The following is an 87,714-nucleotide window of genomic DNA, read 5'->3' on the forward strand; positions in this document are numbered from 1 at the left end:
TCACCACCGAGGCCATGGTTGCCGAAGCGGCTGACGACAAGCCTGCTCCGGCCATGCCTGACATGGGCGGCATGGGCGGTATGGGCGGCATGATGTAAGCCACCCGGCCATCCGAAGCCCCGCCCCGTGCGGGGCTTCTTCATTTAAGGGGCCGAAAAGAGCGCTGAAGGCTAGAGGCTGGACGAAAAGCGGGGACTGGGACTCGGCGCGGAGACAGGGGAACACTCGTTCAGCGTTCAGCCTTCATCGCTTTTCCGCCGTATCATCGAAGCCTGCCATCCAAGGATCGATACAAGGAGTGGAGGCGATGCGGATCCTGCTAGTCGAAGACAACCGCGACATCCTGGCCAACATGGCCGACTTCCTCGAGCTCAAGGGCTATGCCGTCGACTGCGCGCAGGACGGCCTGTCCGGCCTGCACCTGGCCAGCAATGAGCATTACGACCTGATCGTGCTCGATATCATGTTGCCGGGGCTGGACGGCTACAACCTGTGCCGTCGCCTGCGCGAGGAGGCCCGCCGCGATACCCCGGTGATCATGCTCACCGCCCGCGATGCCCTGGACGACCGCCTGCAGGGTTTCAAGTCCGGCGCCGACGATTACCTGCTCAAGCCCTTCGCCCTGTCCGAGCTGGCGGCGCGCATCGAGGCCGTGCTGCGCCGCTCCCAGGGTGGCGGCAAGCGCGCCCTGCAGGTGGCGGATCTCAGCTATGACCTGGATACCCTCGAAGTCAGCCGCGCCGGCAAGTCGCTCAAGCTCAACCCCATCGGCCTCAAGCTGCTCGCCGTGCTGATGCAGAAGAGCCCGCACCTGGTGCGCCGCGAGGCGCTGGAAGAAGCCCTCTGGGGCGACGATTGTCCTGACAGCGACAGCCTGCGCAGCCATATCCACCAACTGCGCCAGGTGATTGACAAGCCCTTCGGCAAGCCGCTGCTGCACACCCTGCACGGGCTGGGCTACCGCCTGGCGGAGTCCGCCGATGGAGTTTAGGCAGAGCCTGGCGCGGCGGATCCTCATCGCCTTCGTGCTGATGACCAGCCTGGTGGGGGGAACCTTCGCGGTGGGCATCATCGAGGTGGTGCACCTGATCGAGGAGCAACTGATCTCCCGCGACCTGAACAACGAACTCAACCGGGTGCTGAGCGAGAATCTCGCCAAGGGCCGTTCGCCGAGCCTGGACAGCGACACCCGCTTCTACAGCAGCGCGGGCCCTGCGCCCCACTTCATTCCGGAAAACCTGGGGCTTCTGGAGCCGGGTTTCCACGAGGTCTTCGAGGGCGAGAACTCCTACCATGCCCTGGTGCGCGAGACCGATGGCCGCCGCTACATCATGCTGCAGGACCAGAGCGACTTCGAGGCTCGCGAGCAGGTGCTCTACCGGGTGGTGATGGTCGGCTTCGGCCTCAGCGTGCTGCTGGCACTGCTGCTGGGCTGGTTGCTTGCGCGCAAGGTGATCGAGCCGGTGGTGCGCCTGGCCGGCCAGGTGCGCCATCGCGACCAGCTGCTGGGCATGGCGCCGCCGTTGGCGCCGGACTATGCCGCTGACGAAGTGGGCCAGTTGGCCCAGGCCTTCGACGACACCCTGGGCCGCCTGCATGAGGTGCTCAACCGCGAGCGGCTGTTCACCAGCGACGTCAGCCATGAATTGCGCACGCCGCTGATGGTGCTGGCCAGCTCCTGCGAGCTGCTGGTGGAAAACCCCAGCCTCGACGAGCGGGCGCGCAACCAGGTACAGCGGATCGCCCGCGCTACCGAGGAAATGCGTGACCTGGTGCAGACCTTCCTGATGCTGGCGCGTTCCCAGCGTGACGCGGCCGGACTGGCGCCGCTGGCCAGTCTCAATAGCGTCGCCGACGACCTGGCCAGCCAGTGGCGCGAGCCCATCGAGCACAAGGGCCTGCGATTCGAGTACCAGTCCGGCCCGCTGCAGGACGAACGTTACAACGCCTCCTTCCTGCGCTCGGTACTGGGCAACCTGCTGCGCAATGCACTGCACTACACCGACAACGGCAGCATTCGCCTGGTGCTCAAGGATCGAGGGTTCGTGGTGGAGGATAGTGGTGTCGGCATTCCCGAAGCGGACCGCGAGGCCATGTTCCAGCCCTTTGTCCGCGGCCCCGCGCGGCGTGGCGACGGCCTGGGACTGGGGCTCTCGCTGGTGCAGCGGATCTGCGACAACCAGGGCTGGACCGTCAGGCTGAGCGCGGTGGAACCCACCGGTTGCCGCTTCGAAGTGGACTTGATGGGGCGGCCCGACCTCGCGCCTTGACGCTTTTTTCACTTTCCTTTGACCAGTCTTCGACCAGGGCCTGAGTACCCTGGGACCGTCCTTGTGGGAGAGCCGGTTCGCGCCGATCGAGCTGCTCGAGGCGAACTGGTCCGTAGCGGCGGGACAGGTACCTCTTCCTGCAACAATTGGCCGCTACCCTCACGGCCTTCGCCGGGATGTACTGGTGTCCTGCGCAAGGCAGCCGCGAGTGCCCGCGAGAGGCCCGACCGGACCACCCCAGGGCCGGGACCGACCGTCGAGTGGTCAAGCGCCGGGGGGCGGCCTGTGGCAGTTTAGGCGCCATTCGTCACCGGATGAGGCGGACTGAAGGTTACTGGACTAGGGTTATGAAGCAGCGTTTGGCAGCGCTATCAAGGGGTTGCGATCATGAAGTTAGAAGTCACGCGAGCTTTGTTCCTCGCCGGCGCCTTGGGAGTGGCCTCATTGGCGGTGGCTGCCTGGCATGAACCTTCGCCTTCAGTAGTCAGCGTCAATGGGCTGGGCTACTGCCCCTTGCCGCCTAATGCGCGGCTCAAGGAGCAGGTCAGGCCTGACCACAATCTGCTGCTTTTCATGTTCGGCCTGTCCCAGGGACTGCGCGGCCAGGAATAAGCACAGGATTCACAGGAAACCCCGCGAGAGCGGGGTTTTTTGTTGGGCGATCATCGTAGGGCGTATATCGCCTTTCATCTCCACCTGGGGTGCTCGGATGAAGGACGGTTGGTGGACCGGTGAAGCGTGGTCCACCCTACGGAAAGGAAGCCCGTAGCCCGGATAGAATCCGGGGAGTAGTAGTGTGCGCCGCAAAAACCAAGCCCCGCGATCGCGGGGCTTGGTTCATCACACCTGGGTTCAATGGCTGGCCGCCACCTGCCCGCTCGGCTGCAGGTCCTGCTTCGCCAGCAACGTATAGATGCAAGGCAGGACGAAGAGGGTGAACAGCGTGCCGATGGACATGCCGGTGGCGATCACCAGGCCGATGTCGAAGCGGCTCACTGCCCCGGCACCGGCGGCGATGATCAGCGGCACCATGCCGAACACCATGGCCGCGGTGGTCATCAGTACCGGGCGCAGGCGGATGGCGGCGGCTTCCTCCACCGCCTCGCGGGGGGGCAGGCCTTTCTCCCGGCGCAGCTGGTTGGCGAACTCCACGATGAGGATACCGTGCTTGCTGATCAGGCCGATCAGGGTTACCAGGCCCACCTGGGTGTAGATGTTCATGCTCGACCAGCCCAGGAACAGCGGGATCAGCGCACCGCAGATGGACAGCGGCACGGTCACCAGGATCACCAGCGGGTCGCGGAAGCTTTCGAACTGCGCCGCCAGCACCAGGAAGATGATCGCCAGGGCCAGGCCGAAGGTGACATAGAGCGCGCTGCCTTCCTGCACGAACTGGCGCGAGGCGCCGGCGTGGTCGAAGGCGTAGCCGCGCGGGGCTTCCTCGCGGGCGATCCGGGTCACTGTATCGATGGCCTCGCCCATGCTCACCATGGGCACGCCTTCGATGATCGCCGAGTTCAGCTGCTGGAACTGCTTGAGGCGGGTCGGCCGGGCGCTGTCATGCACGCTGATCAGGGTGGACAGGGGGACCATGGCGCCGCTTTCGCTCTTCACGTAGTAGTTGCTCAGCCAGCCCGGATTGTCGCGGTAGGCGCGTTCCACCTGGGCGATCACCTTGTAGCTGCGACCGTCGATGGTGAAGCGGTTGATCTCGCCTTCGCCCAGCAGGATGGCCAGGGTGGAGCCCAGGTCCTCCATGGACACGCCCATCTGTGCGGCCTTGGCGCGGTCGATATCCACCACCACTTCCGGCTTGTCGAAGGCCAGGTCGACGTTGAGGAAGGCGAACTTGCCGGACTCCATGGCGCGGGCCTTGATGCGCTCGGCCACCTGCAGCAGCGACTCGTAGTCGTTGGGGGTGTTGACCACGAACTGGAAGGGCAGGCCTTCACCCGTGCCCGGCAGCGACGGCAGGTTGAAGCCGAATATCTGCAGGCCGGGGATCTGGTTGAGCCGGCCCTGGACGTCTTGGAGCAACTCCATCTGCGTGCGTTCGCGCTCGCTCCAGGGCTTGAGCAGGAAGCCGCCGATGCCGGACTGCACGCCGTCGAAGCCGTTGATCTGGAACGACGAGTAGTACTCGGGGAAGGACTTGAAGATCTCCACGAACTGCTGGGTATAGCTGTTCAGGTAGTCCAGGTTGGTCGGCTGCGGCGCCTTGGACATGATGAAGACGATGCCCTGGTCCTCGTCCGGGGCCAGTTCGCTCTTGGTGAACTTCAGCAGCACCGGGATCAGGCACAGCACGATCACCGCGAACACCACCACCACCGGGCGGGTGTTCAGGGTGCCGTGCAGGGCGTGCTGGTAGCGCTGCTTGAGGCGCTCGAAGATAACGTCCAGGCGGTGCGCCAGGCCCGAGGGGTTCTCGTCGTGGCGCAGCAGCTTGGAGCACATCATCGGCGACAGGGTCAGGGCGACGATGCCGGAGATGATCACCGCGCCGGCCAGGGTCAGGGCGAACTCGCGGAACAGCGCGCCGGTCAGGCCCTCGAGGAAGCCGATGGGGGCATAGACCGCTGCCAGGGTGATCGTCATGGAGACCACCGGCACGGCGATTTCGCGGGCTCCCTCGATGGCCGCGTCGAAGGGCGTCTTGCCCTCTTCGATATGCCGGTGGATGTTCTCCACCACCACGATGGCGTCGTCCACCACCAGGCCGATGGCGAGCACCATGGCGAGCAGCGTCAGCAGGTTGATGGAGTAGCCCATCAGCTGCATGAAGAAGAGCACGCCGATCATCGACAGCGGGATGGTGATCACCGGGATCAGCACCGAGCGGAAGGCGCCGAGGAACAGGAAGACCACCACTATCACGATCAGCACCGCCTCGCCGAGGGTCTTCACCACTTCGTCGATGGAGGCCTGGATGAAGCGGGTGGCGTCATAGGCGATGGACACCTTGAGGTTCGGCGGCAGTTGGTCTTCCAGCTCCGGCATGATGGCGCGCACGTGCTTGATCACGTCCAGCGGGTTGGCGCTGGGAGTGCCCTTGATGCCGATGTAGACCGAGGGAATGCCGTCGAAGGAGCTGATGGAGTCGTAGTTCTCCGCGCCCATTTCCACCCGTGCGATGTCCCGCACCAGCACGCGGCTGTCGCCGACGGTCTTCACCGGGATGGCGCCGAAGGCCTCGGGGGATTTGAGGTCGGTGGTGGCATTGATGCTGGTGACCACGTACTGGCCCTTCACCTCGCCGGCGGCGGAGAGGAAGTTGTACTTGCGCACGGCATCGTTGACGTCGTTGGCGGTAATGCCATAGGCGGCCATCCGCACCGGGTCCAGCCACAGGCGCATGGCGAAGACCTGGTTGCCGAGGATTTCCGCCTCGGCCATGCCGGGCAGGGTGGCCAGCTTGGGCTGGATCACCCGGGACAGGTAGTCGGTGATCTGCGGGTTGGACAACTCGTCGCTGTAGAAGCTGATGTACATCAGCGCGGTCGAGTCCGCCGCTTCCTTGGACAGCACCGGGTCTTCGGCGTCCTGGGGCAACTGGTTCTTCACCTCGTTGGCCTTGGCCAGCAGCTCGGTGAAGAGACGGTCCGAGTTGGCGCCGATGCGCGCATAGATCTGGATGACCGACATGTTCTGCTGGCTCGACGAGGTCATGTAGTCGATGCCTTCGGCACTGGCCAGGCTCTGCTGCAGCGGCTGGGTGATGTAGCCCTGGATGGTCTCGGCGTTGGCGCCCGGGTAGGCGGTGGTCACCGTGATCAGGGCGTTTTCCATCTGTGGGTACTGGCGGATCACTAGCTTGCTGAAGGCCTGCATGCCCAGCAGCACGATCAGCAGGCTGACCACGGTCGCCAGTACCGGGCGACGGATGAAGGGATCTGTGAAAGCCATGTTCCGTTCCTTCGCTCCAGCGCTTATTGCTGGATGCGGGCCTGGTTGTCCATTTTGCCGGTCATCGTCTGGTCGGGCACGACGGCGACGTGGGAGCCGTTATCCAGCTTGAGCTGGCCGGAGGTCACCACCTGCTCGCCGGCCTGCAGCCCCTTGAGGATCACCACCTGGCCGTCGCGGCGCTCGCCGGTCTCGACGAAGCGGCGCTCCACCACCAGCTGGGGCTTGCCGTCCTGGCCTTTCTCCGGCTGGCCTTCGGCGTTCTTCTTCTCCTCGATCACGTAGACCGAGTTGCCGTAGAGGGTGTAGGTGATGGCGCTTTCCGGCACCACCACGCGCTCCTGGTCACCCGGCAGCAGCACTTCGAGATTGGCGAACATGCCCGGCAGCAGCTTGCCGTCGGGGTTCTGCAGCATGGCGCGGACCTGCAGGTTGCGGGTGGTTTCCTCGACCTTCGGGTTGAGCGCGGCGATGTCGCCTTCGAAGAATTCGCCGGGGAAGGCGGCCACGCTGATGCGCACCTTCTGGCCGACGGCCAGCAGCGGGGCGGCCTGCTCGGGCAGGAAGAAGTCGACGAACAGGGTGTTCAGGTCCTGCAGGGTGGCGATGGTGGTGCCGGAGGAGAGGAAGTCGCCCACGTCCACCTGGCGGATGCCGATGGTGCCGGAGAAGGGCGCGACGATGCGCTTCTTGGCCAGCAGTGCCTTGAGCTGGGCGACCTTGCCGCTGGCGGCCTGGAGCTCCGAGGACAGGCGGTCGAACTCGCTCTTGGAGATGTTCTGCCGGCTGACCAGGCTGCGACCGCGCTGGAACTCGACCTGGGCCAAGGCCAGTTCGGCTTCGGCGGTGGCCAGGCTGGCGCTCTCGACGTCGCTGTCCATCTGGATCAGCGGCTGGCCTTGCTTGATCTTTTCACCGGAGAGGAACAGCACGTCCTGCACGGTGCCGCTGGCTTCCACGGTGAGGTCGACGCCCTGGAAGGCCTTCAGCGAACCGATGGCGGGCAGGCGGCTCTGCCAGGGAACTTGCACGGACTCGGCGGCGGAGACGCTGATGGGAGGCTGGGGCGCAGAAAACTGCTGGACCTGTTGATAGATCGAGAGGCCCTTGTAGGCGGCGAGGGCGAGCACCACGAGGGCAACCACCCCCAGCATGATGAGCATGCGGCGGAGCAACATATTCCGGTTCCTTGGCTGGGAAAAAGAGGCCTGGGAATAGGCGAGGCAAGCACCTTAGTACCAGACTTAGACCAAGTCAAAGACAAGAAATTGCAGAACGTTGCTTGCAGGGGAATAGACGGTTATGAGGGTGGGTGATCGCTGAAGATCGCGTCAGATCGATACAAGTCAATTGATGGCTGTTTGGTATTTCCTGATCAATGGGCCAGGAGCGGGCGCATACCCCTGTGCGGTTGTCATCAGGCATGGAGTCGCGCCGTCGGCAGGGTGAGGACCTGGCCGCGCTGGTGGACAGAAAAGCGCTGTCCACCCTTCGGGCTACGGACGCGGGAAGCCTCGGTGCCTTCGTAAGGTGGAAATCGCGCAGCGATTTCCACCAGTTCCATAGGATGAATCAGGCCAGGTGCAGGTGGTTGTCCCAGAAGCTCGCCGGCAGTTGCAGCGGGGTGGCGGTGAACGCTTTGCCCCGGCAATCGTAAAGGCGGCAGCGGCCCTGGCCGGAGGTGACCACGAAACCGTCCCGCACCGCGCCGACACCGGCACAGTCGGGCAGGGGCGCGTCCAGGCGAACGGCGCCGCTGTCCAGGTCCCAGATGAAGAAGCGGTTGCCCCGCGGCGCGGTCAGGGCCACCAGGCGCAGCTCATCGTGGATGGCAACGCTGGCGGTGTACTGGACCATCGCCAGGCGCTGCTCGTCTTCCAGCGGGAACGGCTGCAAAGGCTGGCCGGGACGCTTGATGGCGAGCAGGTCGGCGTGGTCGCTGGCATCGCCCATGTATTGCTGGCCCGCGACTATGGTGCCGTCGGCGCCGATGGCCAGGTGGCGGATGCTGTTCATCTGCTGCGGCAGGGTTTCCCTGGACAGCAGGCTACCGTCGCGGCGCATCAGCACCAGGCTCGGCTCCATGGCGTCGAGGTTCATCTCGACCCGGCTTTCCGCCTCGGTGCGGATACCGCCGTTGGCCACCACCAGGGTTTCGCCGTCGGGCATCCAGGACACCTGGTGCGGGCCCAGGCCGTGGGTGGGGATCTCGCTGTCGTGGAACAGCCGGCCGTCCTGGTAGCGGTAGCGGCCGAGCACGCCACGGCCGGGATCGGTGGTGTCGTTCTCGGTGGTGTAGAGCCACCCGCCACCTCTATGGAACACGCCATGGCCGTAGAAGTGGCGATCCTTCTGCGCGACCAGGGGCTGCAGCAGGCGGCCGTCGGTGAGGTCCACCAGGTAGCTCTCGGTGCCCGGCCGGCGGGCGACGAACAGCGCCACCGGCTCGCTGGGGTGCTCAACTATGTCGTGGCAGCGCTGGGCGACCCGGGTGGCGAACACCTGGGTGCCGTCCAGGCGATAGCCCACGGCGTAGTGATGGCCGTCGGCGTCGTCGCGGGCGGAGAGCAGCAGGGGCGAGCCGCCCTTGCGGATCAGGGTCCAGCCGCCCAGGCCGACGGCACCGAGCAGCAGGCTGGCGAGGGTGAGCACCTGGCGACGCAGCATCTCAGTCACCGTCGTTGGCGTTGAAGCCGAGCTGCACGCCCAGGGCCTTGGCCAGTTCGCCGGAGTGCAGGCGCTGGACGCGGTCCAGGCTGTCGTAGAAGTCGTTGAGGCGCTGCAGGCCCTCGTCGCTGGCCAGCAGTTCGCTGAGCGGCTGCTGGAGGGCGTCGAGCTTGCCACGGGATTCCGCATAGGCCGCGTCGATCTTCTCGGCCAGGGCCTTCTGCTCGTCGCCCAGCAGGCTGCGGATGCCGTGCTTGTCCGCGCCCTTCCACAGGCTCTCGGCGCTGGCCAGGCTGGCGCCCAGGCTGTCCAGGGACGAATCGCTGCGCCAGCCGTCCGCCTGCAGCGGCTGCGGCAGGCTCCTGGTCTGGCGGCCCATGGGAGTGCCGAGCTTTTTCTTCAGGGTATCCAGGGCGGTGACCTGGACCCGCAGCAGCTCGGAAATGGCTTCGTGGGAGTCGGCGTAGCGCTGATTGGGGAACTTGCTCAGTTGGTCGAGCATGCCGTCCTTGCCGCTCCAGCGCGCAAGGATGTCCTCGGCCAGGCCCTTCTGGCGCTCGCCGATGGCTTGCAGCAGCGGGCAGTAGCGGGACTTCTGCGCGTTGTCGGCGAGGTCCAGGTTGCTGTCGAAGAGGATGTACTCATAGGCGGACAGGCCCTGGACCACCACGCTGGCCTTGGCCAGGGCGGCGGCATCGACTTGCGGCTGGGCCTTGACCAGTTGCTCGACCTGGCGGCCGACCAGGTTCTTCTTGTCCGGCCAGAACTGCACTTGCCAGGCGCGGTTGCCTTCGGCCAGCGGGCCGACCATCAGCGGCTGCAATTCGGCCCAGGCCTTCTGCGCCTTGATGAAATCGGCACGGGCCTTGTTCAGGTCTTCCTTGCCGGAGCAGAAGGCCAGGGCGCTGCTGGCCAGTTGGCGGTCCGCTTCGACCCAGCGACTGTAGGCCGGCAGTATCACGTCCTTGGCCAGGGCGGCGGCGGTCTGCGCCTGCGGGTCTTGCGGTGCGCAGGCACCGAGGGCCAGGGCGGCGAGGCTGGTGAACAGCAGTTTGGGGCGGAACATGCGGGGCTCCTTAAAGGGAATTCAGGAAGGCGAGCAGCGCCGCGCGCTCCTCGGCGTCGTACGTGAGGACCTTCTGCTTCGCCGCCTCGGCTTCACCGCCGTGCCAGAGGATGGCTTCCAGCAGATTGCGCGCGCGGCCGTCGTGGAGGAACTGGGTGTGGCCGGTCACTTGTTCGGTCAGGCCGATGCCCCAGAGCGGCGCGGTGCGCCAGTCGCGGCCGCCGGCCTGGAATTCGGCGCGGCCGTCGGCCAGGCCCTCGCCCATGTCGTGGAGCAGCAGGTCGCTGTAGGGGCGTATCAGCTGGTTGGCCAATTCGGGGTCGGCGGCATCCTTCGCGGTGGTGAAGCTGGGGGTATGGCAGGCCTGGCAGCCGGCCTGGTGGAACAGGCCCTTGCCTTCCAGCACCTGCGGATCGTCCACCTGGCGCCGGGCCGGCACGGCCAGGTTGCGGGTGTAGAACAGCACGAGGGAGAGGATGTTGTCGCTGACTTCAGGCTCGCCGCCATTCACCGCCGCCTTGCAGGCGGTCTGCGCCGCGGTGCAATCGTCCTTCGGCAGGTGACTGGTGGTCAGGCCCATATCACCAGAGAAGGCGTGAAAATTCTGTTGATTCAGATTCGGCTGGCCGGCCTTCCAGCCGAAGCGACCGAGCACCGTACGGCCGGCGACATCGTCCCAGACGAAGTTGGCGCGGCCACGGATGCCGTCGCCATCGGCGTCGTCCGGGTCGGCATTGGCCAGGATGGCGGCTTCGGGAATGGCCTCCAGCAGGCCCAGGCCGATCATGGGCGGGGCCACGCGGGCCGAAAACAGGGTGTCCGGATGCAGCGGGCCGTAGCCCAGCTGGGAGATTTCCAGGCGCGGCTTGCGCAGCTCGACCCGGGTGCCGTCGGCCAAGCCCACGGGAACGGTTTCGTAGCTGACCCGCACCTTGCCTTCGGGGACGACGCCCGGGATCGACACGTCCTGCAGTTGGCCGCCGTACACCGGCTCCGGCACCACGCCCAGGCGTTCCAACTGGCGGGCGTGCCCGGCCGAGGCATCCGCCGGAATCGACAACCGCACCAGCATGGACACGGCATTGTTCGCCCCCGCGGCGGGCGGATGGCCGCGGCCGTCCTTCACGTGGCAGTTCTGGCAGGCGTTGGTGTTGAACAGCGGACCCAGCCCGTCCCGCGCGGTGGTGGTGGACGGGGCGATCACCCAGGGATTGCGGAAGAAGCTGTTGCCGACGCTGAAGTCCAGGCGGCGCGAGGGCGTCAGGTTGGCCGAGGGCATGGAAAAGGCGTTGTGGTCGAACTGGCGAACCGTCGCGGCGCCGCCGGACAGGTGCTCCCCGGGTTCGGCCTGGGTGAACTTCGGCGCCTCGTCACAGGCACTGAGGCTGATGGCCAGCAGCAGGGGCGACAGACGGCGAAAGGCCGGTGGAACGAGCATTGGCGGGGTCCGGTCGGCAGGAAACAGGCCGGCAAGCTTATCAGGACTGAGGTTTCTGAATAAGAGGGATTTGCGTTTGGCTTGGTGGCGAACGGACTTCCGTAGGGGCGAATTCATTCGCCACGCAGGCCGCAGGTATGCCCTGGAAGCCCCATGGGGGCCGCTGCGCGTCCCTTGGCGAATGAATTCGCCCCTACAAGAAGCGCGCAGGCACAAAAAAGCGGATGCGGCACTGGGCCGCATCCGCTTGGGTTACCGCAGCGACGATCAGAACTGGTGATCGGCGGTATCCGGCTTCAGGTCGGTGATGCCGAGCTTGGTGGCGGCTTCTTCGATGGCGCCGGTCTGCTTGACCAGCGAGGCGATGGCGTCGCGCACCAGTTGCTGGCCGGCGGCGTTGTCGGCGGCGATCAATTGGTCGAAGTGCGTGCCCTTGTCGGCGCTGTCCACCAGGGCCTGCAGCTTGCCTTCGGTGGCTTCCAGATCGGCCTTCAGGGTGGTGTCGGTCTGGGCGTCGACCTTGGCCACCAGGGACGACAGGCTCGGGCCGGTCAGGGTGGTGCCGTCGACCTTCTTGTACTCGCCCAGGTAGACGTTGCGGATGCCCTTGCCGTTGTAGAAGTGCGAGTTGTGGGTGTTGTCGCTGAAGCAGTCGTGCTCGTCTTCGGTGGAGTTGGCTTCCAGGGCGACCTTCATGCGCTCGCCGGCCAGCTCGCCGAGGGACAGGCTGCCCATGCCGAACAGCATCTTGCGCAGGCCGGCGTCGGCCGGCTCGGCTTCCAGCTTGGCGCGGTAGTTGTCGGCCACGCCGGCTTTCCACTGGCCGACCATGTATTCCAGGTCGGCGACCAGCAGGTCGGTGGCTGCCTTCAGGTAGGCGCGGCGGCGCTCGTTGTGGCCGCCGGTGGCGCCTTCGCCGACCACGTAGTCGGTGGCGGGACGGTTGCCGGCGCCCGGGCCGGTGCCGTTCAGGTCCTGGCCCCAGAGGAGGAATTCGATGGCGTGGTAGCCGGTGGCGACGTTGGCCTCGGAACCGCCCAGTTCGTTCAGGCTGGCCAGCTTTTCGCCGGTGATCTCGGTGACGTCGATCTTGTCCTCGCCGACCTGGATGGTGGTGTTGGCGATGATGTTGGCGGTGGCACCGGGGTTGCCCAGGGCATGCTGGTAGTCGCCGGCGACGTAGTCGATCAGGCCTTCGTCCAGCGGCCAGGCGTTCAGCTGGCCTTCCCAGTCGTCCACCACCGGGTTGCCGAAGCGGAAGACTTCGGTCTGCATGTAGGGCGCGCGGGCGGTCAGCCAGGCTTCGCGGGCGGCCTTCAGGGTGTCGGCATTCGGTTTGGCGAGGAAGGCGTCGACGGCCTTCTGCAGGTTCACGCCGGTGCTGTGGGCATCGGTGAATACGGCCAGGGCGAGGTCGGCGTAGTGGGCAACGACCTTCTTGGCCTCGGCCTGGTCGACCTTGGCGGTTGCAGCCGGAGCCGGGGCAGTGCTGGTGGCGGCCGGTGCGGCGGCTTGCGGTGCGGCGGCTTCTTTCTTGTCGTCGCCGCAACCGGCGAGGGAGATGGCGACGGCGAGCAGGCTGGCGGTTGCCAGGGGCATACGAATCATGTGCGAGGTCCTTTGCTTCTGGGGGATGGCAATGCGAAGTTGCGCAACGAAAACCGCGACATAATGCGAAAGATTTTCATTTTTGGAAAGGCCGTTCTCGGGCGTTTTGCAACCCTGTGTGCAAGGTCTCCGCGTCTTCCGCCAAACACCATTAGAATCGGCCAAGCCCCATGCCCCGCAGTCTGAAGGAGAAGCCTGCATGAGTCTGACCAGCGTCGCCCTGATCGTGATCCTGCTGCTCGTCGCCGCCTACGCGGTGATCCTCTACAACGCCCTGGTGCGCCTCAAGCACGGGGTTGGCAAGGCCTGGTCGAACATCGAGGTGCTGCTCAAGCAGCGCCATGACGAGCTGCCCAAGCTGGTGGAGACCTGCAAGCAGTACATGCAGCACGAACGCACCACCCTGGAGCGGGTGATCGCCGCGCGCAACGCCGTGGCCAGCGCCCGCGAGAAGGGCGATATCGGCGCCCTCGGCCAGGCCGAAAGCGGCCTGCGCGCCGGCCTCGGCCAGCTCTTCGCCCTGGCGGAGAATTACCCGCTGCTGAAAGCCAACGAGAGCTTCCAGTTCCTCCAGACCCGCATCAGCGGCCTGGAGAACGGCATCGCCGACCGCCGCGAGCTGTACAACGAGGCGGTGAACCTGAACAACGTGCGCATCGAGCAGTTCCCGGACCTGATCATCGCCGGCCTGTTCGGTTTCAAGGCCGCCGAGCTGCTGGAGTTCAGCGAGGCCGAGAAGGCCGACGTCGACCTCAAGAGCCTGTTCGGCTGAAATGGCCGTGGACGTGGCCGGGCTGGCCGTCAGCCTGGGGTTCAGCCTCGGCGCCTTCGCCGGCGGCGGCTGGTGGTGCCTGCGCCGCCTGGCCCAGGCGCGGCTGCTGCTGGATACCCCCACCTCGAAGATCCGCTCCGCCGCCCAGGGCTACGTGGAGCTCTACGGCATGCTGCATGCCCAGGGCGACGGCCAGCTCAGCGCGCCGCTGACGGGCAAGCCCTGCCTCTGGTGGCGCTACCGCATCGAGGAATACAGCGAGAACGGCAAGAGCAAGAGCTGGCGCGTGGTGGACAGCGGGATCAGCGATGCCTGGCTGCGCCTGGCCGATGCCACCGGCGAATGCCTGATCGACCCGCGGGGCGCGGAAGTGCGCCCGTCCACCCGTGAGGTGTGGAAGGGCAGCTCGCGCCATCCGCGTGGCCTTGCCACTTCCGGCCTGGGCTCGTGGATCGGCGGCGGCGAATATCGCTATACCGAGGAGCGCCTGCATGCCGGCGAGCCGCTCTATGCCATTGGCGACTTCCATACCAGCGGTGGCGGTCGCCAGGGGTTGGACCTGACCGCGGCCCAGGGCGCCGTGATCCGCGAATGGAAAGGCGATTTCTCCGGCCTGCTGACGCGCTTCGACAGCAATGGCGATGGTCAGCTGGACGAGGCCGAGTGGGGCCGCGTGCGCCTGGCCGCGCAACTGGAGGCCGAAGACCGCCACCGCCGCACCAGCGCGGCGCCTTCCATGAACCATATGCGCCGCCCGGCCGAATCCCGGCCTTTCCTCCTGGCCAGCCATGGTGAGGATGTGCTGGCCCGGCAGTTCCGCTGGCAGGCCCTGTTCGGCGCCGTGCTCTGCGTGGGCGGGGCGGTGGCGACCGTCTACCTGCTGCGGGCGACGGGGCTTATGTGAGGTGCTGCCCGGCCGATGGGGCCGCTGCGCGGCCCTTCGCGAATGAATTCGCTCCTACAGGGGCGGGGCTCTTGTAGGGTGGATCACGCTTCACCGATCCACCAGGCGTGACTCGGCCGGGCTCCGATGGTGGATGTAAAAAGCGACATCCACCCTACGCATTGCCCGCCCTTCGTAGGGTGGATCACGCTTCATCGATCCACCATCGGTGGTCGGCCCTTCGCGAATGGATTCGCTCCCACAGGGACTTCGGGATCAGAGCGTTGCCGGGTTGGACGCGGCGCTGCTCAGGCGGCGGGCCTGCTTGAGGTAGAGGGTGAGTTCGCGGGCGGAGAGGGGCTTGCTGTAGAGGTAGCCCTGACCCTCGTTGCAGCCCTGGGCGATGATGTAGGCCTCCTGCTCGGCGGTTTCCACGCCTTCGGCGATCACCTGCATGCCCAGGTTGCGCGCCAGCTGGATGATGGCGCGGACGATGGTGGCGTCGTCCTCGTCTTCCAGGACGTCCTGCACGAAACCCTTGTCGATCTTGATCTTGTCCAGCGGCAGGCTCTTCAGGTAGCTCAGGGAGGAGTAGCCGGTCCCGAAGTCGTCGATCGCGATCAGCGCGCCGGAGCGGCGCAGGCTCAGCAGGTGCTGGGCGGCGGTGGAGATGTCCTCCATCAGGCCGGTTTCGGTGACTTCCATCTCCAGGCTGCGCTGGGGCAGGCGGTAGACCTGCAGCAGGTTGTTCACCACCCGTGGCAACTCGGCGTGGTGCAGCTGAACGGTGGAGAGGTTGATGGCCATGCGCAGCTCGGAAAACCCCTGGTCGTGCCATTCGCGCAGCTGGCGGCAGGCCTGGTCGAGGACCCATTCGCCGATGGGGATGATGGAGCCGTTCTGCTCGGCCAGGGGGATGAACAGGTCCGGCGGCACGAAACCGTGCTGCGGATGCTGCCAGCGCAGCAGGGCCTCGACGCCGACGATGCGGTGGTCGCGGTAGTCCACCTGGGGCTGGTAGACCAGGTGCATCTCGCCACGGCTGAGGGCTTCGCGCAGGTCCTTCTCCAGTTCGCGGCGGCGGCGCATCTCGCTGTCGACGCTGGCGATGTAGAACTGATAGCGGTTGCGCGAGCGGCTCTTGGCCAGGGTCATGGTCTGCTCGGCCTTCTGCAGCAGCTTCTCGGTGCTGTCGCCATCCTCGGGGAAGAGGGTGATGCCGATGGTGGCGCGCAGGCGCACTTCCTGCTGTTCGAGGGAGAAGGGCACTTCCAGGTCGTCGAGCACGTTCTGCGCCAGTTCGGCGGCCTCGTAGGGCTGCTCGATGTCGGCCTGCACCAGGGCGAACTGGTCGCCGCCCAGGCGTGCCAGGGCACCGAGGCGGCCGCTGTGGCTGCGCAGGCGGTCGGCCAGGGCGATCAACAACTGGTCGCCGGTCTGGTAGCTGAACTGTTCGTTGACGCCCTTGAAGTCATCCAGACCGACGCAGAGCACGGCCACGCGACGCTGCAGGCGGCCGGCATCCTCGAGGATATGGTCGAGCTGCTGCTGCAGTTGCTGGCGGTTGGGCAGGCCGGTGAGGAAGTCGTACTGGGCCATGCGCAGCAGGCTGTTCTCGGCTTCGCGGCGCAGGTGGGTGTTGCGTTCGATGGAGGCCAGCAGGTCGTTGGCGGTATTTATCCACAGGCCCAGCTCGTTCTTCTCGTTGCCCTTGAGCATGGGCAGCTTGTGTTCGCTGGGGCGATCGGGGTTGATGCTGGTCAGGTGCTCGATGATTTTCGACAGCGGCTTGGTCAGCAGCCAGTGGTAGACCAGGTAGAGCACCAGGCCCATGGCCAGGGCCCGCAGCACACCGGAGATGAAGATGATCACCGAGCTGGTGACGAAGTCCTCGCCGTAGGGGGCGGTGTCGAGGGTGATGCTGAGGTCGCCGTAGTACTCGCTGTAGGGGCTGCGGCCGATCAGTTGGGTGGTGAAGGTCTGTTCCTTGCCGAGGATGGGGTCGGTCAGCCAGCGGGTGGAGAGTTCCATGAGTGGCCTGTCCTTCTCCGCCAGCATGGGCTCGTTGGGATGGCCGATGGAGGCGTGGCGCACCGATTCGTGCTGGAACAGCCCCTCGATCACCTGCATGCCCATCTCGCGGTCCAGGCTGTAGACGGCCTGGGTCGAGGGGTCGCGGAACATGCCGAGGATCCGATTGGCGTCGCTGGAGACCGCCTGCCGCGTCTTGTAGATGTCGAACACGATCTGTCCACAGCTGAGCACCACACCGACCACCAGTGCGGACAGCAGCACCACGCGCAGCAGCTTCAGCGACAGGCTGTGTTTGAGATCCAGCTTCAAATGGAGATTCCTTGTTCGATGCCGCCAGGCGTCAGACCGATGTGAGTATTGGCAAACAGGACTTGGCCGTCAAAGGGCCAGCATGTGAATGCCACTATTCATTCAGTGAGCTCGTTACCACTATCCGCCGCTTTCCGCGCCACCCTCGATTCATGAGGCGGCGGAGCATGCCGGGCGCAAGGGCTTGTCCGATGATCTCTCCCTCGTACGGTTGGACGACGAACGAGGCGCAAAAATGAAGAAACCCGGCGGTTGGCCGGGTTTCCTTTAGCGCTGGAGCAGGTCTCAGGCAGCGTAGTTCTGAGCTACGAAGTCCCAGTTGACCAGGTTCCAGAAGGCCTCTACGTACTTCGGACGCAGGTTGCGGTAGTCGATGTAGTAGGCGTGTTCCCAGACGTCGCAGGTCAGCAGCGGAGTGTCGCCGCTGGTCAGCGGGCAGCCGGCGCCGATGGTGCTGGCCAGGGCCAGGGAGCCGTCAGCCTTCTTCACCAGCCAAGCCCAGCCGGAGCCGAAGGTGCCGATGGCGGTCTTGGTGAACTCTTCCTTGAACTTGTCGAAGGAACCGAAGGCGGCATTGATGGCATCAGCCAGGGCGCCGGTGGGCTGGCCACCACCGTTGGGCTTCAGGCCGTTCCAGTAGAAGGTGTGGTTCCAGATCTGGGCTGCGTTGTTGAAGATGCCGCCGGAGGAGGTCTTGATGATCTCTTCCAGGGTCTTGCCTTCGAATTCGGTGCCCGGAACCAGGTTGTTCAGGTTGACCACGTAGGCGTTGTGGTGCTTGCCGTAGTGGTATTCCAGGGTTTCGGCGGACAGGTGCGGCTCGAGGGCGTTCTTCTCATAAGGCAGCGGCGGCAATTCGAAAGCCATGTCTATCTCCTTCATCAGGTCGGGATTTTTGCGCCAGGCGCGGGGCCGTTCACGGTCGGCCGAACATGCGGCTGCGAGTTCGTACTCTTTTTTGCCGCGAAGCTCGGATCATAGCACCGGGCAAGGGGCTTAACCACGCAGCAACTGTGTGGACATGCCGTTGCCAGGGCCTCTGGCACGCCCATCCCATCTTGACCCGGCCGCTTCAGAGTCCGTTCAACAATTGCGCGGCCATGCCGAACATCATCAGCGCCACGGCCAGGTCCAGCAGGCGCCAGGTGGCGGGTCGCGCCAGCCACGGGGCGAGCCACGCCGCGCCCAGGGCGAGGGCGAAGAACCACACCAGCGACGCGCTGGCGGCACCCAGGGCGTAGGCGCCGGGAACGCTTTGCTGGGCGCCGAGGGAGCCGATCAGCAGCACGGTGTCGAGGTAGACGTGGGGGTTGAGCAGCGTCACCGCCAGGGCCGCCATCAGCACCGTGCGACGGGAGCGCGGCCCGGCTTCGTTGGCCTGGTTCAGTGCATTGGGATTCAGGGCCCGGCGCAGTGCCTGGACGCCGTACCAGGTCAGGAAAGCCACGCCGCCCCAGCGGGCCACGGCCAGCAGCAGCGGGTTCTGCGCCAGCAGGGTGGCCAGTCCGAAGACCCCCGCGCTCACCAGGATGGCGTCGCACAGCACGCAGAGTGCGGCGACCGGAAGATGGTGTTCGCGACGCAGGCTCTGGGCGAGGACGAAAGCGTTCTGCGCGCCGATGGCGATGATCAGGCCGGCGGCCATCAACAGGCCGTTCAGGTAGCTCTGCCACATGGTGATTACTCCGACTGGGCGTTGGCCGCCAGGGCCCGCAGCGTGGACAGCGCGCGCTCGGCATCCCGGCTGGCGACGAACAGGTGGTCGTGGAAGTAACCGGCCACCACATTGCAGCTGATTCCGGCCTGGGCGAGGGCACCGGCGAAGGTGGCGGTCAGGCCCACGGCGCTGAGGGAGGAGTGCACTTCCAGGGTGATCCAGGCGGCGGTGTAGTCGTAGGCCAGGCCCTGGCGGTCGGCTGCGTCGCGCTCGAGGATCACCGTCAGCCCCTCGCGTTCGCGGAAGCTGCCCAGCGGCGTGCAGCCTTCGAGGCGTTCGGCGTCGTCCAGGGTGCAGAACACGTACTGGCCGGGATTGAGTCGTGGCGACAGGTTGCGGATCAGGGTGGTCAGAGCGGTTTCGCCGGCCATGGTGATTCCTTTTTATGGAAGGGGTCTGGATGTGGCGAGTCTGGGGTAGGAGGATGTATAAGGAAAACGAATCTTGCTGATCAGTCATTAGGAAAACTGATTTGTTCGACTACAAGTTACTCTCCGCCCTGGCGGCGGTGGTGGAGCAGGGCGGTTTCGAGCGAGCCGCCCAGTTGCTGGGGTTGTCGCAGTCGGCGGTTTCGCAGCGGATCAAGCTGCTGGAGGCGCGGGTCGGCCAGCCGGTACTGGTACGCGCCACGCCCCCGGCACCCACCGAGGTGGGAACCCGCCTGCTCAACCACGTGCAGCAGGTGCGCCTGCTGGAGCGGGATCTGCAACGCCAGGTGCCGGCCCTGGAGGAGGGCGGCATGCCGGAGCGGCTGCGCATCGCGCTCAACGCCGACAGCCTGGCCACCTGGTGGGCGGCGGCGGTAGGGGACTTCTGCGCCGAGCAGCAGGTATTGCTGGAGTTGGTGGTCGAAGACCAGGAAGTGGGCCTGAAACGCATGCGTGCCGGCGAGGTCGCGGCCTGCGTCTGCGCTGCCGAACGCCCCGTGGCCGGCGCCCGCAGCCTGCCGCTGGGGGCCATGCGCTACCGCGCCCTGGCCAGCCCGGACTTCCTCCATCGGCATTTCCCCAATGGGGTGACGCCGGAGGCCCTGCCTCGAGCGCCGGCCATCGTGTTCGGTCCGGACGACACGCTGCAGCACCGCTACCTGGCGGCACTCGGCGTCGAGGGCGGTTTCATTCACCACCTTTGCCCCTCGTCCGAAGGTTTCGTGCGCCTGACCGAAGGTGGCCTGGGCTGGGGGCTGGTGCCGGAACAGCAGGTGGGCGCCCTGTTGGCACGGGGTGAACTCCAGGAGCTGATTCCCGACCGTCCCATCGATGTACCGCTCTACTGGCACCACTGGCGCCACGGTGGCGAGCTGCTCGGCCTGCTCACCGACCACCTGGCCCGCGCGGCCGGGCGCTGGCTCGTGCCATTGGCGGACTAGCGTGGACAAGGCTCCACCTGTCAGGAGCAGAGCGGAAGATGGTGCCGGGGAACGTTGTGCAGCCCCGGTGTTCAGAGTCGCAGGATTGGCTCGCGACGCCACCTGCGTTCCGCAGAAGGGCTGCTAGAGTCGCGGGCACGACGACGAATTCCCGGGAGTGGTGGATGAAGATTCTGGTGACGGGGGCGAGCGGTTTCATCGGTGGGCGTTTCGCCCGTTTCGCCCTGGAGCAGGGGCTTGCGGTGCGGGTGAACGGCCGCCGTCCCGAGGGGGTGGAGCATCTGGTGAAACGCGGCGCCGAGTTCGTCCAGGGCGATCTGTCCGACCCCGGTCTGGCATTGCGCCTCTGCCATGGTGTCGAGGCCGTGGTGCACTGCGCCGGCGCGGTGGGTGTCTGGGGGAAGTACGAGTACTTCCACGAGGCCAACGTCCAGGTCACCGAGAATCTGGTCGAGGCGTGCCTGAAGCAGCGGGTCCGGCGCTTCCTGCACCTGTCATCGCCGTCCATCTACTTCGACGGCAAGTCCCATGTGGGCATTCGCGAAGATCAGCTGCCCAGGCGTTTCTCCGATCACTATGGCGCCACCAAGCACCTGGCTGAGCAGAAGGTCTTCGCCGCCGAGGAGTTCGGTCTGGAGGTCATCGCCTTCCGTCCGCGTTTCGTCACCGGCGCCGGTGACACCAGCATCTTCCCGCGGCTGATCGCCATGCAGCGCAAAGGCCGCCTGAAGATCATCGGCAATGGCCTGAACAAGGTCGACTTCACCAGCGTGCAGAACCTCAACGACGCCCTGTTCAGTGGCCTGCTGGCCACCGGCCCTGCACTGGGGCAGGCCTATAACATCAGCAACGGCCAGCCGGTGCCGCTCTGGGATGTGGTCAACTACGTCCTGCGCAAGCTCGGCGAGCCCCAGGTGACCCGCCATGTGCCCTACGGGCTGGCCTACGCCGCCTCACTGCTCAACGAGTCGGTCTGCCGGGTGCTGCCGGGCCGGCCGGAGCCGTCGCTCCACCGCCTGGCGGTGGCGGTGATGGCCAAGGATTTCTCCCTGGACATCAGTCGCGCGCGACAGTACCTGGACTACGACCCCAAGGTGGGCATCTGGCCGGCACTGGATGAGTTCTGCGCCTGGTGGGGCGCGCAGCAACCCTGAAAACACCTGCGCGCGGCCAGGCCTTCGCGACCCATTTCGCGTTGTGTCAGCCGCGCAGCGGGCCGGCGTACTGGGTGTATTTGCGCACCAGTTCCGCTTCGCTGAGGGCCGGCGGCTTGAGGTGCACCCCGGTGAGGCGGCTGAGGTGTTCGCCAAGCTCGCGGGTGGCATCGCGCCGGGATTCGGCGCAGGCGCCCAGCATGCACAGGATGGCATCGGGCTGGCTGAGACGGATATCCACAGCCTGTTCTTCACGGAGCTGGCGCCGCAGGGTCTGCATGCAGTCCAGCACGGCCTTGGTCAGTTCCATTCCTTCTTCCCCCATGGTCGAAGAGCGCTCCGTTCCCCCCGTCCCGAGGGGCTCGGAGCCTGCTGGAGCCATCCGCTCCGCCTTGCGCTTCCCTGGCATGCCCCGCGTCGGGGCTGGCAACTGGCTAGCAAGCCCCGTACCAGGCCGGAGGGCCCGGAACCGCAGGGCTTTGCAGTGGTCAATCGAGGATCGCTGCTCCTGTGCGGTGCAACCCGCACCAACTGGGCGCGACGCTGAAGACCGCCGTGCGAACCGGTATACTTCCGGGCATTCGCGGTTCTGCTTTCTCTCCAAAGGTTCCCCCATGCGTAACGACGCCCTCGACGAAGTGGATGATGTCCCCAGCCTGACCACCGATGCCCGTGATCGCGACGAGTTCGGTCATCACCCGGCCGCGGCCGAGCCCCTGCATCATCGCCACAATGGCCATTACACCGCCGCGCCCGTGGCCAAGGGCGCCAGCACCGGCCCGCTCTGGGCCCTGGTCATCGCCCTGCTGGTCGCCCTGGGCGGCCTCGGCTGGTGGAGCTTCCAGCAGATCAGCCTGATGGAGCAGCAACTGGTTGCCACCCAGGAAAGCTTCGCGCGCATCAGCGAAGAGGCCGCCGGCCGCATCCAGGACATTTCCGGCAAGGTGGTGGCCACCGAATCCAACGTCACCAGCGGCAGCGAGTCCATGAAGCTGCAGATCAAGCAACTGCAGGCCCGGGTGGCCGAGCTGGGCAAGCAGCAGCAGAACACCAGCGCCCAGGTGGGCAGCCAGGGCAAGCGGGTCGAGCAGCTCGCCGCCGACGTCAAGGCCGCCCAGGGCGCCGCCAGCCAGGTGGGCGCCCAGTTGAGCGGCAAGCTGGACAGCCTCGCTGCCGAGCAGGGCAAGCTGAAGGCCGCCCAGGGCGACATTGCCCAGTTCGACAGCCGCCTGAAAGGCCTGGGCAGCGAAATCGAAGCCCTGAAGAAGCAGGGCAACCCGAACCAGGCGATCAAGAGCCTGGAGCAGGACCTGCTGGTGCTGCGCAGCGAACTGGACAACCGCCCGGCACCGTCCCAGGGGACCAGCACCGCCGAGTTCGACGCCTTCCGCGCGCAGATGACCCGCAACATCAGCGCCCTGCAAAGCCAGGTGCAGAACCTGCAGCAGCAGCTGAATATGCGCTGAGGTACTGCCCCTCAATGAAAAGCCCCCAGGCTGCAGCAGCCTGGGGGCTTTTTGTTTTCCCCACCAGCATGCTCGGGGTGGGCTGCGATGGTGGATCGGTGAAGCGTGATCCACCCTACGTGGTGGCGCAGTTGCGGGTAGGGTGGATAGCGCTCTTCTATCCACCTGCGCGGTCGGGGCGGGCTCAGAAGCTGTAGATGTAACTCAGGTAAAAGCGCTCGGCATTGTGGGTGATGATCCCCGCCGGGCCGCGGGAGGCGCTGGTGCGTTCGATGCCGTCCGGCTGGCCCTTGGTGTGGAATTCGTTGTGCAGCCAGACCAGGCTCAGGCCCTTCAACATGCCCTCGAAGTTGTATTGCAAGAGGCTCTGGAATTCCCGGCGGGAGAATCCGTCGTAACCGGCCGCATGGTCGGAAAAGGCGTAATGGACATCCAGCCTCAGTTGCGGGACTCCAATGGCGGAGAAGTTGGTCCCGCCCATCAGCTTGAACATTTCCTCATCTTCCACGCCGAAGAAGTAGAACAGCTTCGCGCTGCTGTTCCAGGCACCATGATCCTTGCTGAAGAAGATCCGGTCGAAGTCGTCGCCGCGAACTTTGTCATAGGTCATGCCCAGGTGGTAATTGGCCGTCTTGTACTTGGCGGACAGGTCGATGTAACGCGCGTCGTGGGAAGTTTCCGCGCGATAGAGTCCGGGCACGCCGTCGTATTCGAACAGGTCGCCGGCGTCCTGCTGCATGCCGTTGGTGACATAGAGGTCGAGGAAGCGGCCGGCGCCGAGGTCGATGCTGTGCTCCACCTTGAGCGAGGCGGCGCGCAGGTAGTCGTCGGACTCGGCGTACTCGGCCAGCAGCCGGCTGCCGAAGGGGAACTGGTAGCCCAGGGCGAAAAGCTGCAGCTTGTCGATCTTCTCGCCGCGGAAGTTGGTCAGGTCGTCGCCCCAGCCGTTCTCGTTGCGCGGGCTGAATTCCTTGATATGGCTGTAGCGCAGGTTCAGGCCGTCGAGGCGGTAGTCCGCGTCCACGCCCAGCGTGGCGGCGGGGAGGATGCGTGTGGTGTCGTCGAAGTACTGGGCATAGCGGCGCACCTTCTTGCCGCCGCCCAGCACCAGGTCGCCGGCATCGCCCTGGAGGCGGCCGCGCAGGTAGGCCTCGATGGGCTTGGCCAGGCCATGGGGCGATTGCACCGAGTCGTCGGGCTCGAGGTTGGTAATGCTGTTGGCGTCGCTGCCGATGTTCAGGTCGTCGGCCAGGCCATAGCTGTAGTCCAGGCCCAGCACGTCCTCATACCAGCCGGAAACGAAACTGAACTGCGTGCCCTGGACCCATTCGTCGCGGGTGGGCCCCACGCCGCCGCCGTCGTTTTCCTTCCAGTAGAACTGGCTGTAACGCAGCGTGGTGAGGCTGTTATCGATAAAGCCATCGGCACCGGCACTCCCGGCCAATAAGCACCCGGCGATCCCTCCCAGGTACCTGCAGCGAACGTTGCGCATCTCATCACCTTATTTTCTTGTTTTGACGACAGGGCCGATGTTCGGGCCGGGCTCTATTGTCGAAACAGGCGAATAAAGGGCAATTCAATTGGGTTCCACGCAGTGGAATCGGCAACTTCGATCATGTAATTGGCAGGCGAGAGAAAGTTTCCGAACACGGAGGTTCGGAAACTTCCTGGATACAGGAACGTTGAATGTCAGATCAGGCAGTGCTGCAACTGGCTGACGGTTTCGGCGAGGCTGCCAAGATGGCGTTGCTGCACACTTTCCACGCTATGGGTATCCCGTGGCCAGTGCAGGGCGATGCTGCCCACCAGGCGCCCCTCGCTGCGGATCGGCAGGGCCACGGCGCGGATCAGGAAGGGCAGGCGCACGGCATATTCCCAGGTGCCCTCGGTGCGCTCGCCGAAACCCTGGGTATGGGTCTGCTCGTGGACCCGCAGCAGCTCATCGCCGCTGAGCCGGTGGCGCAGGGCCAGGCGTTGCACCTCGTCGCTGTCCAGTTCGCCCAGGCAGGCCTTGCCCATGGCCGATTGGAACAGGCTGGCCTGCAGGCCGATGACCAGGCGGTTGGCCGGATAGCGCTTGCGCAGCACCTCGGGAATCGCGCTTTCCATCACGAACAGGTCATCGCCGTCGAAGAACGACAGGTCCGTCACCAGTCCGGTACGTTCGCAGAGCTCCTGCATCAGCGGCGCGGCCTGTTCCACCAGGCGGCGGCTGAAGCGCTGGCGCGGGTCGCCGAACAGTCTCCGGGAGCAGAGGCGGTAGCGCCGGTCGCACAGGCCGCGGTAGAGCCAGCCCTGCTCCAGGAGCGTGTGCAGCAGGCGCGAGACGGTGGCCTTGGGCAGGCCGGTGAGGTAATGCAGTTCCTCCAGCCCCAGCTCCTGGTGTTCGCCGAGCAGCTCGACTATCGCCAGCGCGCGTTCCACCGAGCGTACCGTGCCGCCTTCGTCTCTGTGCATGTCCATACCCTGCCGCGCCCCCTGTGGGCCCACCGCGAAGACACTGCAAGATGCAGGCCCGGGTGCGGCGGGTGGCATCGCTCGTTTAGCGAACATCTTGCAGCAACGGTGGTGGGCAGTTGCGCACCCACTGGGTGAGCTGCTCATGGGCATGGGCCAGTTGCAGGACGGCCAGGTCGGCCTGGGCAGGGCCCATGATCTGCAGGCCCATGGGCAATCCGGCGGGGTTGAAGCCCACCGGTACGCTCATGGCCGGGATGCCGGCCAGGGTGGCGCCGATCACCACCTCCATCCAGCGGTGGTAGGTATCCATCTCCCGGCCGGCGACGGCCTTGGGCCAGTGCAGCGTTGCATCGAAAGGGAACACCTGGGCACTGGGCAGTAGCAGGAAGTCGTAACGCTCGAACAGCTTCTCCACGGCGCGGTACCAGTCGCTACGGTCGACCGAGGCCTGGTAGACCTCCGCCGCGCCGAGGTCGAGGCCGCTTTCCACTTCCCAGACGGCCTCCGGCTTGAGCTGCGCGCGGCGTACCGGATCGGCGTAGGCCTGGGCCAGGCTGCCGGCCACCAGCCACTGGCGGTGCACCAGCCAGCAGCGCCAGAGACGGTTCAGGTCGTACTCCGGCAGACAGTCTTCCACCTGGCAGCCGAGGTCGCGGAAGTCCGCCAGGGCACTTTCGCAAAGACTCAGCAGGCCGGGCTCCATGGGCAGGTGGCCGCCCAGGTCGCCGAGCCAGCCGATGCGGGTTCCCGCGAAATCGCGTTGCAGCGGGCCGATCAGGTCGGCCGTGCTGGACAGGGCCAGCGGCGCGGCGCGATAGGGTCCGGCCTGGGTGCGCAGCAGTGCTGCGACGTCGGCCACGCTGCGGCCCATGGGGCCCTCGGTAGCCAACTGCTGGGCGAAGAGTTCCGGCGTGGGGCCGAAGGGCACCCGCCCCTGGGAGGGGCGCAGGCCATAGACGTTGTTGAACGCTGCCGGGTTGCGCAGCGAGCCCATCATGTCGCTGCCGTCGGCCACCGGCAGCAGGCGCAAGGCCAGGGCCGCCGCCGCGCCGCCGCTGCTGCCGCCGGCGCAGAGCGCCGGGTCATAGGCATTGCCGGTGGTGCCGAAGACATTGTTGTAGCTCTGCGAGCCGAGGCCGAACTCCGGCACGTTGGTCTTGCCGACGAAGATGGCCCCGGCCGCCCGCACCCGCGACACGGCGATGGCGTCGTGCTGCGCCACCTGCCCGGCGAACAGCGGCGAGCCCATGCTGGTGGGCAGGCCGGCGCAGGCGGCGAGGTCCTTCACCGCCTGCGGCATGCCGTGCATCCAGCCCAGCCATTGGCCGTTGGCCAACAGGCGATCACGCTCGTCGGCCTCGGCCAGCAGTTCCTCGGCCGGGCGCCTCGCCACCAGGGCGTTGACCCTCGGGTTGTAGCGCTCGATCTGCTCCAGGTAGGCCTGCATCACTTCGCGGCAGGACAGCTGGCGGGTGCGGATGGCCTCGGACAGGGGCAGGGCGTCCAGCGCGACGATTTCCTGCCGCAGGGTGGCAGTGGTGTTCTGCGGGAATTCGAAACGGGTCATTCACAGGCTCCGGGCAGAGGTGGCGAGCAGGGTGCGGCGTTGGCGGCGCTCCAGGGCGGCGGGCGCGCCCTCGCGCAGGAAACAGGTGGCGGCAAGGCCGATCAGCGAGGCGAAGAGTACGTACCAGGCCGGGGCCACCGGCGTGCCGCCCACCTGGGTCAGCCAGGTGACGATGAAGGGGGCGAAGCCGCCGAACAGCATCACCGCCACGTTATAGGCCAGGGCCAGGCCGGTAGAGCGTACGCGGGTGGGGAACTGCTCGGCCACCGAGGTCGGGGCCGGTCCGTAGGACACCCCTATCATGCTGCACAGCAGCAGTTGCATCACCAGCAGGCGTTCCACGCTCGGGGACTCGGCGACCCAGGAGAACAGCGGATAGACCAGCAGGAAGAACGCCAGGGTACCGCCGAACAGCACCGGTCGCCGGCCGATGCGGTCGGACAGGGCGCCGGCCAGCGGGATGATCAGGGTCATCAGCGCCACCGCCAGCATCTGCACCATGAACACCTGGTCCAGCGGCAGGCCGAGCTGCTTGTGGGCGAAGGTGGGCATGTTCACCAGCACCACGTAGAAGGCTACGGTGCCGCTGATGGTCGTACCCATGGTCACCAGCACGGCGCGGCGATGTTCGCGCAATACCTGCAGCAGGCCGAAGGCTTCGCCCCGGTGCGCTTCGCGGGCGTCGAGGAAGGCCTCGGTCTCCTCCATGTGGCGGCGCATCCACAGACCCACCGGACCGATCAGCAGGCCGAGGATGAAGGGCAGGCGCCAGCCCCAGCTGTCCAGCGCCTCGGGAGACAGGGTGTGGGTCACCAGGGCGCCCATGCCGGCTCCAGCGAATACCGCCAGGCACTGGCCGAACAGCTGCCAGGCGCCGTAGAGACCACGGCGGTTGGCTGGCGCGCTTTCCACCAGGAAGGCGGTGGCGCTGGCGTATTCGCCGCCGGTGGCGAAGCCCTGGAGCATGCGGGCGACCACGATCAGCACCGGCGCGCCGATGCCGATGGCGGCATGGTCCGGGGCGAAGGCGATCAGGGCGATGGCCAGGGTCATCAGCAGGATGATCAGCTGCATGGCAGCCTTGCGGCCCTTGCGGTCGGCGTACAGGCCCAGCAGGACACCGCCCACCGGACGCATGAAGAAGCCGACGCCGAAGGTGGCCAGGGCCATCAGCAGCGAGGCGTATTCGCTGTCGGCAGGGAAGAACAGGCGGGCGATGATGCTCGACAGGAAGCCGTAGACGATGAAGTCGTACCACTCGAGGGCGTTGCCGATGACGGCGGCGGTCACCTGACGGGTGCGCGAGGTTCCGCTCTGGGAAGCGTGCATGGGGGATTCTCCGGAAAACGTGGGAAGTCAGGCGGCAGTGGCAGAGGCCAGGGAATGGGCCGGCGGCGCCTGGTACCAGGCCTCCGTCAGAGCGGCCCAGTACGCGGCGCCGCGCACCAGGATCTCGTCGTTGAAGTCGTATCCGGGGTTGTGGACCATTGGCCGGTCGGTGCCGCTGCCGTTGCCGATGAACAGGTAGCTGCCGGGGCAGCGCTGGAGCATCCAGGCGAAGTCCTCGCTGCCCATCACGGTGGGGGCGTCCAGCACCTGGTCGGCGCCGACCAGTTCCTCGCCCACACGGCGGGCGAAGGCGGTTTCCGTGGCGCTGTTGACCAGCACCGGGTAGGCCGGGCGGTGATTGATGCTGGCGCGGCAGCCGTAGCTTTCCGCCTGGCTGTGGATGATCGCCTGCACCCGTTCCAGCACCTGTTCGCGGACCTTGGCGTCAAGGGCGCGCAGGCTCAGGCGCAGCAGGGCGCTCTGGGGAATCACGTTGGCCGCTTCGCCGGCCTGCAGGGCGCCGACGGTGACCACCGCCGCCTGCTGCGGGTCGACGTTGCGCCCGACCACGGTCTGCAACGCCATCACGGCGCTGGAAGCAGCCACCAGCGGGTCCACCGACAGATGCGGCATGGAGCCGTGGCCGCCGACGCCGTCGATCACCACTTCCAGCAGGTCCTGGGAGGCCATCAGCGAACCTTCGCGGAAACACAGGTGGCCGGCTTCCAGGCCGGGCATGTTGTGCATGCCGTACAGGGCTTCGCAGGGGAAGCGTTCCAGCAGGCCGTCGGCGAGCATGGCCTCGGCGCCGCCCTGGCCTTCCTCGGCCGGCTGGAAGATCAGGTTGAGGGTGCCCTGGAAATTGCGAGTCGCCGCCAGGTAGCGTGCCGCGCCCAGCAGCATGGCGGTGTGGCCGTCGTGGCCGCAGGCGTGCATGCGCCCGGCGTGGCAGCTGCTGTAGTCGAGGCCGGTGGCTTCGCTGATGGGCAGGGCATCCATGTCGGCGCGCAGGCCCAGGGTGCGGCTGGCATCGCCGTTGCGCAGCACGCCGACCACGCCGGTGCGGCCGATGCCGCTGTGGACTTCATAGCCCCATTCGTTCAGCAGGCGGGCCACCAGGGCGGCGGTGCGTTGTTCCTCGAAACCAAGTTCGGGGTGGGCGTGGATGTCCTGGCGCAGCGCCTTGAGATCGGCGGCGACGTCGTCGAGCCAGGCCTGGATATGTGCGTAACGGGCCATTGTTGTTGTTCTCCTCGTTGGGTCGGCTGCCGCTTGCGCGGCTGGCCATCAGCTAACCGCGCGGGCGAGAGGAGGACAATCGAAGGTGGTTCCGCAGGGCGGAACCGAGGGGGAGCTGGAAAGAGCCGACAACAGCGCTGGAGGCTGACGGCTGAACGAAAAAGCTTGACCCGGCGTTGGTCCGAACGAACCCTGTCCAGCCTCCAGCCTCCAGCCTCCAGCCTCCAGCCTCCAGCCTCCAGCCTCCAGCCTCCAGCCTCCAGCCTCCAGCCTCCAGCCTCCAGCCTCCAGCCTCCAGCCTTCAGCGCGGCAGCCGGTAGTCGTCCGGGCCCATCAGGTCGGTGCCGCATTCCAGGTTCTCGATCCAGTAGAGAAAGGCGCTGATCATTTCCTTGCCGACGAAGGGCCGGCCGTGTTGCGGCACGATCATCTCCACGTCCATGCGGCGCACCATCTCCGCCCACAGGCGGCAGATCTTGTTGCTGGCCATGTAGCGCCGGTGGAAACCCTCCATGTTCGGCACGTGGTTGACGAAGTCGCGCACGGGCGTGGCGTCGTCCACCAGCGAGGCGCCCATGTCGCCGGAGAAGAGGATGCGGCTGACCGGATCATAGAGCTGGAAATTGCCCACCGAGTGGAGGAAGTGCGCTGGCACCGCCTTCAGCTGGCAACGCCCGAGGGGGATGGAGTCGCCGCGGTCGGGCAGGGCGATGATGCGGTCGTAGGTGGAAATTCCGTGGCTGATGGCCAGGTAGTTGGCGGTGAGGTGCGGCAGGAAACGTGCCCAGAGCTTGGAGCAGATCACCCGTGCGCGGGTGTGCAGCAGCCACTTGTCCAGGGAGGCGATGATGTCCGGGTCCTGGTGGGAGGCGAAGATGTAGGTCAGGTCCTGCACCGGCATGTGCTTGGACAGTTCCAGCGACAGCGGGGTGTAGGTCAGGTCGCCGCCCGGGTCCAGCAGCAGGTATTGCTCGTGGTCGGTGATGAGGAACTGGTTGGACTGCACGCCGTCGCCGCTGACCAGATCGTCGAACATCAGGCATTGGTGGGTGCCGTTGTCGAACAGCACGATGGGTTCGCGACGCATGGAAACCTCGAATGGAAATGCGGCGCGCAGATATAGGAAATTTCCTACAAGCGAGTGCTGATCTGGATCAAGGACATCGGACGCACCCGGTGAATGGCCGTCTTCCTGTGGGAGCGATTTCAATCGCCAATGAATTCGCTCCCACAGGCCATCACATTCCCAGGGCGGCCAGCGCTTTCTCCAACCGCTTGGCCCGTGGCCCGCTGGCGATCTCCAGCACGCCCTGGTCGCGCTGCCAGAGGCTGGACCATTCCGCCGGGCCGCCGGCGAAAGCGCTGTCCAGCTCCGGCTTGAGGGCCTTGAACTCGGTGAAGAGCGCCGCCAGCAACAGGTGCATCGCCGGGGCGGTGGCGCACTGGCGGGAAACCTCCGCGGCGCCGGCGAGCAGGCCAAGCAGGCGCAGTTGCAGCGCCTGGGGCCAGGCGCAGTCGCAGCCCACGCCGTAGAGCCAGGCGCACAGTGCGGCGAGGACATGCAGGTCTTCGATGCTGCGGAAGGGCTTCACATAGGCATCCCAGCCGTCGCCGGCCAGGCGCTCGCAATGGGCACCGTCCAGATGCAGGCGGGCGTGGGGTACGTCGGGCATCAGCGGCAGCGGCTTGAGGTTCTCGATGCGCACCCCCGGATCGCCGTTGCGCACCACGGTCAGGGCCAGGCGCGGCGGCTGCCCTGCGGGCTCCTCGCGGGCCGCCACCAGCAGCCAGTCGGCGGCATTCCCGGCGGTGACGAAATCCTTGCGGCCATGGAGGCTGAGGCCGTCGAGGCGGGTGTGCATATCCGCAGGGCGCACGCTGCGGTTCTCAGTGACGCACAGTGCGCCGAGGCCCAGCGGTGCCGAGGGCCAGAGCAGCCGCAGGGCGCCCTGGTAACCGGCGAGGAAGGCCAGGCCCGGGGTGGGCGCCAGCTTGCCGCCGAGCACCGCCAGTTCGAAGGGTGTGGCTTCGCCCAGGCGCTCCAGCAAGACGTTGAACCAGTCGTCCAGGGCTTGGCCGGAGGGCAGGCGGGCGGAGGCTTCGAGCAGGCGTTGCCAGGGCATTTGGGACTCCTCGGGGGCTGTCATACAAGGATCATCGGAGCGTCACGGAGGTGACACCGGGTCTACCTAGCCTGAGCTTGCACAACAAGATCGTCCGGCTGCAACCGGGATCGAGCCGGCCTACGGAGGCTTATTCATGACCCAGATCGCCATGACCCGCGACAGCGTCGCAACCAACGGGAAGAGCCCTCGCCGCCTGCAGGCCGAGCGTCTGGACGGCATTGCCGCCCTGCGCGAAGCGCAGGCCCTGCGTTTCCGCGTATTCAGCGCCGAGTTCGACGCCAAGCTGCAGGGCGCCGAGTTCGGCCTCGACATGGATGACTACGATCCGCACTGCCAGCATATCGGTGTGCGCGACCTGGACAGTGGTGAACTGGTGGCCACCACCCGCCTGCTCGACCATCAGGCCGCCCACGACCTGGGCCGCTTCTACAGCGAGGAGGAGTTCAGCCTCCACGGCCTCGGCGAACTGCAGGGCCCGGTGCTGGAAATCGGCCGCACCTGCGTCGCCCCGGCCTACCGCAACGGCGCCACCATCGCCGTGCTCTGGGGTGAGCTGGCCGAAGTGCTGAACCAGGGCGGCTACCGTTACCTGATGGGCTGCGCCAGCATCCCCATGCAGGATGGCGGTATCCAGGCCCAGGCCATCATGCAGCGCCTGCGTGATCGCTACCTCTGCACCGAGCACCTGCGTGCCGAACCGAGGAATCCGCTGCCGGTGCTGGAAGTGCCGGGCAACGTGATCGCCGAGATGCCGCCGCTGCTCAAGGCCTATATGCGCCTGGGCGCGAAGATTTGTGGCGAACCCTGCTGGGACCCGGATTTCCAGGTGGCCGACGTTTTCATCCTGCTCAAGCGCGACGAGCTCTGTCCACGCTATGCCCGCCACTTCAAGGCGGCGGTCTGAGGTCGGCATGCTGAAGTCCCTGCGCTTCCATGCCCGTGCGGCCCGCTTGCTCGCGGTGGTCGGCCTGGGCCTTGTACTGGCGGTCTGGGTCGGTGTGCTGGAGCGGCTGGGGCGCAGGGAGCTGATGGCCACCCGGCAGCGCCTGACCTGCTGGTTCCTCGCCCGCCTCGCCGGCGCGTTGCCGTTCCGCGTGCGTATCAGCGGCGCCGTGCCGCAGCAGCCGATGCTCTGGGTCAGCAACCATGTGTCCTGGACCGATATCCCGCTGCTCGGCGCCCTGGCGCCACTGTCCTTCCTGTCCAAGGCCGAAGTGCGCGCCTGGCCGGTGGCCGGCTGGCTGGCGCACAAGGCCGGCACGCTGTTCATCCGCCGAGGGTCCGGGGATAGCGGCCTGGTGGGGCAGCAACTGGCCCGCCACCTGGGAGAGGGGCGTAACCTGCTGATCTTCCCGGAAGGCACCACTACCGACGGCAGCCAGCTGAAGACTTTCCACAGTCGCCTGCTGACCAGCGCAGTGGAAACCGGAGTGCCGGTGCAGCCGGTGGCGATCCGCTACCGGCGTGACGGCCAACGCGACGAAATCGCCCCCTTCATCGGCGAAGACGATCTGCTCTCGCATCTTGTGCGCCTGTTGCGCAACGATCCGATCGAGGTGGAGATCCAGTTGCTCGAACCCCTCCCGAGCCAGGGACTGAGCCGCACGCTGTTGAGCCAGAAAGCGAAGAGCGCCGTGCAACGGGCGCTCTTCGGTGAGGATGACGAGGCGCTGGCGGCCTGAGGGCGGTCAGGCCTGGTCCTTTTCGGACCAGCTGAAAGGCGGCACCGTGAGGATGTCGCAGTCCAGTTCGCGCATGGCGGCGTCCGCCACGCTGCCGATCAGCACCCGCTTCATGCCCGTCAGCCCGCGCGTGCCCATCACCACCAGGTCGATGGGTTCGCGTTCCAGCACCCGGCGCAGGGCGGTCATCGGCTGGCCTTCCTCGATCAGCCGCTGGTCGATGAAGGCACCCAGTTCTTCCTCCAGCAGGAATTCATCCAGGGCGGCGGTGGCGCGACGGTGTCCGCTGGCGGCGTAGTCGCCGGGAATCGTCCCGGCTCCGGCGCCTGCCGCCAGCAGCATAGCGCCGCCCAGCGGGTCGAAGGCATGCAGCACCCGCGCGCCGGGCGCCGGCAGCAGGCCCAGTTCATGAGCGGCGCGGGCGGCCTGGGCGGAAGCCGGGGAGCAGTCGATGGCCAGCAGGGGAGCCAGATAGTCGCTTTCGGCGACCCGGTTCACCAGCAGGATCGGTACGTGGCTGGTGCGCACCAGGCGTTCCAGGGTGGTGCCGACGAAGATGTCGCGCAGCGGATTCTTGCGATGGCTGCCGACCACCAGCAGATCGACGCCGGCCCAGCGCGTGCAGTCGGCGATGTGCCTGGCCGGATCGCCCACTTCCACCCATATTTGCGGCGCGCGGCCAGCCAGTTCGCTGTAGAAGTCGAGCTGCTCGTTGAGGTAGCGCCGGACTTGCTCCACTTCCAGTTCGATCCGCAGTTGCGGCTGGTCCTCGTCCACCACATGGAGGATGAACCAGGGGCAGTCGAACTGCCGGACCAGGCGGGCGGCGCGGCGCAGGGCGCGATCGGAGCGATTGGACAAATCTGTCGCGAGCATCAGGGCTTTCATCAGGCACCTCCGGAGCAAGGTTTATGAACCCATTCCACTGCAGGTGTAGGAATTCGCTCTTGATGCAGGTCAAACGATGGCGTGCTGAGTCCCGACGAAATGCTGGAGCTGTGGATAGAACAGCTGGAAGTCGTCGGACAGGGGCTGATAGAGGTCTTCCAGTTCGGCCATGGCGCCGGCCAGCGCCTCGGGCCGCGAAATGCGCCGGGCCATGCCGGCGATGACCAGTTCCAGTATCTCGAAGTCGCGGTAACTGCCGAGCCAGTCCTGGGCGGCCATGCGGGGGGCGATTAGCGCCAGGCGGCCGGGCAGCTGCGGCTCGCTGACCAGCACCTGGTACACGTGGCGGGTGAAGGCATCCAGCGGCTCTGCAGCGTAGAGCCCCCAGTCGCGGGCCAGGCAGTGGTCGAAGAAGACGTCCAGCAGGACGCCGGCGAAACGCCGTCGTCCGGCGGGGAAGCGCAACCTGGCCTGGGCGATCAGCGGGTGGCTGTCGGTGAAGGCGTCGATGCGCCGGTGCAGGCGGATGGCCGCTTCGATATCCGCCGGCCAGCGTCCGTCCAGCGGCCCCTTGACGAAGTCGCCGTAGAGGCTGCCGAGCAGTTGCGCGGGCTGCGAGCCGCCGAGATGGAGGTGGGCGAGGTAGTTCATCGGCTGAGCTTAACCCAGGGGCGCTCTATCATGACGGTCGATGATGACTATCGGCACAAACGATCCTATATCGTCTCCGGTCGATATAAAGTTCGTTCCATCTCGATATACGAATCCGGCCATGAGCACATCCATAGATCTCGACGAAATCATCAAGGCGCTGGCGCATCCCGTACGGCGGGAGATGCTGCAGTGGCTCAAGGAGCCGGAGAAGTACTTCGTCGAACAGGACCACCCCTTCGAGATCGGCGTCTGCGCCGGCAAGTTCGACCAGCGCTGCGGGCTGTCCCAGTCCACCGTCTCGGCGCATCTGGCGACCTTGCAGCGTGCCGGGCTGGTGACCAGCCGCAAGGTGGGCCAATGGAACTTCTTCAAGCGCAATGAAGCCGTTATCGCCGAATTTCTTCGCCAGATGAGCGACGAGCTGTAACTGCAGCACCTGCCTACAACCCGAAACTTCCAAGGAGCAGGCCCATGCCTACTGCGCTTCTCGTCCTCGCCTTGTCCGCATTCGCGATAGGCACCACCGAATTCGTCATCATGGGCCTGTTGCCTGAAGTCGCCGCGGACCTGGGGGTATCGATCCCCGGAGCCGGCTGGCTGGTCACCGGCTACGCCCTGGGCGTGGCCATCGGCGCGCCGATCATGGCCATGGCCACCGCCCGGCTGCCACGCCGCAAGGCGCTGCTGGTGCTGATGGGGGTGTTCATCGTCGGCAACCTGCTCTGTGCCATCGCCGCCAACTACGGTCTGCTGATGCTGGCGCGGGTGATCACCGCACTCTGCCACGGCGCCTTCTTCGGCATCGGTTCGGTGGTGGCCGCCAGCCTGGTGCCGGCCAACCGCAAGGCGTCCGCCGTCGCCCTGATGTTCACCGGCCTGACCCTGGCCAATGTGCTCGGCGTGCCCCTGGGCACCGCCCTCGGCCAGGCCGCCGGCTGGCGCTCCACCTTCTGGGCGGTGACCCTGATCGGTGTTGCCGCGCTGATCGGTCTCTGGCGTGTGCTGCCGCGCCAGCACGACGAAGAGGCCACCGACATCCGCGCCGAATTCGCCGCCCTGCGTGGGGCCGGCCTGTGGCTGGCGCTGTCCACCACCGTGCTGTTCTCCGCGGCGGTGTTCTGCATCTTCACCTATGTCGCGCCGCTGCTGGGCGAGGTGACCGGCGTCTCGCCCCGTGGCGTGACCTGGAGCCTGCTGTTGATCGGCCTGGGCCTGACCCTGGGCAACGTGATCGGCGGCCGCCTGGCCGACTGGAAGCTGGCGCAGACCCTGATGGGCGTGTTCATCGCACTGGCCATCGCCTCCAGCGCCCTGACCTGGACCAGCGCCGCACTGATCCCCACGGAAATCACCCTGTTCCTCTGGGCCACGGCCGCCTTCGCCGCGGTGCCGGCCCTGCAGGTCAACGTGGTGAATTTCGGCAGTGCCGCGCCGAACCTGGTTTCCACCCTGAACATCGGCGCCTTCAACGTGGGCAACGCCCTCGGCGCCTGGGTCGGGGGCCTGGTCATCAGCCAGGGCTTCGGCCTCACCACCGTACCCCTGGCTGCTGCCGTGCTGGCGATCCTCGCCCTGGTAGCGACCCTGCTCACCTTCAGCAACCGTAATCCCGAGCTGCAAGCGGCTCTCGACTGACCCGAGGTAAACGACATGCCCACGCTCTTCGACCCGATCAAGATCGGCGACCTGGAACTTTCCAACCGCATCATCATGGCGCCCCTGACCCGCTGCCGCGCCGACGAAGGCCGCGTGCCCAACGCCCTGATGGCCGAGTACTACACCCAGCGGGCATCCGCCGGGCTGATCATCAGCGAAGCCACTTCGGTCACCCCGCTGGGAGTCGGCTACCCGGACACCCCCGGCATCTGGTCCGACGAGCAGGTGAAGGGCTGGAGCAACATCACCAAGGCGGTGCACGCCAACGGCGGCAAGATCGTCCTGCAGCTCTGGCACGTAGGCCGCATCTCCGACCCCAGCTACCTGGGTGGCGAAACCCCGGTGGCGCCCAGCGCCATCGCCGCCAAGGGCCATGTCAGCCTGCTGCGCCCGCTGCGTGACTACCCGGTACCGCGCGCCCTGGAAACCGAGGAGCTCGCCGACATAGTCGAGGCCTACCGCGTGGGCGCCGAGAACGCCCAGGCCGCCGGTTTCGACGGGGTGGAGATCCACGCCGCCAACGGCTACCTGCTGGACCAGTTCCTCCAGGACAGCACCAACAAGCGCAGCGACCAGTACGGCGGCTCCATCGAGAACCGCGCGCGTCTGCTGCTGGAGGTCACCGATGCGGCGATCAAGGTGTGGGGCGCCGGCCGCGTCGGCGTGCACCTGTCGCCGCGCGCCGACTCCCATGACATGGGCGACTCGGACCTGGGCGCGACCTTCGGCTACGTCGCCCGCGAGCTGGGCAAGCGTGGCGTGGCCTTCATCTGTGCCCGCGAGAAGGACGGCGAGGACAGCCTGTCGCCGCAGCTCAAGGAAGCCTTCGGCGGCGTGTTCATCGCCAACGAGCGCTTCACCAGGGCCAGTGCCCATGCCTGGCTGGAGTCCGGCAAGGCCGATGCCGTGGCCTTCGGCATCCCCTTCATCGCCAACCCCGACCTGCCCGAACGCTTGCGCCTGGACGCGCCGCTGAACGAACCGCGCCCCGAGCTCTTCTATGCCAAGGGACCGGTGGGTTATATCGACTATCCGAGCCTGTAAGCCGGCAATCAGAAGCCCCGCCCGTTTCTTCCTTGCTGGAGTGGGCCGGCTTCTTGTAGGGGCGAATTCATTCGCCAAGGACCGCGCAGCGGTCCCGAGAGGCATCTGCCAGAACGCAGACCTTCGGTCTGCCTGGCGAATGAATTGGCGATGTCGGCGTTAGCTGTTGCAGCATTGAATAGAGACATCTAACACGGGGCTTTCAGGCCTCCGCGCTAGCCTGACACCTCCCTCTCCCCCGGCCCCTCTCCCGGAGGGAGAGGGGTGACTCGCGCCTGACAGGGCGCAGCAATCCTGATGCCTGGTCTTTGCCTGCACCTGTGCAGAAGCGGTGGGGCGGCGACTCCGCCCTGTCAGGAGGCCGAGCGGAATCGTTGCAGAGGGGGACGAGCGGCATGGATGCCGCGAGAGGCGTGCGGGACCAGGGATGACCCCTCACGCCGGGCCCCCGGCGCAACGATGGAGCGAGGGGACCCGGCGAAGCCGGGCCGGATGCAGGGGCAAGCGTTCTTGGTTACTTCTTTGGCATTTGAAAAAGGGACTCGCCGGGAGGCGAAACAGGGACTCATCGCCCGCTCGATAATCAGCTTGGCTCAGGACGTTCTAGCAACACTTAACGCAGACATAGCCAATGAATTCGCCCCCACAGTCATCCCGGGGCCGCTGCCGACACCCACAACCCCGCATCCTCTGGTAGCTTTGCACCCATCGCCGTCCGTCGGTCCGGCCAATGGCGGAACCCGGCGGCGATCCGTGTGACCAATGGAGTCCGGCTGCAGTCTCTGCGCCGAAAGCGACATGCCAAAGGAAGCCCGCATGCACAAATCGTTACGCCCCCTCATTGCCCTGCTCGGCGCCCTGGCCCTGCCGGTCCAGGCCAGCTGGTACCTGGACAACGAGTCGTCGCGCATCTCCTTCATCTCCACCAAGGCCGGCAGCATCTCCGAGGTGCACCGCTTCCTCACCCTGCACGGCAAGATCGACAAGGACGGCGAGGCGCGCCTGCGCATCGAACTGGAGTCGGTGAGCACCGGGGTTCCGCTGCGCGACCAGCGCCTGCGGGACCAGTTCTTCGAAATCGCCAAGTATCCCGAGGCCGAGGTCAGCGCCCGGCTCGACCTGCGCCCGATCACCGACCTGGCCCCCGGCGCCCAGCTGGAACTGGGCCTGCCGCTCAAGGTGAAGATTCGCGACAAGGAGCAGCAGTATCGCGCCGAACTCCTGGCCACGCGCCTGGACGATCACCGCTTCCAGGTGGTGACCCTGGCGCCGCTGGTGCTGCAGGTGGAGGACTTCGGCCTGACCTCGGCGCTGGATGAGCTGCGCAAGCTGGCCGGCCTGCCGGGCATCAGCCTGTCGGTGCCGGTCGGTGCCGTGCTGATCTTCACGGAGCGCTGATGGGTCAGATCTTCCCCTGGAAGTCCGGCAACCGCTTCGAGCTGTTGATCGACGGCCCGCAGTTCTTTCCGACCATGCTCACCGCCATCGCCCGGGCCGAGCACCAGGTCGCGCTGGAACTCTACCTGGTGGAAGACGGCCATTGCAGCGAAGCCCTGGTGGACGCCCTGTGCGTCGCCGCCGTGCGCGGCGTGCGGGTGCGCTGCCTGTTCGACGGCTTCGGTTGCCTGAAACTGGGGACGGCGCTGCGCCAGCGCCTGACCGGGGCCGGCGTGCTGCTGCAGTTCTATAACCCGCTGCGCTGGCGGCGTGGTTTCAGCAACCTGTACCGCGACCACCGCAAGATCCTGGTGGTGGACGACCGCGTGGCCTTCGTCGGTGGCACCGGCTCCACCGACGAGTTCTGGAACCCCAGCCAGGAGGCCAGCCGCTGGCACGAGGTGATGGTGGCCATCGAGGGGCCGCTGGTGGCGCACTGGCAACTGATCTTCGACTACCAGTGGCTGGCCAGCCTCGGCCGCCGCCCCTGGAAGCCGGGCGAGGCGCCGGGCCTGGCGCACCTGCCGCCCTATCCGGCGGTGGGGGAGGGGCTCGGGCGCCTGGCCTACGCCGATGCCAGCCAGCACCGCGACATTGTCCGGTCGCTGGTGCGCAGCGTTCGCACGGCGCGCAATCGCGTCTGGCTGGCCACACCTTACTTCCTGCCGAGCTGGAAGGTCCGCCGCGCCCTGATCAAGGCGGCCCGGCGCGGCGTCGAGGTGCGCCTGCTGCTCACCAGCCGGCACACCGACCACCCGCCGGTGCGTTTTGCCGGCCAGCGCTACTACCCGCGTCTGTTGCGTGCCGGGGTGCGGATCTTCGAATACCAGCAACGCTTCCTGCACCTGAAGATGGTGCTGGCGGATGACTGGGTCAGTGTCGGCTCCTGCAACTTCGATCACTGGAACCTGCGTTTCAACCTGGAAGCCAACCTGGAGGCGCTGGACCCGCATTTCACCCAGGCGGTGGATACCTGCATGCGCCAGGACTTTTCCCACAGCCGCGAGATCACCCTGGACGACTGGCATGCGCGCCCGTTGCTCAAGCGTCTGCGCCAGCGACTCTGGGGATGGCTGGATCGGGTGGTGGTCAACCTGCTGGACCGCCGCCGCTAGTACGCCGCGAGCGGGCCGCACTTTCGTCGGGTGTGTGTGGATCGACGCCCGGCTAGGCTTGCTCGACTACGACAAGAGGGAGTGGCTGCATGGGCCGCCGATACCTGCCGATCCTGCTGGCCTGTGCCGTGCTGGGCGGCTGTTCCACCCCCGGCGCCTTTTTCCGCGCCCCCGCCGGACCGCTGTTCGAGGCCGGGACGCCGGGCGATGGCGAGCATGCCCTGGTCTACCTCTATCGGCCGCGCAGTGACTGGGCCGACCAGGAGCTGGAAGCCCCCGGCATCTTCCTCGACAACCAGTTGATCGGCAGCCTGCCGAGCAATGGCCATCTGGCGCTGGAGTTCGAAGCCGCCAGCTACCGGCTGGAAATGCGCCGACCGCTGTTCGGCAGCTACTGGACCCTGTTCGCCGAGGGGCCGCTGGACTTCACCCTCATCACCTCCTTCGCCCTGGAGGCCAGCGCCGGGCGCACCTATTACCTGCGTTACGACGAACTGGACCCGCCGCCGAAGAACAGCGAGCAGCCCGCTGCCGGTAACGGCCCGCTGCAACTGGTGGAAGAGTCCCCGGGCCGCGAGGAAATCGCCGCCACCCGCCAGGTGCAGCCGAGTGCGCGCATCGCCGCCAGCGGTGAGCGGGTGCGGCCACAGCGGGGCTTCTGGCGCGGCGTCGGCCGTGCCCTGGACCAGATCGGCATCTGAAGCCGGCCATCCGTCCCTGTAGCAGGGGCTCATTACCCCCGACGAAAGAGCATCGGGGATAATTGGCTAACCTTTGAAGCCCAGGGTTTCCAATCCAGGAGGAGGATGCGACATGGCCGCGAAGAAGATTCTGATGCTGGTTGGCGACTACGCCGAAGACTACGAAACCATGGTGCCTTTCCAGGCCCTGCTGATGGTCGGCCATACGGTGCATGCCGTGTGCCCGGACAAGATCACCGGGCAGACCGTGCGCACCGCCATCCACGATTTCGAAGGCGACCAGACCTACAGCGAGAAGCCTGGCCACAACTTCGCGCTCAACTTCGATTTCGCCAAGGCCAGGGAGGAGGACTACGACGCTCTGCTGATCCCCGGTGGCCGCGCGCCGGAATACCTGCGTCTGAATGCGAAGGTACTGGAGCTGGTGAAGGCCTTCGACAAGGCCGGCAAGCCCATCGCCGCCGTCTGCCACGGCGCCCAGCTGCTGGCCGCCGCAGGGGTGCTGGAGGGCCGCGAGTGCAGTGCCTACCCGGCCTGTGGCCCGGAAGTGCGCCTGGCCGGCGGCGAGTATGTGGATATCCCGGTGGATGCAGCCCATGTGCAGGGCAACCTGGTGACCGCCCCGGCCTGGCCGGCCCATCCCGCGTGGCTGGGGGCGTTCCTCAGGCTGCTCGGGACGAAGATCGAGCTGTAAGGCGACTCGTAGGGTGGAAACCGCTCTTCGTTTCCACCATCGAGGTCATGCTGGACTTCGATGGTGGATCGATGGGGCGTGATCCGCCCTACGCAGTGCTCACCCGTCCGTAGCCCGATGAAATCCGGGAAGCTTCAGGGCCTCGGAGCACTTCCTGATCAGCAGACCTGCTCGACCCAATCGTTGAGGTTGTAGTAGTTGGTCACCCGGGCGATCTTGCCGCAGTGGATATGGAAGAAGGCACCGGCCGGCAGCACGTAGGTCTGGCCCTTGGCCGGCGGCAGGCCCTCGTCGTCGGCCAGGTACTGGCCGTGTACCACGAACTCGGCGGCGGCGCGGCTGCCGTCTGCGTTCTGCATGATCACGATGTCGGACAGGCGCTCCTTGTAGCAGCGGTTCATCTTGTCCATGAAGGCGGCGAAGGCGGCCTTGCCCTGTTGGCGCTCGCCCTGGTTGATGTCGTGCACCACGTCCTCGCTGAGCAGGCCGAGGAAGGCCGGCATGTCCCCGGCGTTGAAGGCGTCGTAATAGGCTTGCACCAGTTCGATAGCGGTCATGGTTGGGTTCCTGTCGCAATGGGGTCAGTCGGTTCGTGCCCGGCATGATAGGTTCCTGGCTCGAGCCCGACTTAGCCAGGGGCGTCATCCACTTCCCCAGAACGACCGCTCCCATGCATATCCGCCTGCTCCAGGGGGCTGCCATAGCGCCCCACATCGACGACCTCGCGCGCCTGCGCCTGACGGTGTTTCGCGAGTTTCCCTACCTCTACGACGGCACGCTGGAGTACGAAGCGCGCTACCTGTCGACCTATGCCGAATCGCCGGAGAGCCTGTTCGTCCTGGCCCAGGACGGCGGGCAGGTGGTGGGTGCCTCCACCGGCCTGCCCATGGCCGACGAGACCGAGGAATTCCAGCGGCCTTTCCGCGAGCAGGGCTGGGACCCGCAGCGGATCTTCTATTTCGGCGAGTCGGTGCTGCTGCCCGAATACCGTGGTATGGGTCTTGGCGTGCGCTTCTTCGCCGAGCGCGAGGGTTATGCGCGGCGCCTGGGGCGCTTCGACCATTGCGCCTTCTGCGCGGTGGAGCGCCCCGCCGACCACCCGCGGCGTCCGCCCGGCTACCAGCCGCTGAACGAGTTCTGGGTGCGGCGCGGCTACCGCCATCACCCTGAGCTGCGCACCGAATACCATTGGCGCGACCTCGACGAGACGAGCGAGTCGGCCAAGCCCATGTCCTTCTGGCTCAAGGAGCTCAGCCCATGATCAGGATCGCCGCCTGCCAGTACGCCATCGAGCTTCATGAAAGCTGGGAGGCCTACGCCGCCCATCTCGAGGGCCTGTGCGCCGAGGCTGCGGGCCAGGGCGCGAAGTTGCTGGTGCTGCCGGAGTACGCCGGCCTGGTGCTGGCCGGCCAACTGCCGGCGGAGCAGCGCGGCGACCTGCAGGCGTCCATCGCGGGTATCCAGCCGCTGCTGCAGGACTGGCGGAGCCTCTGCACCGGAATCGCGGCCAGGCTCGGCGTCTATCTGCAACCCGGCAGCCTGCCGGTGCGCGATGCCGATGGTCGGTACCGCAACCGCGCCTGGCTGTTCGGCCCCGGCGGCGAGCTGGGCTTCCAGGACAAACTGATCATGACCCGCTTCGAACGCGAGCAATGGGGGATCGCAGCGGGGCAGGGGCTCAGGGTGTTCGACACGGCCCTGGGGCGCCTCGGCATCCTGATCTGCTACGACAACGAATTCCCCCTGCTGGCGCGCACCCTGGTCGAAGGCGGCGTCGACCTGATTCTCGCTCCCAGCTGCACCGACACCGAGGCCGGCTACCACCGGGTGCGCATCGGCGCCCGGGCGCGCGCCCTGGAAAACCAGATCGCCGTGCTGCAGGCGCCCACCGTGGGCCTAGCGCCCTGGTCGCCGGCCCTGGACGAGAATATCGGCCGCGCCGGCCTCTACGTGCCGCCGGATTACGGCATGCCAAGCAATGGCGTGATCGCCGAGAGCGCCGAGCTCTGCCCGGCCACCAGCCGCTGGCTGGTCTGCGACCTGGACCTGGCAGAAGTGCGCCGGGTGCGGGCCAAGGGCCAGGTCTTCACCCGCCGCGATTGGCCGGAGCAGTTCGAAAAGGCGCACCCGATGGCGGGCTGATATCCCGTGCTGTCGCGCCTTTCGGCCCAGCGCGGCGCCTTGCTGTCAGAAGTCCCGGAAGAAGGGGGCCGCCAGTTCGGCGTAGCGACGCGCACCGATTTCGTTCAGGTGGTGCTTGTCGTAGTAGATGAGGGTGTTGTCGAAGAAGGGCGCCGAAGAGAACAGCGGCGCTGCGGAAAGGTCGAGGAAACGTGCGGACGGGTGCCTGGCGACAATGTCCGCGATCATCTGGTTGGCTGCCTGCCATTGGTCGTTGAGCTTGCGGCTGACCGGCAGGTGCAGTTGGGCGAACCGGTCCATGCGTTGCATGTCCGAGTCGAACATAGGCAACTGAGCCATCACCAGCACCTTCTGGTCCCTGGCGTCGGTAGTCTCGAGGAATTGCTCGAAGGCCTGCAGGAATGCCGGGCTCTGGGCCTGGTACTGCCACATAGCAGCGATCACGATCTTCTCCGCACTGCGGATCAAGGGCTCCGCAGCGGCGATCTGGGCGGTGCACGCTGGTTGGGCCCAGTCGGGCAGGCGTGCGAAGTCGAATCCCTGGATGGTTACGCAACTGCTGCCAGTGATGATCCGGGCTGCGGAATGGTTGATCGTGCCCAACTGGTCGAAGAACAGATTCAATTGCGCTGCGTGGCTGTCGCCGAGGACCAGGAGTGTCTCCTTGCCCGCCCGGTCACCCCGGATGCAGTCACCGACTATCTTGCCGTGGCAGATTTCCGCATCCACCGCATAGCGGGTCTGCTCGACGGAGAGCGGCGCGACGATGGAGCGATTGACTTTGCTGGAGGTGGCGATCAGCGGAACCGCCACGATACCCAGCGCCAAGACCCGCGCCAATGTGGCGCGGCGATTGCCGGCGGAGCGAAACGGCCGCTCGATCCAGCGGTAGGACAGGTAGGACAGGCCGAGGGTGAGCAGCGCGAACCACAGCAGCTCGACCGGCAGGAGCTCATACCGGCCGGTGTAGTAGCGGATCCCCGCCAGGACCGGCCAGTGCCAGAGGTAGAGCGAGTAGGAGAGGCCACCGATCCAGACCATGGGGCGCGTGGACAGCAAGCGGCTGACCGGCCCGTGCCGCGAGGCCATCATCAGCGCCGCGCCCAGGCAGGGCAGCAGCGCTATCCAACCCGGGAAGGTGCGGGATTCGTCGATCCAGACCAGACAGCCGATCACGGTCGCCAGGCCGAGCCAGGCCAGGGCGCTGGCAAGGTGTGGGGACGACAGGCCGCCGGGCCTGAACACCGCCAGGCAGGAGCCAATGAGGAACTCGGGGATGCGTGCCAGAAGGGAAAAGTAAGTGGCCTGGCGGTTTGCGGCATCGGCGAGACGGTAACTCACGTAGGCCGTCACCAGAACCGTCAGGGTGGGCAGCAACCACTTGTACAGGCGTGCCGGTACCAGGACCAGGAACAGCGGCAGTATCAGGTAGAACTGCATCTCCACGGCCAGGGACCAGGTGTGCAGCAGGGGCAGCTCATGGGCGCTGGGGGCGAAGTAGTCGCCGAACCCGGAAAAATAATGGTTGCTGTTGAAGTAGAGCGCCGCGTTGAGGCTCTTCTCGAAGAACTTGAAGTCGGTCGGGGTCAGCAGTGCGGACATCACGCCCGCCACCACCGTCAGCAGCGCCAGGTAGGCAGGGACGATGCGCCTTAAGCGGCCCAGGTAGAAATCCTTGAAGCTGAAGCGGCCATTCGCCTGTTGGCGCAGGATGATGGAGGTAATCAGGAAGCCGGAAATCACCAGGAAGATATCAACGCCGATGAAGCCGCCTGGAAGCCAGGCCTTGTTCGCATGGAAGAGGATGACAGCCAGCACGGCGATGGCGCGCAGTCCCTGGATGTCACTGCGCATCGAGAGATCGGGCAGTGGCAGGCTGCCAGGATCGGAGGCCGCGGCGACCTTGCTGACGGTCGAGCCGACATAGGTGTTCATGCTGGGCAGATCATCCTGGAGAGTGGGTAGCCATTCGCGCCGGCAGGCTTCCGGGCTGGCCGGGAAGTGCATGGCAAATGAAATGCCCGGCATGGTGCCGGGCATTTCTTCTTGCGTCAGTGGATCATTTCACTTCCACCGCCAGGTTCTCGGCGATCTTCTGTTGCCAGATCGCCGGACCGGTGATGTGCACCGACTCGCCGTTGGTGTCGACGGCGACGGTCACCGGCATGTCCTTCACGTCGAACTCGTAGATGGCTTCCATACCCAGTTCGGCGAAGGCCAGGACCTTGGACTTCTTGATCGCCTGGGCCACCAGGTAGGCGGCGCCGCCGACGGCCATCAGGTAGACGGCCTTGTTGTCCTTGATCGCCTCGATGGCGATGGGGCCGCGCTCGGACTTGCCGATCATGCCCAAGAGGCCAGTGCTTTCGAGGATCTGGCGGGTGAACTTGTCCATGCGGGTGGCGGTGGTGGGGCCGGCCGGGCCAACCACTTCGTCACGCACCGGATCGACCGGGCCGACGTAATAGATGAAGCGGCCCTTGAGGTCCACCGGCAGCTCTTCGCCCTTGTTCAGCATGTCGACCATGCGCTTGTGCGCGGCGTCGCGGCCGGTGAGCATCTTGCCGTTGAGCAGCAGGGTCTCGCCCGGCTTCCAGCTCTGCACTTCTTCCGGGGTGATCTTGTCCAGGTCGACGCGGCGCGCGGACGGGCCGGCTTCCCAGACGATTTCCGGGTAGGCGTCCAGCGGCGGGGCTTCCAGTTCGGCCGGGCCGGAACCGTCGAGCACGAAGTGGGCGTGACGGGTGGCGGCGCAGTTGGGGATCATGCACACCGGCAGGGAAGCCGCGTGGGTCGGGTAGTCCATGATCTTGACGTCGAGCACGGTGGTGAGGCCGCCCAGGCCCTGGGCGCCGATGCCCAGCTGGTTGACCTTGTCGAACAGCTCGAGGCGCAGTTCCTCGATCCTGTTCTGCGGGCCGCGGGCCTTCAGTTCGTGGATGTCGATCGGGTCCATCAGGACTTCCTTCGCCATCACCGCGGCCTTCTCGGCGGTACCGCCGATGCCGATGCCGAGCATGCCCGGCGGGCACCAGCCGGCGCCCATGGTCGGAACGGTCTTCAGTACCCAGTCGACGATGGAGTCGGACGGGTTGAGCATGGCCATCTTCGACTTGTTCTCGGAGCCGCCGCCCTTGGCCGCGACGTCCACTTCCACGGTATTGCCGGGAACGATGGAGTAGTGGATGACCGCCGGGGTGTTGTCCTTGGTGTTCTTGCGGGCACCTGCCGGGTCGGCCAGGATGGAGGCGCGCAGGACGTTCTCGGGCAGGTTGTAGGCGCGACGCACACCCTCGTTGATCATGTCGTCCACGCTCATGGTGGCGCCGTCCCAGCGCACGTCCATGCCGACGCGGACGAACACGGTGACGATACCGGTGTCCTGGCAGATCGGGCGGTGGCCGGTGGCGCACATGCGCGAGTTGATCAGGATCTGCGCCATGGAATCGCGCGCGGCGGGCGACTCTTCGCGCAGGTAGGCCTCGTGCATGGCCTGGATGAAGTCCACGGGGTGGTAGTAGGAAATGAACTGCAGGGCGTCGGCGACACTCTGGATCAGATCGTCTTGCTTGATCACGGTCATGGGTGCGCTCCTCTTGGAGGGAACATCAGGGAAGCGCCGGACCACGACCCGGCGCGCGAGGCTAAAAAAGGCGCGGCAGTATAGCGCGTGGTGCCAGCGGGGCACAGTCGCCGGTAGTCGACCATGGTCGGTTGTCGGACACTTCCCACGCACTAGGCAATTTGTGATCACAAGAGTAAATTGAAGGCATGGTGCCATTACGGGAAGGAGCCCATGAGCCCATCCAGCCAGCGGGTCAGCCATAGAGCCTTGCAAAGTCTGCTGCTGAAGCGCTTTGGCATGGCCGTGGCCACCTACTCGATGATTCTCCTGCTGTGCTGGATCGCCCTGCTGGGTGGGCTGTTCCGGGTGCCCACATCCACCGCCCTGATCGCCAGCGGCCTGGTGGCGCTTTCCCAACTCGCGTTGTTCTGGCTCTTCGCCAGCGGACACAACCTGCGCTTCGCCGACCCGAGCCTGACCGAGCCCCAGGTGTTGCTCGCGCTGGGCTGGAACACCTGGCTGATGTCCATGCTGGACAATGCCCGTGGCACCCTGCTGGCGGTCTATGTGCTGATCATGCTGTTCGGCATTTTCCAGCTGAAACCCAGAGTATTCGCCCGGTGCGCGGCTATTGGCTTCTTCGCCTTCGCCGGCCTCAACCTGTTCGAGGCCTACCGGATGCAATTGCCCGATCCGGCCGAAGCGCTGTTGCAGGTTTGCGTGCTGTTCGTGCTGCTGGTCTGGCTGAGCCTGTTCGCCAGTTATGTCCAGGCGCTGCGCCAGCGCATGCGTCAGCGCCGCTTCGCACTCCAGGCGCACCAGGACACCCTGCGCGGCATGATGCGTCAGCTGGAGGACCTGGTGGCCACCGATGAGCTGACCGGACTGTTCAATCGCCGTCATTTCCTGCGCCTGGCCAGCCGCGAACTGGGCAATCTGGCGGCCAATCGCCTGCACGGACTGGCGCTGATCGACCTCGACCATTTCAAGCGGATCAACGATATCCACGGCCATGCCGCCGGCGACCGGGTGCTGCAGACCTTCGCCGCGGTGGCACGGGCCTGCCTGCGCGATGGCGATGTACTGGCGCGCTATGGTGGCGAGGAGTTCGTCCTGCTGGTGCCCAATTGCGATGCGGATCGCCTCACCGCCTGCTGTGAACGGCTGCGCGAGGCATTTGCAGGCGCCGAGCCGGTGGGCGTGCAGGTGGAGTGCTTGAGCCTGTCGGCGGGCATGACCCTGCTGGTCGCCGGGGACGATCTGGATGATGCGTTGCAGCGGGCGGATCAGGCACTCTATCGGGCGAAGCGCGGCGGGCGGAACCGTTGCGACGCCGCCTGGGAGGGCCAGGGTGCCTGAACTCGAAGTATCCGGAAAACGTTGGACCGTGGCGCCTGCCAGCAACCTGCTGGACGCCCTCAATGCGGGCGGATGCAAGGTGCCCTACAGCTGCCGGGCAGGAAGCTGCCATGCCTGTCTGGTGCGCTGCCTCTCTGGTGAACCGGCGGATGCGACACCGCAAGCTCTGGACCCTTCCCAGCGTGCCCAGGGCTGGCGCCTGTCCTGCCAGTGCCTGGTGGTCCAGGACCTGGTGGTGGAAGTCTTCAATCCCGCTCGGGATGGCATGGAGGCCGAAGTGGTCGGCCTCGACTGGCCCGCCGCCGATGTCCTGCGCCTGCGTCTCGCGCCCGTGCGGCCACTGCGCTACAGCGCCGGGCAGCACCTGCTGCTATGGAACGATGAGGGGGTGGCCCGGCCTTACTCCCTGGCCAGCCTGCCCGGTGCCGACGATTGGCTGGAGTTCCATCTGGACTGCCGCAAGCCTGGCCTGTTCAGCGACCGCGCGCGGCGCCTGGCCATCGGCGACAAGCTGCGCCTCGGCGAGCTGCATGGCGGCGCGCTGCACTACGATCCGGCCTGGGATACCCGGCCGTTGCTGCTCCTTGCCTCGGGCACCGGCCTGGCGCCGCTCTGGGGTCTGCTGCGCGAGGCACTGCGTCAGCATCACCGGGGGGCAATCCGGATCATTCACCTGGCCCATGATGCCGGCGGCCACTACCTCGCCGAACCCCTGGCCGAGCTGGCTTCGGCTCATCCGCAGCTGCTGCTCGAGCTGATCACGCCGGCCGAGCTGCCGGCGGTTTTGGCGCAATTCCGTCTTGTTTCCCGGCAGACCATCGCCTTACTCTGCGGCCATCCCGCCAGCGTCGAGGAGTTCGCGCGCCGGCTATACCTGGCCGGCCTGCCCCGCAATCAGTTGCTGGCCGATTCCTTCCTGACCCGCGAAGTCTGAAGAAGCGGGCCCCAAGTACATCGAGGATTTCCCATGAGCGAGCACATTCTGGTCGAGCGCGAGCAGGGCCTGCTGACGCTGCGCATGAACCGTCCGGACAAGAAGAACGCTCTGACCCGCGCCATGTACAGCCGCATGGCGGAGGTGCTGGACGCGGCGCGGGACGACCGCGAGGTTCGTGTGGTGCTGATCACCGGCAGCGACGAGTGCTTCACCAGCGGCAACGATATCGTCGACTTCCTGCAGGAGCCGCCGAGCGGGATGGACAGTCCGGTGTTCCGCTTCATGCGTGCGCTGTTCGACTTCCCCAAGCCGGTGGTGGCGTCCGTGAGTGGCCCGGCCGTGGGCATCGGCACCACCCTGCTGCTGCATTGCGACCTGGTCTACGTGAGCTGCGATGCCAAGCTGAAGATGCCCTTCGTCAACCTCGGCCTGTGTCCCGAGTTCGGCTCCAGCCTGATCCTGCCGCGCCTGCTCGGCCATGCGAAGGCGGCGGAACTGTTGCTGCTGGGCGAGGGCTTCACCGGCGAACAGGCGGCCAGTTGGGGGATCGCCAACGCCGCCCTGGAAAATGGCGCCGTGACCTTTGCCCGTGCCAAGGAAGCAGCGCTGCGCTTCCTCGATCTGGCGCCTTCGGCTCTGGAGGACAGCAAGCGCCTCATGCAGGCGCCCGGTCGCGAGGAGCTGCGCCGGGTGATTGCCGAGGAGGGTGAACTGTTCGGCCAGCGCCTGCGTTCGCCGGAAGCGGTGGAAGCGCTGTCGGCCTTTACCCAGCGGCGCAAGCCGGACTTCTCGAAGTTCGCGTGAGCTTCGCCTGTCCGAGAGGGGGATTCATTCTGTAGGGGCGAATTCATTCGCCAAGGGCAGCTCTGCTGCCCCCTCGGCATTGCAGGGCAGGCCTCCGGCCTGCTTGGCGAATGAATTCGCCCCTACAAGGTTCCTGCCACCGAGTGCGCAATGAAAAAGCCGCCCCGAAAGGCGGCTTTTTCGTTCCAGGCCAGGTCAGACCAGCAGGTCGCCGACGTGGAGGATCTTCATGGTGTTGGTGCCGCCCTGGGTGGTGTAGCTGTCGCCCTTGGTCAGGATCACCCAGTCACCCTTGGTCACCACGCCGCGCTGCAGCAGCTCGTCCACGGCCATCTGGCTGACTTTCTCCGGCGGCAGCGCGGCGGCGTCGAAGGGGATGGTTTCGACGCCACGGAACAGCGCCACGCGGGCCTGGGTCTCGCGGTGCGGGGAGTAGGCGAAGATCGGCACCGAGGAGCGGATGCGCGACATGATCAGCGGGGTGTAGCCGCTTTCGGTCAGGCAGATGATGGCCTTGATGCCGGGGAAGTGGTTGGCGGTGTACATCGACGCCAGGGCGATGCTCTCGTCGCAGCGGTCGAAGGTCTGGCCGACGCGGTGGTGGGAGCGGCGGCTGTCCGGGTGCTTCTCGGCGCCATGGCAGATGCGCGCCATGGCCTGCACCGCTTCCACCGGGTACTCGCCGGCGGCGCTCTCGGCCGAGAGCATCACGGCGTCGGTGTAGTCGAGCACGGCGTTGGCTACGTCGGAGACTTCCGCACGGGTCGGCATGGGGCTGTGGATCATTGACTCCATCATCTGGGTCGCGGTGATCACGGCTTTGTTGTAGCGGCGGGCGTGCAGGATGATCTTCTTCTGGATGCCCACCAGCTCGGCGTCGCCGATTTCCACGCCGAGGTCGCCACGGGCCACCATCACTGCGTCGCTGGCGCGGATCAGGCCGTCCAAGGCCTCGTCGTCGGCCACGGCTTCGGCGCGTTCGATCTTCGCCACCAGCCAGGCCTTGCCGCCGGCCTCGTCGCGCAGGCGGCGGGCCAGCTCCATGTCGGCGGCGTCACGGGGGAAGGACACCGCCAGGTAGTCCAGGTCCATTTCCGCGGCCAGCTTGATGTCGGCCTTGTCCTTGGCGGTCAGGGCCGGAGCGGTCAGGCCGCCGCCACGGCGGTTGATGCCCTTGTGGTCGGACAGCGGGCCGCCGATGGTCACGCGGCACTGCAGCTCATCGGCAGTGGTGGCTTCCACGCGCATCACCACGCGGCCGTCGTCCAGCAGCAGCTCGTCGCCTACGCCGCAGTCCTTGACCAGGTCCGGATAGTCGATGCCCACCACTTCCTGGTTGCCGGCATCCCGTGGATGGGTGACGGAGAAGCGGAAGCTGTCGCCTTCCTTCAGTTCGATGCGCTTGTTGGTGAACTTGGCTATGCGGATCTTCGGCCCCTGCAGGTCGCCGAGCAGGGCGACGAAGCGGCCATGCTTGGCGGCCAGCTCGCGGACCAGACGGGCGCGCGCCTTGTGTTCCTCGGGGCTGCCATGGGAGAAGTTCAGGCGGGCGACGTTGAGCCCGGCGATGATCAGTTGCTCCAGGACCTCCGGGGAGTTGCTGGCCGGGCCGAGGGTGGCGACGATTTTGGTGCGGCGGAAGGGCATGCGAAGACTCCATTTTTCAGGCAGAGCCCGAGGCTACTACGCGAAAGGACTGTAGTCATGGTTACTTTTCACTACCCGCTGAATTGTTTCACTTGGTCCGCCAAACGGCTTCAGGAGGCATTGCGATTGAGGATCTGGTCGAGGTGGCGCGAGGCCTTTGCGGCCAGGTCGCTCCCGGGGAACTGCACCAGCAGCCGGCGCAGGTAGCCGATGGCCTTGTCCCGGTCGGCGTGGGGGTTGTCGGGGGCCATGTACATCAGGGCCAGCTGGTAGAGCGCTTTTTCCTTGATGTCCGGCTGTACGTGGGCGTCGGACAGCGCCAGCAGGTAGAGGTCCTCGGCCTCGGCGACACGATCCTTGAGCACGGCGCGGCGGGACAGCAGGGTCATGTCCGGGTCCAGGCCAGGCTTGTAGAGGTCGAGGTCGCCACTGGGACGCCAGGTGGCGAGGAGCTCGCGGGAGGTCTTCTGCACCGGGTCCTGCGTCCGCTGGCGGAGCACCAGGATGCGCGCTTGGGCACGCTCGGCGACGCGGCTGCCGGGGAATTCGTTCACCAGCCGATCCAGGTAGGCCCGGGCCTTGGCGTCGTCGCGCTGTTCGTTGTAACGGCTCATGTAGATCAGGCCGACCTGGTAGAGGGCGATGGCACGCACGTCATCGCTGAAGGCGTCGTCGCGGTAGCCGACCAGGTAGAGTTCCTCGGCCTCCGCGCTCTTGGCATCGCGTATGGCCATGGCGCTGTAAGTGAGCAGGTCGCCTTCCTCTTCCACCGCGGCGGCCATGCGCTTGCTCTTCATCGCCTTGTACTCCACCACTTCATTGGTGGTGACCTGGGCGATGAACAAGGGGGTGGTGGGCGAACAGGCGCCCAGCAGGAAGCAGAGGGCGAGCAGGGCGGGGTGCTTGGATTGCATGGCAGGACCGGGGCCGTGGCGGACGCCGGGAGTCTAGCAGCGGCGCAATGCCGGCCGGGGCGGGCGGCAGCAGGACCAATCGGAGGTTATGCTTGGCGCTTGACCATCGACCACCGGACTGAAGAAGCGGCGCGCCCGGCCGATATCCCGGCGGACGGAGGAACCCACCATGCGAACCCTGATCATCCTCACCCTGCTGGCGGCCACGACCGGCTGTACGCGCTGGTCCCTCGACCACCATCTGAACAATGCCTATCGCTCCTTTGAAAAGGGCGACTGCGAGGATGTGATGCTCGAGCTGTCCAAGGCCGAGCGCAAGAGCCGGTCCCGACAGTACCTGCAGCCGGAAATATCGCTGTTGCGCGGCCAGTGCCTGGAGCGTCAGCGCCTGTTCGTCGATGCGGCGCAGACCTACCAGTTCATCATCGCCCGCTACCCGACCAGCGAGTACGCCTACCGGGCAAAGGCGCGCCTGGAGACGCTGCGGCAGCTCGGCCGCCTGGGCGAGAGCTCGGCGAGGTCCAGTGGGGCACCGCTCTGATAGCCAAGCCGGCCGTCGGTCGTTGCCCGCTTGAGCGTCGCGCGGGCGGGACTAAGCTGACCATCTACCCGAGGAGCCAAGGAATGCGCCGACTGTTGTGTTGCCTCCTGCTGGTGCCGGCCCTGGCCGGTGCGGAAATCTACCGTTGGACAGATGCCCAGGGGCAGGTGCATTTCAGCGAAAAACCCCAGCCGGGTGCCGAGCAGGTGTTGGTGAAGCCGCAGGTGGTGGAGCGGGACCAGGCGACCCGGGAGCGGGAAGCGCGCACGGCGAAGTTCTACGACGCCCGCCGCGAGGAGCAGGCATTGGCGGCCGGCCGTGCCGCGGAGGTGAGGGAGCAGCAACAGAAGAAGTGCGGCCAATTGCGCGAGCAGCGGGACCAGCTGAACCGCGGCGGTTCGTTCTACCAGCTCGACGAGCGAGGCGAGCGGCAGTACTACACTGATGAACAGATCGAGACCTTCCGTCGCAAAGTGGCTGAACACCTGGCCCGAGAATGCAGTTGACGATTGGTCCGGGGCTGCGACGGGTTCATACTCAAGTGCCATCAATAGCGATTTGATATCATGCCGACCAAGCGCCATATCGAACGCCATCAGTTGCCTTATTACCTGAAGGTGTTCAATCGCATCACCGACAAGCCCATGGGGTACCTGGGCAATGTCTCCATGGATGGCCTGATGCTGATCAGCCAGCTGCCCATGCTGGTGGGTGCGTGCTTCGACATGCGGCTGAAAATCCCCGGGAAGGATGGACAACTGCATTTCATCGATTTCTGCGCCAACTGCCAGTGGTGCCACGAAGACGTGACCCCCGGGAGCTACGATTCGGGCTTTTCCCTGGTGACCCCGCCGGCCGAGTACGCCGATCTCATCGATGCCTTGCGCTTCTATTTCAGCTTTCGCCCCCTGGCCGCCTCGGCCTGAGTCTGCCTGAAAAATGCCCAGGGGCGATGGTATCCGCTAGGGTGCACCGTGCGCACCAGGTCGTCTGCGCAAGAACATCGGTGCGCGTAGCGAACCCTGCCTGGAGTTCTCCTTCGTTGTGCGCTTCGCTTTTACGCAAGCAAGAAAAAGGCGCCCGGAGGCGCCCTTTCGCAGCGGATGGGCTCAGGGCCTGATCTCGATCAGCGTCCCGTCCTGCACCAGGCTCCAGATCTCGCGCATGTCCGAGTTCTTCATGGCGATGCAGCCCTCGGTCCAGTCCAGGGAATGGAAGTACCACTCCGGGTATTCCTCATCCAGCGGGGTGCCGTGGATCATGATCATGCCGCCCGGGGAAACGCCCTTTTCCCGGGCCTTGGCGGCGTCGCGGGCGTTGGGGTAGGAAATGTGCAGGGCCAGGTTGAACTTGTCGCTGGTCTTGCGCCAGTCGATCCAGTAGAAGCCTTCCGGGGTGCGCTGGTCGCCTTCACGCAGCTTGGCGCCGCTCGGCACCTTGCCAAGGGAGATGCGATAGGACTTGAGCACGTCACCGCGGTTCAGCAGCAGCAGCTTGCGCTCCGATTTCACCACCAGGACCTTGTCGATGGACTTGCCACCGAGAGTCGGCGTGGTGCTTGCCTGGGCGAGAGCGGCAAGGCTCATGGATAGTACGACTAGCAACCAGCGCATCGGCACGGCATCCCCACAGTGTTCTAGTAAGCAGATTGGCGGTCAGGCTTTTTTGTAATAGGCCAGCAACGGCGCGAGTGGCTCGTTGCGCACCGGGAAGACCTGGCCGGCGCGGTCGGCGAAATAACATTCTAAGGTACGGCCCACGGTCGGAAAAGCCAGCTCGGACCAGGGAATCTCCCGTTCGTGGAATAGTCGCACTTCCAGGCTCTCGTCACCGGCTGCGAAGTCCAGGTCCACCAGCTCGGCGCGGAAGAAGGTGTACACCTGACTGATGTGGGGCAGGTCGAAGAGGGTATAGAGGCTGAGGTTGCGCACGCGCGCGCAGGCTTCCTCCAGGGTTTCGCGGGTGGCGGCCTGCTCCATGGTCTCGCCGTTCTCCATGAAACCGGCGGGCAGGGTCCAGTAGCCCTTGCGCGGATCGATGGCGCGACGGCAGAGCAGCACCTGCTCGCCCCATACCGGCAGGCAGCCGGCGACGATGCGCGGATTCTGGTAATGGATGGTGTGGCAGCTGTCGCATACGTAGCGCAGGCGGTTGTCGCCTTCGGGAATGCGCTGGACCACCGGCCCGCCGCACTGGCTGCAGAATTTCATCGAGGATCCTCGGGGCTCAGGCGTCCATCTTGGCGCGGCATGGTGTCGCACGGCAAGCCGCGGGGTGGCCGCCCCCGGGTGGTGAATGATGCGCCCTGTCGGTCCGGGGCTTGGGCGACCCTGTGGTTCATGCCATGATGCCGGGCAGTCGAGAACAACGAGAACGTCCATGCTGGATGACCTGCTCCGTCGCGTGCAGAGCTATTCCCCGAGAACCCTGGTGACCGATCGCGACTTCCCCGAAGCCGCGGTACTGGTGCCGATCACCCGTAGCGACGAGCCCGAGCTGGTCCTGACCCTGCGCGCCAGCGGCCTGTCCACCCACGGCGGTGAAGTGGCTTTTCCCGGTGGCCGCCGCGACCCTGAAGACCAGGATCTGATCCGCACCGCCCTGCGCGAGGCGGAAGAGGAAGTGGGCCTGCCTCCCGGACTGGTGGAAATCATCGGCCCGCTCAGCCCCCTGGTTTCCCGCCACGGCATCAAGGTCACCCCCTTTGTCGGGCTGGTCCCGGATTTCGTCCAGTACAGGGCCAACCACGGTGAGATCGATTCGGTCTTCAGCGTGCCGCTCGAGTTCTTCCGCGACGACCCGCGCCAGGTGACCCATCGCATCGACTACCTCCGCCGCAGCTGGTACGTGCCCAGTTACCAGTACGGCGAATACAAGATCTGGGGGCTGACCGCGATAATGGTCGTCGAGCTGGTCAACCTGGTCTACGACGCCGGGATCGACATGACCCGCGCCCCCGAGAATTTCATAAAACTCAAATAAGCCCCGTTCGAGGAGCGCCTGATGAAATACCGCCTTGGAACCGCCCGGGTCGAAGCCCACCCGGACAGCTGGACCGCCCCCGATGCCACCCTGGTGGGCAAGGTGCGCCTGGACGCCGGCGCCAGCGTCTGGTTCGGCGCGGTGCTGCGCGGCGACAACGAGCTGATCCACATCGGTGAGAACAGCAACGTCCAGGACGGCACCGTGATGCACACCGACATGGGCTACCCGCTGAACATCGGTCGCTCGGTTACCATCGGCCACAACGCCATGCTGCACGGTTGCTCGGTGGGCGACTTCAGCCTGATCGGCATCAACGCGGTGGTGCTCAACGGCGCGAAGATCGGCAAGTACTGCATCATCGGCGCCAATGCGCTGATTCCCGAAGGCAAGGAGATCCCCGATGGCTCGCTGGTCGTGGGCTCCCCCGGCAAGGTGGTGCGCGAGCTGACCGAGCAGCAGAAGAAGATGCTCGAGGCCAGCGCCGCCCACTACGTGCAGAACGCCCAGCGCTACGCCCGCGAGCTGGCCGAGCAGGACGACTGATGGACGCCGAACGCCCCGTCCGTTCGCCCTGCGTGCAGGTCTGCGTGCTCGACGACCACGACATCTGCAGCGGCTGCCAGCGCAGCGCCGATGAAATCACCCGCTGGGGGCGCATGGACAACGCCGAGCGCCGCGAGGTGCTGGCCCGCTGCTTCGAGCGCGCCAAGGCCAGTGGCCTGTTCATCACGTCCCCGACCCAGGCTTCTTGAATCACCGAGGAAACGACATGCCCCGTATTGGAACCCCCTTGTCGCCCAGCGCGACCCGTGTACTGCTGTGCGGCTCCGGCGAGCTCGGCAAGGAGGTAGTGATCGAACTGCAGCGCCTGGGCTGCGAAGTGATAGCCGTCGACCGTTACGCCGACGCCCCGGCCATGCAGGTGGCCCATCGCCGCCACGTGATCAGCATGCTCGACGGCGCCGCCCTGCGCGCCGTGATCGAGCAGGAGAAGCCGCATTACATAGTGCCGGAGATCGAGGCCATCGCCACCGCCACCCTGGTGGAGCTGGAGGCCGAAGGTTTCACCGTGGTGCCCACCGCCCGCGCCGCCCAGCTGACCATGAACCGCGAGGGCATCCGCCGCCTCGCCGCCGAGGAGCTGGGCCTGCCCACCTCGCCCTACCATTTCGCCGATACCTTCGAGGACTACAGCGCCGCCGTGGCCAGCGTCGGCTACCCCTGCGTGGTCAAGCCGATCATGAGTTCCTCCGGCAAGGGCCAGTCGGTGCTGAAGTCCGACGCCGACCTCAAGGCCGCCTGGGACTACGCCCAGGAAGGCGGCCGCGCCGGCAAGGGCCGGGTGATAGTCGAGGGCTTCATCGACTTCGACTACGAGATCACCCTGCTCACCGTGCGCCATGTCGGCGGTACCAGTTTCTGCGCCCCCATCGGCCACCGCCAGGTGAAGGGCGACTACCACGAATCCTGGCAGCCCCAGGCCATGAGTCCGAAGGCCCTGGCCGAATCCGAGCGCATCGCCCAGGCGGTGACCGAGGCCCTCGGCGGCCGCGGCCTGTTCGGCGTCGAGCTCTTCATCAAGGGCGACCAGGTGTGGTTCAGCGAAGTCTCGCCGCGCCCCCATGACACCGGCCTGGTCACCCTGATCTCCCAGGATCTCTCCGAATTCGCCCTGCATGCGCGGGCCATCCTCGGCCTGCCAATCCCGGTCATCCGCCAGACCGGGCCCTCCGCCTCGGCGGTCATCCTGGTCGAAGGCAAGTCCAGCCAGGTCAGCTTCGGCAACCTCGGTGCCGCCCTGGCCGAGCCGGACACCGCCCTGCGTCTGTTCGGCAAGCCGGAAGTGGATGGCCAGCGCCGCATGGGTGTGGCCCTGGCGCGGGACGAGTCCACCGATCTGGCGCGGGCCAAGGCGACCCGCGCGGCCCAGGCGGTCGACGTCCGGTTGTGATCCAGCTGGCCGGGCTGTGCTGGTGGGCAGTGGCGCTGCCGCTGCTGCCCCTGGCGCTGCCCATGGCCATGCACACCCGCCATACCGCCCTGCGCCTGGCGCCCGCCGCCGGACCCGAGCGCGGCCTGGCCGGGGGCGAGCTGGAAGGCGAGCCCCTGCGTCTTCTGTTGATCGGTGAGTCCACCGTCGCCGGCGTCGGTGCCTCCTGCCTGGACTTCGCCCTGGCCGGCCAGCTGGCTGCCGCACTGGCATCGCGCCTGGGGCGGCCCGTCGCCTGGCGTGCCTGCGGCGAGAACGGCATAACCGCCGGTGAAGCCCTGCAGCGGCTGCTGCCTCAGGTAGCGGAAGAGCCCGTCGACCTGGTGCTGCTGGTGTTCGGGGTCAACGACACCACCCACTTCAGCTCAAGCCGCAATTGGCAGGCCTCTCTTCAGGGTTTGGCCCGTCACTTCGTCGAGCGCGGCGCCCGGGTCGCCCTGGCCGGCGTGCCGCCGCTGCAGCATTTCAGCGCCTTGCCCTGGCTGCTGCGCCAGTTGCTGGGCTGGCGCGCACGTTTGCTGGACCGGCGGATGCGGGCGCTGGCGGAGCGGGAAGGGGTGGGTTGTTGTGCCACCCGTCTGGAGATGCGTCCGGAGTTCCTGGCGCTGGACGGTTACCATCCTTCGCCACTGGGGTACCGCGTCTGGGGCGAGGCGCTGGCGGACTGGTACGTTGCCGAGGCGCCCGCATTGCCGGATGCGCAATGGAAGGGCCGGGTCGTCAGGCCTTTGGCGTAAGCCCGGCGCGCCAGGCGAGCACGCGCTGCACGCGGTTCTCGCCGGACTGGAGGGTTTCCAGGCGATAGGGGCCCACCTTCAGGCACACGCTGCAGTCGGGAATCTGTTCCAGGGCCTCGGTGATCAGGCCGTTGAGGGTCTTGGGGCCGTCGCAGGGCAGGTGCCAGCCGAGCACACGGTTCAGCTCGCGCAGGTGCAGGGAGCCGTCCAGTTCGTAGCGGCCGTCGTCGCGGGACTGGATACCGGGGTTGGGGGCGAAGTCTTCCAGGCTGCCGAACTCGCCCACCAGTTCCTGGAAAATATCCTCCAGGCTGACCAGGCCCACCACGTCGCCGTATTCGTCCACCACTATGCCGAGGCGGCGCTTCTGTTTCTGGAAGTTCACCAATTGGGTCAGCAACGGCGTGCTTTCCGGCACGAAGTAGGTTTCCCGGCTCACCGCAAGCAACTGCTCCGCACTGGGCGAGCCTTCGGCCAGCAGGCGCGGCAGTTGGCGCAGGTGGAGGATGCCTTCGATCTGGTTGATGTCTTCGCGGTAGAGCGGCAGGCGCGTATGGGTGGCGTCCCGCAATTGGGTGAGGAGTTCATCGGGCGCGGTATCCAGGTCGATGCCCTGGATTTCGCTGCGGGGAATCATGATGGAGCTGACGGTGACCCGCTGCAGGGCGTCGGACACCGCCACCGGCAGGCGGGATTGCGGCTGGATTTCCACGCCGTGGCGGCGCCGGGTCGCCAGCCAGGCGACTACCGCGCCGGCCACCAGGGAGAGGGTGATTCCGAGGAGCAGGCCGGCGAGCAATCCGTGCATGGGCGGTCAGACGTGAAGGATGAATTCGCGGACCAGCTTGCTGCCGAAGTACGCCAGCATCAACAGGCAGAAGCCCGCCAGGGTCCAGCGAATGGCCTTGTGCCCACGCCAGCCGAGCTGGTGGCGGCCCCAGAGCAGCACGCCGAACACCACCCAGGCGATGCAGGAGAGGATGGTCTTGTGCGCCAGGTGCTGGGCGAACAGGTTGTCGACGAATACCAGACCCGACAGCAGCGACAGCGACAGCAGGCTCCAGCCGGCCCAGAGGAAGCCGAACAACAGGCTTTCCATGGTCTGCAGCGCCGGGAAGTTCTTGATCAGCCCGGAGGGGTGCTTGTGTTTGAGCTGGTGGTCCTGCAACAGCAGCAGCAGGGCCTGGAACACGGCCATGGTCAACAGGCCGTAGGCCAGGATCGACAGCAGTATGTGCGCAAGTATGCCCGGTCCTTCATCGATGGCCTGGACGGTGCCGCCCGGTACCAGGGCGGCGGCCAGCACCGTCAGGGCGCCGAGGGGCAGCAGCAGGAGCAGCAGGTTCTCGATCGGAATCCGCGCAATGGCCACTATGGTCAGCAGGATCACCGCGGCGGCGATCAGGCTGGCGGCGTTGAAGAAGTCCAGGTAGAGCCCGGCCGGGGTCAGCAACTGGAAGAAGAGTGCGGTGCAATGGGCGACCAGCGCCAGGCCGCTGCCGAGGATCAGCAGGCGCTTGTCCGGCGTGGTGCGCTGGCCGAGGCGAAGGCCCTGGTAACCAGTGGTGCCCGCATAGAGGAATGCAGCCAGGAGGCTGGGCAGCAGAGGGTGCATAAGTCCTTGTAAGGCAAGCCCGAAAGGTCGTGAGTGTGGCATACAAGGCTTGCCGGTGAAAGACCGCTGGCGGTGTCGGCGACGCCGACACTTGGTTATACTCCGCCGCCTGCAGCAAGCTCAGCCTGGGCCCACGAGAGCCCGAAAGGAACGCGCATGTTTGAAAACCTAACCGACCGCCTCTCGCAGACGCTGCGCCATGTCACCGGCAAGGCCAAGCTGACCGAGGACAACATCAAGGACACCCTGCGCGAAGTGCGCATGGCCCTGCTCGAGGCCGACGTCGCCCTGCCGGTGGTGAAGGACTTCGTCGCGAAGATCAAAGACCGCGCGGTCGGTACCGAGGTTTCCAAGAGCCTGACCCCGGGCCAGGCCTTCGTGAAGATCGTCCAGGCCGAGCTGGTGGAGCTGATGGGCGCCGCCAACGAGGACCTGTCGCTGAACGCCGCCCCGCCGGCGGTGATCCTGATGGCCGGCCTGCAGGGTGCGGGCAAGACCACCACCGTCGGCAAGCTGGCGCGCTTCCTCAAGGAGCGCAAGAAGAAGTCGGTGCTGGTGGTGTCCGCGGACGTCTACCGCCCGGCGGCGATCAAGCAGCTGGAAACCCTGGCCACTGACATCGGCGTCACCTTCTTCCCCTCCGATAACAGCCAGAAGCCGGTGGACATCGCCCAGTCGGCGATCCGCGAGGCCAAGCTGAAGTTCATCGACGTCGTCATCGTCGACACCGCCGGTCGCCTGCACATCGACGCCGAGATGATGGGCGAGATCCAGCAGGTCCACGCCGCCATCAAGCCGGTCGAGACCCTGTTCGTCGTCGACGCCATGACCGGCCAGGACGCCGCCAACACCGCCAAGGCCTTCAACGACGCCCTGCCGCTGACCGGCGTGGTGCTGACCAAGGTCGATGGTGATGCCCGTGGCGGCGCCGCGCTTTCGGTGCGCGCCATCACCGGCAAGCCGATCAAGTTCCTCGGCATGGGCGAGAAGACCGAAGCCCTCGACCCCTTCCACCCGGACCGCGTGGCCTCGCGCATCCTCGGCATGGGCGACGTGCTCAGCCTGATCGAGCAGGCCGAGCAGACCATGGACCGCGAGAAGGCCGAGAAGCTCGCCAAGAAGATCAAGAAAGGCAAGGGCTTCGATCTCGAAGACTTCCGCGACCAGCTGCAGCAGATGAAGAACATGGGCGGCCTCGGCGGCCTGATGGACAAGCTGCCGATGCTCGGCGGCGTCAACCTGGCGCAGATGGGCAATGCGCAGAACGCGGCGGAGAAACAGTTCAAGCAGATGGAGGCGATCATCAACTCCATGACCCCCGCCGAACGCCGCGACCCGGAAATGATCAGCGGCTCGCGCAAGCGCCGTATCGCCCTGGGCTCCGGTACCCAGGTGCAGGATGTCGGCCGCCTCATCAAGCAGCACAAGCAGATGCAGAAGATGATGAAGAAGGTCACCGCCAAGGGCGGCATGGCCAAGATGATGCGTGGCATGGGCAGCATGTTCCCCGGCGGCATGCCGAAGATGTGAAAACAGAGCTGCAAGCGACAAGCCGCAAGCTGCAAGTGAGTCCCCTTGCAGCTTGAAACTTGCGGCTTGCAGCTGCCACCGACAGGTGGCCCCCAAAAGAGATTTGCAATCGGCCGGATAATCCTTAGAATATGCGGCCTTTCGGGCCCATGGCCCATGCTTGAAAAGCACCGACTATAGGAACGAAGTTCAATGGTAACCATCCGTCTTGCCCGTGGCGGCTCCAAGAAGCGCCCCTTCTACCACCTGACCGTGACCAACAGCCGCAACGCGCGCGACGGTCGCTTCGTAGAGCGCATCGGCTTCTTCAACCCGGTCGCCACTGGCGCGGAAGTCAAGCTTTCCGTGAACCAGGAGCGCGCCAACTACTGGCTGAGCCAGGGCGCCCAGCCGTCTGAGCGCGTTGCTCAGCTGCTGAAGGAAGCTGCCAAGGCCGCTGCCTAAGCATCCTTTATGAGCACGACGCCGGCCCCCGCCGAGGAATTCATCGTTCTCGGCAAGATTTTCTCGGTGCATGGCGTACGTGGCGAGGTGAAGGTTTACTCCTTCACCGATCCGCTGGATAACGTGCTCGATTACCGCCGTTGGACGCTCAGGCGCGACAACGAGGTAAAGCAGGTCGAAGTCGCCAGCGGACGCGTGCACGGCAAGGTCCTGGTGGTGAAGCTGAAGGGGTTGGTGGATCGCGAAATCGCGCGCACCTACGCAGGATTCGAAATCTGCGTCCCCGCCAGCGAACTGCCGGAGCTCGACGAAGACGAGTTCTACTGGCACCAGTTGGAAGGTCTCCATGTGATCAATCAGGATGGGCAACTGCTCGGCCGTATCGATCACCTCCTGGAGACCGGCGCCAACGACGTGATGGTGGTCAAGCCCTGCGCCGGCAGCCTCGACGATCGCGAACGCCTGCTGCCCTATACGGAGCAGTGCGTACAGTCGATCGACCTGGACGCTGGCGAGATGCGGGTGGAATGGGACGTTGATTTCTGAGGGCCTGACATGAAAAGCATGCAGGTCGAAGTCATCAGCATCTTTCCCGAGATGTTCGCCGCCATCAGCGAATACGGCATCACCAGCCGTGCGGTGAAGCAGGGGCTGCTCAAGCTCAACTGCTGGAACCCACGGAGCTTCACCGAGGACCGCCACCAGACGGTGGACGACCGGCCCTTCGGCGGTGGCCCCGGCATGGTGATGAAGATCCAGCCCCTGGAACGGGCCCTGGCGGCAGCCAAGGCAGCGACGGGGGAGAAGGCGAAGGTGATCTACCTCTCGCCGCAGGGGCGCCAGCTGAAGCAGGCGGCCGTGCGCGAGCTGGCGAACGAGGAAACGTTGATCCTCATCGCCGGGCGCTACGAAGGCATCGACGAACGCTTCATCGAGGAGCATGTCGATGAGGAATGGTCGATCGGCGACTACGTCCTGTCCGGCGGTGAGCTGCCGGCCATGGTGCTGATCGATGCGGTGACGCGGTTGCTGCCCGGCGCGCTGGGCCACGCGGACTCCGCCGAGGAGGACTCCTTTACGGATGGCCTGCTCGATTGCCCGCATTACACCCGTCCGGAGCTGTATGCAGGCAAGCGTGTTCCTGAGGTGCTGCTCAGCGGCAACCACGAACACATCCGGCGATGGCGTTTGCAGCAGGCGCTTGGGCGCACCTGGGAACGTCGGGCCGATCTTCTGGATTGCCGCTCGCTTTCTGGAGAAGAGAAAAAGCTGCTGGAGGAATACATCCGCCAGCGGAACGATAGTTAACGTATCGATGGCACGCCCAGAAGGCCTGTCTTAGGAGCACAGCGATGACCAACAAGATCATTCAGCAACTCGAAGCTGAACAAATGAACAAAGAGATTCCGGCTTTCGCCCCGGGCGACACCGTAATCGTTCAAGTGAAAGTGAAGGAAGGCGACCGTTCCCGTCTGCAGGCCTTCGAAGGTGTGGTCATCGCCAAGCGTAACCGCGGCCTGAACAGCGCTTTCACCGTACGCAAGATCTCCAACGGCGTAGGCGTTGAGCGTACCTTCCAGACCTACTCCCCGCTGGTCGACAGCCTGAGCGTCAAGCGCCGCGGCGACGTGCGCAAGGCCAAGCTGTACTACCTCCGCGACCTGTCCGGCAAGGCAGCTCGTATCAAGGAGAAGCTGGCCTAATCGCCACAGCTTTCCCGAAAAACCCGCCCAGGTTCGCCTCGGCGGGTTTTTTCTTGCCCGCGTGCGGAGGATAATCCGCTCCCCTTTCCTGCCCGATCCGGCAGCGTACAAGAACCACAAGAGTCGCCGTGCCCGTGGCAGCCACAGGTTTTTTCTTCAGGTAAGTGGCATGACCCCGAGAGAGCAAGAGATCGCCCGCCGGACCGAGCTGTCCGAGAGCCGGGTGACCAAGGCGGTATTCCCGCCCAGCACCAACCATCACAACACCCTGTTCGGCGGCACCGCCCTGGCCTGGATGGACGAGGTGTCCTTCATCACCGCCACGCGCTTCTGCCGCCTGCCGCTGGTGACCGTCTCCAGCGACCGCATCGACTTCAAGCACCCGATTCCCGCCGGGTCCATCGTCGAGCTGGTGGGTCGCGTGGTGAAGGTGGGCAACACCAGCCTCAAGGTGGAGGTCGAGGTGTTCGTCGAGGACATGTACCGTGCCACCCGCGAGAAGGCCATCAGCGGCCTGTTCAGCTTCGTCGCCATCGATGGCGAGAAGCGTCCGGTGCAGGTCCTGCCGGACTTTCCCCAGGCCGCCAGTGCCGCATGAATGAAAAGGCGCTCACAGGGCGCCTGCTTCGACTCCGCTCGCAATAGCACCCTCTGTCCTGGCGGGATGCCGCTTCAATCCCTATCCGGCGCCCCCAGTGGGAACAGCGGTCGATATGGCCGCGCTTCGTCCACTGCGCGGGCGAAGGAAGGGCGCTGCAACAGGCGCTGTCGATAGGCCCGCAGGTGGCCGAAGGCGGCGCCGATGGGCTGCACCCAGTCGGCATAGAACAGCGCCGGCGCCGCGGCGCAGTCCGCCAGGCTGAAGCTGTCCCCCGCAGCCCAGGTGCGACCGGCGAGCCGTTCGTTCAGCCAGGCGTAGCTGCGCTCCAGCAGGGCATGTGCCTCCTCGACGCCGAATGCATCGCGCTGCTCCTCCGGACGTAGCCTGTCGCCCACTGCCTTCTGCATCGGCGTCATCACGTACAGGTCGAAGCAGCGATCCAGCATCCGCACTTCCAGCGCCGCTTGCGCTGCCTCGGGGATCAGCTTCACCGGCCCTGCATGGTGCTGCTGCAGGTACTCGATGATGATGCTCGACTCCATCACCGGCCGCTCGCCATCCAGCAGCAGCGGCATCTTCTGCAGTGGCCAGAGGCGCTGGAAATCCGCACCGGTCGCCGGGTTTTCAGGCGACAACAGGCGCAGTTCGAAGGGCAGGTCGTTCTCGTACAGGGCGATCAGGACTTTCTGGCAGTAGGAAGAGAAGGGGTGGGCGAAGAGTTGCAGGGACATGGTCGACTCCTGTTGCGTCATGCTGGCTGGGATGTCCCGACCATGACGGGCGGAATTGCCCTTGCACCGGCATGGGACACGTATCAATTGCGCAGGGCGATCTTCAGCGACGCCTGGGACAGGTCGATATCGTTCAGCGTCAGGCTGCCGAAGCTCTGGTCCCGGGGGGCACCGGCGACGCGGATGTTCTCGAAGCGCAGTTCGCCGATGGAACTGGGCAGGTGCAGGTTCACCGAGCCGTCCGGGTTGACCACCGAGGCCATCCGTTCGGTGGCGTAGACCACGTCCTGCATCGCCGTCTCGGCGTCGAGGTTTTCCAGCAACGGCATCACCAGCTTCGCCAATTGCCTGAGCGCCCCCGGGCCATCGCCATTTTCCGCCTGCAGGAACAGGCCTTGCAGCACATCATCCAGTCCCTGGGCGCTGACATTGCTCATTTCCAGGTCGGTCAGCGGATGCAGGTTGTGCGGGATCTCCTGGCGGCTGGTGCCGACGGGCGGTTGCAGGCGCTGGATATCGGCGCTGGCCATCTGGAAGGGGCTCATCAGCGCGGCCACGAGAGTAGCCGCCAGACGCAGGTTGCTCTGTTTCTTCAGGGCATTGGTCAGTTGCTTCTGGGTCAGCAGGCCTTGCGCTACCAGTACTTCACCCAGCCGCATCCTGTTGGTGAGCTGCATCTCGATCGCGGCATCCAGCTGCCGGGGGGTAATCAGGCCCTTGCTGACAAGGATCTGCCCCAGGCGCGAGTTCATTTGGTGGGCCATGGTCGGGTACCGGCGATGAGTGATAGCAGGATGAAATCATCTACGGCCAGCCCGATCCTGTCACCCAACCAAGGATAGGCTGGCATCGCCGCCTGTCAGTGTGATGGGGGCAGGAAGCGATCGGTGGTAACACCAGGTTGCACGTTGGTTTCGATCGGCTCCGCCGGGGGGCCGGTCCGTTGTCGGTACGGGGCGGAGACTTGGCCGAATCCGGGATGAAATGAAGTGGGCGCTGTGGAAGACTAGTGCCTCGTCACTGAAAAGCAGTCCCTCATGCCCGCGCTGGACCATCCCCTCATCGACCGCTTCCTCGACGCCCTATGGCTGGAGAAAGGCCTCTCCGAGCACACCCGCTCGGCCTACCGCAGCGACCTCGCGCACTTCAACGGCTGGCTCGATGAACGTGGCCTTTCCCTGGACAGGGCAGGGCGCGACCTGATCCTCGACCATCTCGCCTGGCGCCTGGAGCAGGGCTACAAGGCCCGCTCCACTGCGCGCTTCCTCTCCGGCCTGCGCGGCTTCTACCGCTTCCTGCTGCGGGAGAACCTGATTGCCGAAGACCCGACCTTGCAGGTGGACCTGCCGCAGCTGGGCCGGCCGTTGCCCAAGTCGCTGTCCGAGGCGGACGTGGAGGCCCTGCTGGAAGCACCTGACCTGGACGACCCCATCGGCCTGCGCGACCGCGCCATGCTCGAAGTGCTCTATGCCTGCGGACTGCGGGTGACCGAGCTGGTGAGCCTGACCCTGGAGCAGCTCAACCTGCGCCAGGGTGTGCTCAAGGTGTTCGGCAAGGGCAGCAAGGAGCGCCTGGTACCCCTGGGCGAGGAAGCCATCGCCTGGCTCGAGCGCTACCAGCGCGAGGCGCGGCCCTTCCTCCTCGACGGCAGGCCCAGCGACGTGCTCTTCCCCAGCCTGCGCGGCGAGCAGATGACCCGCCAGACCTTCTGGCACCGCATCAAGCACCAGGCCCAGGTGGCCGGTATCGGCAAGTCCCTGTCGCCCCACACCCTGCGCCACGCCTTCGCCACCCACCTGCTCAACCACGGCGCCGACCTACGGGTGGTGCAGATGCTGCTCGGCCACAGCGACCTCTCCACCACCCAGATCTACACCCATATCGCCCGGGCCCGCTTGCAGGAACTGCATGCCCGTCACCACCCCAGGGGGTGAAGAGCCGATCAAGGGCGCTGGAGGCTGAGGGCTGGACGAAAAGGAACGGCAGGGTGCGGACGATATTCGTTCAGCCTTCAGCCTTCAGCCTTCAGCCTTCAGCCTCCAGGCGGGCGTCTGCGCGCCTGGGCTTCTGTGGTAGGCTTGGACAGTTTCCGTACGTCCGCCGCTCGACAGGAGTACCCATGCGCGTGACCCGTCTCATCGCCGGCCTGGCCCTCGGCCTCGCCAGCACCATCAGCCTCGCCGACGATCCGGAGCAGGCCATCCGCAAGACCCTCGACGCCCTGCAACTCGGCCTGCCCATCGAATCCATCGGCGAAAGCCCGATGAACGGTGTCTACCAGGTCCAGCTCAAGGGCGGCCGCATGCTCTACACCAGCGCCGATGGCCAGTACCTGATGCAGGGCTACCTCTACCAGGTGAAGGACGGCAAGCCGGTGAACCTCACCGAGCAGGCCGAAAGCCGTTCCATCGCCAAGGAAATCAACGCGATTCCCAAGAGCGAGATGGTGGTGTTCGCACCCAAGGAGCCGGCCAAGGCCCATATCACCGTGTTCACCGATACCGACTGCGGCTACTGCCAGAAACTGCACAGCGAAGTGCCCGAGCTGAACCGCCGTGGCATCGAGGTTCGCTACGTCGCCTTCCCGCGTCAGGGCATCGGCAGCCACGGCTACAACAGCCTGGTCAGCGTCTGGTGCGCCAAGGACCGCCAGGCGGCCATGAACAAGGCCAAGTCCCGCGAGGAGCTGCCGCCGGCCCAGTGCGACAATCCGGTGGCCAAGCAGTTCGAACTGGGCCAGATGATCGGCGTCAACGGTACCCCGGCCATCGTCCTCGGCAATGGGCAACTGATCCCCGGGTACCAGCCGGCACCGCAGTTGGCCAAGATCGCCCTGGAGGCCAAGTAATCCGGGCGCCCGCCTCGATTGACCAATATTCGGCCGCTTCGTAAAGTGCGGCTCTTTTCCTCGGCCGGGGCACACCCGGCCGTTTTCGCAGTGATGATGGGGAGTTCAGCGTGAAGCCGGTAAAAGTAGGCATCTGTGGCCTGGGGACCGTCGGTGGCGGCACCTTCAACGTACTCAAACGTAACGCCGAGGAGATTGCCCGCCGTGCCGGGCGTGGAATCGAAGTTGCCCAGATTGCCGCTCGTCGTCCCAACCCGAAGTGTGAAACCGGCGCCACCCCCATCACCGCCGACATCTTCGACGTGGCCAACAACCCGGAAATCGACATCGTCATCGAGCTGATCGGTGGCTACACCCAGGCCCGCGAACTGGTCCTCAAGGCCATCGAGAACGGCAAGCATGTGGTCACCGCGAACAAGGCGCTGATCGCCGTGCATGGCAACGAGATCTTCGCCAAGGCCCGCGAGAAGGGCGTCATGGTCGCCTTCGAGGCCGCCGTGGCCGGCGGCATCCCGGTGATCAAGGCGATCCGCGAAGGCCTCTCCGCCAACCGCATCAACTGGCTGGCCGGCATCATCAACGGCACCGGCAACTTCATCCTCACCGAAATGCGCGAGAAAGGCCGCGCCTTCGAGGACGTGCTGAAGGAAGCCCAGGCCCTGGGCTACGCCGAAGCGGACCCGACCTTCGACGTCGAAGGCATCGATGCCGCCCACAAGCTGACCATCCTCGCCTCCATCGCCTTCGGCATCCCGCTGCAGTTCGACAAGGCCTACACCGAGGGCATCTCGAAACTGACCAGTGCCGACGTCAACTACGCCGAGGCCCTGGGCTACCGCATCAAGCACCTGGGCGTGGCGCGCCGCACCGACAGCGGCTTCGAGCTGCGCGTGCACCCGACCCTGATCCCGGCCGACCGCCTGATCGCCAACGTCAACGGCGTGATGAACGCGGTAATGGTCAACGGCGACGCCGCCGGCAGCACCCTCTACTACGGCGCCGGCGCCGGCATGGAAGCCACCGCTTCCGCCGTGGTCGCCGACGTGGTGGACGTGGTCCGCGCCCTGACCACCGACCCGGAAAACCACGTGCCGCACCTGGCCTTCCAGCCGGATTCCCTGTCCGACCACCCGATCCTGCCGATCGAGGCCTGCGAGAGCGCCTACTACCTGCGCATCCAGGCCAAGGACCACCCGGGCGTGCTGGCCCAGGTGGCGACCATCCTGTCGGAACGCGGCATCAACATCGAATCCATCATGCAGAAGGAAGTCGAAGAGCATGACGGCCTGGTGCCGATGATCCTGGTTACCCACCGGGTCGTCGAGGCGCGCGTCAACGACGCCATCGCCGCATTGGAAGCCCTCGATGACGTGGTGGGCAATGTAGTCCGCATTCGCGTGGAACAACTCAACTAATCGCAGCCGCAAGCCGCAAGCCACAAGCTGCAAGTCCCCGTCGCTTGCAGCTTGAAGCTTGAAGCTTGAAGCTCAAACCGAAGGTTTGTACCTATGCGCTATATCAGTACCCGCGGCCAGGCTCCGGCCCTGAACTTCGAAGACGTGCTGCTGGCGGGCCTGGCCAGCGACGGCGGCCTCTACGTCCCGGAAAACCTGCCGCGTTTCACCCAGGAAGAAATCGCTTCCTGGGCGGGCCTGCCGTACCACGAGCTGGCCTTCCGCGTGATGCGCCCCTTCGTCGCCGGCAGTATCAATGACGCCGACTTCAAGAAGATCCTCGAGGAAACCTACGGTGCCTTCGCCCACAACGCCGTGGCGCCGCTGCGCCAGCTGAACGGCAACGAGTGGGTGCTGGAGCTGTTCCACGGCCCGACCCTGGCCTTCAAGGACTTCGCCCTGCAACTGCTCGGCCGCCTGCTCGACCACGTGCTGGTCAAGCGCGGCGAGCGCGTGGTGATCATGGGCGCCACCTCCGGCGACACCGGCTCGGCCGCCATCGAAGGCTGCCGCCGCTGCGAGAACGTCGACATCTTCATCCTGCACCCGCACAACCGCGTGTCCGAGGTGCAGCGCCGGCAGATGACCACCATCCTCGGCGAAAACATCCACAACATCGCGGTCGAGGGCAACTTCGACGACTGCCAGGAGATGGTCAAGGCCAGCTTCGCCGACCAGGGCTTCCTCAAGGGCACCCGCCTGGTGGCGGTCAACTCGATCAACTGGGCGCGGATCATGGCCCAGATCGTCTACTACTTCCACGCGGCCATCCAGCTCGGCGGCCCGGCGCGTTCCGTGGCCTTCTCGGTGCCCACCGGCAACTTCGGCGACATCTTCGCCGGTTACCTGGCGCGCAACATGGGTCTGCCGATCAGCCAACTGATCGTCGCCACCAACCGCAACGACATCCTGCACCGCTTCATGAGCGGCAACCAGTACGTCAAGGACACCCTGCACCCGACCCTGTCGCCGTCCATGGACATCATGGTCTCGTCCAACTTCGAGCGCCTGCTGTTCGACCTGCACGGCCGCAACGGTGCCGCCATCGCCAACCTGATGGACACCTTCAAGCAGGGCGGCGGCTTCAGCGTCGAGGAAGACCGCTGGACCGAGGCGCGCAAGCTGTTCGACTCCCTGGCCGTCGACGATGAAGCCACCTGCGAGACCATCGCCGAAGTCTTCAAGGACTGCGGCGAGCTGCTGGACCCGCACACCGCCATCGGCGTGCGCGCCGCCCGCGAATGCCGCCGCAGCCTGGCCACGCCCATGGTGATCCTGGGCACCGCCCATCCGGTGAAGTTCCCCGAGGCGGTGGAGAAGGCCGGCGTCGGCCAGGCCCCGGCGCTGCCGGCGCACCTGGCGGACCTGTTCCAGCGCGAGGAGCGTTGCACCGTGCTGCCGAACGACCTGAAGCAGATCCAGGCCTTCGTCAGCCAGCACGGCAACCGCGGCAAGCCGCTGTAAGCCAGGGCGCCAGAAACGGAAAGGCCGGCTCCCGCAAGGGGCCGGCCTTTTTTCTGGCGATTGATCGCGAAGCTTGTAGGGGCGAATTCATTCGCCAAGGGATGCGCAGCATCCCCATTCGACCTCGCGGGGCAGACCTCCGGCCTGCTTGGCGAATGAATTCGCCCCTGCAGAAAAACCGCCCCGTTCGACCTCAGATAGCTCCTTCCCCCTTCAACGCCGCCACCTGCTCGGCGCTGTAGCCCAGGCCCGCCAGCACCTCGGCGTTGTGCTCGCCCAGCTCCGGGCCTATCCATTCGCTGGAGCCGGGGGTCTCGGAGAGTTTGGGCACTATGCCCGGCATCTTGAACGGCTTGCCGTCCGGCAGCTTCGCCGAGAGGAACATCTCGCGGGCGAGGAATTGCGGGTCGGCGAACATGTCTTCGGCGGAGAAGATGCGGCTGGCCGGCACCTCGGCGCGGTTCAGCACCGCCAGCACCTCGTCCAGCGGCAGCGAACCCACCCAGCGGTCGATCACCCCGTAGAGTTCGTCGCGGCGCGCATCGCGGCCGTCGTTGCTGGCGAGCGACGGGTCTGTCGCCAAGTCTTCACGGCCGATGGCCAGCATGAAGCGCTTGAAGATGGCATCGCCGTTGGCGCCGATCTGCACGTGGCGGCCGTCGGCGGCGGTGTGGATGGAGGAGGGGGTGATGCCCGGCATGATATTGCCGCTGCGTTCGCGGATGAAGCCGAACACGTCGAACTCCGGGACCATGCTTTCCATCATGGCGAACACCGCCTCGTACAGCGCCACGTCCACCACCTGGCCCTGGCCGCCGTTCACTTCCCGGTGGCGCAGCGCCATCAGCGCGCCGATCACGCCCCAGAGGGCGGCGATGGAGTCGCCGATGGAAATGCCGGTGCGCACCGGCGGGCGGTCCTCGAAGCCGGTGATGTAGCGCAGCCCGCCCATGGATTCGCCCACCGCGCCGAAGCCCGGCTGGTCCTTGTAGGGGCCGCTCTGGCCGAAGCCGGACAGGCGCACCATCACCAGCTTCGGGTTCAGCGCGTGGATCACCTCCCAGCCCAGGCCGAGCTTCTCCAGCACGCCTGGGCGGAAGTTCTCGATCAGGATGTCCGCCTCGGCCAGCAGCCGCTTGAGGATCTCGCGGCCCTCCGGGTGCTTGAGGTTCAGGGTCAGCGACTTCTTGTTGCGCGCCTGCACGAACCACCAGAGCGAGGTGCCCTCGTAGAGCTTGCGCCACTTGCGCAGCGGGTCGCCGCCGTCGGGGGATTCGATCTTGATCACTTGCGCGCCGAATTCGGCGCACAGGCGCGAGGCGAAGGGCCCGGCGATCAGAGTGCCGAGCTCGATCACCTTGAGGCCGGCGAGGGGTTTGGCAGGAGCGTTCATCGGGTTTTCCATGGGCCGGACGATGGCGGCGACTCTACTCCGCGGGGCCCGCTGCGAACAGTCCGGTTTGCCGCTGGCGCCCCCTTCGAGGCCGACTTAAAGTGCTTGTCAGGACCTTCGATCACGTGCGCGAACCACCATGCCAAGCCGCCTCGCGATCCCCTGCCGCCCGTCGCCGCGCCCGCGTCGGGAGGAGGGGCCATGCAACTGAACATTCCCACCCTGGTGTTGGTGGATATCTACGTTCTCGCCCTGGTCGGCCTGCTGATGCTGCATGCCTGGCGCCGTGGCCGCCGCGAGCCGACCCTCGGCTACCTGGCCGCCACGCTGCTGCTCGGTGCCCTGGGGACCGTCCTGGGCAGCCTGCGCGGCATCGGCATGGACTTCGTGCCCCTGGTGCTGGGCAACGTGGTGCTGCAGTTGTGCGCGGCACTGAACTGGACCGCCTTGCGTGTCTTCACCGGACGCCAGCCGCACCTGCCGGGTATCTGCGCCGGGGCGGCGATCTGGGCACTGCTCTGCCTCAACCCGGCCTTCTACGAGTCGCTGACGGTGCGGGTGGTGCTCAGCTCGATGATGACCGTCTGCTACGCGGGCCTCGGCGCCTTCGAACTCTGGCGCAGCCGCAAGAGCCTGGAAGTGGCCTATGTGCCGGCGCTGCTGCTGAGCCTTTTCCATATGGCCTTCTACTGCGTGCGCATCGTGGTCGACCGCGGCATGCCCTTCGACCAGGCGATCGCCAGCAGCGGGCAGGGCACCAGCTTCTTTTCCCTGCTGGTGTTCGAGACCCTGCTCTATGCCATTGGCATCGCCTTCGTCACCCTGGCCATGGTCAAGGAGCGCGCCGAGCTGAAATTCCGCGCCGCGGCTTACTGCGACCCCCTAACCGGCGTCGGTAACCGCCGCGCCTTCATGACCACGGGCGAATACCTGCTGGAAAGCTGCGAGCACCGCGGTGAACCGGTGGCCCTGCTGCTCTGCGATCTCGACCACTTCAAGCGCCTCAACGACAGCTATGGCCACGCCGCCGGCGACGAGGCCCTGGTGGCCTTCACCCGCATCGCGGTCGGCAGCATGCGCAAGCAGGACGTGTTCGGCCGCATCGGCGGCGAGGAGTTCGCCTGCCTGCTGGCCGACGCCGACGACGAGGCCGGCGCCCAGGTGGCCGAGCGCATCCGCCGCGAATTCGCCGAACTGCCTTTCCAGGAGCCGGGGGAGCTCAGCGTCAGCATCGGCATCGTCAGCTCGAAGGAAGCCGGCTATGACCTGTTCCGCCTGCTTTCCCTGGCCGACGACGCCCTCTACGCCGCCAAGGACAAGGGGCGCAATCGCATCCAGCGCTACCCCGCCGATTAGCCGGAAGGCCCAGCCAAGGCCGTGGATTCAGGGTAGACTTGCCGCCCTCCGCGAATAACCAAGAAGCCCGCCATGGCCCTCCAAGCGACCCCCTACAAAGTCGAGCTCAACCTCACCGACCTCGACCGCAGCGTCTACGAGAACCTGCGCTTCACCGTCGCCAAGCACCCCTCGGAAACCGAGGAACGCCTGGCCGTGCGGCTGATCGCCTACGCCCTCTGGTACCACGAGCAGCTGTCCTTCGGCCGTGGCCTGTCGGACGTGGACGAGCCGGCCCTGTGGGAAAAGAGCCTGGACGACCGCGTCCTGCACTGGATCGAAGTGGGTCAGCCGGATGCCGAGCGCATCACCTGGTGCTCGCGCCGCACCGAGCGCTTCAGCCTGGTGGCCTACGGCAACCTGCGCGTCTGGCAGACCAAGGTGCTGGACAGCGTGCGCGGCCTGAAGAACATCAACGTCGTCGCCGTCGGCCAGGAAGCCCTGGAAGAGCTGGCGCGCGACCTGCCGCGTTCGGTCAGCTGGAGCGTGATGATCAGCGACGGCACCCTGTTCGTCACCGATGAGCGTGGCCAGCATGAAATTCCCCTGGAGTGGCTTGCAGGAGAGCGTTGACGCCTCCGGACATCCGCCAGGCCCTGTCCCGGAGGGGAGAGGGGAACATGAGTCATAGATCGGATCTGCCATGCGTATCGAACACCGCGCCCTTCCCGCTGTCCTGCCCGACCTGGGCGACCTGCCGCCCCTGTTGACCCGTCTCTACGCCGCCCGAGGCGTGCAGTCCGCGGCTGAACTGGACAAGGGCCTGGCGCGGCTTATCCCCTACCAGCAGCTCAAGGGCATCGAGGCCGCCGTCGACCTGCTGGTGGAGGCCCTGGAAAAGCGCCAGCGCATCCTCTACGTCGGCGACTTCGATGCCGACGGCGCCACGGCCAGCAGCGTCGGCGTGCTCGGCCTGCGCATGCTGGGTGCTTTCCACGTCGACTACCTGGTGCCCAACCGCTTCGAATACGGCTACGGCCTGACGCCCGAAATCGTCGCCGTGGCCCTGCAGCGTAGCCCTGACCTGCTGGTGACCGTGGATAACGGCATTTCCAGCGTCGAGGGCGTGGCCGCCGCCAAGGCCGCCGGGCTCAAGGTGCTGGTCACCGACCACCACCTGCCGGGGCCGGAACTGCCGGCGGCGGATGCCATAGTCAACCCCAACCAGCCGGGTTGCGACTTCCCCAGCAAGTCCCTGGCCGGGGTCGGCGTGATCTTCTACGTGCTGCTGGCCCTGCGTGCGCGCCTGCGGGAGCTGGACTGGTTCGCCCGTGCCGGGCTCAAGGAGCCCAACCTGGGCGACCTGCTGGACCTTGTGGCGCTCGGCAGCGTCGCCGACGTGGTGCCGCTGGACGCCAACAACCGCATCCTGGTTCACCAGGGCCTGGCGCGCATCCGCGCCGGCCGTGCGCGGCCCGGCCTCAAGGCGATCCTCGAAGTGGCCGGGCGGCCGGCGGGGCGCATCACCTCCACCGACCTCGGCTTCATCCTCGGCCCGCGCCTGAACGCCGCCGGCCGCCTGGACGACATGAGCCTGGGCATCGAATGCCTGCTCTGCGAAGACGAGGCCCTGGCCCGCGACATGGCGGTGCAGCTGGACCAGCTCAACCAGGACCGCAAGGCCATCGAGCAGGGCATGCAGCGCGAGGCCCTGGCCCAGTTGAAGAACTTGGCCCTGGAGGACATGCCTTTCGGCCTCTGCGTGTTCGAACCGGACTGGCACCAGGGCGTGATCGGCATCCTCGCCTCGCGCCTGAAGGAGCGCTACCACCGCCCGACCATCGCCTTCGCCGACGCCGGCGACGGCCTGCTCAAGGGCTCGGCGCGCTCGGTGCCGGGCTTCCATATCCGCGACGCGCTGGACGCCGTGGCCGCCCGCCATCCGGGGCTGATCAGCAAGTTCGGCGGGCATGCCATGGCCGCCGGCCTGTCGCTGCCTGTGGAGAACTTCGGCGCCTTCGCCGCCGCCTTCGACTTCGAGACCCGCCGCCAGCTCTGCGAAGACGACCTCACCGGTCGCCTGCTTTCCGACGGCCAGCTGAGCATCCAGGAGTTCCACCTGGAACTGGCCCGCGCCCTGCGCCTGGCCGGCCCCTGGGGCCAGCACTTCCCCGAACCGCTGTTCCACGGCGTGTTCCAGATCGTCCAGCAGCGTCTGGTCGGGGAGCGCCACCTGAAACTGGTGCTGAAAAGCGAATGCGGTTCCCTGCAACTGGACGGCATCGCCTTCAATATCGACCGCGAGCACTGGCCCAACCCCACGGTCCGTTGGGCGGAGCTGGCCTACAAGCTGGACGTCAACGAATACCGTGGCCAGGAAAGCGTGCAGCTGATGGTCGCGCATATCGCGCCACGCTAGGGCGAGGCCTCGTAGGGTGGACATCGCTTTTCATGTCCACCATTCGGTGCTCGGCCGGGCTCCGATGGTGGACCGGTGAAGCGTGGTCCACCCTACGTCAGCTTTGTGCTGCCATTCACCCGTCACCCCATCCTCGCAAGTCCTCCATCCGGGGCTACGCTGTCCCAGTCCCGCGCCGTCGGAAAGATTTTCCGGCCTGCTGTCGATTCCGTCGTTTCCCCTTCGACCAATAGGCACAGCCAGCAGGCAAGGGCCGCGGGCAATCAACAGGAGAAAGACAATGCGCTTCATGGTGATAGTCAAAGCAACCAGGGAATCGGAAGCCGGCATCATGCCCAGCACGGAACTGCTCGCGGCCATGGGCCAGTACAACGAGGAACTGGTGAACGCCGGCGTCCTCCTCGCCGGCGAAGGCCTGCATCCCAGTTCGAAGGGCGCGCGGGTGGTGTTCAAGGGCAAGGACCGCAGTGTGATCGATGGCCCCTTCGCTGAAACCAAGGAACTGATCGCCGGCTTCTGGCTGTTCAAGGTCGACTCCCTCGAAGAGTGCATCGAATGGGTCAAGCGTTGCCCCAACCCCATGCCCACCGAGTCCGAGATCGAGATCCGCCAGGTGTTCGAGGCCGAGGACTTCGGCGACGAGTTCACCCCCGAACTGCGCGAGCAGGAAAAGCGCGTCTTCGAGAAAGCCAAACAGCAGTGATCGCTGTAACCCGACGACAGGAGACAGTCATGAAGATCGATCCCTACCTCACCTTCGACGGCCAGTGCGGCCCGGCATTCCAGTTCTACGCCAAGGTGCTCAACGGCACCCTGGAAGCCTTCCTGACCTTCGCCGAAAGCCCGGCCTGCAACGAGGTGCCCGAGGAATTCCGCGACAAGATCATGCACGCCCGCCTGGCGGTGGGCGACCAGGTGATCATGGGCTCGGACTGCCCGCCCCAGGCGCCATTCGAGGGCATCAGTGGCATCAGCATCTCGATCAACGTCGACCGTATCGCCGAGGCCGAGCGGGTGTTCAACGCCCTGGCCGAGGGCGGCCAGATTCAGATGCCCCTGGAAAAGACCTTCTGGGCCGCGCGCTTCGGCATGCTCATGGACCAGTTCGGGGTGCCCTGGATGATCAACTGCGAGAAGGATCAATAATTCTCAAAAATGACCGCGGCGCCGGGAAAATTCCGGCGCCGTTGATAAGCTTTCCAGGATCGAACCTCCCAAGGACCGATCCGATGCGACTGCTTCAATGGCTGCGCAATCGCGCCGGCAATTTCCACTATCGTCGCGACTGGCTGCGTGTCGACCTGATGGCTGGCCTGTCGGTGGCCGCCGTGCAGATTCCCACGGCCATCGCCTATGCGCAGATCATCGGCTTTCCCGCCCAGGTCGGCCTCTACGCCTGCATCCTGCCGATGCTGATCTATGCCCTGGTAGGCGGCTCCCGCCAATTGATGGTCGGCCCCGATGCCGCCACCGCCGCGATGGTCGCCGCGGCCATCACCCCGCTGGCCGCCGGTGATCCGCAGCGGCTGATCCATCTGTCGATGATCGTCGCGGTGATGGTCGGCCTGCTGTCCATCCTCGCCGGCTTCATCCGCGCCGGCTTCATCGCCAGCTTCCTGTCGCGGCCGATCCTGGTGGGTTACCTCAACGGCATCGGCCTCAGCCTGCTGGCCGGCCAGCTTGGCAAACTGCTGGGCTACCAGAGCGAAACCAGTGGCTTCATCGCCGGGCTGCTGGCCATGATCCGCAACCTCGCCAATACCCACCTGCCGACCCTGGCCCTGGGCGCCGCGACCCTGCTGCTGATGATCCTGCTGCCGCGCCGCTGGCCAAGGCTGCCGGTGGCCCTGGTAGCCATAGTGCTGGCCTCGGTGGCAGCTGCCTGGCTGCAACTGGATCGCCACGGCGTGGCCTTGCTGGGCGCCGTCCCGGCCGGGCTGCCGGAGCTGAGCTGGCCCCGCGCCAACTACCATGAACTGCTCAGCCTGCTGCGCGATGCCACCGGGATCACCATCGTCAGCTTCTGCAGCGCCATGCTCACCGCGCGCAGCTTCGCCGCCCGCCACGGCTACGCCCTCGACGCCAACCACGAATTCATCGCCCTGGGCCTGGCCAACGTCGGCGCCGGGGTGTCCCAGGCCTTCGTCATCAGCGGCGCGGATTCGCGCACGGCGGTGAATGACCTGGTGGGCGGCAAGAGCCAACTGGTCAGCGTGGTGGTGGCCCTGGTGATAGTCGCCGTGCTGGTGTTCCTCCACGGCCCGCTGGCCTGGGTGCCCATCGCCGCCCTGGGGGCGGTGCTGATGCTGGCGGGCTGGGGGCTGATCGACCTGCGCGCGCTCAAGGCCTTCTGGCGTCTCAGCCGCTTCGAATGCGGCCTCTGCCTGCTGACCACGGTGGGCGTGCTGGGCGTCGGCGTGCTGCCCGGCATCTTCGTCGCCATCACTCTGGCCCTGCTGCGCCTCCTGTATTTCACCTACCGTCCCAGCGACGCGGTACTGGGCTGGGTGGAGGGTGTCGACGGCCAGGTGGAGCTGAGCCGTTATCCACAGGCCAGCACCTTGCCGGGCCTGCTGATCTACCGCTTCGACGCGCCGCTGCTGTTCTTCAATGCCGACTACTTCAAGCAGCGCCTGCTGCACCTGGTGGAGCATGCGGACCACCCGCGCGCAGTGCTGCTCAATGCCGAAACCATGATCAACCTCGATCTCACTGGCCTCGCCACCCTGCGCGAGGTGAAGCAGACCCTGGCGGCCAAGGGCGTCCATTTCGGCTTCGCCCGCCTCCTGGGCCCGGCGTACGACCTGCTGCAACGCTCCGGCGAATTGGGTGAACTCAAGCCGCCGCTGGTGTTCAGCTCGGTCCGGGCGGGGATCAATGCCTACGAGCGTTGGCTGGCAAAGCAGGCCTTGCAGGAGCCGGACAAGGTCGCGTAAACAACCCGTTCAACCCATCGGAACACAAGGAACGACCATGGACCCCTTCATGCAAGCCGCCATCGAGGAAGCCCGCCAGGGCCTGGCCGAGGGCGGGATACCGATCGGCTCGGTGATCGTCCACAAGGGCCGCATCATCGGCCGCGGCCACAACCGCCGCATCCAGGAGGGCAGCGCCATCAAGCATGGCGAAATGGACGCCTTCGAGAATGCCGGCCGCCAGCCCGCCAGCATCTATCGCGAGGCGGTGCTCTACACCACGCTGTCGCCCTGTTCCATGTGCAGCGGGGCGATCCTGCTCTACGGCATTCCCAAGGTGATCATCGGCGAGAACCGCACCTTCATGGGCGAGGAGGAATTGCTGCGCTCCCGTGGCGTGGAGCTGGAGGTGCTGCAGGACGCCCAGTGCGTGAAGCTGATGGAGGACTTCATCGAAGCCCGGCCGGAGTTGTGGAACGAGGACATCGGTGAACCGGCGGACTGACGCCAACCATAACGCCACACCCGCCAGCCAGATGCCGCGTAGCGGCTATGCTGGATTCAGCAGTCTCAGCAGTGGATCGTCGATGTTGGCGCGCGCCAGACCCGAGCGGGATATCGATGCCGGAATCCCGGCAGAAATGACAATCATTGAAGCGAAATGACTTGGATCAGTCCCCGGCGCGGCATGAGGATCTTCCGCCCATGTCCGTTGGATCGCCACCAAGCAGTGGAGATATCGGGCTGACCTCGCCTGAGTGCTACAGCAGAAGGAGAATTCGATGCTGCCAAGTTCCGTTTCGGAAAGGATCCTGTCCCGCGGCTTGATGGATGTGCTCATTCGAGCTGGCCTGGTCGCGATCCTCGCCATTTCCTGCTACCAGGTTTTCTACCCCTTCCTCAACCTGATGCTCTGGGCGCTGATCCTCGGCGTCACCTTCTACCCGCTGCACCTCAAGCTCAAGGACAAGCTGGGCATGCGTGACGGTCATGTGGCCACGCTGATCGTCCTGGTTTCCCTGATCCTGCTGATGGTGCCGATCTATTTGCTGGCATCCTCCATGGCCGAGTCGGTGCAGGGGGCCATCGAACTGGTCAAGAGTGGCGAGCTGCACGTTCCGTCACCCAACGAGTCCGTGGCCAGCTGGCCCCTGGTCGGCCAGCCCCTGTTCGACTTCTGGCAGCAGGCATCGAGCGACCTGACCAGCCTGATCAGGAAACTGTTGCCGCACCTGCGCGGCTTCGGCCTGGGCATGCTCGGCAAGCTGGCCGGCGTCGGCGCGGGCTTCCTGCTGTTCATCGCCGCGCTGATCGTGGCGGGCATCTTCATGGCCTTTGGCGAGAATGGCCATCGCAGCGCCTTGCAGATCGCCTCGCGCATCTCCGGACCCGACCGTGGGCCGCAGATCGCCCAGCTTTGCACGGCAACCATCCGTGCCGTGGCCCAGGGCGTGGTCGGTATCGCCTTCATCCAGATGCTGCTGGTGGGGATAGGTTTCGTGCTCATGGGCATCCCCGGAGCCGGCCTCCTCGCCCTGGTGGTACTGCTGCTGGGCATCATGCAGTTGCCCGTGTTGCTGATCACCATTCCGGCGATCATTTTCGTCTTCGCTACCGAAGGGGCGACTGCCGGCACCATCATCTTCGCCATCTACAGCTTCGTCGCCGGGATGTCCGACAACATCCTCAAACCCCTGTTGCTGGGGCGTGGCGTCAATGTCCCCATGCCCGTGGTGCTGATCGGCGCCCTCGGCGGCATGGTCACCGGCGGCATCATCGGGCTGTTCATCGGCCCGGTGACCCTGGCGGTGGGCTACATGCTGTTCTGGCACTGGGTGGACGACCAGCCGCAGGCGCTGGAAGACGCGGAAGAAGAGGGGCGAGCGGCCTGATCCGGACCGGGTGCCATGCTCCGTTACACCTGTCTGTGCCTGGTCCTGCTGGGCGCGCTCGGCCTTGGCGGCTGCGTGCGCCTGGGGCCGGATTTCCAGTCGCCCCGCGAACCCTGGGTCGAGCACTGGAACAGCCCGGCGCTCGAGCAGATGAGCATCGACCGGCCGCAGCCCGACTTCCTCGAGTGGTGGCAGGTGTTCGAGGACCCGGTCCTCGACGCCCTGATCGCCGAGGCGGATGCCTACAACGCCGGCCTGGAGATCGCCGGCCTGAGGGTGATGGAGGCCCGCGCGCAATTGGGCATCGCCTTGAGCGGCCGCTATCCGCAGTTCCAGCAGGCCAGCGCCGACAGCCTCTACCTGGATCGCCACCAGTCCGGCGGCCGGAACCCCCAGGACAGTCACTTCTGGCAGTACAGCGCCGGTTTCGACATCGCCTGGGAGCTGGACTTCTGGGGGCGCTTCAGCCGTGCCATCGAGTCGGCCGACGCGGCCTATTTCGCGGCCCGGGCCAACTACGAGGACGCCCTGGTGCTGCTGCGCGCCCAGATGGCGGATACCTACTTCATCCTGCGGACCTTCGAGGCCCGGCTGCGCATCGCCCGGGAGAACGCCGAACGGCAGAAGCGCAGCTTCGAGATCACCGAGCGCCTGTTCCGCAGCGGCGACAGCTCCGAACTGGACTTCCAGCAGGCCAGGACCCAGTACCTGGGCACCCTGGCCACCATCCCGGATCTGGAAGGCCAGGTCATGCGCACGCGCAACGCCCTCGCCGTGCTGATCGGACGCCCGCCGGGCCCCCTGCCCGAACTGGGCGAGCGGGAGGGGCTTATTCCACTGCCCGATCATGCGGTGTTGCAGGACGTCCCGGCCAACCTGCTGTTGCGCCGGCCGGATGTGCGTGCCGCCGAACTGGCGGTGGCCGCCCAGTCGGCCTTGATCGGTGTGTCCGAGGCCGATCTCTACCCCTCGGTGACCCTGTTGGGCAGCATCGTCTGGAGCGCTTCGACCCTCGATGGCGCCTCCGACAGTCGAGACCTTGTCGCCGGCCCCAGCCTGGTCTGGAACCTGTTCGACCACGGCCGGATCAAGAACGACGTGCGGGTGCAGGATGCCCGCCTGCAGCAGCTGATCGAAGCGTACCGCGATCGGGTACGCCAGGCCGCGCGCGAGGCCGATGATGCGGCCACCGGCCTGGCCAAGGCCCTGGAAAGCGAACGCATCCGCCGCGAGAGCGCCCTGGCCGCCCTGCGTTCCCTGGACCTGGCCAATGCCCAGTACCGCGAAGGTTTCGCCGACTTCCAGCGGGTCCTGGATGCCCAGCGCGAGCTGTTCCAGCAGCAGGAAAACTACCTGCTCAGCCGCAGCGACGCCGTGAGCAACCTGATCAGCCTGTACAAGGCCCTTGGCGGTGGCTGGTATCGCGACGGGCCGATGATCGACGACAGCACCCGTGAACAGATGCAGCAACGCACCGACTGGGATGACCTGCTGGACGAGCCGCCGGCCCCGGCCCTGCCGGACGCCGACAACGAGCAAGGTGGACGAGAATGAGCGAACAACCGCAGGCCCTGGCCGAGGAGCCGGCCAAGCCCGAACCGGCCGACGCAGCCGCGAAGGGGACCCGATGGGTGGCGCTGGTCATCATCCTGACCCTGGCGTGGTACCTCCTGGCTGATCGCTTCACCCCCTACACCCAGCAGGCGCGGGTGCAGGCCTTCGTGGTACCGGTGGCTGCCGAGGTGGCTGGCCGGGTGGTCCGGGTGCAGGTCCGCAACAACCAGGACGTCAAGGCCGGCGAGGTGCTGTTCGAAGTGGACCCGAGCCAGTACCGGATCGCCGTCGACCGCGCCCGCGCCGACCTCGAAACCATGCGCCGCCAGATCGGTGCCAGCACCGCCGCCATCGACTCGGCGCTCGCCTCGCTGCAAGCGGCCCAGGCCAACGAGCTGAAGGCGCGCCAGGACAGCGACCGCCTCGAACGGCTCTACCGGGAAGACCCGGGCACCATCTCCGTGCGCCGGCTCGAGGGCGCCCGCGCCACCCTGACGCAGGCCACCAGCCAGGTTGTCGCGGCGCGTGCCGAGGTACAGCGGGCGCGGGAGCAGCAGGGTGGCAGCGAGGAGGAAAACGCCCAGTTGCGTAGCGCCGCCACCGCGCTGGAAAAGGCCGAACTGGACCTGGCCAACACCCAGGTGCGGGCGCGCTCCGCCGGGCTGATCACCGACCTGCGAACCGATGTCGGCCAGTTCGTCGGCGCCGGCAGCCCGGTGATGACCCTGATCGCCATCCACGACCTCTGGCTGAGCGCCGAAATGACCGAGAACAACCTGGGCCATGTCGAGGTCGGCACGCCCGTGGCCATCGTGCTCGATGCGCTGCCGGGGCGGGTGTTCGACGGTCGCGTGCGCAGCGTCGGCTATGGCGTCAGCACGGGCCAGGCCCCGGCGCCCGGCACCTTGCCGACGGTGGAGAACAGCCGCGACTGGCTGCGCCCGGCCCAGCGCTTCCCGGTGATAGTGGAGTTCGCCCCCGGCGAACTGGACGAGCTGAAGGGCCTGCGCGTCGGCGGCCAGGCGGAGGTCATGGCCTTTCCCTCGGCGGGCAATCCGCTCAACCCCCTGGGCCGGCTGTTCATCTACCTGATGAGCTGGCTGTCCTATGCCTACTGAGCGCGATCCCCGTGCTCGGCGCGCGCTGCGCCTGGCCAGCGGTGTCGCCCTGTGTCTGGCGATCAGCTTCGGCCTCGCCTTGCCGATTCCCTTCCTCTCGCCGATCTTCGTGGTTCTCCTGCTGGTCACGAGCAACCGCCCGCTGCCGCTGAAGGCCGCCCCGGCGCTGGCCCTGGTGGTCATGCTCACCACCGGCGTCGGCCTGCTGATGATCCCGCTGCTGCAGCACGCGCCCCCCAGTGGCGTCCTGCTGGTGGGGCTGTGCCTGTTCCTCTGTTTCCGCTATGGCCTGCGTGGCGGGAATCCCCTGGTGGCGCAGTTCCTGGTGATTGGCCTGACCATGATCTCGGCGGCCGGCACCTTTTCCTTCGGCCTGGCGGTCATGGTCATCGAGGCGCTGGCCAAGGGCATGGTGCTCGCCGTACTGGTGGCGCTGGTCAGCCACGGACTGTTCCCGGAACCGGCCGATGCCCCGGCCGCGCCCACCCGCCCTGCGCCGGACGCCAGCGAGTCCGCCTGGATCGCCCTGCGAGCCGCCCTGGTGGTGCTGCCGGCCTTTCTCCTGGCGCTGGTCGACCCCTCCAGCTACATGCCGCTGATCATGAAGGCGGTCAGCCTCGGCCAGCAGGTCTGCGGCGCCTCCGCCCGCAACGCCGGCCGCGAGCTGCTGGGCTCGACCCTGCTCGGCGGGCTGCTGGCCATGCTGTTCTGGAGCGCCTTGAGCCTGTTCCCGCACCTGTGGATGTTCTTTCTCTGGATGCTGTTGTTCGGCCTGCTGCTGGCCCGCCGGCTTCATGCCCTGGTGGCGACACGGCAGACGCCGGGATTCTGGATGAACAGCCTGGTGACCCTGATCATCCTGCTCGGCCAGTCCGTGCAGGACAGCGAGGCCGGCAAGGACGTCTACACCGCCTTCGCGGTGCGCATGGGGCTGTTCATTGCCGTCACCCTGTACGCCTGCGCGGCGGTCTACCTGATAGACCGCCGGCGTTTCCAGCGGCATCGCCGCGAAGCCCGCTGAGAGGTCGCTGCCATGCTGCTCAATCTGCTGGTCGGTATTCCCGTGATGGTGCTTTGCCTGGTCACGCAGGCCCTGTTCGTGGCCTTCAGCCTGAGACCGTACGTCCGCTATGTGCGGGGCGGGCGGATCAGCGCATCGCCGTGGCACACCACCTGGCTGCTGTCGGTGGTGATGTTGGTGATGCTGCTGGGCAATTTCGTGCAGATGGCGACCTGGGGCGCGCTGTTCCTGGCGCTCGGGGAGTTCGACAGCTTTGCCAAGGCGCTTTACCACTCGGCGGTGAACTTCGTCACCTTGGGCTACGGCGACATCGTCATGAACGAGCGGTGGCGGCTGCTGGGCCCGCTGGAGGCCGCCAACGGCGTGCTGATGTTCGGGGTTTCCACGGCAGCCCTGACGGCGACGCTGTCGGATGTCATCAAGCACCAGTTCGAGAAGGGCAAGCCGAACTAGCGCGCGGCTAGACTGAAACTGTCCGTTCCCATGCAGCGACTCCGGGAGGTGCAGCATGGCGATCCGCGAAGGTTTCATCGGCAGCGTCGGCAACACACCTCTGCTGCGTCTCATCGGCCTCAGCGCCGAAACCGGCTGCGACATCCTCGCCAAGGCCGAATTCCTCAACCCCGGTGGCTCGGTCAAGGACCGCGCAGCGCGCTTCATCCTCGAAGACGCCGAGCGCCAGGGCCGGCTGCTGCCGGGCGGCACAGTGGTCGAAGGCACCGCCGGCAATACCGGCATCGGCCTTGCGCATATCTGCGCCGCCCGGGGTTACCGTTGCATCATCGTCATCCCCGACAACCAGTCCCCGGAAAAGCTCGACCTGCTGCGCACCCTGGGCGCCGAGGTGCGGCCGGTTCCACCCAAGCCCTACAAGGACCCGGACAACTACCAGAAGATCGCCGGCCGCCTGGCCGAGTCGCTGCCCAATGCCATCTGGGCCAACCAGTTCGACAACATCGCCAACCGCCAGGCCCACTACGCGACCACCGGCCCGGAGATCTGGGCCGAAACCGATGGCCGGGTGGATGCCTTCGTCTGCGCCACCGGCACCGGCGGCACCCTGGCCGGGGTGGCGCGCTACCTCAAGGAGCGCGATCCGAAGGTGCGCATCGTCCTCGCCGACCCCATGGGCAGTGCCCTCTACAACTGGGTGAAACGTGGCGAGCTGGTGGCCGAGGGCAGCTCCATCACCGAGGGCATCGGCACCACGCGGGTCACCGCCAACCTCGAAGGCACGCCCATTGACGATGCCGTGCAGGTGGACGACCCGGCCTGCGTGGCCATGGTCTACCGGCTGCTGCGGGAGGAGGGCTTGTTCGTCGGCGGCTCATCCGGCATCAACCTGGCCGCCGCCGTGCAGGTGGCCCGCCAGCTGGGGCCGGGGCACACCATCGTCACGCTGTTGTGCGACCGCGGCGGGCTCTATGCGGGGCGCCTGTTCAATCCCGAGTGGCTGAGGGAGAAGGGGTTGGCGGAGGCGGCCGGGGTATAGTCCGCCGCCCTGCTGCCGGCGGGGAGCCGATCGTAGGGTGCGCCATGCGCACCAAGACACCGTGCGGAGATGGCGGTGCGCGCAGCGCACCCTACGGGGAGTGGCCGGCGCGAGTCACCCCTCTCCGCTTCAGATCCGTAGGATGGGTGGAGCGGAGCGATACCCATGCTGTCAGGCTGATGGGTATCGCGTTGCTCGCGGAACACCGCCCGCCCCATCTACGGGCTACGTATGGTTACCAGCCCAGTTGCTTGTTGAAACCCAGCGCGTCGTAGTAGTCGCCCTGGTAGGTGATCTTGCCGTTCTTCACCCGTACGAAGCTGACCCCTTCGAATTTCAGCGGCTTGTTGGTGGCCGGGGTCTCGGCGCTCCAGGCGCCGCTGTTGGTGCCGGCGAACTCCCACTGGAAGGCGATGCCATCGGCGCTGACGATCGGGTCGCTGGTCATCTTCCAGGTCAGGTTCGGCACCGCGGTGATGAACACCTTGATCACATTGTCGCGGGCCGCAGCGCGACCCTGCTGCGGGGTACCGACCGTGGCGTCGAAGTACACCGCGTCCTCGGCCAGGAAGTTGGCGGCCTTGTCGACGTCATGGGCGTTCCAGGCAGCCATGTAGCCGTCGACTATGGCCTTGGCATCTTCGGCCGCCTGGGCCATCCCGGCCATGGCGCAAAGCAGGATGAAACTGAAATTACGCAGGGTGTTACGCATCGCTCGTTCTCCTGGTGGTTGCAGCGGGGGTTGCATCCTGTGGGGGCTTCACACCCTGTAGGGGCGAACTCATTCGCCAAGCAGGCCGTAGGCCTGCCCTTCGGACTCTCACAGGGCAGCTGCGCTGCCCTTGGCGAATGAATTCGCCCCTACAAGGAGCCGGCCGGGGCCAGCCCGTCAGTGCTTGAACATCACATGGCGCACCGCGGTGTAGTCCTCCAGCCCGTACATGGACATGTCCTTGCCGTAGCCGGAGTGCTTGACGCCGCCATGGGGCATTTCGCTGACCAGCATGAAATGAGTGTTGACCCAGGTGCAGCCGTACTGCAGGCGTGCGGACAGGCGGTGGGCGCGGCCGACATCGGCGGTCCAGAGCGAGGAGGCCAGGCCGTAGTCGGAGTCGTTGGCCCAGGCCAGCACCTGCTCCTCGTCGTCGAAGGCGGTGACCGAGACCACCGGGCCGAACACCTCGCGGCGGACGATCTCGTCATCCTGGCGGGCGCCGGCCAGCACGGTGGGCTGGAAGAAGAAACCGGGGCCCTCGACGCGCGCCCCGCCGGTGACCACCTGGATGTGCGGCAGGGCGGCGGCGCGCTGGACG

General features: G+C 66.2%; 88 protein-coding genes (1 of these 88 running past the window's edge). 54 read left to right on the forward strand and 34 right to left on the reverse strand.

Translation table 11 applies throughout. The features are described from left to right. The 4 genes from groL to ACFPU0_RS27005 form a co-directional block, all read left to right on the forward strand. Window positions 1-98, forward strand: the 3' portion of a protein-coding gene (groL, locus tag ACFPU0_RS26990; RefSeq protein ID WP_377696360.1) for a chaperonin GroEL. It extends 1,543 nt beyond the left edge of the window; the window shows 98 of its 1,641 coding nt (coding positions 1,544-1,641); its start codon lies off the left edge, out of view; the stop codon is at window positions 96-98. 209 nt (window positions 99-307) lie between these two features. Further along, a complete protein-coding gene (locus ACFPU0_RS26995) occupies window positions 308-991 on the forward strand; it encodes a response regulator transcription factor (protein WP_377696361.1) in 684 nt (227 codons plus the stop codon). Then, window positions 981-2,270: a sensor histidine kinase gene (locus ACFPU0_RS27000; RefSeq protein ID WP_377696362.1), complete on the forward strand. Its 1,290-nt coding sequence runs from the start codon at window positions 981-983 to the stop codon at window positions 2,268-2,270. The genes ACFPU0_RS26995 and ACFPU0_RS27000 overlap by 11 nt, the downstream gene beginning before the upstream one ends. 387 nt (window positions 2,271-2,657) lie before the next feature. Then, window positions 2,658-2,882, forward strand: a complete 225-nt coding sequence (locus ACFPU0_RS27005; RefSeq protein ID WP_377696363.1) for a hypothetical protein — start codon at window positions 2,658-2,660, stop codon at window positions 2,880-2,882. Window positions 2,883-3,122: 240 nt separating this feature from the next. Here the strand turns inward: ACFPU0_RS27005 and ACFPU0_RS27010 are convergent, their stop codons facing one another. The 6 genes from ACFPU0_RS27010 to ACFPU0_RS27035 form a co-directional block, all read right to left on the reverse strand. After that, the gene (locus tag ACFPU0_RS27010; protein WP_377696364.1) at window positions 3,123-6,176 is read right to left on the reverse strand and encodes a multidrug efflux RND transporter permease subunit; all 3,054 of its coding nucleotides are present in this window, start codon (window positions 6,174-6,176) and stop codon (window positions 3,123-3,125) included. Between the two features lie 23 nt (window positions 6,177-6,199). Beyond that, window positions 6,200-7,354: an efflux RND transporter periplasmic adaptor subunit gene (locus ACFPU0_RS27015; RefSeq protein ID WP_377696365.1), complete on the reverse strand. Its 1,155-nt coding sequence runs from the start codon at window positions 7,352-7,354 to the stop codon at window positions 6,200-6,202. Window positions 7,355-7,748: 394 nt separating this feature from the next. Further along, window positions 7,749-8,843 carry a DUF1513 domain-containing protein gene (locus ACFPU0_RS27020; protein WP_377696366.1) on the reverse strand — a complete coding sequence of 365 codons (1,095 nt, stop codon included), beginning with the start codon at window positions 8,841-8,843 and terminating at the stop codon, window positions 7,749-7,751. A 1-nt stretch (window position 8,844) separates the two neighbouring features. Beyond that, the gene (locus ACFPU0_RS27025) at window positions 8,845-9,909 is read right to left on the reverse strand and encodes an imelysin family protein (RefSeq protein WP_377696367.1); all 1,065 of its coding nucleotides are present in this window, start codon (window positions 9,907-9,909) and stop codon (window positions 8,845-8,847) included. Between the two features lie 10 nt (window positions 9,910-9,919). After that, the gene (locus ACFPU0_RS27030; protein ID WP_377696368.1) at window positions 9,920-11,347 is read right to left on the reverse strand and encodes a di-heme oxidoredictase family protein; all 1,428 of its coding nucleotides are present in this window, start codon (window positions 11,345-11,347) and stop codon (window positions 9,920-9,922) included. Window positions 11,348-11,614: 267 nt separating this feature from the next. Beyond that, the gene (locus ACFPU0_RS27035; RefSeq protein WP_377696369.1) at window positions 11,615-12,955 is read right to left on the reverse strand and encodes an imelysin family protein; all 1,341 of its coding nucleotides are present in this window, start codon (window positions 12,953-12,955) and stop codon (window positions 11,615-11,617) included. 199 nt (window positions 12,956-13,154) lie between these two features. Between ACFPU0_RS27035 and ACFPU0_RS27040 the strand changes: the two genes are divergently transcribed. Both ACFPU0_RS27040 and ACFPU0_RS27045 read left to right on the forward strand, forming a co-directional pair. Continuing rightward, the gene (locus ACFPU0_RS27040; RefSeq protein WP_377696370.1) at window positions 13,155-13,727 is read left to right on the forward strand and encodes a LemA family protein; all 573 of its coding nucleotides are present in this window, start codon (window positions 13,155-13,157) and stop codon (window positions 13,725-13,727) included. Window position 13,728: 1 nt separating this feature from the next. Beyond that, window positions 13,729-14,631, forward strand: a complete 903-nt coding sequence (locus ACFPU0_RS27045) for a GIDE domain-containing protein (RefSeq protein WP_377696371.1) — start codon at window positions 13,729-13,731, stop codon at window positions 14,629-14,631. Window positions 14,632-14,886: 255 nt separating this feature from the next. On the opposite strand, the gene ACFPU0_RS27050 is transcribed toward ACFPU0_RS27045, so the two are convergent. The 4 genes from ACFPU0_RS27050 to ACFPU0_RS27065 form a co-directional block, all read right to left on the reverse strand. Then, on the reverse strand, window positions 14,887-16,953 hold the full coding sequence (locus tag ACFPU0_RS27050; RefSeq protein WP_377696372.1) for a putative bifunctional diguanylate cyclase/phosphodiesterase: 2,067 nt from the start codon (window positions 16,951-16,953) through the stop codon (window positions 14,887-14,889). Between the two features lie 285 nt (window positions 16,954-17,238). After that, the gene (gene sodB / locus ACFPU0_RS27055; RefSeq protein WP_377696373.1) at window positions 17,239-17,820 is read right to left on the reverse strand and encodes a superoxide dismutase [Fe]; all 582 of its coding nucleotides are present in this window, start codon (window positions 17,818-17,820) and stop codon (window positions 17,239-17,241) included. A 205-nt stretch (window positions 17,821-18,025) separates the two neighbouring features. After that, window positions 18,026-18,628, reverse strand: coding sequence for a LysE/ArgO family amino acid transporter (locus ACFPU0_RS27060; RefSeq protein ID WP_377696374.1), 603 nt, complete (start codon window positions 18,626-18,628; stop codon window positions 18,026-18,028). A gap of 5 nt (window positions 18,629-18,633) precedes the next feature. Then, window positions 18,634-19,041: an ACT domain-containing protein gene (locus ACFPU0_RS27065; RefSeq protein ID WP_377696375.1), complete on the reverse strand. Its 408-nt coding sequence runs from the start codon at window positions 19,039-19,041 to the stop codon at window positions 18,634-18,636. Window positions 19,042-19,142: 101 nt separating this feature from the next. On the opposite strand from ACFPU0_RS27065, the gene ACFPU0_RS27070 reads away from it, so the two are divergent. Both ACFPU0_RS27070 and ACFPU0_RS27075 read left to right on the forward strand, forming a co-directional pair. Continuing rightward, complete coding sequence (locus ACFPU0_RS27070; RefSeq protein ID WP_377696376.1) at window positions 19,143-20,039, forward strand: LysR family transcriptional regulator ArgP; 897 nt, start codon at window positions 19,143-19,145, stop codon at window positions 20,037-20,039. Window positions 20,040-20,203: 164 nt separating this feature from the next. Beyond that, window positions 20,204-21,193, forward strand: coding sequence for an NAD-dependent epimerase/dehydratase family protein (locus ACFPU0_RS27075; protein WP_377696377.1), 990 nt, complete (start codon window positions 20,204-20,206; stop codon window positions 21,191-21,193). Window positions 21,194-21,239: 46 nt separating this feature from the next. Here the strand turns inward: ACFPU0_RS27075 and ACFPU0_RS27080 are convergent, their stop codons facing one another. Then, complete coding sequence (locus tag ACFPU0_RS27080; RefSeq protein WP_377696378.1) at window positions 21,240-21,503, reverse strand: hypothetical protein; 264 nt, start codon at window positions 21,501-21,503, stop codon at window positions 21,240-21,242. 304 nt (window positions 21,504-21,807) lie between these two features. On the opposite strand from ACFPU0_RS27080, the gene ACFPU0_RS27085 reads away from it, so the two are divergent. Next, window positions 21,808-22,659: an ATPase gene (locus ACFPU0_RS27085; RefSeq protein ID WP_377696379.1), complete on the forward strand. Its 852-nt coding sequence runs from the start codon at window positions 21,808-21,810 to the stop codon at window positions 22,657-22,659. 184 nt (window positions 22,660-22,843) lie between these two features. Here the strand turns inward: ACFPU0_RS27085 and ACFPU0_RS27090 are convergent, their stop codons facing one another. The 7 genes from ACFPU0_RS27090 to ACFPU0_RS27120 form a co-directional block, all read right to left on the reverse strand. Then, window positions 22,844-24,151 (reverse strand): OprD family outer membrane porin, encoded by a 1,308-nt coding sequence (locus tag ACFPU0_RS27090; protein ID WP_377696380.1) that lies wholly within the window; start codon window positions 24,149-24,151, stop codon window positions 22,844-22,846. A gap of 197 nt (window positions 24,152-24,348) precedes the next feature. Next, on the reverse strand, window positions 24,349-25,116 hold the full coding sequence (locus ACFPU0_RS27095; protein WP_377696381.1) for an IclR family transcriptional regulator: 768 nt from the start codon (window positions 25,114-25,116) through the stop codon (window positions 24,349-24,351). Window positions 25,117-25,201: 85 nt separating this feature from the next. Continuing rightward, entirely contained in the window at window positions 25,202-26,686 is a 1,485-nt protein-coding gene (locus ACFPU0_RS27100; RefSeq protein WP_377696382.1) for an amidase, read from the reverse strand. Then, window positions 26,687-28,015: a citrate-proton symporter gene (locus ACFPU0_RS27105; RefSeq protein ID WP_377696383.1), complete on the reverse strand. Its 1,329-nt coding sequence runs from the start codon at window positions 28,013-28,015 to the stop codon at window positions 26,687-26,689. A 27-nt stretch (window positions 28,016-28,042) separates the two neighbouring features. Beyond that, on the reverse strand, window positions 28,043-29,254 hold the full coding sequence (locus tag ACFPU0_RS27110) for a M20 aminoacylase family protein (protein WP_377696384.1): 1,212 nt from the start codon (window positions 29,252-29,254) through the stop codon (window positions 28,043-28,045). A gap of 301 nt (window positions 29,255-29,555) precedes the next feature. Then, complete coding sequence (locus ACFPU0_RS27115) at window positions 29,556-30,341, reverse strand: MBL fold metallo-hydrolase (protein ID WP_377696385.1); 786 nt, start codon at window positions 30,339-30,341, stop codon at window positions 29,556-29,558. Window positions 30,342-30,492: 151 nt separating this feature from the next. Then, the gene (locus ACFPU0_RS27120) at window positions 30,493-31,377 is read right to left on the reverse strand and encodes an acyl-CoA dehydrogenase (protein ID WP_377696386.1); all 885 of its coding nucleotides are present in this window, start codon (window positions 31,375-31,377) and stop codon (window positions 30,493-30,495) included. A 136-nt stretch (window positions 31,378-31,513) separates the two neighbouring features. Between ACFPU0_RS27120 and olsB the strand changes: the two genes are divergently transcribed. Then, complete coding sequence (olsB, locus tag ACFPU0_RS27125) at window positions 31,514-32,284, forward strand: L-ornithine N(alpha)-acyltransferase (protein ID WP_377696387.1); 771 nt, start codon at window positions 31,514-31,516, stop codon at window positions 32,282-32,284. 10 nt (window positions 32,285-32,294) lie between these two features. Beyond that, complete coding sequence (locus ACFPU0_RS27130) at window positions 32,295-33,062, forward strand: lysophospholipid acyltransferase family protein (RefSeq protein ID WP_377696449.1); 768 nt, start codon at window positions 32,295-32,297, stop codon at window positions 33,060-33,062. Window positions 33,063-33,068: 6 nt separating this feature from the next. Here the strand turns inward: ACFPU0_RS27130 and ACFPU0_RS27135 are convergent, their stop codons facing one another. Together ACFPU0_RS27135 and ACFPU0_RS27140 are read right to left on the reverse strand one after the other, a co-directional pair. Beyond that, a complete protein-coding gene (locus ACFPU0_RS27135; protein WP_377696388.1) occupies window positions 33,069-33,938 on the reverse strand; it encodes a universal stress protein in 870 nt (289 codons plus the stop codon). An 81-nt stretch (window positions 33,939-34,019) separates the two neighbouring features. Continuing rightward, on the reverse strand, window positions 34,020-34,601 hold the full coding sequence (locus ACFPU0_RS27140; RefSeq protein ID WP_377696389.1) for an ACP phosphodiesterase: 582 nt from the start codon (window positions 34,599-34,601) through the stop codon (window positions 34,020-34,022). Window positions 34,602-34,722: 121 nt separating this feature from the next. On the opposite strand from ACFPU0_RS27140, the gene ACFPU0_RS27145 reads away from it, so the two are divergent. From ACFPU0_RS27145 to ACFPU0_RS27175, 7 genes are all read left to right on the forward strand, one after another. Next, a complete protein-coding gene (locus ACFPU0_RS27145) occupies window positions 34,723-35,031 on the forward strand; it encodes an ArsR/SmtB family transcription factor (protein WP_377696390.1) in 309 nt (102 codons plus the stop codon). A 44-nt stretch (window positions 35,032-35,075) separates the two neighbouring features. Further along, window positions 35,076-36,239 (forward strand): MFS transporter, encoded by a 1,164-nt coding sequence (locus tag ACFPU0_RS27150; protein ID WP_377696391.1) that lies wholly within the window; start codon window positions 35,076-35,078, stop codon window positions 36,237-36,239. 15 nt (window positions 36,240-36,254) lie between these two features. Beyond that, entirely contained in the window at window positions 36,255-37,304 is a 1,050-nt protein-coding gene (locus ACFPU0_RS27155; RefSeq protein WP_377696392.1) for an alkene reductase, read from the forward strand. An 816-nt stretch (window positions 37,305-38,120) separates the two neighbouring features. After that, complete coding sequence (locus tag ACFPU0_RS27160; RefSeq protein WP_377696393.1) at window positions 38,121-38,702, forward strand: YceI family protein; 582 nt, start codon at window positions 38,121-38,123, stop codon at window positions 38,700-38,702. Then, window positions 38,699-39,856, forward strand: coding sequence for a phospholipase D-like domain-containing protein (locus ACFPU0_RS27165; RefSeq protein ID WP_377696450.1), 1,158 nt, complete (start codon window positions 38,699-38,701; stop codon window positions 39,854-39,856). The genes ACFPU0_RS27160 and ACFPU0_RS27165 overlap by 4 nt, the downstream gene beginning before the upstream one ends. 89 nt (window positions 39,857-39,945) lie before the next feature. Further along, on the forward strand, window positions 39,946-40,557 hold the full coding sequence (locus ACFPU0_RS27170) for a DUF2846 domain-containing protein (protein ID WP_377696394.1): 612 nt from the start codon (window positions 39,946-39,948) through the stop codon (window positions 40,555-40,557). Window positions 40,558-40,669: 112 nt separating this feature from the next. After that, a complete protein-coding gene (locus ACFPU0_RS27175; protein WP_377696395.1) occupies window positions 40,670-41,251 on the forward strand; it encodes a DJ-1/PfpI family protein in 582 nt (193 codons plus the stop codon). Window positions 41,252-41,409: 158 nt separating this feature from the next. On the opposite strand, the gene ACFPU0_RS27180 is transcribed toward ACFPU0_RS27175, so the two are convergent. Continuing rightward, the gene (locus ACFPU0_RS27180; protein WP_377696396.1) at window positions 41,410-41,808 is read right to left on the reverse strand and encodes a nuclear transport factor 2 family protein; all 399 of its coding nucleotides are present in this window, start codon (window positions 41,806-41,808) and stop codon (window positions 41,410-41,412) included. A gap of 113 nt (window positions 41,809-41,921) precedes the next feature. Here ACFPU0_RS27180 and ACFPU0_RS27185 point away from each other — a divergent pair, with 113 nt between their 5' ends. Together ACFPU0_RS27185 and ACFPU0_RS27190 are read left to right on the forward strand one after the other, a co-directional pair. After that, window positions 41,922-42,512: a GNAT family N-acetyltransferase gene (locus tag ACFPU0_RS27185; protein ID WP_377696397.1), complete on the forward strand. Its 591-nt coding sequence runs from the start codon at window positions 41,922-41,924 to the stop codon at window positions 42,510-42,512. After that, window positions 42,509-43,393 (forward strand): carbon-nitrogen hydrolase family protein, encoded by an 885-nt coding sequence (locus tag ACFPU0_RS27190; RefSeq protein ID WP_377696398.1) that lies wholly within the window; start codon window positions 42,509-42,511, stop codon window positions 43,391-43,393. The genes ACFPU0_RS27185 and ACFPU0_RS27190 overlap by 4 nt, the downstream gene beginning before the upstream one ends. 45 nt (window positions 43,394-43,438) lie before the next feature. On the opposite strand, the gene ACFPU0_RS27195 is transcribed toward ACFPU0_RS27190, so the two are convergent. Both ACFPU0_RS27195 and ACFPU0_RS27200 read right to left on the reverse strand, forming a co-directional pair. After that, window positions 43,439-45,328 carry an acyltransferase family protein gene (locus ACFPU0_RS27195; RefSeq protein WP_377696399.1) on the reverse strand — a complete coding sequence of 630 codons (1,890 nt, stop codon included), beginning with the start codon at window positions 45,326-45,328 and terminating at the stop codon, window positions 43,439-43,441. A 124-nt stretch (window positions 45,329-45,452) separates the two neighbouring features. Continuing rightward, window positions 45,453-46,976, reverse strand: coding sequence for a fumarate hydratase (locus ACFPU0_RS27200; RefSeq protein ID WP_377696400.1), 1,524 nt, complete (start codon window positions 46,974-46,976; stop codon window positions 45,453-45,455). Window positions 46,977-47,189: 213 nt separating this feature from the next. Between ACFPU0_RS27200 and ACFPU0_RS27205 the strand changes: the two genes are divergently transcribed. Genes ACFPU0_RS27205 through ACFPU0_RS27215 form a run of 3 tightly spaced genes read left to right on the forward strand, consistent with a single transcriptional unit; the run spans window position 47,190 to window position 50,058 of the window. Next, a complete protein-coding gene (locus ACFPU0_RS27205; protein ID WP_377696401.1) occupies window positions 47,190-48,317 on the forward strand; it encodes a sensor domain-containing diguanylate cyclase in 1,128 nt (375 codons plus the stop codon). Then, window positions 48,310-49,251: an iron-sulfur-binding ferredoxin reductase gene (locus ACFPU0_RS27210; protein WP_377696402.1), complete on the forward strand. Its 942-nt coding sequence runs from the start codon at window positions 48,310-48,312 to the stop codon at window positions 49,249-49,251. Before ACFPU0_RS27205 ends, ACFPU0_RS27210 begins: the two co-directional genes overlap by 8 nt. Window positions 49,252-49,284: 33 nt before the next feature. Continuing rightward, on the forward strand, window positions 49,285-50,058 hold the full coding sequence (locus tag ACFPU0_RS27215) for an enoyl-CoA hydratase (protein ID WP_377696403.1): 774 nt from the start codon (window positions 49,285-49,287) through the stop codon (window positions 50,056-50,058). Between the two features lie 195 nt (window positions 50,059-50,253). On the opposite strand, the gene pyk is transcribed toward ACFPU0_RS27215, so the two are convergent. Together pyk and ACFPU0_RS27225 are read right to left on the reverse strand one after the other, a co-directional pair. After that, entirely contained in the window at window positions 50,254-51,705 is a 1,452-nt protein-coding gene (pyk, locus tag ACFPU0_RS27220; RefSeq protein WP_377696404.1) for a pyruvate kinase, read from the reverse strand. A gap of 110 nt (window positions 51,706-51,815) precedes the next feature. Further along, window positions 51,816-52,619 carry a tetratricopeptide repeat protein gene (locus ACFPU0_RS27225; RefSeq protein WP_377696405.1) on the reverse strand — a complete coding sequence of 268 codons (804 nt, stop codon included), beginning with the start codon at window positions 52,617-52,619 and terminating at the stop codon, window positions 51,816-51,818. A 169-nt stretch (window positions 52,620-52,788) separates the two neighbouring features. On the opposite strand from ACFPU0_RS27225, the gene ACFPU0_RS27230 reads away from it, so the two are divergent. From ACFPU0_RS27230 to ACFPU0_RS27240, 3 genes are all read left to right on the forward strand, one after another. Continuing rightward, complete coding sequence (locus tag ACFPU0_RS27230) at window positions 52,789-53,160, forward strand: tetratricopeptide repeat protein (protein ID WP_377696406.1); 372 nt, start codon at window positions 52,789-52,791, stop codon at window positions 53,158-53,160. Between the two features lie 83 nt (window positions 53,161-53,243). Next, entirely contained in the window at window positions 53,244-53,666 is a 423-nt protein-coding gene (locus ACFPU0_RS27235) for a DUF4124 domain-containing protein (RefSeq protein ID WP_377696407.1), read from the forward strand. A gap of 60 nt (window positions 53,667-53,726) precedes the next feature. Further along, on the forward strand, window positions 53,727-54,086 hold the full coding sequence (locus ACFPU0_RS27240; RefSeq protein ID WP_377696408.1) for a PilZ domain-containing protein: 360 nt from the start codon (window positions 53,727-53,729) through the stop codon (window positions 54,084-54,086). Between the two features lie 183 nt (window positions 54,087-54,269). Here ACFPU0_RS27240 and ACFPU0_RS27245 read toward each other — a convergent pair whose 3' ends face one another. Beyond that, a complete protein-coding gene (locus ACFPU0_RS27245) occupies window positions 54,270-54,773 on the reverse strand; it encodes a L,D-transpeptidase family protein (RefSeq protein WP_377696409.1) in 504 nt (167 codons plus the stop codon). 42 nt (window positions 54,774-54,815) lie between these two features. Next, a complete protein-coding gene (locus ACFPU0_RS27250; protein ID WP_377696410.1) occupies window positions 54,816-55,370 on the reverse strand; it encodes an NUDIX hydrolase in 555 nt (184 codons plus the stop codon). A gap of 169 nt (window positions 55,371-55,539) precedes the next feature. Here ACFPU0_RS27250 and ACFPU0_RS27255 point away from each other — a divergent pair, with 169 nt between their 5' ends. The 5 genes from ACFPU0_RS27255 to ACFPU0_RS27275 are packed head-to-tail and all read left to right on the forward strand — an operon-like array spanning window position 55,540 to window position 58,872. Then, window positions 55,540-56,142, forward strand: coding sequence for a CoA pyrophosphatase (locus tag ACFPU0_RS27255; protein ID WP_377696411.1), 603 nt, complete (start codon window positions 55,540-55,542; stop codon window positions 56,140-56,142). Between the two features lie 21 nt (window positions 56,143-56,163). Further along, window positions 56,164-56,688 (forward strand): gamma carbonic anhydrase family protein, encoded by a 525-nt coding sequence (locus ACFPU0_RS27260; RefSeq protein ID WP_377696412.1) that lies wholly within the window; start codon window positions 56,164-56,166, stop codon window positions 56,686-56,688. Further along, entirely contained in the window at window positions 56,688-56,897 is a 210-nt protein-coding gene (locus ACFPU0_RS27265; protein ID WP_377696413.1) for a DUF1289 domain-containing protein, read from the forward strand. The genes ACFPU0_RS27260 and ACFPU0_RS27265 overlap by 1 nt, the downstream gene beginning before the upstream one ends. A gap of 17 nt (window positions 56,898-56,914) precedes the next feature. Beyond that, a complete protein-coding gene (purT, locus tag ACFPU0_RS27270; RefSeq protein ID WP_377696414.1) occupies window positions 56,915-58,096 on the forward strand; it encodes a formate-dependent phosphoribosylglycinamide formyltransferase in 1,182 nt (393 codons plus the stop codon). Next, entirely contained in the window at window positions 58,093-58,872 is a 780-nt protein-coding gene (locus ACFPU0_RS27275; protein WP_377696415.1) for an SGNH/GDSL hydrolase family protein, read from the forward strand. The genes purT and ACFPU0_RS27275 overlap by 4 nt, the downstream gene beginning before the upstream one ends. On the opposite strand, the gene ACFPU0_RS27280 is transcribed toward ACFPU0_RS27275, so the two are convergent. Further along, window positions 58,856-59,680: a transporter associated domain-containing protein gene (locus ACFPU0_RS27280; RefSeq protein ID WP_377696416.1), complete on the reverse strand. Its 825-nt coding sequence runs from the start codon at window positions 59,678-59,680 to the stop codon at window positions 58,856-58,858. The two genes, ACFPU0_RS27275 and ACFPU0_RS27280, sit on opposite strands and share 17 nt — an antisense overlap. Window positions 59,681-59,686: 6 nt before the next feature. Beyond that, window positions 59,687-60,487, reverse strand: a complete 801-nt coding sequence (locus ACFPU0_RS27285) for a cytochrome C assembly family protein (RefSeq protein WP_377696417.1) — start codon at window positions 60,485-60,487, stop codon at window positions 59,687-59,689. A gap of 156 nt (window positions 60,488-60,643) precedes the next feature. Here ACFPU0_RS27285 and ffh point away from each other — a divergent pair, with 156 nt between their 5' ends. From ffh to ACFPU0_RS27315, 6 genes are all read left to right on the forward strand, one after another. Beyond that, a complete protein-coding gene (gene ffh / locus ACFPU0_RS27290; RefSeq protein WP_377696418.1) occupies window positions 60,644-62,017 on the forward strand; it encodes a signal recognition particle protein in 1,374 nt (457 codons plus the stop codon). 192 nt (window positions 62,018-62,209) lie between these two features. Further along, on the forward strand, window positions 62,210-62,461 hold the full coding sequence (rpsP, locus tag ACFPU0_RS27295) for a 30S ribosomal protein S16 (RefSeq protein ID WP_377696419.1): 252 nt from the start codon (window positions 62,210-62,212) through the stop codon (window positions 62,459-62,461). Between the two features lie 9 nt (window positions 62,462-62,470). Next, a complete protein-coding gene (rimM, locus tag ACFPU0_RS27300; protein WP_377696420.1) occupies window positions 62,471-63,007 on the forward strand; it encodes a ribosome maturation factor RimM in 537 nt (178 codons plus the stop codon). A gap of 9 nt (window positions 63,008-63,016) precedes the next feature. Next, entirely contained in the window at window positions 63,017-63,769 is a 753-nt protein-coding gene (gene trmD, locus ACFPU0_RS27305; RefSeq protein WP_377696421.1) for a tRNA (guanosine(37)-N1)-methyltransferase TrmD, read from the forward strand. Window positions 63,770-63,813: 44 nt separating this feature from the next. Further along, window positions 63,814-64,164, forward strand: coding sequence for a 50S ribosomal protein L19 (rplS, locus tag ACFPU0_RS27310; RefSeq protein ID WP_028630298.1), 351 nt, complete (start codon window positions 63,814-63,816; stop codon window positions 64,162-64,164). Window positions 64,165-64,333: 169 nt separating this feature from the next. Beyond that, entirely contained in the window at window positions 64,334-64,762 is a 429-nt protein-coding gene (locus ACFPU0_RS27315; RefSeq protein ID WP_377696422.1) for an acyl-CoA thioesterase, read from the forward strand. 74 nt (window positions 64,763-64,836) lie between these two features. Here ACFPU0_RS27315 and ACFPU0_RS27320 read toward each other — a convergent pair whose 3' ends face one another. Continuing rightward, on the reverse strand, window positions 64,837-65,496 hold the full coding sequence (locus tag ACFPU0_RS27320; protein WP_377696423.1) for a glutathione S-transferase family protein: 660 nt from the start codon (window positions 65,494-65,496) through the stop codon (window positions 64,837-64,839). 83 nt (window positions 65,497-65,579) lie between these two features. Then, window positions 65,580-66,260, reverse strand: a complete 681-nt coding sequence (locus ACFPU0_RS27325; RefSeq protein WP_377696424.1) for a hypothetical protein — start codon at window positions 66,258-66,260, stop codon at window positions 65,580-65,582. A gap of 273 nt (window positions 66,261-66,533) precedes the next feature. On the opposite strand from ACFPU0_RS27325, the gene xerD reads away from it, so the two are divergent. The 4 genes from xerD to thrC all read left to right on the forward strand — a co-directional run bounded on the left by xerD (window position 66,534) and on the right by thrC (window position 71,262). After that, on the forward strand, window positions 66,534-67,430 hold the full coding sequence (gene xerD / locus ACFPU0_RS27330; protein WP_377696425.1) for a site-specific tyrosine recombinase XerD: 897 nt from the start codon (window positions 66,534-66,536) through the stop codon (window positions 67,428-67,430). A 185-nt stretch (window positions 67,431-67,615) separates the two neighbouring features. Then, window positions 67,616-68,344 carry a disulfide isomerase DsbC N-terminal domain-containing protein gene (locus ACFPU0_RS27335; RefSeq protein WP_377696426.1) on the forward strand — a complete coding sequence of 243 codons (729 nt, stop codon included), beginning with the start codon at window positions 67,616-67,618 and terminating at the stop codon, window positions 68,342-68,344. Between the two features lie 110 nt (window positions 68,345-68,454). Further along, window positions 68,455-69,759, forward strand: a complete 1,305-nt coding sequence (locus ACFPU0_RS27340; protein ID WP_377696427.1) for a homoserine dehydrogenase — start codon at window positions 68,455-68,457, stop codon at window positions 69,757-69,759. A gap of 93 nt (window positions 69,760-69,852) precedes the next feature. Further along, complete coding sequence (gene thrC / locus ACFPU0_RS27345; RefSeq protein ID WP_377696428.1) at window positions 69,853-71,262, forward strand: threonine synthase; 1,410 nt, start codon at window positions 69,853-69,855, stop codon at window positions 71,260-71,262. Window positions 71,263-71,455: 193 nt separating this feature from the next. On the opposite strand, the gene ACFPU0_RS27350 is transcribed toward thrC, so the two are convergent. Then, window positions 71,456-72,655, reverse strand: coding sequence for a CaiB/BaiF CoA transferase family protein (locus tag ACFPU0_RS27350; RefSeq protein WP_377696429.1), 1,200 nt, complete (start codon window positions 72,653-72,655; stop codon window positions 71,456-71,458). A 201-nt stretch (window positions 72,656-72,856) separates the two neighbouring features. On the opposite strand from ACFPU0_RS27350, the gene ACFPU0_RS27355 reads away from it, so the two are divergent. The 13 genes from ACFPU0_RS27355 (at window position 72,857) to ACFPU0_RS27415 (ending at window position 86,401) form a co-directional block, all read left to right on the forward strand. Next, window positions 72,857-74,011, forward strand: a complete 1,155-nt coding sequence (locus tag ACFPU0_RS27355) for a GGDEF domain-containing protein (protein ID WP_377696430.1) — start codon at window positions 72,857-72,859, stop codon at window positions 74,009-74,011. A gap of 72 nt (window positions 74,012-74,083) precedes the next feature. Then, window positions 74,084-74,623 carry a YaeQ family protein gene (locus ACFPU0_RS27360; RefSeq protein ID WP_377696431.1) on the forward strand — a complete coding sequence of 180 codons (540 nt, stop codon included), beginning with the start codon at window positions 74,084-74,086 and terminating at the stop codon, window positions 74,621-74,623. Between the two features lie 70 nt (window positions 74,624-74,693). Then, window positions 74,694-76,409: a single-stranded-DNA-specific exonuclease RecJ gene (gene recJ / locus ACFPU0_RS27365; RefSeq protein ID WP_377696432.1), complete on the forward strand. Its 1,716-nt coding sequence runs from the start codon at window positions 74,694-74,696 to the stop codon at window positions 76,407-76,409. A gap of 280 nt (window positions 76,410-76,689) precedes the next feature. Next, window positions 76,690-77,112, forward strand: a complete 423-nt coding sequence (locus tag ACFPU0_RS27370) for a YciI family protein (protein ID WP_377696433.1) — start codon at window positions 76,690-76,692, stop codon at window positions 77,110-77,112. A gap of 29 nt (window positions 77,113-77,141) precedes the next feature. Beyond that, complete coding sequence (locus tag ACFPU0_RS27375) at window positions 77,142-77,555, forward strand: VOC family protein (protein ID WP_377696434.1); 414 nt, start codon at window positions 77,142-77,144, stop codon at window positions 77,553-77,555. Between the two features lie 83 nt (window positions 77,556-77,638). Then, a complete protein-coding gene (locus ACFPU0_RS27380) occupies window positions 77,639-79,345 on the forward strand; it encodes a SulP family inorganic anion transporter (RefSeq protein ID WP_377696435.1) in 1,707 nt (568 codons plus the stop codon). A gap of 37 nt (window positions 79,346-79,382) precedes the next feature. Continuing rightward, window positions 79,383-79,829, forward strand: a complete 447-nt coding sequence (locus tag ACFPU0_RS27385) for a nucleoside deaminase (RefSeq protein WP_377696436.1) — start codon at window positions 79,383-79,385, stop codon at window positions 79,827-79,829. Between the two features lie 277 nt (window positions 79,830-80,106). Next, window positions 80,107-81,216, forward strand: coding sequence for an AI-2E family transporter (locus ACFPU0_RS27390; RefSeq protein ID WP_377696437.1), 1,110 nt, complete (start codon window positions 80,107-80,109; stop codon window positions 81,214-81,216). A 15-nt stretch (window positions 81,217-81,231) separates the two neighbouring features. Next, window positions 81,232-82,770, forward strand: coding sequence for an efflux transporter outer membrane subunit (locus ACFPU0_RS27395; protein ID WP_377696438.1), 1,539 nt, complete (start codon window positions 81,232-81,234; stop codon window positions 82,768-82,770). Next, window positions 82,767-83,888 (forward strand): HlyD family secretion protein, encoded by a 1,122-nt coding sequence (locus tag ACFPU0_RS27400; protein WP_377696439.1) that lies wholly within the window; start codon window positions 82,767-82,769, stop codon window positions 83,886-83,888. Before ACFPU0_RS27395 ends, ACFPU0_RS27400 begins: the two co-directional genes overlap by 4 nt. After that, window positions 83,878-84,909: a DUF2955 domain-containing protein gene (locus ACFPU0_RS27405; RefSeq protein WP_377696440.1), complete on the forward strand. Its 1,032-nt coding sequence runs from the start codon at window positions 83,878-83,880 to the stop codon at window positions 84,907-84,909. Before ACFPU0_RS27400 ends, ACFPU0_RS27405 begins: the two co-directional genes overlap by 11 nt. 12 nt (window positions 84,910-84,921) lie before the next feature. Beyond that, window positions 84,922-85,362 carry an ion channel gene (locus ACFPU0_RS27410; protein ID WP_377696441.1) on the forward strand — a complete coding sequence of 147 codons (441 nt, stop codon included), beginning with the start codon at window positions 84,922-84,924 and terminating at the stop codon, window positions 85,360-85,362. A 55-nt stretch (window positions 85,363-85,417) separates the two neighbouring features. Next, complete coding sequence (locus ACFPU0_RS27415; protein WP_377696442.1) at window positions 85,418-86,401, forward strand: cysteine synthase A; 984 nt, start codon at window positions 85,418-85,420, stop codon at window positions 86,399-86,401. A 235-nt stretch (window positions 86,402-86,636) separates the two neighbouring features. On the opposite strand, the gene ACFPU0_RS27420 is transcribed toward ACFPU0_RS27415, so the two are convergent. After that, window positions 86,637-87,113 (reverse strand): ester cyclase, encoded by a 477-nt coding sequence (locus tag ACFPU0_RS27420; protein ID WP_377696443.1) that lies wholly within the window; start codon window positions 87,111-87,113, stop codon window positions 86,637-86,639. 177 nt (window positions 87,114-87,290) lie between these two features. Beyond that, window positions 87,291-87,714: aldehyde dehydrogenase family protein (locus ACFPU0_RS27425; protein WP_377696444.1), on the reverse strand; the 424-nt coding region annotated here is incomplete at its 5' end.

This window comes from Pseudomonas sp. GCM10022186 (assembly GCF_042656385.1).
In the GTDB taxonomy this organism is placed as follows: Bacteria; Pseudomonadota; Gammaproteobacteria; order Pseudomonadales; family Pseudomonadaceae; genus Metapseudomonas.

Coding starts and splice junctions, on each gene's coding strand:
- ACFPU0_RS27000 (WP_377696362.1), top strand. CDS start 981: ATGGAGTTTAGGCAGAGCCTGGCGCGGCGGATCCTCATCGCCTTCGTG.
- olsB (WP_377696387.1), top strand. CDS start 31,514: ATGACCCAGATCGCCATGACCCGCGACAGCGTCGCAACCAACGGGAAG.
- ACFPU0_RS27155 (WP_377696392.1), top strand. CDS start 36,255: ATGCCCACGCTCTTCGACCCGATCAAGATCGGCGACCTGGAACTTTCC.
- ACFPU0_RS27085 (WP_377696379.1), top strand. CDS start 21,808: ATGCGTAACGACGCCCTCGACGAAGTGGATGATGTCCCCAGCCTGACC.
- ACFPU0_RS27225 (WP_377696405.1), bottom strand. CDS start 52,619: ATGCAATCCAAGCACCCCGCCCTGCTCGCCCTCTGCTTCCTGCTGGGC.
- ACFPU0_RS27150 (WP_377696391.1), top strand. CDS start 35,076: ATGCCTACTGCGCTTCTCGTCCTCGCCTTGTCCGCATTCGCGATAGGC.
- ACFPU0_RS27395 (WP_377696438.1), top strand. CDS start 81,232: ATGCTCCGTTACACCTGTCTGTGCCTGGTCCTGCTGGGCGCGCTCGGC.
- trmD (WP_377696421.1), top strand. CDS start 63,017: ATGAAAAGCATGCAGGTCGAAGTCATCAGCATCTTTCCCGAGATGTTC.
- ACFPU0_RS27355 (WP_377696430.1), top strand. CDS start 72,857: ATGCAACTGAACATTCCCACCCTGGTGTTGGTGGATATCTACGTTCTC.
- ACFPU0_RS27240 (WP_377696408.1), top strand. CDS start 53,727: ATGCCGACCAAGCGCCATATCGAACGCCATCAGTTGCCTTATTACCTG.
- ACFPU0_RS27185 (WP_377696397.1), top strand. CDS start 41,922: ATGCATATCCGCCTGCTCCAGGGGGCTGCCATAGCGCCCCACATCGAC.
- ACFPU0_RS27315 (WP_377696422.1), top strand. CDS start 64,334: ATGACCCCGAGAGAGCAAGAGATCGCCCGCCGGACCGAGCTGTCCGAG.
- ACFPU0_RS27285 (WP_377696417.1), bottom strand. CDS start 60,487: ATGCACCCTCTGCTGCCCAGCCTCCTGGCTGCATTCCTCTATGCGGGC.
- ACFPU0_RS27350 (WP_377696429.1), bottom strand. CDS start 72,655: ATGAACGCTCCTGCCAAACCCCTCGCCGGCCTCAAGGTGATCGAGCTC.
- ACFPU0_RS27090 (WP_377696380.1), bottom strand. CDS start 24,151: ATGCGCAACGTTCGCTGCAGGTACCTGGGAGGGATCGCCGGGTGCTTA.
- ACFPU0_RS27175 (WP_377696395.1), top strand. CDS start 40,670: ATGGCCGCGAAGAAGATTCTGATGCTGGTTGGCGACTACGCCGAAGAC.
- ACFPU0_RS27080 (WP_377696378.1), bottom strand. CDS start 21,503: ATGGAACTGACCAAGGCCGTGCTGGACTGCATGCAGACCCTGCGGCGC.
- ACFPU0_RS27015 (WP_377696365.1), bottom strand. CDS start 7,354: ATGTTGCTCCGCCGCATGCTCATCATGCTGGGGGTGGTTGCCCTCGTG.
- xerD (WP_377696425.1), top strand. CDS start 66,534: ATGCCCGCGCTGGACCATCCCCTCATCGACCGCTTCCTCGACGCCCTA.
- ACFPU0_RS27135 (WP_377696388.1), bottom strand. CDS start 33,938: ATGCTCGCGACAGATTTGTCCAATCGCTCCGATCGCGCCCTGCGCCGC.
- ACFPU0_RS27380 (WP_377696435.1), top strand. CDS start 77,639: ATGCGACTGCTTCAATGGCTGCGCAATCGCGCCGGCAATTTCCACTAT.
- ACFPU0_RS27105 (WP_377696383.1), bottom strand. CDS start 28,015: ATGCACGCTTCCCAGAGCGGAACCTCGCGCACCCGTCAGGTGACCGCC.
- ACFPU0_RS27390 (WP_377696437.1), top strand. CDS start 80,107: ATGCTGCCAAGTTCCGTTTCGGAAAGGATCCTGTCCCGCGGCTTGATG.
- ACFPU0_RS27075 (WP_377696377.1), top strand. CDS start 20,204: ATGAAGATTCTGGTGACGGGGGCGAGCGGTTTCATCGGTGGGCGTTTC.
- ACFPU0_RS27245 (WP_377696409.1), bottom strand. CDS start 54,773: ATGCGCTGGTTGCTAGTCGTACTATCCATGAGCCTTGCCGCTCTCGCC.
- ACFPU0_RS27325 (WP_377696424.1), bottom strand. CDS start 66,260: ATGGCCCACCAAATGAACTCGCGCCTGGGGCAGATCCTTGTCAGCAAG.
- ACFPU0_RS27265 (WP_377696413.1), top strand. CDS start 56,688: ATGGACGCCGAACGCCCCGTCCGTTCGCCCTGCGTGCAGGTCTGCGTG.
- ACFPU0_RS27145 (WP_377696390.1), top strand. CDS start 34,723: ATGAGCACATCCATAGATCTCGACGAAATCATCAAGGCGCTGGCGCAT.
- ACFPU0_RS27005 (WP_377696363.1), top strand. CDS start 2,658: ATGAAGTTAGAAGTCACGCGAGCTTTGTTCCTCGCCGGCGCCTTGGGA.
- ACFPU0_RS27025 (WP_377696367.1), bottom strand. CDS start 9,909: ATGTTCCGCCCCAAACTGCTGTTCACCAGCCTCGCCGCCCTGGCCCTC.
- ACFPU0_RS27065 (WP_377696375.1), bottom strand. CDS start 19,041: ATGGCCGGCGAAACCGCTCTGACCACCCTGATCCGCAACCTGTCGCCA.
- rplS (WP_028630298.1), top strand. CDS start 63,814: ATGACCAACAAGATCATTCAGCAACTCGAAGCTGAACAAATGAACAAA.
- rimM (WP_377696420.1), top strand. CDS start 62,471: ATGAGCACGACGCCGGCCCCCGCCGAGGAATTCATCGTTCTCGGCAAG.
- ACFPU0_RS27115 (WP_377696385.1), bottom strand. CDS start 30,341: ATGCGTCGCGAACCCATCGTGCTGTTCGACAACGGCACCCACCAATGC.
- ACFPU0_RS27400 (WP_377696439.1), top strand. CDS start 82,767: ATGAGCGAACAACCGCAGGCCCTGGCCGAGGAGCCGGCCAAGCCCGAA.
- ACFPU0_RS26995 (WP_377696361.1), top strand. CDS start 308: ATGCGGATCCTGCTAGTCGAAGACAACCGCGACATCCTGGCCAACATG.
- ACFPU0_RS27040 (WP_377696370.1), top strand. CDS start 13,155: ATGAGTCTGACCAGCGTCGCCCTGATCGTGATCCTGCTGCTCGTCGCC.
- ACFPU0_RS27200 (WP_377696400.1), bottom strand. CDS start 46,976: ATGACCGTGATCAAGCAAGACGATCTGATCCAGAGTGTCGCCGACGCC.
- ACFPU0_RS27280 (WP_377696416.1), bottom strand. CDS start 59,680: ATGCACGGATTGCTCGCCGGCCTGCTCCTCGGAATCACCCTCTCCCTG.
- ACFPU0_RS27405 (WP_377696440.1), top strand. CDS start 83,878: ATGCCTACTGAGCGCGATCCCCGTGCTCGGCGCGCGCTGCGCCTGGCC.
- ACFPU0_RS27215 (WP_377696403.1), top strand. CDS start 49,285: ATGAGCGAGCACATTCTGGTCGAGCGCGAGCAGGGCCTGCTGACGCTG.
- ACFPU0_RS27335 (WP_377696426.1), top strand. CDS start 67,616: ATGCGCGTGACCCGTCTCATCGCCGGCCTGGCCCTCGGCCTCGCCAGC.
- ACFPU0_RS27020 (WP_377696366.1), bottom strand. CDS start 8,843: ATGCTGCGTCGCCAGGTGCTCACCCTCGCCAGCCTGCTGCTCGGTGCC.
- ACFPU0_RS27235 (WP_377696407.1), top strand. CDS start 53,244: ATGCGCCGACTGTTGTGTTGCCTCCTGCTGGTGCCGGCCCTGGCCGGT.
- ACFPU0_RS27120 (WP_377696386.1), bottom strand. CDS start 31,377: ATGCCCTGGCAACGCCTGCTCGAAGCCTCCGCCCGCCTGCCCTCCGGC.
- ACFPU0_RS27420 (WP_377696443.1), bottom strand. CDS start 87,113: ATGCGTAACACCCTGCGTAATTTCAGTTTCATCCTGCTTTGCGCCATG.
- ACFPU0_RS27320 (WP_377696423.1), bottom strand. CDS start 65,496: ATGTCCCTGCAACTCTTCGCCCACCCCTTCTCTTCCTACTGCCAGAAA.
- ACFPU0_RS27045 (WP_377696371.1), top strand. CDS start 13,729: ATGGCCGTGGACGTGGCCGGGCTGGCCGTCAGCCTGGGGTTCAGCCTC.
- ACFPU0_RS27060 (WP_377696374.1), bottom strand. CDS start 18,628: ATGTGGCAGAGCTACCTGAACGGCCTGTTGATGGCCGCCGGCCTGATC.
- rpsP (WP_377696419.1), top strand. CDS start 62,210: ATGGTAACCATCCGTCTTGCCCGTGGCGGCTCCAAGAAGCGCCCCTTC.
- purT (WP_377696414.1), top strand. CDS start 56,915: ATGCCCCGTATTGGAACCCCCTTGTCGCCCAGCGCGACCCGTGTACTG.
- ACFPU0_RS27030 (WP_377696368.1), bottom strand. CDS start 11,347: ATGCTCGTTCCACCGGCCTTTCGCCGTCTGTCGCCCCTGCTGCTGGCC.
- ACFPU0_RS27170 (WP_377696394.1), top strand. CDS start 39,946: ATGGGCCGCCGATACCTGCCGATCCTGCTGGCCTGTGCCGTGCTGGGC.
- recJ (WP_377696432.1), top strand. CDS start 74,694: ATGCGTATCGAACACCGCGCCCTTCCCGCTGTCCTGCCCGACCTGGGC.
- ACFPU0_RS27160 (WP_377696393.1), top strand. CDS start 38,121: ATGCACAAATCGTTACGCCCCCTCATTGCCCTGCTCGGCGCCCTGGCC.
- ACFPU0_RS27260 (WP_377696412.1), top strand. CDS start 56,164: ATGAAATACCGCCTTGGAACCGCCCGGGTCGAAGCCCACCCGGACAGC.
- ACFPU0_RS27385 (WP_377696436.1), top strand. CDS start 79,383: ATGGACCCCTTCATGCAAGCCGCCATCGAGGAAGCCCGCCAGGGCCTG.
- ACFPU0_RS27410 (WP_377696441.1), top strand. CDS start 84,922: ATGCTGCTCAATCTGCTGGTCGGTATTCCCGTGATGGTGCTTTGCCTG.
- ACFPU0_RS27010 (WP_377696364.1), bottom strand. CDS start 6,176: ATGGCTTTCACAGATCCCTTCATCCGTCGCCCGGTACTGGCGACCGTG.
- ACFPU0_RS27035 (WP_377696369.1), bottom strand. CDS start 12,955: ATGATTCGTATGCCCCTGGCAACCGCCAGCCTGCTCGCCGTCGCCATC.
- ACFPU0_RS27190 (WP_377696398.1), top strand. CDS start 42,509: ATGATCAGGATCGCCGCCTGCCAGTACGCCATCGAGCTTCATGAAAGC.
- ACFPU0_RS27140 (WP_377696389.1), bottom strand. CDS start 34,601: ATGAACTACCTCGCCCACCTCCATCTCGGCGGCTCGCAGCCCGCGCAA.
- ACFPU0_RS27375 (WP_377696434.1), top strand. CDS start 77,142: ATGAAGATCGATCCCTACCTCACCTTCGACGGCCAGTGCGGCCCGGCA.
- ACFPU0_RS27255 (WP_377696411.1), top strand. CDS start 55,540: ATGCTGGATGACCTGCTCCGTCGCGTGCAGAGCTATTCCCCGAGAACC.
- thrC (WP_377696428.1), top strand. CDS start 69,853: ATGCGCTATATCAGTACCCGCGGCCAGGCTCCGGCCCTGAACTTCGAA.
- sodB (WP_377696373.1), bottom strand. CDS start 17,820: ATGGCTTTCGAATTGCCGCCGCTGCCTTATGAGAAGAACGCCCTCGAG.
- pyk (WP_377696404.1), bottom strand. CDS start 51,705: ATGCCCTTCCGCCGCACCAAAATCGTCGCCACCCTCGGCCCGGCCAGC.
- ACFPU0_RS27230 (WP_377696406.1), top strand. CDS start 52,789: ATGCGAACCCTGATCATCCTCACCCTGCTGGCGGCCACGACCGGCTGT.
- ACFPU0_RS27195 (WP_377696399.1), bottom strand. CDS start 45,328: ATGAACACCTATGTCGGCTCGACCGTCAGCAAGGTCGCCGCGGCCTCC.
- ACFPU0_RS27100 (WP_377696382.1), bottom strand. CDS start 26,686: ATGACCCGTTTCGAATTCCCGCAGAACACCACTGCCACCCTGCGGCAG.
- ACFPU0_RS27360 (WP_377696431.1), top strand. CDS start 74,084: ATGGCCCTCCAAGCGACCCCCTACAAAGTCGAGCTCAACCTCACCGAC.
- ACFPU0_RS27205 (WP_377696401.1), top strand. CDS start 47,190: ATGAGCCCATCCAGCCAGCGGGTCAGCCATAGAGCCTTGCAAAGTCTG.
- ACFPU0_RS27370 (WP_377696433.1), top strand. CDS start 76,690: ATGCGCTTCATGGTGATAGTCAAAGCAACCAGGGAATCGGAAGCCGGC.
- ACFPU0_RS27250 (WP_377696410.1), bottom strand. CDS start 55,370: ATGAAATTCTGCAGCCAGTGCGGCGGGCCGGTGGTCCAGCGCATTCCC.
- ACFPU0_RS27415 (WP_377696442.1), top strand. CDS start 85,418: ATGGCGATCCGCGAAGGTTTCATCGGCAGCGTCGGCAACACACCTCTG.
- ffh (WP_377696418.1), top strand. CDS start 60,644: ATGTTTGAAAACCTAACCGACCGCCTCTCGCAGACGCTGCGCCATGTC.
- ACFPU0_RS27095 (WP_377696381.1), bottom strand. CDS start 25,116: ATGCACAGAGACGAAGGCGGCACGGTACGCTCGGTGGAACGCGCGCTG.
- ACFPU0_RS27180 (WP_377696396.1), bottom strand. CDS start 41,808: ATGACCGCTATCGAACTGGTGCAAGCCTATTACGACGCCTTCAACGCC.
- ACFPU0_RS27110 (WP_377696384.1), bottom strand. CDS start 29,254: ATGGCCCGTTACGCACATATCCAGGCCTGGCTCGACGACGTCGCCGCC.